General features: G+C 68.8%; 81 protein-coding genes and 3 tRNA genes (1 of these 84 running past the window's edge). 25 read left to right on the top strand and 59 right to left on the bottom strand.

The window, feature by feature from the left end; all coding sequences use genetic code 11:
• The 4 genes in view from VF632_RS18725 to VF632_RS18710 are tightly spaced (each overlapping or abutting the next) and all read right to left on the bottom strand, a layout consistent with a single transcriptional unit that may run on beyond the window.
• On the bottom strand, positions 1–190 hold the start of the coding sequence (locus VF632_RS18725; RefSeq protein ID WP_331024461.1) for a hypothetical protein. 3,818 nt of this gene lie to the left of the window's left edge; only the first 190 of its 4,008 coding nucleotides appear in the window; the start codon lies at positions 188–190; its stop codon lies beyond the left edge, outside the window.
• Complete coding sequence (locus tag VF632_RS18720; RefSeq protein ID WP_331024460.1) at positions 187–3,264, bottom strand: hypothetical protein; 3,078 nt, start codon at positions 3,262–3,264, stop codon at positions 187–189. The genes VF632_RS18725 and VF632_RS18720 overlap by 4 nt, the downstream gene beginning before the upstream one ends.
• Complete coding sequence (locus VF632_RS18715) at positions 3,261–7,007, bottom strand: penicillin-binding transpeptidase domain-containing protein (protein WP_331024459.1); 3,747 nt, start codon at positions 7,005–7,007, stop codon at positions 3,261–3,263. The genes VF632_RS18720 and VF632_RS18715 overlap by 4 nt, the downstream gene beginning before the upstream one ends.
• Entirely contained in the window at positions 6,997–10,128 is a 3,132-nt protein-coding gene (locus VF632_RS18710; protein ID WP_331024458.1) for a hypothetical protein, read from the bottom strand. The genes VF632_RS18715 and VF632_RS18710 overlap by 11 nt, the downstream gene beginning before the upstream one ends.
• A 990-nt stretch (positions 10,129–11,118) precedes the next feature.
• Between VF632_RS18710 and VF632_RS18705 the strand changes: the two genes are divergently transcribed.
• Positions 11,119–12,231 (top strand): ATP-binding protein, encoded by a 1,113-nt coding sequence (locus tag VF632_RS18705; protein ID WP_331024457.1) that lies wholly within the window; start codon positions 11,119–11,121, stop codon positions 12,229–12,231.
• Between the two features lie 32 nt (positions 12,232–12,263).
• A complete protein-coding gene (locus VF632_RS18700) occupies positions 12,264–14,603 on the top strand; it encodes a S8 family serine peptidase (protein WP_331024456.1) in 2,340 nt (779 codons plus the stop codon).
• A 618-nt stretch (positions 14,604–15,221) separates the two neighbouring features.
• On the opposite strand, the gene VF632_RS18695 is transcribed toward VF632_RS18700, so the two are convergent.
• Positions 15,222–15,857 carry a sigma-70 family RNA polymerase sigma factor gene (locus VF632_RS18695; protein WP_331024455.1) on the bottom strand — a complete coding sequence of 212 codons (636 nt, stop codon included), beginning with the start codon at positions 15,855–15,857 and terminating at the stop codon, positions 15,222–15,224.
• Positions 15,858–16,074: 217 nt separating this feature from the next.
• Between VF632_RS18695 and VF632_RS18690 the strand changes: the two genes are divergently transcribed.
• Together VF632_RS18690 and VF632_RS18685 are read left to right on the top strand one after the other, a co-directional pair.
• Positions 16,075–16,236, top strand: coding sequence for a hypothetical protein (locus tag VF632_RS18690; RefSeq protein WP_331024454.1), 162 nt, complete (start codon positions 16,075–16,077; stop codon positions 16,234–16,236).
• A 611-nt stretch (positions 16,237–16,847) separates the two neighbouring features.
• On the top strand, positions 16,848–17,288 hold the full coding sequence (locus VF632_RS18685) for a hypothetical protein (protein ID WP_331024453.1): 441 nt from the start codon (positions 16,848–16,850) through the stop codon (positions 17,286–17,288).
• A gap of 208 nt (positions 17,289–17,496) precedes the next feature.
• Here the strand turns inward: VF632_RS18685 and VF632_RS18680 are convergent, their stop codons facing one another.
• From VF632_RS18680 to VF632_RS18630, 12 genes are all read right to left on the bottom strand, one after another.
• The gene (locus tag VF632_RS18680) at positions 17,497–17,739 is read right to left on the bottom strand and encodes a CBS domain-containing protein (RefSeq protein WP_331024452.1); all 243 of its coding nucleotides are present in this window, start codon (positions 17,737–17,739) and stop codon (positions 17,497–17,499) included.
• 662 nt (positions 17,740–18,401) lie between these two features.
• Positions 18,402–20,531 (bottom strand): reprolysin-like metallopeptidase, encoded by a 2,130-nt coding sequence (locus tag VF632_RS18675; RefSeq protein WP_331024451.1) that lies wholly within the window; start codon positions 20,529–20,531, stop codon positions 18,402–18,404.
• A gap of 420 nt (positions 20,532–20,951) precedes the next feature.
• Positions 20,952–27,212 carry a DEAD/DEAH box helicase gene (locus VF632_RS18670; protein ID WP_331024450.1) on the bottom strand — a complete coding sequence of 2,087 codons (6,261 nt, stop codon included), beginning with the start codon at positions 27,210–27,212 and terminating at the stop codon, positions 20,952–20,954.
• Between the two features lie 11 nt (positions 27,213–27,223).
• Positions 27,224–30,673, bottom strand: coding sequence for an STY4851/ECs_5259 family protein (locus VF632_RS18665; RefSeq protein ID WP_331024449.1), 3,450 nt, complete (start codon positions 30,671–30,673; stop codon positions 27,224–27,226).
• A gap of 188 nt (positions 30,674–30,861) precedes the next feature.
• Positions 30,862–32,214, bottom strand: coding sequence for a Wadjet anti-phage system protein JetD domain-containing protein (locus VF632_RS18660; RefSeq protein WP_331024448.1), 1,353 nt, complete (start codon positions 32,212–32,214; stop codon positions 30,862–30,864).
• Positions 32,162–35,155: an SbcC/MukB-like Walker B domain-containing protein gene (locus VF632_RS18655; RefSeq protein ID WP_331024447.1), complete on the bottom strand. Its 2,994-nt coding sequence runs from the start codon at positions 35,153–35,155 to the stop codon at positions 32,162–32,164. The genes VF632_RS18660 and VF632_RS18655 overlap by 53 nt, the downstream gene beginning before the upstream one ends.
• Complete coding sequence (locus VF632_RS28100) at positions 35,062–35,577, bottom strand: ATP-binding protein (RefSeq protein WP_349264011.1); 516 nt, start codon at positions 35,575–35,577, stop codon at positions 35,062–35,064. The genes VF632_RS18655 and VF632_RS28100 overlap by 94 nt, the downstream gene beginning before the upstream one ends.
• Positions 35,564–36,214 (bottom strand): DUF4194 domain-containing protein, encoded by a 651-nt coding sequence (locus tag VF632_RS18650; protein ID WP_331024446.1) that lies wholly within the window; start codon positions 36,212–36,214, stop codon positions 35,564–35,566. Before VF632_RS18650 ends, VF632_RS28100 begins: the two co-directional genes overlap by 14 nt.
• Before the next feature lie 2 nt (positions 36,215–36,216).
• Positions 36,217–37,749 (bottom strand): Wadjet anti-phage system protein JetA family protein, encoded by a 1,533-nt coding sequence (locus VF632_RS18645; protein ID WP_331024445.1) that lies wholly within the window; start codon positions 37,747–37,749, stop codon positions 36,217–36,219.
• Between the two features lie 518 nt (positions 37,750–38,267).
• Positions 38,268–42,026, bottom strand: a complete 3,759-nt coding sequence (locus tag VF632_RS18640; protein WP_331024444.1) for a hypothetical protein — start codon at positions 42,024–42,026, stop codon at positions 38,268–38,270.
• A 538-nt stretch (positions 42,027–42,564) separates the two neighbouring features.
• The gene (locus VF632_RS18635) at positions 42,565–42,999 is read right to left on the bottom strand and encodes a phage integrase SAM-like domain-containing protein (protein WP_331024443.1); all 435 of its coding nucleotides are present in this window, start codon (positions 42,997–42,999) and stop codon (positions 42,565–42,567) included.
• 365 nt (positions 43,000–43,364) lie between these two features.
• The gene (locus tag VF632_RS18630; RefSeq protein ID WP_331024442.1) at positions 43,365–43,610 is read right to left on the bottom strand and encodes a helix-turn-helix transcriptional regulator; all 246 of its coding nucleotides are present in this window, start codon (positions 43,608–43,610) and stop codon (positions 43,365–43,367) included.
• Positions 43,611–43,728: 118 nt separating this feature from the next.
• Between VF632_RS18630 and VF632_RS18625 the strand changes: the two genes are divergently transcribed.
• Entirely contained in the window at positions 43,729–44,967 is a 1,239-nt protein-coding gene (locus VF632_RS18625; protein ID WP_331024441.1) for a tyrosine-type recombinase/integrase, read from the top strand.
• A gap of 388 nt (positions 44,968–45,355) precedes the next feature.
• On the opposite strand, the gene VF632_RS18620 is transcribed toward VF632_RS18625, so the two are convergent.
• The 12 genes from VF632_RS18620 to VF632_RS18565 form a co-directional block, all read right to left on the bottom strand.
• A tRNA-Arg gene (locus VF632_RS18620) sits at positions 45,356–45,429 on the bottom strand.
• 20 nt (positions 45,430–45,449) lie between these two features.
• Positions 45,450–45,523 (bottom strand) — tRNA-Pro (locus VF632_RS18615).
• 14 nt (positions 45,524–45,537) lie between these two features.
• Positions 45,538–46,176, bottom strand: coding sequence for an RdgB/HAM1 family non-canonical purine NTP pyrophosphatase (gene rdgB / locus VF632_RS18610; RefSeq protein ID WP_331024440.1), 639 nt, complete (start codon positions 46,174–46,176; stop codon positions 45,538–45,540).
• A complete protein-coding gene (rph, locus tag VF632_RS18605) occupies positions 46,173–46,883 on the bottom strand; it encodes a ribonuclease PH (protein ID WP_349264014.1) in 711 nt (236 codons plus the stop codon). Before rph ends, rdgB begins: the two co-directional genes overlap by 4 nt.
• Before the next feature lie 4 nt (positions 46,884–46,887).
• Entirely contained in the window at positions 46,888–47,388 is a 501-nt protein-coding gene (gene rfaE2 / locus VF632_RS18600; RefSeq protein WP_331024438.1) for a D-glycero-beta-D-manno-heptose 1-phosphate adenylyltransferase, read from the bottom strand.
• The gene (gene hemC / locus VF632_RS18595; RefSeq protein ID WP_331024437.1) at positions 47,385–48,341 is read right to left on the bottom strand and encodes a hydroxymethylbilane synthase; all 957 of its coding nucleotides are present in this window, start codon (positions 48,339–48,341) and stop codon (positions 47,385–47,387) included. Before hemC ends, rfaE2 begins: the two co-directional genes overlap by 4 nt.
• Positions 48,335–48,877, bottom strand: coding sequence for an LPS assembly lipoprotein LptE (gene lptE / locus VF632_RS18590; protein WP_331024436.1), 543 nt, complete (start codon positions 48,875–48,877; stop codon positions 48,335–48,337). The genes hemC and lptE overlap by 7 nt, the downstream gene beginning before the upstream one ends.
• A complete protein-coding gene (locus tag VF632_RS18585; protein ID WP_331024435.1) occupies positions 48,831–49,517 on the bottom strand; it encodes a hypothetical protein in 687 nt (228 codons plus the stop codon). Before VF632_RS18585 ends, lptE begins: the two co-directional genes overlap by 47 nt.
• Entirely contained in the window at positions 49,517–51,550 is a 2,034-nt protein-coding gene (locus tag VF632_RS18580) for a HEAT repeat domain-containing protein (RefSeq protein WP_331024434.1), read from the bottom strand. Before VF632_RS18580 ends, VF632_RS18585 begins: the two co-directional genes overlap by 1 nt.
• Complete coding sequence (locus VF632_RS18575; RefSeq protein ID WP_331024433.1) at positions 51,547–51,987, bottom strand: thioesterase family protein; 441 nt, start codon at positions 51,985–51,987, stop codon at positions 51,547–51,549. Before VF632_RS18575 ends, VF632_RS18580 begins: the two co-directional genes overlap by 4 nt.
• 194 nt (positions 51,988–52,181) lie before the next feature.
• A complete protein-coding gene (locus tag VF632_RS18570) occupies positions 52,182–52,451 on the bottom strand; it encodes a hypothetical protein (RefSeq protein WP_331024432.1) in 270 nt (89 codons plus the stop codon).
• A gap of 280 nt (positions 52,452–52,731) precedes the next feature.
• Positions 52,732–54,351, bottom strand: a complete 1,620-nt coding sequence (locus VF632_RS18565) for a carbohydrate binding domain-containing protein (protein ID WP_331024431.1) — start codon at positions 54,349–54,351, stop codon at positions 52,732–52,734.
• A gap of 526 nt (positions 54,352–54,877) precedes the next feature.
• On the opposite strand from VF632_RS18565, the gene VF632_RS18560 reads away from it, so the two are divergent.
• On the top strand, positions 54,878–58,075 hold the full coding sequence (locus VF632_RS18560; RefSeq protein ID WP_331024430.1) for a CHAT domain-containing protein: 3,198 nt from the start codon (positions 54,878–54,880) through the stop codon (positions 58,073–58,075).
• A gap of 32 nt (positions 58,076–58,107) precedes the next feature.
• The gene (locus VF632_RS18555; RefSeq protein ID WP_331024429.1) at positions 58,108–59,046 is read left to right on the top strand and encodes a hypothetical protein; all 939 of its coding nucleotides are present in this window, start codon (positions 58,108–58,110) and stop codon (positions 59,044–59,046) included.
• A gap of 102 nt (positions 59,047–59,148) precedes the next feature.
• Here VF632_RS18555 and ahcY read toward each other — a convergent pair whose 3' ends face one another.
• The 3 genes from ahcY to VF632_RS18540 all read right to left on the bottom strand — a co-directional run bounded on the left by ahcY (position 59,149) and on the right by VF632_RS18540 (position 62,627).
• Positions 59,149–60,591, bottom strand: coding sequence for an adenosylhomocysteinase (ahcY, locus tag VF632_RS18550; RefSeq protein ID WP_349264013.1), 1,443 nt, complete (start codon positions 60,589–60,591; stop codon positions 59,149–59,151).
• 529 nt (positions 60,592–61,120) lie between these two features.
• Positions 61,121–62,068, bottom strand: a complete 948-nt coding sequence (locus VF632_RS18545) for a metalloregulator ArsR/SmtB family transcription factor (RefSeq protein ID WP_331024427.1) — start codon at positions 62,066–62,068, stop codon at positions 61,121–61,123.
• Positions 62,069–62,177: 109 nt separating this feature from the next.
• Positions 62,178–62,627 (bottom strand): PCYCGC motif-containing (lipo)protein, encoded by a 450-nt coding sequence (locus VF632_RS18540; protein WP_331024426.1) that lies wholly within the window; start codon positions 62,625–62,627, stop codon positions 62,178–62,180.
• Between the two features lie 234 nt (positions 62,628–62,861).
• Here VF632_RS18540 and VF632_RS18535 point away from each other — a divergent pair, with 234 nt between their 5' ends.
• The 6 genes from VF632_RS18535 (at position 62,862) to VF632_RS18510 (ending at position 71,552) form a co-directional block, all read left to right on the top strand.
• Positions 62,862–64,976 carry an acetate--CoA ligase family protein gene (locus tag VF632_RS18535; protein ID WP_331024425.1) on the top strand — a complete coding sequence of 705 codons (2,115 nt, stop codon included), beginning with the start codon at positions 62,862–62,864 and terminating at the stop codon, positions 64,974–64,976.
• Between the two features lie 94 nt (positions 64,977–65,070).
• Complete coding sequence (locus VF632_RS18530) at positions 65,071–66,294, top strand: AAA family ATPase (protein WP_331024424.1); 1,224 nt, start codon at positions 65,071–65,073, stop codon at positions 66,292–66,294.
• Complete coding sequence (locus tag VF632_RS18525) at positions 66,291–66,896, top strand: DUF4276 family protein (RefSeq protein ID WP_331024423.1); 606 nt, start codon at positions 66,291–66,293, stop codon at positions 66,894–66,896. The genes VF632_RS18530 and VF632_RS18525 overlap by 4 nt, the downstream gene beginning before the upstream one ends.
• Complete coding sequence (locus VF632_RS18520; RefSeq protein ID WP_331024422.1) at positions 66,893–68,560, top strand: AAA family ATPase; 1,668 nt, start codon at positions 66,893–66,895, stop codon at positions 68,558–68,560. The genes VF632_RS18525 and VF632_RS18520 overlap by 4 nt, the downstream gene beginning before the upstream one ends.
• A 566-nt stretch (positions 68,561–69,126) precedes the next feature.
• A complete protein-coding gene (locus VF632_RS18515; protein WP_331024421.1) occupies positions 69,127–69,258 on the top strand; it encodes a hypothetical protein in 132 nt (43 codons plus the stop codon).
• A 209-nt stretch (positions 69,259–69,467) separates the two neighbouring features.
• Complete coding sequence (locus VF632_RS18510) at positions 69,468–71,552, top strand: putative bifunctional diguanylate cyclase/phosphodiesterase (protein WP_331024420.1); 2,085 nt, start codon at positions 69,468–69,470, stop codon at positions 71,550–71,552.
• A 78-nt stretch (positions 71,553–71,630) separates the two neighbouring features.
• Here VF632_RS18510 and VF632_RS18505 read toward each other — a convergent pair whose 3' ends face one another.
• Positions 71,631–72,431: a hypothetical protein gene (locus tag VF632_RS18505; protein WP_331024419.1), complete on the bottom strand. Its 801-nt coding sequence runs from the start codon at positions 72,429–72,431 to the stop codon at positions 71,631–71,633.
• Between the two features lie 112 nt (positions 72,432–72,543).
• Here VF632_RS18505 and VF632_RS18500 point away from each other — a divergent pair, with 112 nt between their 5' ends.
• The gene (locus VF632_RS18500; protein ID WP_331024418.1) at positions 72,544–73,125 is read left to right on the top strand and encodes a hypothetical protein; all 582 of its coding nucleotides are present in this window, start codon (positions 72,544–72,546) and stop codon (positions 73,123–73,125) included.
• A gap of 73 nt (positions 73,126–73,198) precedes the next feature.
• Here VF632_RS18500 and VF632_RS18495 read toward each other — a convergent pair whose 3' ends face one another.
• Positions 73,199–73,684 (bottom strand): hypothetical protein, encoded by a 486-nt coding sequence (locus VF632_RS18495; RefSeq protein WP_331024417.1) that lies wholly within the window; start codon positions 73,682–73,684, stop codon positions 73,199–73,201.
• 20 nt (positions 73,685–73,704) lie between these two features.
• On the bottom strand, positions 73,705–75,969 hold the full coding sequence (locus VF632_RS18490; protein ID WP_331024416.1) for a CHAT domain-containing protein: 2,265 nt from the start codon (positions 75,967–75,969) through the stop codon (positions 73,705–73,707).
• A 195-nt stretch (positions 75,970–76,164) separates the two neighbouring features.
• On the opposite strand from VF632_RS18490, the gene VF632_RS18485 reads away from it, so the two are divergent.
• The 3 genes from VF632_RS18485 (at position 76,165) to VF632_RS18475 (ending at position 78,754) form a co-directional block, all read left to right on the top strand.
• Positions 76,165–77,424: a metal-dependent hydrolase family protein gene (locus VF632_RS18485; RefSeq protein WP_331024415.1), complete on the top strand. Its 1,260-nt coding sequence runs from the start codon at positions 76,165–76,167 to the stop codon at positions 77,422–77,424.
• 84 nt (positions 77,425–77,508) lie between these two features.
• On the top strand, positions 77,509–78,039 hold the full coding sequence (locus VF632_RS18480; protein ID WP_331024414.1) for a hypothetical protein: 531 nt from the start codon (positions 77,509–77,511) through the stop codon (positions 78,037–78,039).
• Between the two features lie 184 nt (positions 78,040–78,223).
• Positions 78,224–78,754, top strand: coding sequence for a DUF1648 domain-containing protein (locus tag VF632_RS18475; RefSeq protein WP_331024413.1), 531 nt, complete (start codon positions 78,224–78,226; stop codon positions 78,752–78,754).
• A 90-nt stretch (positions 78,755–78,844) separates the two neighbouring features.
• On the opposite strand, the gene VF632_RS18470 is transcribed toward VF632_RS18475, so the two are convergent.
• On the bottom strand, positions 78,845–79,117 hold the full coding sequence (locus VF632_RS18470) for a hypothetical protein (RefSeq protein ID WP_331024412.1): 273 nt from the start codon (positions 79,115–79,117) through the stop codon (positions 78,845–78,847).
• A gap of 302 nt (positions 79,118–79,419) precedes the next feature.
• Here VF632_RS18470 and VF632_RS18465 point away from each other — a divergent pair, with 302 nt between their 5' ends.
• The 4 genes from VF632_RS18465 (at position 79,420) to VF632_RS18450 (ending at position 87,425) form a co-directional block, all read left to right on the top strand.
• Positions 79,420–82,032: a BamA/TamA family outer membrane protein gene (locus VF632_RS18465; RefSeq protein WP_331024411.1), complete on the top strand. Its 2,613-nt coding sequence runs from the start codon at positions 79,420–79,422 to the stop codon at positions 82,030–82,032.
• A 279-nt stretch (positions 82,033–82,311) separates the two neighbouring features.
• Positions 82,312–83,340 (top strand): sulfotransferase domain-containing protein, encoded by a 1,029-nt coding sequence (locus VF632_RS18460; RefSeq protein WP_331024410.1) that lies wholly within the window; start codon positions 82,312–82,314, stop codon positions 83,338–83,340.
• A 131-nt stretch (positions 83,341–83,471) separates the two neighbouring features.
• Positions 83,472–85,976 carry an ATP-dependent helicase HrpB gene (gene hrpB, locus VF632_RS18455; RefSeq protein ID WP_331024409.1) on the top strand — a complete coding sequence of 835 codons (2,505 nt, stop codon included), beginning with the start codon at positions 83,472–83,474 and terminating at the stop codon, positions 85,974–85,976.
• Positions 85,977–86,525: 549 nt separating this feature from the next.
• Positions 86,526–87,425, top strand: coding sequence for a hypothetical protein (locus VF632_RS18450; protein ID WP_331024408.1), 900 nt, complete (start codon positions 86,526–86,528; stop codon positions 87,423–87,425).
• Between the two features lie 136 nt (positions 87,426–87,561).
• On the opposite strand, the gene VF632_RS18445 is transcribed toward VF632_RS18450, so the two are convergent.
• Both VF632_RS18445 and VF632_RS18440 read right to left on the bottom strand, forming a co-directional pair.
• On the bottom strand, positions 87,562–88,824 hold the full coding sequence (locus VF632_RS18445; protein WP_331024407.1) for an NAD(P)/FAD-dependent oxidoreductase: 1,263 nt from the start codon (positions 88,822–88,824) through the stop codon (positions 87,562–87,564).
• 122 nt (positions 88,825–88,946) lie between these two features.
• A complete protein-coding gene (locus tag VF632_RS18440) occupies positions 88,947–89,468 on the bottom strand; it encodes a dihydrofolate reductase family protein (protein WP_331024406.1) in 522 nt (173 codons plus the stop codon).
• Positions 89,469–89,646: 178 nt separating this feature from the next.
• Here VF632_RS18440 and VF632_RS18435 point away from each other — a divergent pair, with 178 nt between their 5' ends.
• Positions 89,647–89,901, top strand: coding sequence for a hypothetical protein (locus VF632_RS18435; RefSeq protein ID WP_331024405.1), 255 nt, complete (start codon positions 89,647–89,649; stop codon positions 89,899–89,901).
• A 76-nt stretch (positions 89,902–89,977) separates the two neighbouring features.
• Here VF632_RS18435 and VF632_RS18430 read toward each other — a convergent pair whose 3' ends face one another.
• From VF632_RS18430 to VF632_RS18420, 3 genes are all read right to left on the bottom strand, one after another.
• The gene (locus tag VF632_RS18430) at positions 89,978–90,478 is read right to left on the bottom strand and encodes an SgcJ/EcaC family oxidoreductase (RefSeq protein WP_331024404.1); all 501 of its coding nucleotides are present in this window, start codon (positions 90,476–90,478) and stop codon (positions 89,978–89,980) included.
• A 251-nt stretch (positions 90,479–90,729) separates the two neighbouring features.
• A complete protein-coding gene (locus tag VF632_RS18425) occupies positions 90,730–92,733 on the bottom strand; it encodes an amidohydrolase family protein (protein ID WP_331024403.1) in 2,004 nt (667 codons plus the stop codon).
• A gap of 119 nt (positions 92,734–92,852) precedes the next feature.
• Positions 92,853–93,806 carry an alpha/beta hydrolase gene (locus VF632_RS18420; RefSeq protein ID WP_331024402.1) on the bottom strand — a complete coding sequence of 318 codons (954 nt, stop codon included), beginning with the start codon at positions 93,804–93,806 and terminating at the stop codon, positions 92,853–92,855.
• A gap of 143 nt (positions 93,807–93,949) precedes the next feature.
• Between VF632_RS18420 and VF632_RS18415 the strand changes: the two genes are divergently transcribed.
• Together VF632_RS18415 and VF632_RS18410 are read left to right on the top strand one after the other, a co-directional pair.
• Complete coding sequence (locus VF632_RS18415; protein ID WP_331024401.1) at positions 93,950–94,657, top strand: ABC transporter ATP-binding protein; 708 nt, start codon at positions 93,950–93,952, stop codon at positions 94,655–94,657.
• A 41-nt stretch (positions 94,658–94,698) separates the two neighbouring features.
• Positions 94,699–96,579 carry an FtsX-like permease family protein gene (locus VF632_RS18410; RefSeq protein ID WP_331024400.1) on the top strand — a complete coding sequence of 627 codons (1,881 nt, stop codon included), beginning with the start codon at positions 94,699–94,701 and terminating at the stop codon, positions 96,577–96,579.
• Between the two features lie 80 nt (positions 96,580–96,659).
• On the opposite strand, the gene VF632_RS18405 is transcribed toward VF632_RS18410, so the two are convergent.
• From VF632_RS18405 to trxA, 17 genes are all read right to left on the bottom strand, one after another.
• Entirely contained in the window at positions 96,660–97,076 is a 417-nt protein-coding gene (locus tag VF632_RS18405; RefSeq protein ID WP_331024399.1) for a hypothetical protein, read from the bottom strand.
• On the bottom strand, positions 97,076–98,215 hold the full coding sequence (locus tag VF632_RS18400) for a tail fiber domain-containing protein (RefSeq protein ID WP_331024398.1): 1,140 nt from the start codon (positions 98,213–98,215) through the stop codon (positions 97,076–97,078). The genes VF632_RS18405 and VF632_RS18400 overlap by 1 nt, the downstream gene beginning before the upstream one ends.
• Positions 98,216–98,300: 85 nt before the next feature.
• Positions 98,301–100,100 carry a hypothetical protein gene (locus VF632_RS18395; RefSeq protein ID WP_331024397.1) on the bottom strand — a complete coding sequence of 600 codons (1,800 nt, stop codon included), beginning with the start codon at positions 100,098–100,100 and terminating at the stop codon, positions 98,301–98,303.
• Positions 100,101–100,439: 339 nt separating this feature from the next.
• Positions 100,440–100,512: transfer RNA gene (locus tag VF632_RS18390), tRNA-Ile, on the bottom strand.
• A 50-nt stretch (positions 100,513–100,562) separates the two neighbouring features.
• On the bottom strand, positions 100,563–101,183 hold the full coding sequence (upp, locus tag VF632_RS18385; RefSeq protein WP_349264012.1) for a uracil phosphoribosyltransferase: 621 nt from the start codon (positions 101,181–101,183) through the stop codon (positions 100,563–100,565).
• Positions 101,184–101,909: 726 nt separating this feature from the next.
• Complete coding sequence (locus VF632_RS18380) at positions 101,910–102,932, bottom strand: BON domain-containing protein (RefSeq protein ID WP_331024395.1); 1,023 nt, start codon at positions 102,930–102,932, stop codon at positions 101,910–101,912.
• 99 nt (positions 102,933–103,031) lie between these two features.
• Positions 103,032–104,021: a hypothetical protein gene (locus tag VF632_RS18375; protein WP_331024394.1), complete on the bottom strand. Its 990-nt coding sequence runs from the start codon at positions 104,019–104,021 to the stop codon at positions 103,032–103,034.
• Positions 104,022–104,721: 700 nt separating this feature from the next.
• Entirely contained in the window at positions 104,722–105,897 is a 1,176-nt protein-coding gene (locus tag VF632_RS18370; RefSeq protein WP_331024393.1) for an aminotransferase class I/II-fold pyridoxal phosphate-dependent enzyme, read from the bottom strand.
• A gap of 16 nt (positions 105,898–105,913) precedes the next feature.
• Positions 105,914–106,411 carry a signal peptidase II gene (gene lspA, locus VF632_RS18365; protein ID WP_331024392.1) on the bottom strand — a complete coding sequence of 166 codons (498 nt, stop codon included), beginning with the start codon at positions 106,409–106,411 and terminating at the stop codon, positions 105,914–105,916.
• A complete protein-coding gene (locus tag VF632_RS18360; RefSeq protein ID WP_331024391.1) occupies positions 106,408–107,022 on the bottom strand; it encodes a fumarylacetoacetate hydrolase family protein in 615 nt (204 codons plus the stop codon). Before VF632_RS18360 ends, lspA begins: the two co-directional genes overlap by 4 nt.
• A 646-nt stretch (positions 107,023–107,668) precedes the next feature.
• Positions 107,669–110,212, bottom strand: coding sequence for a helicase C-terminal domain-containing protein (locus VF632_RS18355; RefSeq protein WP_331024390.1), 2,544 nt, complete (start codon positions 110,210–110,212; stop codon positions 107,669–107,671).
• Between the two features lie 66 nt (positions 110,213–110,278).
• Positions 110,279–110,518, bottom strand: coding sequence for a hypothetical protein (locus VF632_RS18350; RefSeq protein WP_331024389.1), 240 nt, complete (start codon positions 110,516–110,518; stop codon positions 110,279–110,281).
• 112 nt (positions 110,519–110,630) lie between these two features.
• Positions 110,631–110,996 carry a hypothetical protein gene (locus tag VF632_RS18345; protein ID WP_331024388.1) on the bottom strand — a complete coding sequence of 122 codons (366 nt, stop codon included), beginning with the start codon at positions 110,994–110,996 and terminating at the stop codon, positions 110,631–110,633.
• A gap of 30 nt (positions 110,997–111,026) precedes the next feature.
• Positions 111,027–111,416 (bottom strand): hypothetical protein, encoded by a 390-nt coding sequence (locus VF632_RS18340; protein WP_331024387.1) that lies wholly within the window; start codon positions 111,414–111,416, stop codon positions 111,027–111,029.
• A 31-nt stretch (positions 111,417–111,447) separates the two neighbouring features.
• Positions 111,448–112,290: a 16S rRNA (cytidine(1402)-2'-O)-methyltransferase gene (gene rsmI, locus VF632_RS18335; RefSeq protein ID WP_331024386.1), complete on the bottom strand. Its 843-nt coding sequence runs from the start codon at positions 112,288–112,290 to the stop codon at positions 111,448–111,450.
• A gap of 2 nt (positions 112,291–112,292) precedes the next feature.
• Positions 112,293–113,270 (bottom strand): hypothetical protein, encoded by a 978-nt coding sequence (locus VF632_RS18330; RefSeq protein WP_331024385.1) that lies wholly within the window; start codon positions 113,268–113,270, stop codon positions 112,293–112,295.
• Between the two features lie 191 nt (positions 113,271–113,461).
• A complete protein-coding gene (gene trxA, locus VF632_RS18325) occupies positions 113,462–113,800 on the bottom strand; it encodes a thioredoxin (protein ID WP_331024384.1) in 339 nt (112 codons plus the stop codon).
• A gap of 116 nt (positions 113,801–113,916) precedes the next feature.
• On the opposite strand from trxA, the gene mce reads away from it, so the two are divergent.
• Positions 113,917–114,327: a methylmalonyl-CoA epimerase gene (gene mce, locus VF632_RS18320; protein WP_331024383.1), complete on the top strand. Its 411-nt coding sequence runs from the start codon at positions 113,917–113,919 to the stop codon at positions 114,325–114,327.
• A gap of 76 nt (positions 114,328–114,403) precedes the next feature.
• Here the strand turns inward: mce and VF632_RS18315 are convergent, their stop codons facing one another.
• Entirely contained in the window at positions 114,404–114,871 is a 468-nt protein-coding gene (locus VF632_RS18315; RefSeq protein WP_331024382.1) for a hypothetical protein, read from the bottom strand.
• Positions 114,872–115,343 lie beyond the last annotated feature (472 nt).

The raw sequence follows: 115,343 nt of genomic DNA, 5'->3' as shown, positions 1-115,343 counted from the left end.
GCAGGTCCAGCACCTGCCCGCGCCAGACGGCCAGCGAGTCGCCGTACGCCTCCGGGTGCGCGCCGAACGGCGACCCTACCCGGCGCTCCCAGGTGACCACCACCAGGGTCCGCCCTTCATCCTGGCCCGCGGCGGGCAGGGCGAGGAGCGCCAGCGCCAGCCCGCAGGCGAGCCAATTGGCGTGCTTCACGGTGTCTCCCCCCCGTCGGACGCAGGCGGCGGCCTTCCGATCACCCGCGGCTCCGGCGGCGCGGCGGGCCGATCGGCCGTGCCGCCCTCCGTGGGCAGCGCGGGGGGCGCCGCCGGGGCTCCGGGGACGGGCGCGGGTTTGCCTACCACCCATGGCCCGGGGTCCACGTCACGCGCGTGCAGAGGCGGGCCGGCGGGGTACGCGGTCTCGGACGCGGGATCTTCCCGCGGCGCGGGCGCGGACGGGGGGGCGACGGCGTCCGGGGGCGCCGGAGCGGGGAGTCCGACCACGCGGGGCGCCGGCGCGGCCCCCTGCCCATGGGCGCGGGGCGGAGTGGGCTCGGCGGGTGGCGCCCCGATCGTTCGCGGGCCCGGTGCGGTCTCGTGCGGCGGGAGCGCGGCACCCGCGGGCCCGGGCTCCGGCACGCCGATGGTGCGGGCGGCTTCCGGCGCGGGCTCAGCCGTGCCGATCCCCACGCGGCCGGCGTCAGGGCGCGGGGGGAGTGAGGACCCGGGAAGGATCTCCCAGACGCGCACGGCCAGCCGCTCGGCGGGGATGCTGAACTCGCGGCGAAAGACGACGATGCGGGGGGACTGCCGCTGAATGACCTCGGGGGTGTACCCCTGCAGCGGCTCCGGGCGCAGCTCCATCTCCATCCGCTGCACCTCAATCCACTCCCGGAGCGCCTCCGGGGTGGGGAGTTCGGGGGGGAGGGGGTTCCCCTCCCATCGCGCCTCCGTCCCGCGCTCCACCACCAGCCGGAACTCCGAGGCCCGGGGCTCCGCCTCCTCCAACACCAGGGGGTGCCCCTCCACACCGGCCGCGGCCAGCCAGACCGGCGCGCCCAGGTGGGCGAAGAGCCCACCGAGGCTCCATCCTTTCCCCGCGTCCCAACGCAGCAGGTAGCCGCTCCCTCCGCGTCCCGGCACGGCCGCGCCGCGGAGCGGGACGTCCAGCGCCAGCCACAGGGTGTTCGCCTCGGCACCCTCGAGACTGTAGGTCATCCCTGGGATGGCGTCCCCCGCGAAGCGCGCGGGACCCGGCTGCACCGCGCCCCACGCCGCCGCGATCTGCGTCCCGCGGCCCAGCTTTACCGACGAGGGGCGGTCCCCGTCCACCACCTCGGCCCCCATGCGCAGGGTGGGACGCGGCGTGTCGGGATCGTCGGAGAAGTGGAAGGCGAACGGATCGTCGGGATCGCGGACCACGTGCAGGGGCGCAAAGGAGCGCAGCAGCGTGGCGTCCATCGCGGGGAACAGGGGAAGGGGCGTGCGGGCGACCCACAGCACCACAAGGCTCTGCGCGCCCGTCGCCGATTCGAAGACGGCCTCGGCGCGCTCGTACCCCGCCACGTAGCCCCAGAGGTCGATCCACAGCCCCGCCATCCGCGGCGTGGCGGGGATGCGGACCAGGGGCGCGTGCGACTGGGGCTGCACCAGGCGAAGCCGCTCCCACGGCACGGGCTCGGGGACGTACAACCCGCCCCAGCACAGCGGGCCGCCGGGCCCCGTGACCAGCACCGGCGCGCTGGGGTCGGCCCAGTCGGCGGCGCGGGCAATGCGGGGGGCGCCCGGCCGCAGCCGCCAGCGGACGGACTCGATGCGCGGATCACGGTCCGCCCCATCCAGTGGCACGGGCCCGCCCAGGCTGCCGTACACGGTCGCCGTGGACAGCACCTCACCCCCCGCGTACACCGACCAGCTGTCGGGCCCCAGCATCAGGCGCGTCTGCGGGAGCCCGGAGCCGCTGTCGCGGTCGAACCATTCCCGCAACCCGTGCTCCACGAGGGCGATCCGCGGCCCGAAGCGGTCCACGTCGGCCTCGCGTCCCAGCCCGGTCTCTCCCCCCGCGCCGGGGACCATCCACTCCTCGCTCACCTGCGCCAGCAACTCGCCGTTGGCCTGGGCGACCACGAAGGCCCTGCGCGTCCGCCGGTCGGCCACGCGCCACAGGCAGGCGTGCGCCGCCGCCTCGCCTCGCCCGGCCGGTACCCGCCACTCCCGCGCGCCGCCGAACAGCGTCTCCCATGACTGTTCCGACTGGAGCAGCCATGCCTCCACACCAGGCGGGGTGGGCTGCGGCGCCTCCGTCCCGCCGCCGACCTCCGGGGGAGGAAGCTGGGCGCCCAGGCGCTGCGCCCGGAGCTGGCACCCGGCGGCGCCGCCCGCCCGGCACGACACGATGTCGGGGAGCAGGGCCCCCTCGGGGACCAGCACAACCAGGCGCACCGGGAGGGCGGTGTCGGCGTCGGCCACGTACCGGCTCCATCCCGCCTGCGTGGCGGCGCGCAGATCGCGCACCTCGAAGCTCGCCGGCTCGTCGAACGCGGTGCCCGACGCGTCCCCGTCGAGCGGCTGCACGCGAAGCGCGCCCTCCACCTCGAAGCCGCGGCGCTCGGGGCGCCCGGCCGCGCGGTCCAGGGTGAAGGTGCCCTCGTACTCCAGACGAGGACGCGGCACGTGCGCGAGCCGCGCCCAGGTCGCGTCGCCCATGGCGCACCGAAGCACCTGCCGCGCCTCGCCCAGCCGCTTCTTCCACTCCTCCGGCAGTCCGGCGGCCGCCCAGCGCACGCGCACGTGCACCGCGTCGCCCACGGCGGCGTAGCGCCAGTCCAGCGTGGGCGGCTGTGCCCCCCAGCCGGGGCGCGTGAACACGGCCTCCGCCTCGTCGTGCCCCAGCGCTGCGACGCCCGCGCCGCCCGCCTCCGGGAGCAGGCGCACGGTGTCGTCCTGCAGCGAAAGGACGCAGGCGATGGAGGTGCCGACGGTCGCCTCGCACTGGCGCAGCACGCTCTCGGCCAAGTCCAGCTCCTCCCAGCGCAGGAGCCACGCGCCGGCGCCGTCGGGGACCAGCGCCCGCGCGAGCCGCGTGCGGAGGGAGCGCTCCATCCGCCCAAGCGCCGCGCGCCCCACCCGCCCGCGCGGCAGCTTCCCGCGATCCACCACGAGCCGCGGCTCGGCCGGCGTCCCGGCCGCTGACGCCCCGAGCGTCACCTTGCCTGGCACGGGTCGCCCCTCGCGCGTGAACAGCCGCCGCACTCCGGTCGCCATCCGCTTCGCCGTTCGCTTGATCATCGCCTCGACACCTCTGCCCAGCGCTCCACGGCGAGGGCGATATCGGCCCCGATCGGCACCGCCTCCGTCGGCTCGTCATCCACCAGCACCGCGACCACGATCCCTTCCGCGCGCCCGGCGCCCGGGAGCGCGGCGAGGACGAACGCGTGATGAGTCTTCGTCGTCCGCGGGCCGCGGGGGGCTTCCGCCAGCGCCGCCGCCACGGCGTCCAGCTCTCCCCGCGCGGGGTGACGGCCGTACGCATGGATGCCGGCCGGGTTCCGGGGGTACGCGGGGTCCTCGCACGCCCGTGCGCCCCGCGCGGAACCCGCCGGCGCTCCGGCGACCCGGCCGGCCGCGGCGAACAGGCCCGGGACCAGCACGTCGTACAGGGACCCCACGTCGGGAGGCGTGGCGAAGGGGAAAACGACGCCGCACCCCCAGTCCACCAGCGCCTGCCACTCCACCCGGCGGCCACGCGCGGCCTCCGGGAGAGTTTCCTGGCTGTAGGTGCCGGTCTTGCCACCCCAGCGCTGGCGGAGCCCGGACCAGCGGGGCGTCCCGAAGAAACGGCGCGCGGTTCCGTCCTGCAGTACGGCGCGCAGGGCCGAATGCAGCGCGGGCACCGCGGGAGCGGCGCGATCCAGGAGCGGCTCGCCCGCGCTCCCCGCGCACTGCGCCCGGAAAAGGCAGGGATGGACGGTGCGTCCGTCGGGGCGCACGGCGGGGGCGTACAGGACCGAGAGGGCCAGGACGGAGCCCTCCACCTGTCCCTGGCCGATCAGCAGCTGCGCGTACTGCACCTCCGGCTCGCCCTCGTTCCGGCCGCGTTTCACGGTCTGCGAATCGCTCCCAAGCGCCTCGACCGCCGGCGCGGTCGTGGTGTGCGGGTCCAGCCGGGCGGGGCTGGGAACACGGGGGTAGGAGAAGTCGCGCCCCGGAAGCAGCGCGGGAACGCTCCCCGCGTTCGCGGGGGTGAACCACGCGGCCAGAGGCACCGTCACCGGCGCGCCCCGCCGCTGAAAGGTGAATGACGCCGGTCGCGGCTCGCCCCCCGCCTGGCCCGGCCAGGGCTGAAAGCCGCTGCGCACCAGCAGGCCGTAGACGCTGCGCGGAACGCCGCCGCGCCCGCCCAGGTCCTCGGCCAGCCCGTCGCGCACCCCGTCGGCGACGGAACTGCCCGCACCAAGCACCAGGACGGTGGAGTCGCCCCCCAGCATCCCCATTTCTCCCGCGGCCAAGGGAGGCGACGCCGGCCCAAGGGAGCGGAGCGGCGCCGTGGCGGGACCCACGTGCCGGAACCCGGTCATGATGAAGAAGCTGTTGCACGACTGGGCGAACCGCTCCACCAGGGTGCTGCGGTTGAAGGCGGCGTCCGTGGCGGGGAGCAGGTGCGAGGCGCCCGTCCCCGCGTGACACTTGCGCGGCGAGGCGGGGCCGGGACGGCCGGGCCGCTGCCGGGAAACGAAGAGAAAGGCGGAGTCCCGCAGCCGGGACTCGGGCACCGTCCACCCCGGCCGCGCCGCGGAGGGCGCGGGCCCGTCGCGGAGCCCAGAGTTCACCAGGGCGTAGGCACCCACCACCTTGATGGTGGAGCCCAGGGGCCGCCGGCGCTGGAACGCCGTGTTCTCCAGGCCACGGGCCAGCTGGGCCCCCGCCTCCCACGCCGACGGCGGGCGGTCGGACGAGGCGGTGCGGCTGTTGGCCACCGCCAGCACCTCGCCGGTCCGCGTGTCCAGCACCAGGGCGCTCACGGCCGACGCACCGTCGAAATCGTCCACCCCTGCCGCACGGACGTCGACGATGGACTGCACGGCCAGCTGCAGGTCGCCGTCCACGGAAAGCTCCAGCGGCGGAAGCGAGTCGCGGGGGGTGGAATCGGGCACGAAGGCCCGCAGCGCGGCCTCCACGCCGCGCAGCCCGCCCGGGTCGCCCAGCAGCGGCGCCAGCCCGGCGCGCCGGTAGAACTCGTCCACGAAGCGCCGCCGCCCGCCCACGCCGGAGAGGGTGGCCCAGGCGCGCTCGCCGCGGTCTACCACGCGCAGGTGCACCCCGCCGGCCGTCCACTCCATCCACTCACCGTTCCCTAGCACCGTCTGGCGGTCGGCCAGCACGACTCCATCCGCGCCCTGCACCGCCCCGCACGCGGCTCCCGCCGCTACCGACACGGCGCCGCGGCCGGCGCCACCGGCGGGGCGCAGGTCCAGGGTGCACCCGCCGCACCCGGCGGCTGGGTCGGCGCTCCACGTTCCCACGCGCGGGTCGCCCTGGAACGCGTACGCGCCCAGTGGATGGTGACTCCCGGACGATGCGTCGACCAGCGCTCCTCCCATGGTTCCCAAGCACAGCCTTCCCGTGGCGCCGGTGAGCGAGAAGGAGGCGAGAACCTCGCCTCCCCGCAGCGCCTGGACCGCGTAGCGCGCGGTGGAAGCGCGCAGAAAGACGGCGGGGAGGGTCGAACCCGGACGGGGCTCGTCGTTGAAGCGCGTGCTCCCGAAGCGCACGCCCCACAGCGCGCGGGCGGCGGGCTGCGCCTCCTGCCGCCCTGCGGCGCCGGACGCGGCGGGGTCACGCCGCTCCAGGCTCCAGTCGAACGCCAGCGGAAGGGTGAAGGCGTCCAGCAGGTAGCCGCGCCCCGCCAGCGATGCATTGGCGCCGTCCACCAGGGCCGCGGCGGTGGGGGCCATGTCTCCCCAGCGCACGCGGCGGTATCGGTCACCCAGCTGCTCGTCCACGGCGCGCCGCACGCCGGGGGCCGCGGCCGGCGCGTCGCACCCGGGGTGCTCCACCGGCCGCCACGCCACCCGGACCGAGTCTTCCCCGCGCTCCAGGCACAGGAACTCGGCGTCGATCATCTCCTGCACCACGTCCTCCACCTCGAGGCTGGTGCGCCGCCGGGCCAGGTTGCCCTTGGTGAACAGCACGTGCGCGGGCATCACCTGGAAGCTGGAGGGGAGCGGCCCGGCGCGGTCCGGGCCCTCGGCCACCCACAGGCGCCCCAGCCAGCGTCGGTCGCCCCCGCCCCCCGTGTCCGCCGCGCCCGCGCGCGTTTCCGTGGCGCGGACCCGGTTCTCGCGCTCCAGGACGAACCCCGCCCCGCGGTCCGGCGCGGCGGACACGTGGAACGCGACCAGCCCCAGCCACAGCTCGTCCCCTGCATACAGCGGATACACGCTGTCGGCGCCCAGCGTGCCGCCGCCCCGGGCCCCGCCCGCCCGGGCGATCGCCATCCGCCGCAGCCGGTCGTGCACGCGCACGCACCCCGCGGGGCGAGGCCGGGCGCTCGCGTCGCACTCGACCACCTGTGCCGCGCGGCCCGGGATGCCGTAGCCGCGGAAGGGAAAGCGCACGGGCTGGCGCGCGGCGGGGTCGGCGCTGCTCCCGATCCAGTCTTCGGGACGCAGCCGCGCCCCCGCGAGCGACACGGTCGGAACGCCATCGGTGCCCACCGCCACCTCGATCCGCCCGTCGCCCACCCAGGCGCGATGATGCCCGCCGGAGCAGACGCGCGTGGAGTCGCCGCGCGTGCGCTCTCCCGGCTCCAGCACCTGGTAGCACGCGTCGTTTCCGCCACGCCGGTCGTCCCGCAACTCCAGCAGCGCCCCTTCGCCGGTCCACGCGCCGTGCACGTAAAGCCGCCCCACCGGCGGGCGACCACTGTCGCCGGACCACGATGCCAGCAGCGGAATCAGGCCAAAGGGGACCAGCAGCAGGAGTAGCGCGCCGAACAGGATGATGCGGCGCGGCCAGCGCTCAGTTCGCATCGAAGCCTCCCGCCGCCACGCGCCACTCCCCCACAGCCGACCAGGCGGCAAGGGGGAGCACAAGGGCGGCCGCATAGAGCAGGTGCGTGGTGGTGCCGTGGCTGACCCAGGGGAACACCAGGCCGGTGATCGGTATCTGCGGCGCCACTCCGGTGCCCAGGTGCACCAGCCACTGTGAGGGGAGGAGGATGGCGGTCATCCCCAGCAGGAGCCCCGTGGCGCGCAGCAGCACCGCGGGCGCGTCGGCGGCGTACCCGCGAACCGCGTCGGGGTCCTCGCGCGCGGAGGCGTCGTCGACCTCCTCCTCCACCAGGCGCGCTTCGCGCAGCGCCTGGTCGGCCGCGAAGGCGAGCAGGAACGCCGCGGCGACCAGGACGAGCGAGATCAGGAACGCCCAGCCCAGCCCGAAGTTGGAGGAAACGCCGAACACGGCCAGGTCGGAGTTGAGGTTGGGGACCCAGCGCGGACCGCCCCCCGGCTCGCTGGCCAGCCAGCGGACCTGGGTGATCCACTCTCCCGCGGTGGGATATGCGGCGTTCTCCACCAGGGCAAAGCGCTGCCGGGGCCGCTCCAGCACGTCCTCGGGCGCCTTCTCCACCATGAAGTTGAGCGCGTCCAGGGCGCCCAGCAGCATCAGCCCCGAGGCCGCGGCCAGCCAGAACCGCACCCGTGCCGCCGCTGCCCCCATCCGCCCACGCCCTGCTTCCTCCGTCTGCACGGCCCAGAGAAAAAAGCCGGCAAGTACCGCCGGGATCCACGCCGCCAGGCTCCCCATGTCGTCCAGTGGCCACAGCGCGCCCACGCCGCCCACCACGAGGGCGCCTCCCCAGGCAAGGACCAGCAAGATCACATCGCTGTGGCCTTCGGTCCCGCCGCGCCGGAGCGCCCAGAACCCAAGCGCCGCACCGGCCACGAGCGAGAGAAGACTCACTACTTTCGGCATCCCGGCGCCCGTGAGCAGGAAGACGACGAGTGCCACCCAAACCGCGACACTCGTGCGCAGCATCCACATCGACTCACTCCGCTTCTCCGCCTCCCCAGGCTCATCGGTGCTGTCGGCCTGATCCCAGTGGACCGCCGCGTACCACGCCAGCGCCGCCATGATGGACAGATGCAGCGCCAGGGCACCGCGATCCAGCTTCATGTACAGAACGCCCGCACCCGCGCACCCCACGCCGGCCAGCCCCAGGGATGACGCTACCGGGTGCGCCAGCGCCCACTCGACAAGCCCCGCACCCATCTGCCGCGCGCCAAGCAGGCGGCCGACGAATGCGACCCCGGCGGCAATGAAGAGCACGGCCACGGCTCCCAAGGCCAGCAAGGCACGCCAGCCGTTCACCGGGCCCGCGACGGTAGCCGCGTCGCGAAGCCGCGAGAACCACATCCCCGTCGCGGGCGTCAGCCGCGCGTCCAGCACGCACCAGCCGAACGCCAGCGCGAAGGCGAGCGCCACCCCTACCAGCCCGAGCGCGGTGCGGTAGGCGATGCCCCTGTCCAGGAAGGTGAACCACGCCGCGAAGCAGAGCACCGCCACTGTCAGCGTCATCGCCTGGATAAAAGACTGGCCGTACGTGGGGGTGGCGGCCAGGTCGGGATGCGTGCTCAGGTACATCTGAAAGGCCAGGCCGACGAAGAGCAGGAGCGAGATCGCGATGGAGGCGAGTTGCAGGCAGGTGGCCGGGGACATCCCGGCCGGCGCGAGCAGCTCCCGCCCCCAGTCCGGGTGCTTGCGGACGAAGGCCGCGCGGCGGCGGCGGGCCACCGTCAGCGGAAAGGCCTGCACCAGGAGCGCAAGGCCCAGGAAGGCGCCGCCCCCGGTCCGGGCCGCCCGCTGGACGGCGCCGGCACGCGAAGGCGCCACGCGCACCAGCGTGCCGCCCACGCCCAGCAGCAGTTCGCCGGGCCGATCCCCCACGCGCACCACGGTGTCCTCGGGAAGGAGCCGTGCGGCCGCGCCGTCCTCCAGCTCCACCGTCGCCGCGGGTTCGCTGCGGATCCGGATCTGCCGCTCGCGGCCCGCGACGGCGGCGGTGCACAGGATGACGCTCTCCGTGCGGGCGGAGTCCCGGACGCCGCCTTCGAGCTCCACCACCCGCTCACGGGCCCCGGCCGCGGCGCCCGAGGGGACGATCCAGGTGTCCCGGGGACGAGCCCGCGGGTCGCTCCGGGAGGGGTGGGCCACCCGCACCCGCAGCGCGCCCGGAGACGCGCCGCAACGGGGGATCTCGCCCAGCCACGCGGGGTGGTAGCTCTCCGTCCCGGCGCTGCCGCCCAGATACGCGGGGAGCCCCGGACGTCGGGCGTGCAAAAGGTCCAGCCGGTCACCGCGGGCGCGCACCACAAAGCTGTGCGGGCCCACGCGGGCGACGGAGCTGTCCTTCAGCTCCAGCCGTCCCAGGACGGCGACGGTGTCTCCCGTCGCGGAGTCCGACACGGTCCACGGGTGGCCCGCCCGCGATCCCACGTCCAGCTGCTCCAGGGAGGAGGACCGCATCCGCACCCACAGGCCGGGGAGCTCGGCCGCGACGCGAGGCTGCAGCACGCGGGCGCGGGGGGCGCGCGGCTCGCGCAGGGTGGCCAGGGGGTGGTCCGGTTTCGTCACGCAGATGCTGCGCGGCCACCACCAGCGGCACTTCCGGACGCGCCGCCACGCCTCGCGGGTGCCGGCGGCGATTTCCCGGCACGCCGCTTCCGCGTCGGCGGGCGCCGCGCCCTTGCTCCGCCACACACGGGGACGGCCGTGCGCGGCGGGACAGGAGACCACCCGCACCCCGCTGCGCGAGCCGGCTACGCGCACGGCGCTGAGCGGGTCGACCACCGCCCCCTCCCACCTCCTCGACGCACCGCGAATCCACACCGCCAAGCCGGGAACGCGGCCTACATACACGGTGTCACGCCCGCTCGCCACGGCGAACGTGCGGGCGTCGCTGCGCGTCCAGGGGGATACGGCTGTGCGCGGAAGCCGCTCGTCGTCGCCGGCCAGCACATTCGTCCCCGCCGCCGCCGATGCGATGTGCCACCGGGGGGAGGCACCTCGGGACAGCGTCAGCAGCGCGGCCGCCCCCCGGCCGTCGATCCCCGCCAGCGTTACGTCAGCGAGCACGGAGTCTCCCAGCAGCACGGTGGGAGATCCAAGGACTGGGGCCGCTCTGTACCCGGCCACCTCGGCGGCGGCGTCGGCGGCGCCCCCATTACCTAAGGGAAGCGTGATGGCGAGGAGAGCGAGAAGGATTGGACCGGCCACTGCCAACAGCAGATCCGCCGGGCCAGGTCGAGCGAGAAGTAAAGGGCGGGAGGAGAGGGGCGATCCGACCATAAAAGTCTCATTGATTCCGGCCTCGCGAAATGCAAGGCGCCAACATCAATCGCGAGTGCGTCAAGTACTTTATCGCAAACGCGGGTTTGGCCGGCGGCGTCCCTCTCGTACCGGCGCCGAAGTCAAGCGCGTACAGGTGCGTCTTTCGCTCAAGGACGTTGAGCTTTGCCGCACTACCAGCACTTGGGCAATCCTTACTAATTTCCGGAGATCAGCTTCCTACAAAAATGGATTCCTATTGTATGAGCAGGCGGAGCAGAGGGCAACACTTTCGTTCATGGTTGAGAACCATTCGCCGGAGGTCACGGTACTTGCCTTCGGGCCGAGATGCAGCGCCCGGCAGAACGATGTCCCGAACCGTGCTCACCCCGATCAGGAGCATGCTCTCAGGCCCATCTACCACCGGGACGGCTCCGATGTGATCGCGCATCAGCTCGGCGGGGCAGAATCGGCTCGTCTGCAAGGATCCGAACGGGCGTGGCATCATCAGCTCTCCGGCATTTCATCTTTCACCTCCGGGGACAGCGTGCGGCGCGGACGGATGCGCCCGGCCCGCGCCGCTCACCGCTACGCTCAATCCTGCGCCTGCACCCGGTAGAGCAGCCACGTCACGGTATGGGCACCCCATTATACGCTTTCTCGGACCAGCCGGTCCGGGGTCTCGGCGAGTATCTAGGGCGTTTTGGCACAGACATGTATGCGGGGCACGCATGAACCAGCGCAAATCCGCGCCACTTCTTGGCACTGGTCCGCTTGGCTTGACTTCCGCCTCAAACTGAACCAGACTGGTGCGCCATGACCAACCTCGAACAGCACGTCTACGACCTCGTCACTCACGGTATACGGGGCGACGCACTGGCCGTCCGCCAGCTCGCCCGCCGCATGCTCAACGCTGCCCCGGTCGTCTCTGACGCGAACCGTTTCTACACCGCCCTTGAGCGGTTGTTGGCGCAGCCGACCGAATCCCCGTGGCCTGCCGCCCCGGGAGATCCGCTCGGCAGTCTGCTACGCGTGGAATTGTCACCCGCAGTCGAGCGCCCCGTTTTAGCCGGCCCGGAGCAGCGTGCGATCGACGCCATTGTCGCAGAACGGGCCGCACTCAGCACGCTCGTCGGGGCCGGGCTGGAGCCAACGAAGACGCTCCTGCTTACCGGTGCGCCAGGCGTCGGAAAGACGATGACGGCCACGTATCTGGCCGCTGCGCTCGATCTGCCGCTACTCACACTCGACCTCGCCGAGGTAGTCTCCCGATATCTGGGCCAGACAGGTCAGAACCTGCGGCAGGCTATGGAAGCTGCTCGTTCGAACCCGTGCGTGCTTCTGCTGGACGAGTTCGATGCTGTTGCCAAGCGTCGGGATGACCCTGCGGACATCGGCGAGTTGAAGCGGATTGTGAACGTCCTTCTGCTGGAACTCGAGAGGTGGCCCGCCGAGGGACTTCTGATCGCCGCCACTAACCATCCAGAGCTGCTGGATCGAGCGATCTGGCGCCGTTTCGACCGAGTCCTCGAGCTGGGGTTGCCCGACCGTAATGCACGAGAGACGATTCTTACTCGCGCCATCAGCCGCACCTCCCTCCCGACGGATCAGCGCATGGTCCGGCTATTCGCGGAAGCGGCCGAGGGTCTCTCAGGCTCGGATCTGGTCCGACAGGTGAGATCTGCAGCGAGAGAGTCGGTCCTCGAGCCCTGCTCGCTTGGACAGGCGCTCGCCCGCTCTGCACTGTCTACGCTGGCGGACCGCATGCCCGCCGGACTTGCTGGTGAGGCGCTCTGTGCACTGGCACACCACGGCGCCGGCTTTTCGCTGCATCAGATCGCGGAACTGCTCGCCACTCCCTACTCGACCGTTCGACGACGGGTAAGATCGTGGGAAGCTCGGGAGGACGCGCAGGTCTCAACCGCCTGATCGCGTAACCATCGAATAGACCAGCGCACGCCATGGCGGAAGACCGCGAACGGCCAATTCGCGAAGGTGGAGAACGCCTCCGCCAGCCGACCATATGGGGTGGTGGCGGCGGCCCCGAGAACCTTCGCGGCGACCCGGCAGCGGAGGCAATCCGGCTCCGCCGTCATGTTGCTGCGCTCCGAACCGAGGCGCGCGCCATCGATCCCAGGCTACGCGGCAAGCGCGTAGTGTTCCGGGCGACAATGCACGCGGAATTCCTTGCCGGGACGCACTTCCCTCTCCCGCTGATCCAGGCAACCGGCATTGAGGTGGTAGGCAGCGCGCCCGCCCGCTCCGCCAAATCAGTCAGTGTCCCCGGAGATCAGCCCCTGAACCAGGCGCCGGCGCGCCTGCTGTTCATGGCGGCGACCGACGAAGAACTTGAGCGGCTCGAGTCAGTGCTTCAGGGCCCGCAGAACACGCCCGCCAAGGCATGGCTGGATGTGCGAAAGTTCGCTGAACTGCGGCTCTCGCGAGAAGACGAGGTCCTGCGCACCGACACGGAACCCGATCCTGGTAGCGCTCGCGGCTGGGAGGCAGTCCTCCACCCGCCTACTATGCGGTGGACGACCGACGAGGCCGATGCGAATCTCGAGGAAATCTATGCCAAGTTCGTCGACTGGGTGCGCAGCCTTGCCGGCGCGGAATCCGTTCGCGGGCGGCGCCGGTACATCGCAAACGGCATGTGCTATCTCCCCGTCCATCTCACTCCCGAACAGGCTCGAGAGGCGGCCCGTTTCAACGCGTTGCGCGTAATCCGGCCCCTCCCCTCCATGGCGGTGCCGGGCCGGCCCACAGGCACCCTTTTCCCACCTGGTGCACCACCATCCGCGTACACCCGGCCTACCGTCACGATTGCCATGTTCGACGGGGGCCTTGATCCGAAGTGCACGAGCGCGGCGCGATACACGACGCCGTACAAGCTAACGGACGAGGATCCAGTGGACGAATGGGTTACACACGGTACCGTGGTCAACAACGCGGTGCTCTACGGATCCGCAGCCGAATCGGGTCAGCTCCCCGAGCCAGCGGCGCACGTGGATCACTATCGCGTACTCCCCAGAAGCTCCGAATCGGCTGACTATAACCTGCTGGACGTCGTCGAGTCCATTGATGACGTGCTCCGCACCCGTGACTACGCGATTGCCCACCTCAGTTATGGCCCTGAGATCCCCGTTCACCCCGACGACCCGCCGCACGAGTGGACGGTTCGGCTGGACCGTGTCGCGCTTGAGCGCAAAGTGACGGTGGTGAGTGCGGTTGGCAATCTAGGCCGCGAGGACGAGACTCGCGGAGGAAATCGCATCTGCGTTCCGGCAGACATGGCGAATGGCATCGCCGTCGGCGCGTGCACAGGCGCAGACGGCGACGCCGTGCGCAGCGCAGATTACAGTGGTCGGGGCCCCGGGCGGCATGGTGGCTGGGTACGCCCCCACGGCGTCGGCCCCGGCGGGTGCCTCGCGCTTGGGAAGCCGTTCGTGGGTCTCGCCGCTCACGGGCAGGTGGAGGACGAAGGCACCAGTTACGCGGCCGCACTGGTCACTCACACGCTCGCGGGACTTGTGGGGGTTCTCGGTCGGCGGAGGTCGCGCCCAGAAACCCTTCGCGCGTTCGCGGTCCATTTCTGCCGGCGTGGCCCGGGCAGCCATGGCGTGCTGAAGATCGGCTACGGCCGCTTCGAACTAGACTTGCGAACGGTCCTGGACTGCTCCGAAAACGAAGTCACCGTTCTCTACGAGGACTCCGTCTCGCGAGGCGAGGCGATCGCTCTTCGCCTTCCAGTGCCCAGCGGGCTTGATCCCAAAACGGAAATAGCAGTGCGATTCACCCTTTGCTACACGTCGCCGGTCGACCCGTCTGACGTCGCTGGCTACACACAAGCCGGGTTCGAATGGCGAGTGACTCCCCACGCACGCCGCTACGCGCTTCTGGATGAGGAAACCCGCGAAGAACTGGATGTATTCGATGCCTGGGAAGAAGCTATTGTCCCCAGCGAGGTAAACGGCCGCCCGGTACGCCTCGCACGCAGACCGAAACGGCAGGGTTTCGGTACCCAACCTGGTACCGAACGCCGCCTCCGCGCGGAGGGAAAATGGGATACGACAATCAGCAAGTACTTCAGGGCGAAGGCAGAAGACCTTCATGAGCCTGTGCTGGAGTTGCGCCACCTGTTCCGTTCACGAGGCCGGCTGATTCCCAGAGACAAGCGCCCGAACCTTCGCTACACCTTGCTCGTAACAGTGCGCACACCGGAAGGGGTCCCACTGTATCCACTCGCAGAAGCGCAGTTCCAGCTCCCCGCGCTCCAAACCGACATCGCGATTGCCGTTTGACGCGCGCGTTGCGGCCGCGCTCTCACCGCAATCAACTCCGTCCAAGCAAATCTTCGCGGCCGCGCTCTCGTAGCGCGGCCACGGTTTCTTCCAGATATTGTTCAACTTCAGGAGAGTGAGACTCCTCACGTTGCCGAGCAGAGCGGAGTCCACCCGCTGCTTGCCACCCCCCGAGCCCTCGTTGCGCGGAAACAACGGCGTTCTCGAATGGGAAATCAAGCAGATCTATAAGAGCAGCAAACGCCGCAGGTCCTATCCCAGCAAGTCCCCGGTCGATCCTCTCAAGAGTTCGCAGCGAATCGACGGAAGCTTGTGAATAGCGAGCTATATCCTCGAGGCTGGCCCCCGCCGCCGTCCGGATCCGGGCCAGATAGCCGCCCACCATCTCTCCCGCAGCAGGACGGACCGCGGCTGCTGCTGCCCGTACCAGTCGACGCTCACTGCCCGCATGGGCTGCTCCGAGAAGCCGATCCCGCGTTGATGCCTTCAACTCCTCGGGCTTGACACTGTCCCAAATCCAGCTGGATACCTGCTCGGATTGTAGCCAGGTTTCCGGCCGGACCTCGTCGCCATGCTCACCCGGCGGCCCAAGCGGAGACGAGCCTGCATTCCGCTTGCTCATGCTCGACCCCTAGCCGGAATGTCTATTAGGTCCACACCCAGTTCTTTCAACTCTTTACGCATACGGCCGAGGGTGCGAAACCGCAGTTGTGAAGCGTTGTTTGGAGTGATGTGGTTCATCTCGGCGATCTCCTGGATCGAGAGTCCATTCAACAACGCCTCCCACACGTCTCGATAGCGCCCCGGCAGATTCTCGGAAGCCGTCGAGACCTGTCCCGCGACTACCCTGCGCCACGCCCTTAGTTCTGCATCGTCCAGATCCTCCGGAGCCTCGGCGATCCCGAGGAGTGCCGCTGGCGGGACAGCCGGCTTCGGCGGCGGGCGCGTAGCTCTCCGGTACGCACTGATGGCTCTGCGATGGGCGCTCATCCTCAGCCAAGCAGCGAGTTTAGCGGGTTCGCGCAGCGCGTCGAGTACCTCGAGCGCGTGCTCGATCGTCTCGGCAGCAAGCTCCTCTGCGTCATCGCCGCTCAACCCAAAGCGCCGGACAAGGTACGCAATCAGCCGCGCACCATGTCGGTCCACCAAGCACCGTTCGCCTTCCGTCCGCTCTCGTGCTTCGGCACTGCGAAGCCGTCCGACGATCTCCGCATCTGACAAGACCGGCCGGGCGATCACATCTTCTCCCATCATGCTCCAGTGCCTCGGGGCCCCGTCCCCGGGTTCGGCGATCCGTCGACTTCGGACCGCCGAACCCGGGGACGAATTCTCCTTACACCGCTCTTCCGCTAGCTCCTTGACCGAGGTGTAAGCGCCATTCGTCTCTCAGGTCGAACGGGCCACTGTCGCACGTTCAGCAACTCAAAAGGCCTGGGGTCGTCGCCCCCCGGCAAACCTTGCGGGAGGTACCATGAAGAAGTCGCCGTGGCACTCGGTCAAGCAGAACGTGCACCACGTCTGCACGAATTGCAACACCGGCAACAACATCGAGGCGGAGAACCTCCGCCAGGGCACCGGCAACAAGCCGCTCTGCTCCGAGTGCAAGGACCTGGTCGACAAGGGTCGCTGCTGATCGGGTCCAGCGGCGGGTCCGGAGCATCCGGACCCGCCGCGTCTAACCTCGCCTCTTCTCGACTTGCGGAGGCGAGCCGTACACAACCGCCAGAGGAACTCTCACGATGATCCGCAATGAAGACCGAGAGCTCGCCGATTTCGGGCGCGAGCTGGACCGCGGTGGCAACCCGCCGATCGCTCGCGGAGGCACCCTCGCCCGCCCGAACGATCCGCCGGGACACGAACACGGCCATGGCCACGGCAATGGGAACGGTCACGGACACGGGCACGGCCACACCGGGCACGGCCACGGGCAGGGGCACGGACACCACCGTCCCCCGCCGCAGGCCCGCTCTCACGCCTGCCTCTAAGCCAGGAAGGTACCGATGAAGGTGGGCCACATTCCCGGGCTGGAACGGGACACCGCAGGAATGCAGGACTGGTATCCGCAATTCCATGTGGTGGTCCCCCTTCACGGCCAATCTCATTGGAGGGGCGTGCTACAGCCGTTCCGCACCCGGCTGGACCGCTTCAAGGTCGCGCTGGTCTACCCCCCAGAGCCGATCTACCTGCCGAAGATCTGGATCATTGGGCCCGAGATTTCGCGCCGCACATCCCTTCCACCCGCACTTGCACGCGGATGGGTCCGCGTGCACGTTCTTCGCCCCGGACCGCACCTACGACCCGGAGCGCGACGACATCAGCCGGCTCGTGGATCTCGCCGGCGACTGGCTGCGTCGCCACCTCTTCTTTGAAGCGGTGGGCTGGTGGCCGGGGGGAGAGGCGCCGCACGACGCAGCGGACGTACTTCGCGCGCTTGAGCACAAGCCGGACGCGCGGTGCGTGTGTGGGAAGAAGCTTCCCTTCCGGCTGTGCTGCAAACAGCGCTACACCCAAATTGCCGCGGCCGCGTCACCGATCTCGCCCCAAGCGTTGCGCGAGCGGCGAGCCCAGCAGCAGGTCATTCAGACGATCCTGCAGCGATCGAACGCGGCGGCAGACCCGGCGTGCTTCGTTAAGCTCCCTCCGGAACTCGGACCGCCGGGTTGGCTGTTGGCCAGTCCGTCATGAGAGACTCCGTGGAAGTGGCGATTGTGGGGTCGCGCTCAAGACCTAGTCGGTCATGCGCGACGTGTACCCCAAGTGAACCCGCTCTCCGCGTTCACCCACCCCAGCGTGCTGCTGATGGGCGCGGGGAACCGGGAACTCGAGCGGCGCACGTCACGACAGAAGGACCGGCCGACGCCCTATAAAGTGTCATCACCAACACCGGGGCGACTCAGCCAAAGCAGGCTACCGGGCCAGCCCCACCGGCTACGAGATCTCGTCGAGCATCTTCTCCAGACGTCGGGGATGATCCTCCCCTTATCTCATGCACGATGTCGGCTTGGGCGACCACGCTCCGCAGGATGCCGTCACCATCCGTGACCATCACCCGCCGCACCTTCGAACTGCGCATCTTCTTCATCATGTCGTCCGCGCCGGCACCTGGGCGCACCGTCACCAGCGGGTCGGAGGTCATGTGCTCGCTCGACCCTCAGCGGGTCGGGGCAGATAAAGAACGTGACATCCGCCGGCTTCGACATGGTGATCCTGCTCGGCGCGTCGGGTAGCTGGAGCATTCGGGTGAACAACCCCGGGGGCACCCAGTCGAACACCTTTGGCTTCCAGGTGCAGCCGGCGGTCGCCCCATCCCCCCAGGTCAGCTCATCAGTCCTGGGTCGCCGACAGCGAACTCCGCCAACCAGACCGTGCACGTCAACGGAAGCAGTTTTAAGGGGGAACTGACCGTCACGGTTAACTGCCCAGGGGGCAGTTCAACGCTCAACGGGTCTGGGCTGATCAAGAATGTGACGTCCACTGGCTTTGACATGGTGATCCTGCTGGGGGCGGCCGGCAGTTGGAGCATCCGCGTGAACAACCCGGGGGGTACCCAGTCGAACACGTTCGCTTTCACTGTCCGCTGAGCAGTCGGCCCGCGATGGAAGTGCTCCATCGCGGGCCGACGCGTTCTTGAGGTCGAGATCGCGACATGCAATTTGTCGCATCCAGAAATGCAATTTGTCGCGCTAAGTTTGGGGCAGAGCGTGAACTCCGGATCGCTCAACATGATCATGATCCCCAGGTGCCGGCCGTATCTTCAGGGTAATTCCGGATCCTGGGTCCGATTCAACACCTATCGCTTCACCGGGTGTCCGAGCCAAGGAGCACGAACGCCCGTGACACGTTGAAGAAGATGTTGCCGACACACTCCACCCGGACCCATGCGCGCGGCGCCGCGGGTCCGTCCGGGATGGTGACGGCCTCGTCGCCGTCGTTCTGGGTCGCGTCGGCCAGCACCGTCTCGAACCTGCCCTGCTCGTCCGTCGCCAGGGTGATGCGGACCTGCATGCACCGCAGCGGCTCGTCTTGGGTACGAGCCGGGTCCCATTCCACCGTCAGGGTGGAGCCGCGGCGCACCTGGTCGCCGGCTCCGGGCTCGGTCACCCGGAAGGGGCCTACGCGCCTGTTGGATGCCGTGCGCGCGACCACCGTCACCTCCACGTCCGTAGTGGCGAAGGCCCCGCGGCCGTCACGCGCCGTGACGCGGAAGGTGAGCGGCCGGTTCGCTGCGGTGCTCCGTTCACCACCGGGAAGCTGCTCCCACCGAGAGGGGCTGTTGAACAGCAGGTCCGCGAGCCGCGGAAAGACTCGTTGCGCCGGCGTGTCCGGCTCGTAGGAGCGGAAAGTCGGCCGCATCCGCCCCGGCTCCACCATTTCGGGCGGCGATGGGTGGGGGGTCCACGACGCGCCGCGATAGAACTCCTCGAAGCTGTAGGTCAGGGCGTCTCCATCGGGATCCGTACCGGTGGCCGTCAGGACGAACGGCGTCTGGGCCGGGATCATCCACTGCGCCGTCGCGGAGACGGTCGGCGCTCGGTTTCTGACTGCCTCGGTGCGCCCGCAGGCATGCGCCGCCAAGTGTCCAGCGATCTGCTCGAGCGATCGGACGTGGAAGTACTGGTCGGACTCGTCTTGCACGTTGCTGGTGCCGCAGATCCCCGCGTATGCCATCACCGTGGTGCCGCTCCCCGGCTCGAATGCGCTCCGCGCCTCGCGCGCCTCTAGTGAACAGCCGTCTTGGCGTATGGCGTTGAAGGTGTGCCGCGCGCCGAACTGGTGGCCGAGCTCGTGCGCCACGTAGTCGATCGCGAAGACCTTCTCTGACCGCGCCACCTCTACGCCGGTACCGCCCTGCCCCTTGAAGGCGTCGCGGCACACGGCCTCGATGGTCGCGTACCCTCCGCCGCCGACCGTGAACACGTGGCCCACGTCGTACGCGCCCGGCCCGATAATGCTGTCTAGGTAAGCTTGGTTGCGATCCAGGAGCAGGCTGTCGACCGACTTGCCGTTGTACCCGTCGGGTTCGGAGACGAAGATCAGCTCGCGTTGACGCGGCACGAACTCAAAGCGAACGCCGAGCTCCCGCTCGTAAACCGCTTGCACCATGTTCATCACGTCTACAATGGCGGCCAGCGCCCGGTCGCGGACCTGGTCATCCGTCAGCGTGCGGCCAGCACGGTTCCGGTGATACGTGGTAAATTCTGTCGTCGCCACAATTGCCAAGCGAAAGGTCCGGATGCGGGGCGCGAGATCCGTGGGCGCCTCGGCTGCGGCGGCGGGCGCGTCGAACGCGGTGGGCGTCGCCGGAACGAGCGGCGTTGGCGGCGCCACCGGGGGGTGGCCCGGCAGTTCGAACTGGGGGCGCGGGCGCTGGGGGAGGTCTTCCTTGAAGGCGGAGACGTGCAGCGGCAGGAGCGGATCCCCCGGACCATCCGCGTCGCCCTCCACAGGCTCGATGACCCAGGTGCCTTCCGGGCCAAGCACGATCCCGCTCAGTCCCCGCTCGGACACGGAAAAGCGCGTCGTCAGGGCCGGACTATCGATGCCGCGCCCGGTGTAGGTCCGCAGCGTGCCCACGTTCCCGGCAAGCTCGCGGGGAATCAGCGGCGACTCCGCCACGCGGAAGCGCTCGTACCGGCGGGGGAGGAGGAGTCCGGGGACGGGGAGAATGATCTCCACCCATGCCTGCGGCCCGGCGGCATCGGTGTCCAGCGGCGCCGCCTCCAGAAGCTGCAGGAGGGGCGCGGCTTTCAGCCGGTCGAGCCGTGCGGACGATACACGGAACGCCCGTGCGCCCGCCTGGTTCTCCAACTCGCTGGTGGGCACCGGCTCCCAGAGCGGGTTCGGCTCGCCCCCCTGCGCCCGCGCCCCGTCGACGCCCGCAATGCCGCACACGGCCAGCAGCAGCACAACGTGAAATCTCCTCCCCATCTCTCGCTCCTGTTCGCGCGGTTCCGGCCCGCCTTATTCGCTCCGGTCGCGGACCAGAAACGTTAGAAGGACCGCCCAGCGCCAATTCCCCGCCAAGGCGTCACACGGCACCGGAACGGGATGCGCAGTCCAGCGGTCGCCAGCGGGCCGAAACGGCACGAAGACGTTCGGTGGGACTTGGAAGAGAACGGCGGCTCAGCCACAAAAGCCACGAGTTCAGCCAAGAGTCCGCTTCGGACGAGCGCGATGCCTGAAGAAAGCTCAGGAACTGTTTGCTTCCGATTAAGATCACTTGATCCTGCTACCGCCTCGCTCGAGGCTGCCACGACTGTCTTCCGAAAGGACCTTGCTCATATGACGACGTCCGTCCGCCGTTACCGTGCCAGCACCCAACTTTCAGGGTCGAGTGAACGAGTAAACTCAAGTCCCTGAGCGCCTGAGGGCATAGACGTAGAGATCCGTTCTTGCGTGGGCTGATACCAGCCCGTCAGCGTCCATAAGCGCGCGGATCTGCCGCTCAGCATCGGAATCGAAAGGATATGTAGAATTCCCGCTTCCACGAAGGAATCCGAATCCCTCGTCCAAGCGAACGGACCACGTAGCACCGTCCTCCCATTCAACCACGAGTTGCCGCGCATGGGGAGCCTGTGCGCGCGGAACCTCCTCCACCAGCGGACGGAGGCCGACTTCGGTGATCCCCAGCGCAAACACCTCATTCCGGACGCTGCGGGGAGCCCAGTCGTGCCAGAGGTCGCGCTGCACACCGCGAGGACGAGCGTCGATTGGTATCGTAATCAGCCGAACCTCAGCTTCGGGGGCAACACTGGACCGGTCACGTAGGGCACCTACCACTTCCAAGAGGAGGCGGACCATCAGTGGCGTTCGGACGTACCGATCCGCGTAGGTCACGCGCCGAATTGGGACTGAGCCCGCCAGCCGCCTTGCCACCTCTGGGGCAACGGCGAGCACCCCATCCCAGAACCGATTCCCGAAGGTTGCGATCGGCCCATTGAACTGATTGGTGATCTCAAGGGCGGAAACGGTGCCATCCGGCCGTACCCGCAGTTCCGAAGCCGAGATCGACCGGCCCAAGGATTGGTCCGATGCACCGGCCAGCGGAATGCGGGCGGTGACGATCCTCGCGGCGGAACTCCCGGTGCTCCACCGCGGTCCCGGCGTCATCGATTCCTGATCGAACGCCGCGAACACGATCTCCTCCGTGCCTTTCACGACCTTCGCGATAAGGGTTCCTTCACCGTGCCGAACTTCCGCTTCGGAAACCTCCCGTACCTGCGCCAGCCGTGAGTCAGTCCATGCGGCGAGCACGTTGCGGCTGGCAGCATCCAGCGAACCGAGCACGGGACTGGGAACAAGCAATTCGATCTCGGCCCCATCGGCAGACCATCGCCTGACCCTGTCGAGCAGGGACCAATCTGGCAGGTCCCACTCCTCCGCGGCCCCCCCGAGTACAACTTGGAGCCCAGCCGATCCGCGGAGTTCGCGCGCTAGGGCCGCCGAAAGAGGTTCGAACTCCAGCGTCGACGGTGGGCCGAACGCCTGCAGGGACTCCGGGAGAGCAAGTCCGTCAACGAACGCCTGGCTCAGGAGCTCGAGCGCAGCATGGCGATTCAGATCCTTCGCCGAGAAGCTCGTATCATACGTCAGCAGACAGGCGTGACAGGCACTGTCGCAATCCCGGGGACACTGAAGTACCTGACGGGCTCTCGCGATCACCTGCGGCAGACGGGTCACCGCCTGGGCAACGAACCCGGCCCCGCCGGTTGCCGTGTCGAAGAGGACGACCGATCGCGTCTGTGACTCGTCGGTAGGGACTCGCGAAGGAATGACCGCCCACCCGATCTCCCGGTCCTCGATGCCGATGGCCTCAGCCAGGGCACCGCGCAGCGCCACCGCCACGGACACGGCCGCCGCGTCGCTCTCGATCTTCGCACCGGTACCGGCGTAATGGAGCTGAAGCTCGAAGACGTCGGTTTCTTTCGCCACGCCCAGCCAGAGATTGGGAAGCACAGCCCAGCCGTTCGAGTTCCCCTGGCATAGTCCACTCTCGTCACGATCGCCTCCGCCACGGAGGGGGCGATGATTCACCATCTCCTGAGGCACCCCGTCGGAGCCGGCCACGTGCGAAGCCGCCCGTCCGCAGCGAAGGCACACCGCATAACCAGCACTGTGAAGACCGCGCGAGTATGCGAAGATGCGCCCTTCGTTGCTGTACCGGTAGCGGCCGAGTTCTGCGCGAGGGAGGCTCTGCCATGGCTCGATCCCGGTGCTGATCCAGGGGCGCTCTACCGGGAGATAGCTGTTTTGCGTAAGGTCGTTCGTGGCTTCGTACGAGATCTCGACGGCGAAGCCGGCGGGCTCGATGAAACGAACGTTCTCGATCCGCGCATCACCAACGACGCAGCTTTCGCTATCACATCGCTCCACACGCCGGTGCGAGAATCCCACCCGTCCGCACCGTCCGCAGTGCCATGCCCACCGCAGAGACTGTACGTCCTTCGCCTGCGCGTCGTTGGCGGGGACCTTCCAGTTCAGCGTGAGGCCGCTGCTTACGAGCACCCGTCCATCGATCACCACCGTGGAACCTGGGGCATACTCCCGCAGCGCAAGCGTCAGGTCCCGCGAAGGATAACCCCGGCTGCGCGATCGATTATCCTCATGCTCGCTGACGTTGCGCGAGGTCCGGGCACGCTCCAGGTCGGATGCGGTTGTCGTAACGAACGGCACAACCTGGGTTGGGAAGCCGTACCCTGGAAGGAAGTTGCGCAACGCGAGTTCCCGCAGCAGATACTCACGGCGCATCCGCTGAATCTGTAGCTCGATGGCGCGGCGCGCCGGCTGTTCATCCCTCCCGTCGCCGATCAGCTCGAGCTGCCGAATGAGGGGCTGGAGTTCAGCGCACCAAGCTTCGCGTACGCGCTGAGCCGCGGCGGCGACCGAACCGAGCATCCGCCCCGGAGCAACGCTTTCGAGCACGGACCGGCGAACCAGTCGGCTCAGTCCCTCGGTGAGCCAGCGGTCCGCTTTGGCCGAGTCCAGCAGCCACGATTCGAATCGCTCACAAACCGCGCTTCGGCCCTCGACAGGTTCAAAGAAGTATCCCGCCTCGAGGTGAGGGAGGTCCTCCGAACCCGCTTCCAGCATCAGGAAGCGCGTAAGGGCGAGGGAACTGACGTGCCGCTGTACGATGCGTTCGCTGGAGAGCGAGACCGTGGAGACGCCGAGGCGGGTATCGAAGGGCCAGCGTGGGTTCTGGAAGACCCATTCCCCATGGGGAGTATTCTTGCACAACGTGAAGCTGAACGCGCGCGTCTCCCCTCGACGCCCGGCCCGACCGGCCCGCTGCAGATAGTTCGCCGGACTCGGGGGCGTGTTGTTCATGGCCACTGCGGCAAGACCGCCCACATCGACCCCCATCTCCATCGTCGTGGAGCAGCTCAGCACGTTCAGCTTGCCTGCCCGAAACGCCTCCTCCAACTCCCCAAGTCGGGACGCGCTCTGCTGGGCCGAATGCTCGGCAACCTGAAAGTACGGCGATTGCCCCAGAATCCGGGTGCTCAGATCGCTCCATACCCCCGCCGCCCGAAGTGTATCGATTTCCGGGTTGGAGGTGATCCAGCTTCCGATTTCCTCGCGTGAGTACCGAGATCCGCCCTCCCGTTGCCAGAAGGCATGTGGAACCCGCGGCATCACCAGCTCACGACACCGAAGACCCTCCACGCTGGCCTTTGGCGTCGCATAGGGAGTGATTCCACGCAGGGTAGTATCAAGCACCCTCCGCGTGACGGGACAGAGCCAGGCGGAGCCTCCCTCCCGCAACGTGACCTGCTCCTCAAGTCGTAACTGGTAGCCCTCCTGAGTCACCGACAGAATGCTCCTGACCTGCTCCCACGCATCCCGCAAGCACTGATCGATATCCGCAGCGTCCGACGGGTCAGCACGGTCAGCACGGAGCGCCGCACTCAGCAGGACAAGGAGCCGGTTCCGTGACACCGACCTGCTGGTCGGCCACTGGACGAAGCCCTGGCTGCTCATTCGATCCGCGTCGGGACCGCGAAGCACCTTTGGTTTCACCGGTGCCCCCAACCACTTGAGGTAGCGACGATCCACCACGACAGCAGTGCTGCCGCGGACGAAGAAATCGAGTGCGATTTTGAGGAAATCGCGCCAATCCTGTTCCGAAAGACTCCGCGCTTTCCAGGGTATTGGCGCGCGGGCAGCCCGGTTCAGTGACGGGTACTCCAGCGCGATGAATCCCATCGTCTCGAGCGAGTTCTGCCGCTTCGGCCGACGCACGAACTCCCGGAGCATGCAGAGCTGAGCGACCCCTTGCTCATCGAGCTCCCCGAGTGGGAGTTGTGCCCAGTGCTTCCGCATCCACAGCCGGACTTCATCCTGACTCGCAAGCGCGTTGACCGCTTCCTGCCAGGTGAGGGTTCCCACAACGGGCTCTTCCGCGGCAGCGAGTTGCCGACGCTTCTCCCTGAGCTCGTCTTCGAGGAACGGATTTCCAGGAGCAACTGTCTCAAGCGCGGCAATCACGGCACGCAACTGGTCCAGGTCGCCGCGACGTTGCTCCGCATCGCGCCGGCGGCTCACAACGTGGTGGTAGAGAAGGCTCCGAGCGTAGTTCCGCTCCGCATCGAGCTGTGCGTCCAGCGCAAATCGCGCGGTACCCTGCCGCGAATCCGTGAACGTGAGCAGCCGCTTGCCGTCGAACGGGAGACGCGCCTGAGTCGCGCTGTGCGGCGGCTGCGCCTCGAGCAGCGTAGGAATGATGCTCCGCAGGAAGAACGGAGCGCCCCGCCGGGTGCCGCGGAACAGGTCTCCGCGCCGGGTTTCGACGGTCCGGCACTGCACGCATTGGATCTCATGGTGCCGAGCCGAGCGCGACCTCACCTCGCCGAACTGGACACCGCCCCCGTCGACGATCCACCCATCGGCTACTCGAACCTCGATCTCCTGCGTATCGGGCGCACCGCGGCGGGTGAGAAGGCGCGGGAGACGATCTTCGTCCTCCTCCGGCTCGTCCGCAGTCGCATCCTCGTCATCTTCTCCCTCGATGAGTGCCTGGTACTCTTCCGCATCTGAGGGATCGTCCTGCAGCCGCGGAAGGAGCCGATACGCTCCCTGCCCGGGCACGAGATCAGCATCCAGGTACTCGGTCCCGCACTCGCCGCACAGGACCATTTCAAGCACGATCGATCCGCACTCGGAGCAGTGCTCGCGCCGCTCCAGAAAAATCCGCCCGAAACTCCACTCAGGATGGTCAAGCGCCGTGCGCATCCTGCCGGCACACTGCGGATTGACGCAGCACCATATTCCCGCGTGGGTGCGGTGGAAGTAGTGTGCACGGGCCCGGAGGAACTGCTCCCCCTTCACCTCGGCCGCTGTGGCGAAGTCGAGGAACTGCATCGTTTCGCGAAGCGTTTCCTCCCCAGGGTGCTCCACAATTGATGAACCGCCATTTGCGCTGATCCGCGCGAGTTCCGAAACCTTCACGGCCCCTTCCGAGAGCAAACGCTCCCGAAGGGTTCGCATGCTGCGGTTCGAGGCCAAGACGTGACCAAGCTGGCCGCGCTCACACCCGATCAGCTCTTCGTGTGCAGGGAGCGGAACATCCGTGGCGGCGTACTCCGGCGGGAGAGAGGGAATCGATCGTGCTCCGCGAACGACTGAGACACGCTCCGGGTCCACGCCCGCCAGATCCGCGAGGAAGCTCTGCAGTTCCGCGGTGCTCTTCTCACTGTCATCACCAATCGTTGCGGACGTAGCTACGAACCGCACCTGCTGCGCGTCGACCTCGAAGGCGTGGAGCACCCGACGCAGCAGCAGCGCCATCTCCGCAGCGTGTGAACCGAGGTAGGTGTGTGCCTCGTCTAGGACGATCCAGCGGAGCTGCCCCGCAGAACGCTCGATGATCGGCCGGTCCTGCTTCCGGATCAGCAGGTATTCGAGCATCGTCGCGTTGGTGACGAGGATCGGCGGAGGATCGTTGCGCAGCGTCTTCCGGTCGCCAACCTCTTCCGGGGATGCCGCCTTTCGTTGCAGTGGAGACAGTATCTCGGGCGTATCGCCCTTGTAGAGGCAAAACCGGATTTTACCTCCGAACGGTTCCGTCCAGGCGCGGAGCCGGTCGCGCTGGGAGTTGATCAGCGCGTTCAGGGGATACAGGAAAAGAGCGCGGACCCCGGTCAGCCGTCCCAGGTGCCGCTGCTCGCGGGCGAGGTAGTCGAGGATCGGGACCAGGAAGGCCTCGGTCTTCCCGGACCCGGTGCCACTGGTGACCAGAACAGATCGAGCGTCCTCATTCCTCAGGTGACGCCAAGCGGCGAGTTGGTGGCGGAAGGGCCGCCGATCCGACGGGAAGCGGTACTCGCGAAGCGCTTCATGCCGGGACGGCTGCGCCATAGCGTGGACAAGCTCCTTGCTCAGCATGTCCGCGGTGGCGAGATCCTCCATCGTCTCCTCGCCACTCTGCCAATCGAAGATTGCTTCGATCACGGGATCCGCCAGGAGACTTGCGCCCTGGCCCGGCAACCTGTGAAGCGACTCCCGCAGATATCGGCGCAGGGGAGCGGAAACAGGACCAAGTGCACCGAGGAGAGCGCTCGTCGACCGTTCAGTCAGCTGGTCGGCGAGAGGCTCGAAGAACTTGTTCATCTTGGGGGCTTTCAGGCGGATGCGAGCGTTGCGTGATGGCGTGCGCCGATGCCGTACAGGTAAGCGGCACCGTACATCTCACTGAACCAGGTAGGCGCGAGTTCGTGGGTCTGCCTGATCGCCCGCACCTGTGGAGCGTCAAGCCGCTTGGACGTCAGAGCGCTCACCGCGGCCAGCACCGGCGCATTCACGAAGCTCGCGCGCTGCTCCGAGAGCCAGCGCCCAGTGCGGGGGACGAGGAGCTCGCGGCCTTCTTCGGTCGCTCCTGTGAGGCGAAGCAGCCCGTCGAGACGATCAATCACGGGAATAGTCGAGAACTCCATCCCGAGCACGGGCGATTCAGACGCGAGCTTCCTGACCTGCGCAAGCCACTGCTCCCTGTATACTGGCTGCATCACGAGGGAGACACCATCCGGAACGCTTTCCCCGAGTGACCTGGAGAGCGCGAGGCGGAGAACCGGCTCGAGGCACGGCAGTTCACCGGATACGCGACGGATCGCCCGATTCAGCCGATCGCGAACGAGATCGCTCGGCCTCAAGATCTCTCCGAGATCACCGAGCGATTCGACTTGCGTCTTGATCGTTGTGGCGTACACGTCGACCGCCGCTTCCCACGATCGGCGACTGACCAGCCTCCACCAGAACGGCAGCGACTCCAACTCGCGCCAGAAGGCGGGGAAGTACGCCTCCGAGACGCGGAGCGCAGCGACCGCCGCTGCTTCGTCATCCGCCGCGATCCGCTTCAGGATGTCGAACGTTACGGGTGACAGATGCTGAGACCACTGGATCATGCGGTCCACGACAGACCAATCCTCGTGGATCGGATCATGGGCGAGACCTGCGACAATCTGAAATAGAAGGTCCTTTCGCCGGAACGAAGACGTGTCCGCGTAATACGACGCGATCGATACGGCCGGCTCCGCAGACGGATGTGCGTCACCGACCGAGCGCAAAACCACGGGGCGGATTCGGCACCAATCCCCTTGCCAGCCGGTGACCAGCAGAGGTCTCTTGGTTAGGGCTTTCGGCGGCACCTCCCACGACGCAGCTCCGGTTCGGACGAGATCCTGCGGGTCGGCGTCCGCAGCTAGGAGTGGGAGCGCCTCGAGTCGAAGGCTCTCCGCGTCGCCAGGACGGACGTGGCGCAGAGTGTCTTCGGATAGCCGTATGACTTGGGGGTCAGTAGTGTCGAGGCTCAGATCGAATCGAGTTACGTTCAAAATGGTGCTGTCGAGATTCCCGATGTCGTTGCTTTGGATCCGGAAGCGGACGTAAGCATCCGCGTCCCCGCAGGCATTCAGCCGGGTTTCGACCTCCCGCTGCAGGCGCCCTAGATCGTACTCGAACAGACCGGGGGCAAGCTCGCTCATTTCCGCACGGATCATCCCACCTCCTGCGTCCGTGCGCCCGCCGCGAAGATCACCCTCCACGCACAGGAGGCATCCGCTCCGTGGGAGAATCGCGACCGCCCTGGTGCCTGACAAACGTCCAACGGCGATCGAGGCGCCCGTGACGAGGGTATCGCCCCCTGGCAACTCAAAGGCGGCGCGTCGGGACGGGAACGGCAGGCGTATCCGCATCCGCCCACGTGCGGACCAGGCGAGTTCGAAATCTAGATCGGCAGGAGATGGACCGTTGGCGGTGAGGGCTACGCTCAGTTCATCGCCCTGCTGACGCAAAGTTGACGACACGCCGGCGGCCCCGAGCAGCTCGACCCGGTCCGCGCCGGAGCCGCTGATCCGAACTTCCCCGCGATGAGGATCGGTACCGGGGAGAAAATGAAAACGAGTGCCGTACGGGAGGATCCGCAGCCGGACGAAGTAGCGAATTTCCCCGTTCCTGACCATCCGGAGCTTCCCATCGCCGACAGCGGTGTAGTCGTACGGCTGCCAGGCTGCCCCTGGACTGTCAGACCGCCAGGATAGCTCACGCGGCTGAATTGCCAGCCACGCACCCGAGCCGCACCGTTCCATGAGCCGGGGAGGCCCACGATACACGCGGGTGCCATCACGTCCGATCTGGTCAGTGGGTCCGACGAGGCGACGCTCGACTTCAGCGTCGTCCTCCGCGTGGCCGGTGGTGACCACCGCCCGTGTTCCGTCCGGATATGCGAAGTCGACTCGTCCGCTAACCCGGTACACGGTGCGGGAAAAGAATTCCAGACGACCGACAGGTTCGTAACTGGCGCCCTGCGTGGCCATCGGCTGCGCGTCGTCAGGGGTCGCGACGAAGCATTCGTCGAATCTTACCCTGCAGGACCTATCCGCAACGAATCCGACCCCAGCCTCGCGTTCAGCGGCCGCACCGGCAAACACCCAGATGCTCTCGCCAAGCGCATCTGAGCCGCGAAAGCCGTCAGACCTGTACTCCGTGTTCCCGACGCGGAGTACGAGGAAGCGCCCCCATGTGACCTCCTCGCCAGCGATCGGCTTTCCACCGAAGCGCGAGTGCTCCAGCTCGATCGCCGTTGTCAGGCCGGAGCGTGGGCGTTTCGTCGCGAACACAAGCGATCGGGACGGCTCCGTCTCCTGGCGAACACCGATATCAAACCGCTGCGGGAGCATCTCCGGTGAGGGGAGGGAGAACAGATCCACAAGTTCGGCTTCTTCCAGAGCGGCAGGCAGCTGCCACTCACCCACGACCTCCCAGCGAGCTCCCTGGTGCACCAGGTTGCGAATCAACCGAATCCCCTGCCCTCTGCATTTCGCGATGCTGGCGGCATCGAGAAGCAGGTTGTTGAGGAGGGCGTGAGCCACCCTGTCGTCCAGGTCGAGCGGCAACTCACCACGCCAGTCCGGTCGGCGCTGATCGAGGTCGCGAACGGGTGTTGGCGAATCACCGATCTCTCGTTGAAGTCGCCAGATGGTATCGATGAGGCGGGCGGATAGCTCGAAGACGACCTCCTGTCGCAGGCGTGCAGGCAGGCGATGCTGAACGCGCTCGGCGAGATCCTGCGCCGTAACGGAGCCCGCGTACACCCTCATCTCCTCGAGAAGAGCTTTGAAGTACAGCCGCAGGCGGTCGCCGTCACGCGTGATCAGCTTCAGCGGCAGCCCCCCTTCGCACCCGAGCGTAACCAGGAACGCACGTCCGTGCCCCGACCAGAGCAGCTCTCTTCTCCACGCAGCCAGTCCTCCGCTGACGATCCGCAGAAGTTGGAGGTAGCCGGGGTATCCGGGGGAGTAGTGCTTGGCCCCGACAGTCGCGAGCATCTCTTCCCAGCGCCATGTGCCGCCGTCATGGTTGCGGCGCCACCACTCCGCCGCCCATAGGCAGAAAAGCTGTGCTGTCGAAACCGACACTCGCGATGCGCCCGGATTCCCGGACAAAATCTCGCGGAGGTGCTCCTCGATCTCCGCCAATTCTACCGAGTTGCAACGGTAGGCGTAGAGTGGGCGCCCGTCGGGCTGGGAAAGATCACGAACGGCGAGGAAAGCTTGGCTCGACGCCAGGGATGACATGCTGCGAGGGAGCAGAGGAGGGTCAAGCGGGACTACGGTGTACAAATCTAGTCCCAAAAATGGTTGCAGGTCAACCACGCGGCGCGCGGCTTTGGAAGGTTTCGCCGCTGAAGCGGATACCCGGGGACTCGCGTCTGCCTGTGCGGCTCGTGAACACCACGAGGCGGAGAGGACCGGCGGCAGGAGGCCTACCGCAGGCGCGGCAATCTTTCGGGTTGGGCGCACTCAGGGTCGGACCAACGCTCTTGTTCGAACTTTGTGTTCCCGCTCATGATCGCTGCCTTGAGTTCCAGTGCGGCCTCTACGTCCGGGCCCGAAGCAGCCGCGATGCGTTGTTCCAGCCGGGACAGTGTCTTCCTGTCCTGGGGCGTCAGCGGCCGCCCACGACGGCTGGACTGCTGCCGTACCCAATCTGCTGTCGTCCGGAACAATGAGATCGGCCGGCCAATGCGGGTTCGCAACACCCACCAGATCTCCAGGCCACCTGCATCTGCATCACCCCAGTGCCGGAACGTCATATCACGCTGTGCTTCGCCAACAGCACGAAGCACATCAGTCAGGACCATCGCCGGAAAACCACCCGTATAGATCACGACCTCGCCACGTGCACCAAGTCGCCGCGGTCCCCCTTCGGCTTCGACGTATTGAAAGAAGGATGTTTCGTTCTCGATCGTGGTGATCGTCTGGAGGTTCGCACCTGATAGTCCCTCGCTCAGAGCGTTGCTCCAACCTTCGGGCAGCTGAGCCGCTGGGACGAAGTCTTCCAACAGATAGGTTCGGGCGTTCACCTTCAGCTCTGCGCACCCGGCGATCGAGAGATACAAGGGCTTGGACATCACCCCGTACTCATTGAGCAGCGAAGACGGCATGGCTTCTTCCCCTACACCCCGCCAGCGGGGATCCCATGCCAGCAAACAACGCTCCGTGTGCCCACGTACCGCGGCCAAGCGCTTGGAGTCTCCGAAAATGCGTTCGCTCACCACCCGCTCCATGCCCTGAACACCCGCCGCAAGCGCGGCAGCGGCCGTGAGCGAATCCAGAATATCCTTCTCGTCTCGCTTAAATCGCTCGCCCTTCACCTTCGGGATCAGCAGTTCACCGCGGTCAGCGGCATTCGCGATTTCCTCCAGTTCGGCCGAGAACCACTCGATGCCGGACTCCGCAGCCAGCGCCCGGCAGTGTGCGGTGAGACGAAAAAGCGCCTCGTGCAAGGGGACGAAGCCATGGGCCCGGGCAACTTGGTAGGCGGCCTCCACCTGGATCGGCCCGAGTCGAACCTCCTTTGGCAGGCCGTGACGGTCATGTTTATGGTAGATGACGGTCGCCGCCCCAGTATCCGAGAGTTCGCGGGCCGCCGCGGTGAGCGCCATTCTGGTTTCCCGGCCATCCGCCTTGAACGCCTCAGCAAAGCCCGCTTCGTCCAGCGGCACGATGACAGCCCGCGGCCAAGGCCCCAGGCTGCCGTAGGATTTGCTGCGTTCGTATGCTTCAAGTAGCCTGAAGCAGATCTTCCGCAAGGCTTTCGACTTCGGCGTATGCATCGGGGTCGAGACGTTTGTTGAACACGGCCGCATACGGAACCGCGAGCGGATCCACCTGGTCGCGGTTGATAACCACGGTCGTCGTCACGTACGGGACGATCAGGCGGACCTTGTCGCCCGGCGTGACCATCAGGAGCTGCAACTTCATTTCGCGCGCAGCCTCGAGCACGGCCGCAATCCGCGGCTCATCCATTTTCGAGAACGCCTCGTCCAGAAGGACGAGGCCACCGCCGGGCCCGCGGCGGCGACGGCCGCCACCCTGGGCATACATCTGGTGCATCGCCGCAAACACCGCGATGTAGTATGGCGTCTGCGTTTCCCCGCCCGACCCTGTCTCAGCGATGTCGCCGTGCGAGGCTTGATATCCCTTCTCTGTTTCCAGGATGAGATCGTAGATGAAAAACTCGCGATAGTCGGAAAGCGCTTCCAGCTCAGAAGTAACCTGCTTTGCCGGGAGGCGCAGAATCCGGTCGGCGAGCGCGTCGAACGCCTCCTGCGTCTCGTCGCGGAGCAGATCCGCAGCGCCAAACAAGGTATCCTTCCCGTATTGCCCCACTCGCCGGATGAGCGCGACCATTTCCTGGTGGTCACGGCGAACCGCGAACGAAAACCGGTATCTACCCCACCCGAATCGGACCTTTGCCAGTCCGGCGTTCAGTTCCTCAAACCGCTCCTCCATCGTGAGGATGCTGTCGTAAATCTGGTAGACGTAGTCCTCTGCCAACTGGCGCCGAGCCTTCTCACGCGCCGTCGTCATCTTGTCGCGGTACTCAACAATCCGGCTTCCTTCCCAAAGATCTTTCTCCCGGATGTACGGAGAAATATCGTCCTCGGCTGTTTCTCCTGCGGAGAAAGAGAACTCACCATCGAACTGGCGCCGCAGAGACGCAAGTTCGACCAGATTTCTCACGCGCGTTTCGTAGCCGATTCCCTGCCGCTCATAAGCGTGGCGAATCTCGGTGGACGAACGCGTCTCCCGCTCCTTCTCGTACTTTCGCTCATTTTCAAGCGTTCGCTGTGTATCCACCGGGAACTCCGCGCGGAGCCGCATGCTGGCTGATGCGAGTGCGTTCTCCGCCCCATGGTGCTTCTTGTACAGTTCCTTGAGAGCGCCTTCAAGTTCTCTCGCCTCGCCAAATCGCTCCAGATATGACTGGTTTGTAGTCTGGATTCCCTCGTTCAAGGAATCCCGCAGTTTCTCCTGGGTCGCCAGCGCGTCGTCGCCTTCCAAGCTGGCGATGCGAGCCTTGAGGGCGAGCACTCTCTCCTCAAGGCCGGATTGCCCAGCTGCTCGCTCGGCAAGTTCCGTGAGCCGTTCCAGGCTGGCCAGATGGGTTATGCAATCCGTCCGGGCATCCCTCAGAAACTGGTCGAGAGGTCCGGCGTCGCGGATCAGCTGCGTCAGCCGGGCAAGTTCCTGACCCGCCTTCTGCCGGCGCGCCTCACGGGCAGCCTGGCCGATGTGGTGGTCCTGGTAGTCACGTGCGGGAATCTGGAACGTGCCATGTCCTTTGTGCGCCATCGCGCCCGGCGTCACGGCCTGCCGATGCCGCCTGAGGTCCTGTGCGTTGGTGACGCACATGACGTCGCCCAGCAGCCAGTCCACGAACAGCCTTGCCAGTGGGTCATCGGTCGCGATCTTCTCGGCCAGAGAACCCAGACGTCGCGAACGACCGTCGCGGCGCACCCCGTCGAGGTCGATAACCCGCACACCGTGGATCTTTACCTCGCCGCGCCCGGGAAGCCGGTAGCCGTGCCGGTGCTTCTCGTAGAACCGGACAGCGGCTGGGTAATCCTGCGGGTCGAGGATCACGGAGAACTTGGCTGCGCCAAGGTATCCCTCTACTGCGTCGGCCCAAAGCGGATCCGCCACTTCGATCAACTCGCACAGCGGCTTGGCTTCGCGACGACCTTGGAGTCTCGTCTCCAGCAGATGCAGAAGGGCGTCTACCTGTTCCGTGTAACGAGGGCGCCCTGCCTCGAGATCGCGCAGCTCCGATGAAAGCTGTTCCGCGTCACGCCGGTAGTCGAGCACGCGCGATTCCAGCCGGAGACCGGCCCGGGCGAATACTTCTTCGCCATCGCTCAAGAACTTCCGCCAGGCGTTCAGACGCCGTCCGTCAGGATCCGCGGCGCGCGCCAGAAACTCGCGCGCCCGAAGCACCCGTTCAGGGTCGGCAAAGGGATCCCCGCCGAGCAACTCGGGTTCGGTCGCGCGCCATGCCTGAGCATCCGCGGACGAAAGCCGATTCAGCGTGCGGAGCATGCCATTCGAGACGTGCTGGACCTGCCGTGCAGCCTCCTCTGCCACGCCGAGCGCCGCTCGCGCAGCCTTCAGATCCTCGCGTGTGCGCTCCCTTTCTATGAATGACGGACTGCCATGCAGGACACCGACAACACGGTCGCGCTGCTCTGTGAGCAACTCTACCCTTTGCTTCAGAGCCGCCGCCTCCCGCTTTGCGGTTTCGACCGAATCTTCATGCGACGAGATCTCAGCCTCGACAGCATGGAACTCGTCCAGCCGCACCTCCACCTCCGCCCGCAACGACACGTATCGAAGGTTGTCCAGCGCAGCCCGGCTCTGGTTCAGCTCCTCATGCTTCGCTTCGATCTCCTTCAGCGCCGCGATCCGGCGCTCGCCTTCGGCAGCCTCAGCCTCGAGTTGGTGGTAGTGCTGCACATTCCACTGCAACGCCGAGGTTTCCAGCGGACGTTCCTCCAGCAGGTAGTCCGTGACGAACTGACGCACCTCACCGAGCGGTTTGAAAGCGAGAGCTTTGACGAGGAGCCGGTGAAACGACTCGGGCAGAAAACCCAGCCGATGCCGCACTTCCTCCTGGTATTCCGTTACGTCGGGGTAAACCACGGCCCCGAGCTCGCGCACCGCGTTGCGAAACTCGCGTGAGGGGATCGTGTGCCCATCCGGAGTGATCGCAGGCACTCGCAGGACCTGCCCGCGAGGCCATACAAGTGGTGCCGCACCGGCATTGGATCACCTTCCGAAACCTCCATCACGATCCCGCACAGAAAGCTATGGGAGGGATCCGCGTCGTCGCCGAACCGAAGCATCACGTGCGATGTTGAAGCCGCCCTCCGGAAGCGGACTTCATCCGGTCGACGTGCGTCCCTCAGCTTTTCTTTGCCTCTTATGTAGCCGACGAGGTCACGGCGTCCGGTCTCATTCGCCGCCTGGTTGAAGCGTACGAGTGAAAGGTCCGCGACGAGCGCATACTGGACTGCATCGAGAATGGTCGATTTACCAGTTCCGTTCTCACCGGTCAGTAGCACGTCGCCCTCAACGCGAATGGTCTCGTCACCGAAGCTATGCCAGTTGACGAGCCGAATCTCCTCAAGCCTCCGCATCGGCCGCCTCCCCCGCGGGCTGTTCTTCTCCGAACTCCTCCTTGGCGGCCGGACCAGAAAGTTCCTCGAAGTACCGTGTTATCTGATCCGGGGTGAGTACCTTTTCGATCAGCGGCTCCACCCGTACCTCGTCATGATCGTCTCCAGCGAAGCCTGGGTCCAATCGCACGAGACGGTGCCGGGCCAAGCGCCTCAGCGCGCGAAGCGCCGCCCCCGGCGACATGAGCCGCGCGCCGTGGCCGGCGACGGCGATTCGCTCGCGGATCTCGTCTACGCGGACGACGCACCCCGAGTCTCGCACACCCGACGACATCTGCTCGTGGTAGATCTGCCGGAGGACACATACGACCAGGCTCTCATTCAAATCGAAACGCGCCTGATGCTCCCCCCCGATGTGAACGGCGCGGGCGATCTCAGCGTCCCCGTGGAAGTCGACGCGGAAGCCTCCAATGCGCAGCCAGCCGTCCACGAGCGCACGGTGGCTGCTGAGGAACATCCAGTCCGGATCCGGGCTGCGCAGCGCACGGTCACCAGGGGAAAGAACCTGGCCGCCCAGGAGGCGTGAGACAACGCGCTGAAACTGCTCCTGTTTGCTCACAGAAAGCGCGCGAAGCTCTTCCAGAAAGGAGAAATCCATCGTCAAGGCTTTGGTGGGGCGAGCGAAAGGTGGCCGGCAGGAAGCACGTACTGGCCTGCATCGACGCGACACGCGTCGCAACCGCCCGCGCAGCCCTGTGGACATGCATCCGGGGCGAATACGAACGCAGCCCGTCCTGCCAATCCAACCACGTGAATCAGGCGTACGTAATCGGCATCCGACCCGACACGCAGGTCAGACGTGGCCACACTTTCTCTGCCGTCGAGCAGCGCCTGCACGTAGGCCTCCAGCCTCGCCCGTGAGTAGGGATCAGCGATGCGCTTTGCGAATGCAGTGCGCACCGCCGTCTCGTCAACGGGCGGGCGAGCGGCGACCGGCTGCGGCGCCACAGGCGCCCGGCGGCGGCGAGGACGATACAGGAACGAATCCCCTAAGAGCTCACACCGGTACAGGGGTACGTCGAGACCGTCCACCTCTCGCCGCACCAACAGTTCAATGATGCCCTGCAGGTGTGCTTCAGTACGCGCGTCATTCTTCAAGAGGTAGGTAAGCCTTCGAAGCGCGATCCCGGTGAAGCGCTGGTTACGCTCATCGATCTCACGCAAGACACGCGGGAGCGAGTCGATCTGCTGGCGAATGGACTCGAGATCCTCAAGAACCCGCTCCCGGCCAGCGTCTGGAGCAACTCGCGCCTGTTCAGCATACCAGCGCGCCGCCTCTTCGATCACCCAGTCGTCTCCTTCCAGTTGATCGAGACGGCTCACGATGTCAAGGCGCCAGCGATAGAAGTTGTCCCTGGTCTTCAGCTGGTGGTAGTTCCGGCGAACACGGTCCTCGTAGCGGTCCAGGGCTTCCTCAAGGATTCCGGCGGCAGTAATCTCGCGCGCAGTCAGCCTCTCAGTGGATTCGCGTATGCTGCCATGGAGAATCTTCAGTTCGCGCGAAAACTCCATCGTCTGCCGCTTTACCCCAGCTATGGCGAGTCCAGGCTTTGCAGCGACGGATTCCGGCTGAAGGAGGAGCGCCACTCCATGGGCAAACCCCGGCAGCGGCGGCTGCTCGTCCCGGGCGGCTGACATCAACGCGCCCATGATCCGAGCGGGATGCGGACGGAAGTTCAGGACCTCACCGATTCCCTTGTAGTATTCGAAGTAGAACCATCCACTGCGCTCAAGGCGACTCACGAGACGGCCCGCCGTTCGCCGCAGTACGGTATCTTCGGAGGCGAAAGAATCGGCGGAAGCAGCCGCATCCGGTGCATCAGTGCCGGCAACGAGTGCTTCACGGCGCTCAGCCCATTCGGGAGACTCCCGCAGCACGTCCTCAGCGATTTCAACCGCTTCTCGCCGGGGAAGTTCGAGCGCGACACTCTCGAACTTCCGCTCGTACAGTGCGGCCAGAATCGACCAGTACAGGGCCGGATAATGGTCGCTCAGCGGGCGGAACAACTCCTCGGAAACCGCGGCGAAGAGAGCAGGCGGACAGGCGGTCACGTGAGTCTTGACGGGAAGCACTGCGGGGGAGTAATGCGCCGCCATCGTGGGGAGGTGACGCACCGTGGCGGCTTGGGTCACGGATCATACTAGTGAGTGCTCCATTGCGCTAGTTTTTGGTGAGTCAATGACCTCCGGCCGACGAGTAGCCAACCAAACGAGGACGGGCAATCAGCGTAGACTCCTATTTCAGCCAAGGATCGGGGGCGCGGCGGAACGGGGAACACAGCGAATCGCAGCGGCAACACGGCCGCGACGGAGGTTGAATAAACGGGCGAGTCCGGTCCGGGGCTTGCTCTCGATTGATCGGTAGACGCGAGCGGTTCTCAGCGTCCCAGTCTCTTCAGACAGACCCCCGCACTCGTCAAGTTGAAGCGATGTAGGGACTACAATCCGCACACGCATCCCGACTGTGGGCTCATTAGTTATAGCCACGATTCCCCGGAGCACGAGGCCAGAGTTGCTGAGCTTGCGGGGTGACCCGGAACATGGAGATATACGTTCCTGGCCCGATCTGCGCGAGCGCCGATTGCGCGTCTTCCGGGAATGGCACCTCCCCAGATGCGTAGAGAATTCGCCGACGCTGGAATGCGTTGCGATCAATCACCCGGCGGCGTGGTGCTCCGGAGCGGCCGGTCGCGCAGGAGGCGGTACACGGCCGAGAACGAGCGGTAATGCGGCCCGGGGTCCGGGTCGAACTTGAACGTGGGGTGCTGTACGGCCCGCTTCCGCTCTCCTCCCACGGCCCAGACCAGTGCCTGCCGCTGCTCCCGCAGCCACGTGCCCAGGAGATCCTGCCGCACCCAGGTCATCGCGTGCTTTACCCCAACTCGTTCGTGAAGGATGGAAAGCGTGGCCCTGCGCGCATCGGGCTCGTAGAAATCCCACGAAGGCAGCCGCATCCAAAGGCCGAAGCGCTCCGCAATCCGCTTCTCGAGGATGGCGGTTCCGTAGTTAGCGGCGATCTCGGAGTGGTGCGTCTCCCACGCGTTGTGACGGACGGGGAGGTGGACAGTGAACGTGCGCCCAGATCCCGTCCGTGAGTGCGCCAGCGAGATTGTGGCGGGCTCGTTCGGGGGATGTGTCTCCCGCCAGGGTGCCTCGCCCGCATAGGTGTGCAGATCCTGCGGTGGACTCGGGATCCCGCGATGCGAAGGGTCCACCCCGGCCAGATCACGCGCGAACGCGGCGGCGTCCCTGGCCGTTACCAGCGCACTGCGGATGACGACCAGGACGCCGTGCCCCGTGACCGGATGGCTTTCGTCCAGCACCGCGTCCAGGAGCACCCAGGGGCCCTGCACGCCGTCGATCTCGGGGAGCAGCAGCCACGGCGACATATCCGGTACGGGCCCCTCTTCCACCCACTCACGCAGGGGCGTCGACCGCGGAAGCGAGATGCCGGTGAGCACCCTCAGGTCGCGCGGCGGATCCGGAAAGCTCGCATCGAGGTCGACCTCGGACGGGCGCTGCCCCGGCTCGTGGAAGCCCCGGGGGAGCAGCCCGCGGTCGTGGCGCCAGCCGTACAGCTCCAGGAACGCGATCCAGGCGTATTTGTGGCCAAAGCGCTCCACGTACGGTTTCGGCTCGGTCGCGGGCGGCATCCGTGCCACCCTGTCCGTGCGGACGTCCAGCTCCCCGAACGCGTCCAGCCGGTACCCCAGCTGGTACATCCGCCAGCGCAGCTGGCCCATCACCCTCTGGTACTCGGGATGCGCGTCGTCGTACAGCCGGCGGTCGCGGACCAGGCCGCCTACCGTGTGGTTGGCGAAGTCCATGTGCAGCGGATCGTTGCCGTCGCGGTAGCGGTCCCTGTCCCGATCCTCCGCAACGCCCCATGAATCGACGTCCGCGCGTCCAGAGGCACGTGGGAACGGTGCGCGCGATCGCTCCCGCTCCTCCTCGGTGAACAGGTCCGGATGGATGTGCGCGGCCAACGCCATTATCCCTGCCGCGGAATCGCGCAGAAGGACGTGCGTGGACGGATGGCAGGCGCTGGCGGCGAACATCGCCGCGTAGAGCTTCCGCGCGAGTTCCGCCAGAACGCGGTCACGATACATCGCACGCGCCGGGTCGGCGCGGAACGCCATCGCGACGCCGAAGCACGCGGCGAGGCAGCGTTCCGGCACATATGGATCGTTGATGCCCAGGGAACCGAGTGAGAGCTCCGCCAGCGCCTCCGGGTACCTCCGCCCATACCGGTACAGGGCACGGCTCGCGCGGTCACGAAGTCCCCGGGCGGTACTGGCCAGGAGCCACCGGAGAGCCAGCGCCGCGAGTTCAATCTTCGCCTCCGTGTGGGCCTGGGGCGGCCGCTCCGAGCGGCAGGCACGCTCCGTCTCTTCCGTCATCCACTCCCAGAGATCAAGGGCCTGCTGTACATGGACGCCCCACGCCAGGTCACGTTCGGCCATCGGCAGGTCCCACAGCAGCCGGTCCCACAGGTGCAGGTTGAGCGGGTGCCCGGGGCTGAGCGCCGTGTTCATCGCCAGCGTCAGGAGCGGGACGCGGTTCTGGGGCGCGGCGAACAGGCTCTCCACCAGGCTCACGGCTTGGTGGTCGATCCACTTCGGGTCCATCTCGAAGAGCGCGTGCAGCCCCGCATTCCACAGGGTCGCGTTGCGAGCGGAATGGAAGAGATGGAGCCCGGTCCGCATCGGCGCGGCCGCGGCGAGTCCGCGCAGGATGTCTTCGTGCAGAGGATGCCGGTTCTCGGCCCCGGGCGCCGCGAGCCGCTCGCAGAGGGGTGCGGAGTTCACGAACGCGTCGAACTGCTGCCGATCGATGCCGGCGAGCAAACGACGCGCAATCAGGTAGCCCCCAAGAAGGTCGTACGTGAATCCGACCTGCTCCCCTTCCTCATCGGTGAGGTCGGCGTGAATCAGCAAACCCTCGTCAAGCAGGGCCCGGGTGAGCGATCGGCTCCATGGGCCTTCCCCGGAGCCGTCCAGCAACCGCGTGGCTTCCTCCGTCGCCAGCGTCCTGCGCCCGGTGGTCCAGATCCGGTCGCAGAAAGGCGCGAGCGCCTCTTCCAGGAAGCGGTCGCTCGGTCGCCGGTCGAGCTTTTCGCACAACGACCGGCTGATGCGTTCCAGGTAACGATCGAGTACGGAGAATAACGTCTGCGCGCCGAGGAACACCGTTTTCGGCGCGGTGCGCTCGGGGTTCTCGCTCTCGCAAAAGATCTTCAGATACAGCGGGTGCCGGAAGTGCGACGGAGGGCTGAGCGTTACATCGACCAGCAGCCGATAGCGGGCGAAGTAAAGCCGCATGACTTCCGGAACGGCCTGCAGGGGAAAGCCTTCGGCCTCGACGGCGTTTGGCGGCTCATCGCCCCAGATCGCCGGTACGTAGGACGGCCGGCAGGTGGTCACCAGTCGAATGTGGCGATGCGGCTTGAGCGATTCCTCCAAGCCGGGAAGGTTCTGCCTCCAGGTCGCGGGCGACGCGGCTTCGTTTAGGGCGTCGATGACCAGGAGCACCGGCGACCCGCATGCCGCGGCGTACGCGTCCAATGCACCGGCGAACACGTCCCACGAATACGAGCGCGGCACGTCGAGTTGGTCGAGGATCTGTGTCTCCACTGAGTGGCCAGCATGGAAACGCGAACCCAGCAGGAGGATCGCCGGCCGTCCATCCGCCACGGCAGTGTAGCAGGCGTGCGCGGCTCCGTGAGTCTTCCCCATGCCCGCGGAGCCGATGACGTGCATAGCGGACCGCTCGGCATCCTCCAACGTGTCGAGCGCCTGCCTCAGGCGCTGGAGGATCTGAATAGCCCGGCTCGCGGGCTGAATGAGGATCTGGATCGGCCCGGGAATCGGGCGGTCCACGTTCTGGTGCTCGTAGTCCATCATCTCGGGCGCGAACGCACCGAGCGCCGTCCACACGAACGTCTGGCGCGCGCCCTCAAGCTGTTCCATGGCCGCTTCAAGGAGGGCGATACGCTCCGGAACGCCTGGCTCGGGCCTCTCCGCCACCTCCCGGAGCGTGACGGCCGCGGCTTCGGCGGCGGCGAGGAGCGCCGTGGCGGCCGGGATGTACGATTCAGCAGCCGCCAATGCGCACGCGTCCTGCCATTCCAACCGCAGGGAGACGAGGGCCTCGTGCGCCCAGCGGAAGGATTCAAGGAGCGATGCGCGCCAGAACCGGTCACGCGCCAGGAAATGCACGCGAAGGTCGGCCTCCGTGACAGCATGAAGGCTGTGCTCGTAGCGGTCGCGCAGGTTCGCCAGCTGCCGATCCAGCCGCGAACGAAACCACTCCGGTTCTAGCGGGATGTCACCGAAGAAGTAGGCGCGCTGGCCGGCACTAGCAGGTTGTGCCAGGAGGTAGGAGAGCTCGCTGTCGCCCCAGTGGACCATTTCCAGACCTGGGTGGCGGGCCTCCAGTCGGCGCCACCACCGCAGCTCCGACTCTCTCTCGCCTGTGGTGAACGCAGTGGGTGTGCACAGCAACCACCGTGACAGGCGCGGGTGCAGTTGAAGCGAGCGAGTCAGTGACTCCTCAACGTGTCGCTTGCGAGAGCCGGCGATCCGCGGATTTGGATGAAAGAACTTCGCCTGCCACCCCCACTCCTCCCCGTTGGGCAGTGTGAGGAAGAACTCTACACCATCGCCGCCCCCGCTGTCGTCGATCGACGTAAATCGACCCTGGTGCCCGTACTCCCGTACGGCGAGTTGGTAACAGAGCTCCTCGAAGCTCCTTCTCGTGCTCTCACGGTAGGGCAGGAGGCGAGACCAATCCGTCATGCAGTCGATCCTCCACTGGAGTCATTTTCGATCTTCGAGTCTGCTCATCACGCAGTCCGCTGAAAGAACAAAGCCTGGCCTGACGACCACCCGTTTCAGACGCTGACGAATTTTCGAGCACCCGACAGCCCGACTACCCGGTCGCTAGCTCTCAACAGCCGTCAACCGCAACTATGTCCGCCACGAAGTTAGCGTGGATGAGCCCCTTACTTCGTGCTCGCTTCAGCATGTTGCGGAGCGCCGCAAGGTACTTCCGCTGCGTGGCCGGACTTAGGTAATTAACGCGCCGGCCGGCGTGGCCAGGCACGTTCCTGACCTCCTCGTGAAGATGCTCTGTGTACGCCGTAACGACGCCGGGGGTGAGTTCGCGAAGGTCGTGAATCCCCTGACGGCGAAAGAACATTCCTGCATGGATGAGCCGCGTACGCAAGAGATTGAGTTCACGCTGCGACGGTCTGCGGCGGCCGACCACCTCCGCCTTGCAGGCCAGGTGATAGCCGATAAAGGACACAATGGAGGTCGGCACCGACACTGCGGCCGCAGCGGCTTTCTCCTCCGCCTCGCGGTTCTCGCGTAGCTCCGCCAATCGGTATGCGAAAAGGATCGCTGCCGTGTTGGGCTGGTCAGTCGCGAACTTCTCCCCAGGTACTCGTAGCGGTTCCTGGCGCCGGCCACCCCACGCAGCCCAACCACCCAGTTCAGCGTACGCACGTCCGCCGATCCAGCGAATGTACGCGCGGGGTTCTGTCTCGGTCGCAGGACGGCGACCCATCTTGCGTCTAGACACGGCGGGCGAGGATGGCGGAGGGGAAACGGTCTTTGCTCCAAGACCAGATACCCCGGGTGACCGTCCGGCGCCGACCGCGGCCGTTGACGAGATCGTGTGCGGAGTTTACATACCCTTTGCGGAGCCGCCAAGCAGCGGGATCTGCCTTACCCGCGCAGAAGGCATCAGTCGAGCAACACGGCCAGTTCGCTCCAGCTGGCCTTCAACCCAGCCAGGAGCCGCAGGACGTTCAGGAAGCTGACATTGCTCTCACCTCGCTCGATTTGACCGACAAAGCTCCGGTCCAGGTGCGCCAGTGCGGCAAGCTTCTCCTGGGTGAGTCGTCGGCGCTTGCGTAGGGTGCGGATCGCCGCGCCGAAGCGGATGAGGTCTGGGTCGGTACCGGCCATAGCCAACGCTATGACCAGCAACGGCTATGCGTCCACGGAGTTTACATACCATTGCTACGAAACCCGAGGTAAGCTCCGCTGGCGGCGGACTCTCGGATCGGGAGCATGCTCGAATCCATTCTGACCAGAAGCGATAAGGATGGCGAGGATCTACTGGCGCAGCCACGGAGACGGTCCCCCACGAGCGTGGGGAGACTTCACGTCGCTCGGGCACGGGCGCGAACCTCTGATCGAGCCCGGATCGCCGAAGCGCCTGGGCACGACCAACTCCACCGTCGTGGCGAAGGTATTTGCGGATCGCGTGAAGGAACTGGAGCAGGTGAAGGTAGACCGCACGGTTCTGGGAGTGGAAAGGCGGATGACCCTCGGCGCGTTCGTCCCTCAGCATCTCGCACTCCGGCGTCAGGAAGCCACGGTCACGGAGCTCTGGCTCAAGGAAACGGGTGCGCGGCTACAATCGGGTGCAATCCATTTCTTTGGCGCCGACCGGCCGCTGCTGTCGATCACTTCACGGGAGGTCCTCCGTTTCAAGATCTGGCTGACGGAGTTTCCCAACGGCCGGGGTGGCACCCTCTCCGGATCGACGCAGCGGAAGTACATCGAGGCACTGAGCGGTCTGTTCACCGCGGCGATCCGCGAGCGCGTCTACAGCGGCCCGAATCCAATCGACGGCATTGTAAAGCCGCTGGAATCTGCACCATTCGAAGAGTGGTTCGAACCGTGGGAAACAGCTGCGCTACTCGAAGCGGCACGCACGTACCGACCGACTGCGCCGGGCCGTCACCTGCCCGAATGCGGCTACGCGCTCCTCGCGTTCATCGCACTCACCGGCTGTCGAATGCGCGAAGCGTTTGGGATCGAGGTGGAGGACGTGGACTTCACCCGACGGGTGATCCGCATTCACCCGAACTCCTGGCGCAGGCTGAAGACGCCGCGCTCTGCGCGCGTGGTGCCGCTCTGGCCGCAACTCGCCGAAATCCTTTCGGAATATCTCGGCGAATTCGGCTCGCGGCTGAACAGACTCCTCTTTCCATCCGAGCGTCTGTTGGCATGTGGGAGGGAGGGATTGATTACGGACTCTCGAAAGATGCTCGACAGGCTCGGCAGTCGCGTGGGTTTCCAGCCTGGGGAGGTGCGCTGGAACAAGCTCCGCCACGGCTATGCGACCGCGCGACTGCAGACGCTCGACAACGGTGCACCGGTGGCGGTGTTCACGGTCGCGCGCGAGTTGGGGCATACAGGCGTGCATCTCGTAGAGCGGATCTATGGGCACCTGGGAGAGGTGCATCACCGCTCGGAGGTAGTGGAGTTCCGCAGCGAGCTGTATCCGGAATGGCTCACCCGACGGCGCACCTCGGAGGACGCAATCGAACAATGACGTGAGCGCGGAGCATGAACGCTTGGCCGCTCCGCTCGAGGTCATCATGGGAGAACCGTCCACACGATTTCACGCACGATTTCACCTGGATGATGGGGGAAATTTGGCGGCTGGGTGCTGAAACTCGAATCTGCGACCTATGGCTTGGTTTTCCGCAGGCCAACAAGCCTCCACCGGCGTAGCACAAGGAGATGTAAACTACGTTGGGAGAACGGTTTGCCGCGGTGTTTATGTGGATACCGTTCCGCTCTCGGGAAGCCCATTCACGAATCTAAGGGTGCGTTTTTACAATTTGGTTCACACAATTTTGCGCACGGAGCCGCTCAAATGGACGCTAGTAACAGAAAAGCCCCCTCCGTAAGTTACGGTGGGGGCTCAACTTAGGGTACGCGCCAGGCTGGACTCGAACCAGCGACCTACGGCTTAGAAGGCCGTTGCTCTATCCAACTGAGCTACTGGCGCCTGTCCTGCTCCGGCTTCAATCGGGGCGCCCGGATTCGAACCGAGGACCTCCTGCTCCCAAAGCAGGCGCGCTACCGGGCTGCGCCACACCCCGTCGAGAAGAAAAACCTATGCCCCGCCTTCACTTTCGTCAACCCCCGCCAGCGCCCGCGCGATCGCCCGCAAGGCTTGGCCGCGGTGGCTGATCTCGTGCTTCCGCCCCGCCGGGATCTCGCCGAACGTCCGCCCCTCGTCCTCGATGTAGAAGAGCGGATCGTATCCGAAGCCGCCCGCGCCACGCGGCTCCCGCAGGACCACGCCCTCGCACGTTCCCGTCCTCACCAGCTCGTCCCCACCCGGCCAGGCGACCGCGACGGCGCAGACGTAGCGCGCCGTCCGCCGCTCGTCCGGCACCTCCGCCAGGAGCTGGACCAGGTGGCGATTGTTGGCCTGGTCCTGCCGCTCGCCGCGCGCCTCGTCCATCGGGGCGAAGCGCCGCGAGCGCACGCCGGGCGCGCCATCGAGCGCGTCGACGCAGATCCCCGAGTCGTCCGCAAGCGCGGGCAGGCCGGTCTTCGCAACGAAGTAGCGCGCCTTGGCCAGCGCGTTCTCCTCGAACGTGTCGAACGCCTCGACCGCGTCCTCATCGGGCGACTCCGGGACGTTCAGCTCCGCGAGGCCGACCACCTTCACCCCGGGGACGCCGGCGAGGATCTCGTGGATCTCCTTCACCTTGCCGGCGTTGCGCGTGGCGACGAGCAGCTTCACGCCAGGGCGGCGCGCTGCAGCGCGTTCAGCTGGCGGATGCCGCCGGACGCGAGCTCCACCAGCTGCGTGAGCTGGGCGGGCGAAAAGTCGCCGTGCTCGCCGGTGCCCTGCACCTCGATCAATCCGCCGCTCTCCCGCGCCACGACGTTCAGATCCACCTCGGCGCGCTTGTCCTCGGAGTAGTCCAGGTCCAGCAGCAGCACGCCATCCACGATCCCCCCGCTGATGGCGGCCACGAAGTGCTGGAAGGGCGACGTGGAGAGGCCGGCCTTGTCCGCCAGCCAGGCGCAGGCGTCGTGAAGCGCCACGGCGCCGCCGGTGATGGAGGCCGTGCGCGTGCCGCCGTCCGCCTGCAGAACGTCGCAGTCCACGGTGATGGTCCACTCGCCCATGGCCTCCATGTCCACGCAGGCGCGCAGCGAGCGACCGATCAGCCGCTGGATCTCCTGCGTGCGGCCGCCGACTTCCTTGCGCTCACGGCGGTTGCGAGTGTTCGTCGCGCGGGGGAGCATGCTGTACTCGGCCGTTACCCAGCCGAAGCCGCTCCCCTTTCGCCAGGACGAGACGCCCTTCTCGACCGACGCCGTGCACAGCACCTTGGTGCGCCCGGCGGTGATCAGGCACGATCCCTCGGCGTACATTCCCACGCCGCGTTCCAGCGTCACCGGCCGCAGCACGCCGGGGCTTCGCCCGTCCGCGCGGGTCATCTCGTCAGCCACTCTCCCCTCCCCCTCTCGCTCGTTCCAGGATGGACGTCGTCGACCGGCCGGGGATCAGCGGAATCACCTCCACCCTGCCTCCCGCGGCCAGCACTTCCGGCGCCCCGACGATGGTATCGACCGTGTAGTCCCCGCCCTTCACCAGCACGTCCGGCATCAGCGCCGTGATGATGGCGTGCGGCGTGTCCTCGTCGAACAGGGTGACCGCGTCCACGCACCCCAACGCGGCGAGCACCATCGCGCGGTCTTCCTGCGGGTTGACGGGCCGCCCCGGCGCCTTGGCCAGCCGGCGGACCGAGTCGTCGGTGTTCAGGCCGACGACGAGGGCGTCGCCCAGGGCGCGGGCCGCGAACAGGTACTCCACGTGGCCGCGGTGAAGGATGTCGAAGACGCCGTTGGTAAAGACGATGCGCCCGCAGCGCGGCTGACCGAAGCGATGGAGCACGTCCTCGCGCGACATCACCTTGTCCGCCGGGTGCACCAGGGGCGTCATGGCGCCGCGGGCTCGGGTGCGGCGGCGCGGGCGCGCACGGCGGCCAGCACCTCCCCCGCCCCGCGCGCCAGCAGCGCGTCCGCCGCGCGCCGGCCGATCGCCTGGGCATCATCCACCGGGCCTGACTCCTGGACGCGGAGGATGCACGTGCCGTCGGTGTCCGCCACCAGGCCGTCGAGGACGAGCCGGTCTCCATCCACCCGCCCCAGCGCGCCGATGGGCACCTGGCAGCCGCCTTCCAGCGCCCGCAGCAGCGCGCGCTCGGCGGTGGTGCAGGCGGCGGTGTGGGGATCGTGGAGGGCGCGAAGCCGGTCGAGCACCTCCGCGCGGTCCTCGCAGCAGACGACGGCCAGCGCACCCTGGCCCACGGCGGGAAGCCATTGCCCGGGATCCAGCGACTCGGAGATCCGGTCCTCCCAGCCCAGTCGCCGGACCCCCGCGGCGGCCAGGATGATGGCGTCGTAGTCGCCGCGGTCCAGCTTCGCCAATCGCGTGTTCAGGTTGCCGCGCAGATCCAGCACCTCCAGCTCCGGCCGCAGCGCCTGCAGCTGTGCCCGGCGCCGGAGCGAGCTGGTGCCGACGCGCGCGCCGGATGGCAGCGCGTCCAGTCCCCCCGTGCGCCCAGGGGCGAGAAGGACTACGTCGCGCGGGTCTTCGCGGACGGTCACCGCGGCCAGGGCCAGGCCGTCCGGCAGGCGGGTGGGCACGTCCTTGAGCGAGTGGACCGCCAGGTCGGCATCGCCGGCCAGGAGCGCGTTGTCCAGCTCCTTGGTGAACAGCCCCTTGTCGCCGATCTTGGCCAGGGGCACGTCCTGGATGCGGTCGCCCGTGGTCCTGATGACGTCGATCCGCACCTCGAGGGACGGATCGGCGGCGCGGAGGGCGGCTTCCACGGCGCGGGACTGCCACAGGGCCAGCTCGCTGCCGCGGGAAGCGATGCGAAGCGCTACCACTGCGACTGCGCTCCCTCGATCAGCCGCTGCACCGCCTGCTGCAGCGCCTTGCGGCGGCCGTCGTCCACGTCCTCGGTGTTGGGGTTGAACGCGCCCAGCGCGGTGATTCCGTTGCCGCGCCAGAGCACCCGGTCGTTCTGCACGTCGTAGATCTCGGCGTCGAAGCTCACCTGCACCTGCGCCTCCAGCCGGCCGATGCGCCCCGAGGCATCGGTGTTGGGGTTGATGTTGGTGGTCTGCTCCTCGGCCGACTTCAGCTTGCCGCGGACGATGGCGTCGGCGTTGGACTGCGACGCCAGGCGCACGCCCAGGCTGCCGGGAAAGCGGTCCTGCAGCTCGCGCAGCAAAAGGCTTTCCAGCCCCGGGTACGGCGTTTCGTTCTCGAACGGCTCGATGTACACGCGCCGGATGTGCTGCGGCAGCCCGCCGCCAGTAAAGCTGTAGTTGCAGCCGGAAAGCAGGGCCAGGAACGCCGTCAGCAGGACGGCGTCAAGTGCCCGGCGGATTCCAGGTCGCTTCGGGAAAGCCAGTGACATCGGTCTGCGACTCCACGGTCAGGTTCAGCGAGCGGTACGCGGCCCAGTCGCGGTAGCGCGCGCTCTGGAGGTTGCCCGCTTCGGAATGTTCGAGGTCGATCGATTCGGCCACGCCGCCGCGCGTGTTGCGGCGAACCGTCTGCAGGCGCCCGCCGCGCAGGCGGTACTCCAGCACGTCGTCGCCCAGCGCGTAGCGAAGGGTGGTGACGTCCCCGTTGACGGAGGCGTCCATCAGCCGCGCGTCGGCCGGCGGGTTCACCACGCCCACGGCGCCCCACAGCAGCGCCGGCGAGGGCAGGCGGAAGCGCTCCAGGAGCAGGGGCGGAACGCGCATCTGCCCATCCACCATCGCGGCGGCCAGGTACGTCTCCCCCCGCGGGCCGAACAGGTCCAGCCGGAAGCGGCCGGGTGCCACGTACCGCGCCGTACCGCGGCCGCGGAAGCGTGCGCCGGCTTCGTCCAGCTCCCAGCCGAACTGCGCCTGCCGCGCCGACGCGGGCGTGGTGGAGCGGATGGCCTGGGCGGCGACCGGCGCGGGGTCGGGCGCGGCCTGGCCGGGCGGCGGAGCGGTGGACGTCGCCGCGGGGGCACAGGCTGCCACCATGACGGCGAGCGCGGCCGCGGCGTATCGAACTGCCATCAACGGTTCTCCCGGATTCGAATGATGCGGTCGCCCGGCAGCAGGCGGTCGGCCACTTCCATCCCTCGCACCACCCGTCCGAACACCGTGTAGGTGGCGTCCAGGTGCGGCTGGGGCGAGTGGGTGACGAACCACTGGCTTCCGCCCGTGTCGGGGCCGGAGAGCGCCATGCCGAGCGTGCCGCGCAGGTACAGGTTGCGATTCAGCTCGTCGCGAATCACGTACCCCGGACCTCCCGAAGTGTCCCCGCGCGGGTCGCCACCCTGGATGACGAAGTTGGGAACCACGCGCGGCCACTCCTGCCCGTCGAAGAACCCATTGGCGGCCAGCGACAGGAAGCTGTTGACGGTCTGCGGCGCGTCGCCCCCGAACAGTTCCAGGTGGATGTCGCCGCGGCTGGTGACGATGGTCGCGCGGCGGATGCCCCTCCGCTCCACCTCGGCCATCCGCTCGTAGTCCGCTGGGGACCGGTTCGTCTCGATGGGCAGTGGCGCGCCCCAGGCGCCCGTGAGCGTGTCGCCCCAGGCGGCGTTCACGCGCTGGCGGACCAGGTAGTCGCCGGAGCGGGGGAAGCGGGCCAGGAATCGAGCGGCCGCGCCGGGCTGCTTCTTGTCGATCGCCGCCACCGCGTCCACGGCGGCGAGCGCCGCGTCGTTCAGCGTGTCGGTCTGGGCGCGCTGGTAGGCGTCGAGCACGGCGGGAAGCGTCGCCGGGTCTGCCAGGCGCGCCAGGCCGGCGAGCGCGTTGGTGCGAACGATCGCGTCCCGGTGCGCCAGTCCCGCCATCAGCAGGTCGCGGAGGGGTCCCACGCTGTCGCCGGCCGCCGTCAGCGCCTGCTCGATGGCCGCGGCCCCGATGCGCGGATCGGGGTCTGCGGCGAACGTCATCAGGCGGTTGTTGCTCGGACCCTCGGCCTCCACGAGGGCGCGCACGGCCGCGGCGCGCAGCCTCCATTCGGGCGACGTCTCCAGGCCGCGGGCCACGTCGGCCGCGCGGGTGGAATCGACGTCCGCCAGCGCGGCGAGCGCGGTCTGGCGGATGAAGACGGGGCGCGAATTCGACTGCGCAATCTCTCCCAGGAGGGTGGCCGCCGACGCCGCGTCCCTGCCCAGCCGCTGAATGGATTCCAGCGCGGCGATGGACTCGTGCTCGTTGCGGGGGACTCCCGCGACGGCGCTCAGCACGGCCAGCGTTCGCGGACCGGGAAAGGTCCCTAGCGAGCGGAGTGCGTTGATCCGCGGCTCGTACGCCCCGTCGTTCGCGATGATACGGACGAGCGCGTCCTGCGCCGCCGTTCGTCCGATCCCCGACGAGTCCGCCATCGGTCCGGTCAGGCCGCGGGCGGCGAAGGAGCGGACGAGTGGATCGGCGTCGCCGACGTGGGGAAAGAGCGCGGCCGTCGCGCGCGGCTCCGCGCGCCGGGCGAGTGCGTAGGCGGCGCGCCAGCGGATTTCGGGATCGGCCGAGCGCAGCCAGGGAGCGATCGCGTCCACGGGCGTGGGGCGGCCCTGGCGCCAGATGGCCAGCAGCGCCATCCCCACGGCCTCGCGCACCCCGGCCCCTTCGCGCGGCGCATCCGTCAGCAGCCGCTCCAGCGCGGCGCGGGCCTGCGGATGGCGGATCTTGCCCAGCGCGTACGCCGCCTCGCCCACGACCGTCGGGGCGACCGCGATGCGCGCGGGATCGGCGAGCGGCGCCAGCAGCGGCACGGCCGCGGTGTCGCCGATCTGCCCGAGAGCGAACGCGGCGGTGGCAACGACGGCGGTGTCGGCGTCGCTCAGCAGCGCGCCGAGCGGGGCGATCGATCGAGGGTCGCGGATGCGCCCGGCCGCCAGCGCGGCGCGGCGCCGCAGCGGCGCGGAGGGGCTCGCCAGCGCCGCCTGGAAGACGGCCGGATCGTATTCGCGGCGGTCTTCCAGCCGCAGCAGCGGGGCGACGGCGGAGGGCGTGGGCTGGGACGTGCCTCTGCCGGCCGCGGGTGCACAGGCGGCGAGCGGAGCGGCGGCCAAGGCGAGAGCGTAAACGATTTTCATACGGGCTCCGGGGCCGCGGCGCGGCGGAAGGCGTCGAGCAGGTCTGCCGGCAGCTTGCGCGGCGCGCCGGCGCGGTCGATGGCCGTCAGCCCCGTACGCGCGGTGCACAGGCGCGTGGTGGTGCCGTCGTCCTCCACCCGCTCCACCAGGTAGGTGAAGGAGACGGCGCGGGAGCGGACCTGTTCCAGCGTCGTCGTCACCCGCACCAGGTCCTCGTAGCGGGCCGACGCATGGTAGCGCAGGGTGGCGTCGGTGACGGCCAGCAGCACGCCGTCGCGCTCCACCTGCGAGTACGGCTTCCACAGCTGCCGGATGAGCTCCGTACGCCCCATCTCACACCAGGTAAGGTAATTGGGGTGGTAGATGATCCCCATCTGGTCCGTCTCGGAGTACCGTGCGCGGAACTCCACGGTGCACCACTGCGGGCTGGGCGGCATTCGCTGCGCGGGCTCGGGACCATGGATGCCGGAAACGCCGACGATTCTACCCGGCGAGCCGAGGCGAGTCAAACGTCCAGGACGGAAATCGAAACGGGCAGCCCCTCGATCGAAGGGCCACCCGTCTATCTGCATCGACCAGCCGTTCCGGCGGTCCCCGGAATCATTCGCCGGGACCTGTCAGTGGCTGCGTCTCACCTCCCGTAGCGCACCGCCCGGTGCCGGGCGGGAGCCATGATCACGCGCCGTGGCCGCACCGCGGTGCGAACCAGCCCCAGGGTAAGCAGCACCAGCCCAAGCGTGGCGGCCGCGACTTCGGGGCGCCCCAGCAGCAGCGCCAGGAGGCATGCCGCGAGAAGGGGAGAGGCGTGAAGGAAGGTGATCGACCACAGGTTCGCGCGGGAGGTGCTCTTTCCGCGCCGGGCCTGGGCCACGAGCCACTGCAGGCGTTCTCGGTCGTCCATCGTTCGGGTTGTGCTGCCGGCGCGCGGTCCGCGGCGCGACTTGGTGGTCGGCGCCCCGCCGGCGGTCATTTCTGCAGCCCGGGATTGTCCCGGCTGTCGTGGACCGCAGCGGATCCGCGGACGTTTGCCGCGGATCCTCCATCCCCCGCGCCCAAACGGGCGGCGGCGGGACGGAACTGGTACCCCGATCCCGCGGTGCGGGTTCGGGGCACCTTGATTGTAATCGCCCGGCGCGCGGCGCGCCAGCCACCCGCGATCCGGGCGTGCCGGCCTCAGCCGATCAGGTCCACGGGCGGTCCTGCACCAGGCGGAACTGGTCCAACCGGAACCACTTGGCGCTGGTCTGCGGCGCGAAGACGATCCCCCACACTTGTGTAAGTGTCAGCCCGTCGTTCGGGGTGGACGCGTGCGGCTGCCAGCTGCCGCGCGAGAACGCCGTCCACGGAACGTCGATGTAGCGCCACCCGATGAAGTTGTCGCGGAAGCTGAACACCCACCGCTCGGCCGTGTCCACCCCCTGCAGCGCAGGGTCGGCGCTCCGGTTGTCCTGCAGCTCGACGGAAACCACCACGCCGGCCCCGGCGTTCAAGTCACGCCCGTTGCCGTAGTACCAGAAGCCGATCCCCTCGGTGTTGCCGATGCCCGTGCGCGTCTTCCAGTTCTGCGGCGCGGAGTACCAGCGGCCCACGCCGCCCCAGCTCCCGGACGCGACGGAGTAGTCCACGCGCAACCCCGATCCTTCGTCAACGGCCGTGCCTCGATGCGCCTCGCTGCCCGGCGGCACGGTGCGCGTTACCGTGGATCCCGGGCCCTGGTACGTGAACCAGCGGTCCAGCGCCCCGGAATCGAAGTCGTCTACGACCTCGTGCCCGGTGCTCACCGACGTGGCGGCGTTCTGAAAGAGGATGGTGTAGTGCCGCGCCCGGTCCAGGTAGCAGCCCGCCTCGCGCACGCGGGCCGCGTCGTCGCGCTGCCCGGCGGGAGTCAGGCACGCGCCCCCGACGGTGGAGTTTCGCACGTGCTCCACCCACCCGCTCCCGTGCATCACCATCATCGAGTCTACCCACGGGTAGCCGCGATTGAAGCTCGCGGCGATGATGTCGAACAGCTCGGTCGCGTTCGGGGGTCGGCCGTAGACGTGCGCGGCCAGTTCCGCGTACGACAAGTAGCCGCTGAACTCCGCCTTGAGCGCGATGTGCCTGTCGTCGCGTAGCCACGACCGCGTAGAGCCGTTGACCTTGTGCGTGCCCAGCCAGATGTTCTCGAGCTGCTTGAGGTGGTAGACGAGTGCCCGCGTGGTCTTCATGGGATCCGCGAGGTACGATCCCGAGAGGCTGACCGAGTCCTTATTCCCCATGTTTCCGCGCACGTACACCGTGCTGTCCACCTGGCTGTGCATCCACGTGAACGCGGAGTGGTAGCGAATCTGCTGGAGCAGCTCGTCGTCGGAATCGGGCCCCATCTGCGCGTAGCCGTAGGTGCCGACGCCACCCTCGTACACGTGCGGGTCGAAGCCGCTCTCGATGGCCAGGATGGCAGCCACGAAATTCGGGTTCAGGTTCAGCCGGCTGTCCTGGGCCCATGCCTGCAGCGAATCATCCACCGCCCCGTCGTAGAACGCGTTGTAGAGCGGCCACTTGGAGTCGGCGATTCGCAGGTAGACGCTGTCGTTGTTGAGCGGGTTCAGCGTGGTGAATGCCCGGCGGGGAGCCCAGCCCAGCCAGTAGTCGCCATTTGCGTACAGCCGGGCCTGCGGATCGGTCGCCACGCTGCCGGAGAAGCGCGGGCCGGTGCCCGGCGCGATCGGCGCGGACCCGGGCTCCAGGGGTCCCGCATCGTCGGTACAGGCGGAGAGCAGGGCGGCCCCAAGGGCCAGGGGAAGGAGGATACGACGGCGCATGGTTGCCTCCTGCGGGCAGAACTTGTCTCCGGGCCCGGCCGGCGGATCTGCCGCCCGGGCGCTCTCACCCAGAGAGCTTGGTCCGGGGCGCGGATGCAAACGCGATGCCGATAAATACTTAATCTGACACAAGTTACGGTGACTTGGAGAAAAAGCATGTTTCGCGGGCGAACGACAATGCGGGTCAGGATTGCTCCCCCGCCCCGCTCCGCTTGGGCGCGCGATGATCGTTGCATCTCGCTCCGCCCACGGCGACATTGGGACTCGTGCGGGGGGAACGTCACAAGCCTCACCTCGCCCGCCCCTTCCGAACACGTCCCGAGCAGATCACCAGGCGCACGTCCCGGAACGGCTTGGGCTCGCGACGGGTGCGCTGCACATCGACGTCGGCAAGCGTCCGGATCGAGCCACCTGCCCTCGCCAGCCGGCACGTACGGGCTGAAGATGCGTTCGACGCCCACAATCTTTCCAGCCTCAACGCTTGCCGCCTCCGACCGACCCGAAGCGCGTGTCCTCTCCACGGGTGTTGCGTGAAACCCTGCCCTCGTGGCGCTGCGGCCTGCTCGGGGCCGCACTGGTCGCGGCGTTTTCCTGGTTCAGCGCCGCCGCGGACGACGCGACGGCGAGCGATCGCCTGACGAACACGCTGCTCCGCGAGCGTTTTACAAGTGGACGGCTGGCCAGCCAGGATGCGTGGCAACCCTGCATCACGGCGGATACTGCCGCGCTGGTGCCCGACATGAAGTGCAGCGGGCCGCCGCGGCCGGGCACGCGGCGTTTCGTGCGCATCGACGCGGCGGGACGCGCCACGCGCCAGCTCCGCTCTGCCTCCTCCCCGGCGGCCATCCGCGCCGGGGCGCTTCTCGACCTTCGCTGGGCGGACATCACTCCGTCGGCGGTGGACCGCGCGGTGGAGTCACTGGAGCGCGCCCGGCGCGCGGCACCCGATGATGTTGCCGTCCTCAACGACCTTGCCGTGGCGTACCTGGAGCTTGGCGAGCGTGACCAGCAGCTCATGCCCATGCTCCGGGCGCTGGATGCGATCGGCCGCGCGTTCGAACGCGATTCCACGCACCCGGCCATTCTTTTCAATCAGGCACTCATTCTCCAGCGCCTTTACCTGGTAGACAGTGCCGAGCGTGCCTGGAGACAGTACCTGGCCGCCGAGAGGGATCCCCATTGGCGAGCGGAGGCCGAGGCCTACGCAGGCGCGATCGGGCAGGTGGCCGACGCGGTGTCGTGGACATCGTACCTCCGCTCCCCGCCCTCACGCATCGATTCCGTGACCCGGACCAGGATCGCCGCGCGGGTCCGACAGTCTCCCCAGGCCGCGCGCGAGTTCGGTTTTCCGCTCCTCGGGGCCTGGGGAACCGCGATCATCGACGACGACCAGGCACGTGCGGCCGCTCTCCTCACGGTGGCGCGTGAGATTGGGGGCGCGGCGCGGTCCATGGAACTGGACGGAAGCGTTGCGCTAGCGGTCGGGGTGATCGACGACGCCGCTGGAGATTCCACTCGCCTCCACGCACTGGCCCGGGGGCACGTCGCACTGGAGGAGGGCCGGCAGCTTTACGAGGCACGGCGGTTTCGCCGCGCCCTGGACGCACTACGGCGGTCCGAACGGCTCCTGCGGGACGCCAACACGCCCGCAGCGCGCTGGGCGGCGTTCTACCGTGCCGCTTCGGAGGTGAGCGAGAACGAGTACGAGATGGGGGACCGGATCTTCGCGCGCCTCGTTTCGGAGGCAGGACCCGACGAGCCGGCACTCGGGGGGAAAGCCGTGTGGGCTCTTGGCCTCAGCCAACTGCGGCGCGGCAACTACGACGAGGCGATCCATCGTTATCACGAGGCGAAACCCTCGATCGCGAAGGCGGGCGAAACCGAGAACGAGGGCGCGGTGGCCGTGCTCCTGGCCGAAGCATTCGCGCTGGCCGGGCGGGAGGAGGAAGCCAGCGCCGAAGCCTATCGTGCGCTACGGATTCTCACCCCATTCCGTCGCTCCGGGTTCTTGAACAATCATCTCGCAATCGTGGCGTCGTTCTCACGCGATGCGGGGCTCAGCCATGCGGCGCTCGGCTTCACCGACGAGCTGGTGGGGGTGGCCCGAGGCATCGCAAAGCCCACGACCCTGGCCCTGGCCCTCTGCTCCCGTGCCCGCGACCTGATGGCGACCGGCCGGCGTCAAGCCGCGGATGCGGTGCTGAACGAAGCGCTACGGTGGGCCGACTCCATCCCCGGGGATCGCGGGGGAGACCGGGTGCGCGCCCGCGTCGTCCTGACGCTGGGCCAGCTGATACGGCAAAGGGACGCTCGGGCGGCGCTGCCGATCCTGGCCGGTGCCGTGGATACCTACGCCGGCTTCGAGACAGACCTTCTGCTGCCGACCGCGCTGTACGAGGCAGCCACGGCCGCGAGGTCTACGGGCGGCCGGGAGCAGGCGCGCCAGTGGCTGCACCGGGCCATCGACTACATCGACAGGCAGCAGGCCTCGTTCCGGGGAACGGAATCCCGAACAACGTTCTACGAGACGGTCGAGAACGTGTTCGACGCCGTCATCGAGCTCGAGCTGGAAGAACATCGGGCGGAAGCGGCGTTCGATGTCCTGGAGCACGGACGAGTCCAGGCTTGGCCTAGAGGCGGGCGCGGCGCCGGTTCGCCGGGCGCGGAACGGGCTGCGACCAGCTTGGCGCGGGTGGCGGCGTCACTTCCGGATGACATGCTTTTCGTGGAGTACGCGTTGCTGCGGGATCGGCTCGTCATCTGGACGGCGACCTGGCGCGAGACGAGGCACTACGCTGTCGCGGTTTCGCGGGACTCCGTCGCGGCCCTGGTGGATGCGTTCCTGCGAGACGCCGGTGCCGCATCCCCCGCCGGAGATGCGCGCACACGCCTTTTCGAGTTGCTCATCCGGCCGTTCGCGCGCGAGTTGGAGGGGATTCGCCAGCTTACCGTGGTTCCCGACAGGGAGTTGAACCGGCTGGCCTTCGCCGCGCTCGTGGACCCTGCCGATGCGCGCTACCTGGTGGAACGGTATGCGATCCGCACCGTCCCCAGTGCCGGCTTCTACCTCGCGGCTTCGGCCCGGCGTTCCGGCACGGTCGGCCGCCGGCGAGCTCTGGTCATCGGGAATCCCAGCCTCGAAGACGATCTGGAAACCGGTGCCCTGCCCACGCTGCCGAGCGCGGCCCGCGAAGCGCAGATCGTCGCCGGGCTCTATCCGGAAAGCGTGCTCCTCAGCCGCGGCCACGCTCGGCGGGCGAGGGTGCTGGACGGGCTGCCCGCGTCCGGCGTCTTCCACTTTGCCGGCCACGCCGTCTTCAACCCGGAGCAGCCCGAACAGTCGTACCTTGCCCTCGCCCCCGACCAGCCGGGACGCCCCGGAACCCTGCGCGCGTGGGAAATCGGCCGGATGCGTCTCTCTAACATACAGGTCGTCGTGCTGTCGGCCTGCAGCTCGCTAAGCCCGCGGGCGAGCCGCACGGGTGCAGTCGCCGGGCTGGCCTTCAGCTTCCTCCGCGCGGGGGCACCTGCAACGGTCAGCACGCTCTGGGACGTGGACGACGGGGCCAGCGTGGAGTTGGTCGTTCGCTTCCATCGTCTGCTCGCCGCAGGGACGCCCGCACCGGAGGCCCTCCGCTTGGCGCAACTTGAGGGACTGCGGTCCACGCGGCCCGAGTTGCGGGTCCCGCGAGCCTGGGCGGCCTTCGTATACACCGGTCCGTAGTCGTAGGAAAACCTCCATTGAAGGGAGCCACGATGGCGTTCGAACTTCGCGTCGAGTTCGCGGGGCCTTGCCTGTTCGTCGTACACACGGATTCAACCGTCACGCCCGCGGTTACCCAGGAAGTTACTGTCCTGATGCCTGACGCTCGGGCATCCAAACACCCGAGTCCACCCAAGCACCTGGACGAGGATGACGCGCAACCTCATATCGGCTTCCTCCGCCTAGACTTGGCCCAACTGGATCGGCGATTCCCACGCAGGACGGGGAAGGACGATCCGAAGTACGAACTCGTTCATCGCTTCGATCGGCAGGTCGTGGAGTTCGCTGGCGTGGAGGCCGAGCCCATCCACGACCTTCCGGAACTGGCGTACCCGGACTTCGCCCGCATCGCTCCCAAGGGCCAGAAGTTCGCGGTGGAACTCCTGGACAACGTTCTGGAAGCCGCCCCCCCTCCCGCGCTGCTCATGCGGGCCAAGCTGCGTGGCGGCCGCTTCGAGTCCAGCCCCCGACGGAAGTGGGTGATTCCACCCATCCTGAATACGAACGGCAATGAGTACCAGGGTGATTTCGGTTCGGACATATGTTGGATCCGCCACATCGACGAGGACTGTCTGACCATCAGGATCACCGACTTCGATGGTTCAAACATTGAGGCCGAATTCGACCTGGGGCCGTTCGCCGCCGGAGAGGAAGTGACTGTCGTGATGGGCAACCTTTGCTGCGACAACCCCCTCGGCTGGAACAACATTGCCCGGCCAGACGTGCCGGATGTCGACGACGACTTCAAGTGGCTGTACCGACTGCTCCGCACTAAAGGGAAATCCACATTGGAATTCCCCGGCAAGAAGCTACCCGCGCCCATAGCTGTGAAACGCCAAGCCGCCAGCGATCAGACCTCGCGTTCCACCGAAAAGCTGCCGATCTTGACCAGCGAAGAGGCCTGCATGGGAGGAAAGATCACCTTCCCCTGACCTGGGATGGCTACGATACTCAGCGAGCAGGAAAAACGGATCGGCGGCCAGATTGGCCGCCGATCCGTTTTTCCATCTGGACCTGCTCTGGGCAGTTCCCGCTTAGTACCGGTAGTGGTCCGGCTTGTAGGGGCCTTCCACCGGCACGCCGATGTACTCGGCCTGCTTGGGCGACAGCTCGGTGAGCTTTACGCCCAGCTTGTCCAGGTGCAGGCGCGCCACCTTTTCGTCGAGCTTCTTGGGAAGCACGTACACCTTCTTCTCGTACGCCGAGTTGTTGGTGTGCAGCTCGATCTGCGCCATCACCTGGTTGGTGAAGCTGGCGCTCATCACGAACGAGGGGTGGCCCGTGGCGCAGCCCAGGTTCAGCAGGCGGCCCTCGGCCAGCATCATCACGCTGTGCCCGTCGGGGAAAACGAACTCGTCGTACTGCGGCTTGATGTTGATGCGCTCGATGCCGCCGCGCTTCTTGAGGCCGGCCATGTCGATCTCGTTGTCGAAGTGGCCGATGTTGCCGACGATGGCCTTGTCCTTCATGCGGGCCATGTCGTCCACCGTGATGATGTCCTTGTTGCCGGTGGCCGTGATGAAGATGTCGGCCGACTCCAGCACCGCGTCGAGCGTGGTGACCTGGTAGCCTTCCATCGCCGCCTGCAGGGCGCAGATGGGATCGATCTCGGTGATGATCACGCGCGCGCCCTGGCCCTTGAGCGCCTGCGCGCAGCCCTTGCCCACGTCGCCGTAGCCGCAGATGACGGCCACCTTGCCGGCCAGCATCACGTCGGAGGCGCGCAGGATGCCGTCGGTCAGCGAGTGGCGGCAGCCGTACAGGTTGTCGAACTTGCTCTTGGTGACGGAGTCGTTGACGTTGATGGCCGGGAACAGCAGGGTTCCCGCGTTCATCATCTCGTACAGGCGGTGCACGCCCGTGGTCGTCTCTTCCGACACGCCGCGAAGCTCGGCGGCGATGCGCGTCCAGCGGCCGGGCTCGCTGGCGATGGTGCTGCGCAGCGTGTCGAGGATGATGCCCCACTCCTCGGGCTCGTTCTCGGCGTCGAAGCTCGGGATGACGCCGGACGCCTCGTACTCCACGCCCTTGTGCACGAGCAGGGTGGCGTCGCCGCCGTCATCGAGCAGCAGGTTGGGGCCGCTGCCGTCCGGCCAGATCAGCGCCTGCTCGGTGCACCACCAGTACTCCTCGAGCGTTTCGCCCTTCCAGGCGTACACCGGCACGCCCTGCGGATCGGTTTCCGTGCCGTTCTTGCCGACGACGACGGCGGCTGCGGCATGGTCCTGCGTGCTGAAGATGTTGCACGAAACCCAGCGCACGTCGGCGCCCAGTTCCACCAGCGTCTCGATGAGAACGGCGGTCTGCACGGTCATGTGCAGCGAGCCCATGATCTTGGCGCCGGCGAGCGGGTTCTTGCCGCGGTACTCGGCGCGCAGGGCCATCAGGCCGGGCATCTCGTGCTCGGCCAGGCGGATCTCCTTGCGGCCGAAGTCGGCCAGGGAGATGTCGGCCACCTTGAAGGGCTCGCGGCCCATCTCGCGGGCGGCGGTGAAGGGGTTGCTGGTAAGTTCGGCGACTGCGCTCACGTAAGCTCCAGGGACTAGGGAAAAGGGAATAGCCGGATCGGCTATCGGTTACGCGTTACGATTCTGCCACACACTCTGTCATCCTGAGGCCCAGGCGCGCCTCACACCGGCTCCTCGCGGGCCAGTCTGTCATCCTGAGGCCCAGGCGCACTGCATTGGCCCGTACACCAACCCTCGCGGGCGAGTCTGTCATCCTGAGGCCCAGGCGCACTGCACTGGCCCGTAGTCCTGACTTCGCGGGCCGAAGGATCTAGCCTGAACAACTTCCCGGCCCGGGCGCGGCAGCGACTCCAAGGCTCGGGAATCGGATCGCCGGCGGCCGGGCTCGGATGCCGGGCTGTGGAGCCGCCTCAGGCCCTGCACGGGCGAATGAATTCGCTGCAACGACCACACGATGTCCACCTTCGTGGACTGCCTGCTTTCGTGGGCGTTCGGCTGTACGGCGCGCCCTTGCTTTCGCACTTCCGCTCTTCCGCACTCACGCACTCCGTCTTGCGCTTGCGGCGAAGAGCGTGGGGCCCTTGGCGGCGGGGTCGGGCGGCAGGGGGACGTAGCGAAAGGCCGTCAGCCCCGCGTCCGCCATCCATCCACCCAGCCGCTCCGACTCGAAGCCCTGCCACACGTGCCCCATCGCCTGGCGGTACTCCTCGCGGTCGTGCGGCATCATGTCTACCACCAGCAGCCGGCCACCGGGCTTCAACGCGCGGGCGGCCTGGGCCAGGGCGTCCGCGGGCTCCGCGACGTAGTGCAGCACCAGGAACGCAACCGCCGCGTCCAGCGTGCCCGGCTCGATGGGCAGCGACTCCAACTCGCCCTCGCGCACCTCCACGTTGGGCGTGCCGGCCAAGCGGGCGCGGGCGGCCTCGAGCATGGCCGGCGAGCCGTCGACCGCGATCACCCGGGCGACGAAGGGGGCCAGCGAGGCCGCCATCTGCCCCGTTCCGCATCCCAGGTCGCCCACCGTCCACGCCTCGTCCACCAGGCCGAGCAGCCCCAGAAGGTCCGCCCGCCGTCCGAACAGGTCCGCCCGCAGCCGGTCCCACTCGCCCGCCGCGGACGAGAAGAACTCGCGCGACCGGGTGCTGCGCTGGGCCAGCACGCTCCGCAGCCGCTCCGCGTCCTGCGCGGCTCCGGCCAGCTCGGCCACCTCGCGGCGCACCAGCTGCCAGAGCTGCCGCGCCTCGGCATCCAGCCGGTCGGCGGGCATCCGGTAGCGGCGGCTGGTGCCCTCGGCCCGCGCGCTCACCCACCCCTCGTCGCCCAGCAGCTTCAGGTGCCGGCTGACCGTGCTCTGCGGAAGCTGGAGCACCTGGCACAGCTCGCCCACCGTCAGCTCGTGCCGCTCCAGCACCAGCAGCAGCCGGCTGCGCGTAGCATCGGCCAGGGCCGACATGCGATCGAAGATCGCGGGGGCGGAGACGCTCATCTATCCGTTCATCCGGCTGGAAAGATATATCACGTTGGGTCCGCACGCAAGCGAGCCCCGCGAATGGATCTCGCGGGGCTCGCAGCGGGGGCGGACGACGACGGGCAGATCAGTCGCCGTAGCGGTCGTCGATCGCCTTGCGGATCTCCTCCAGCGACTTGCCGTCGGCGTGCATCTCCCCGGCCATGCGCGCCTCGCTCTGGCAGATGCCGCAGGTGGTGGCCATCCGGTTCTCGAAGCACTCCAGCAGCGAGCGAAGCTCGTCGCGCTCGTGGCAGTCGCAGTGGCAGTACAGCGCGTCGAGGATGGACGGAATCCGTGCCGCGATGGTGTAGGCGTCGCGCGCGCTGCTGGGCACCACCTCGCCCGAGAGCACGCCCTGCCCCGAGATGCCTTCGCGCGGGGCCGGGTGATGCCCGTGGGCCTTCGGCGCCTGTCCATGTTGATGCGCGTGATCCTGCGCCCGCGCCGGGTCCGGCACCAGCGCGCACAGCACCAGCGCGGCGAGCACGGCGGGCGCGCGAACGGACGCGCGGAGGATGGAAGCGATGATCGGCATTCGACTTCGGAGGATCAGGGTACGCGTGGATGATAACGTCTCGCGTTCGTTTCGCCCACTCCCCGTGGTGGATCCGCCGCGTGGTGCGGTGTTGTAGTCATTGGTCACCCGCATGTTCCCTCGCCCGGTCCCCCGGCGATCCAACCTTGGTGCCCTGCCCCCGGCCACGTAGATTCCCACCTCGAAGCGGACCCACAATCCGCCCCTCACGCACCGACGCACTCCCGCACCGCCTTGCTCGACGCCGTTCTCCGCCCCCGCTCCATCGCCGTCATCGGCGCGAGCCGAAAGCCGAACACCATCGGCTACCAGATCCTTGAAAACCTGGTCCGCCACGGGTTCAGCGGGGCCGTGTATCCCGTGAATCCCACGGCCGCCTCGGTGCACTCCATCCGCGCGTACCCGTCCGTCGACGCCATTCCCGACGAGGTGGACCTGGCGCTGATCGTGGTCCCCAAGCAGCACGTGCTCGGCGCCGCCGAGGCGTGCGGGCGCAAGGGGATCAAGGGGCTGGTGGTGATCTCGGCCGGCTTCGCGGAAATCCGGGGCGCGGGCGTCGAACGGCAGAACGCGCTGATGGAGATCGTGCGCCGCTACGGGATGCGGCTGGTGGGCCCCAACTGCATGGGCGTGCTGAACACCGCGCCGGGGCTGTCGATGAACGCCACCTTCGCGCCCACGATGCCCCCTGCGGGGCCGGTTTCGTTCATGAGCCAGTCGGGGGCGATGGGCGTCACCATCCTGGACTACGCCGCCGAGTACGGCATCGGCATCTCGCAGTTCGTGTCCGTGGGCAACAAGCCCGACGTCAGCGGCAACGACCTGATCCAGTACTGGGCCGACGACGAGCGGACGGGCGTGATCCTGATGTACCTGGAGAACTTCGGAAACCCCCGCCGCTTCACGCAGCTGGCCCGCGAGATCACGCGGAAGAAGCCCATCATCGCCGTGAAGTCCGGCCGGTCCCGCGCCGGGGCGCGCGCCGCCTCGTCCCACACCGGCGCGCTGGCGGGCACCGATGCCGCCACGGATGCGCTGCTGCGGCAGTGCGGGGTGATCCGGGTGGACACGGTGGAGGAGATGTTCGACCTGGCGATGGCCTTCAGCCACCAGCCGATCCCGCGCGGCAACCGCGTGGCCATCGTCACCAACGCGGGCGGCCCCGGCATCATCATCGCCGACGCGTGCGAGGCGCACGGGCTGGCGGTGACGGAGCTGACGGAGGAGACCCGCGCCACGCTCGCCGCCCACTTCCCCGAGGAGGCGTCGCTCGCCAATCCCGTCGACATGATCGCCAGCGCCACGGCGCAGAGCTACCGGATCGCGGTGGAAGCGGTGCTGGCGGACCCCAACGTGGACGCGGTGATCGCCACGTTCGTCCCGCCGCTGGGCGTGCGCCAGGAAGACGTAGCCGAGGCCATCGTGTCGGTGGCCGGCGGCAGCGAGAAGCCGGTGATGGCCGTGCTGATGGGCCGCGAGGGGCTGCCGCAGGGCCTGGCCGAGCTGAACGCGGCGGGCATCCCGGGCTACCGCTTTCCCGAGTCCGCGGCCCGCGCGCTGGCCGCCATGTACCGGCAGCGAGAGTGGCTGGAGCGGCCTGTGGGGCAGGTGCGCGCGTTCGACGTCGACCACCGCACGGTGGCGGAAATCATCGCCGCCGCACGCGGCGAGGGGCGCGCGAAGCTGTCGGAAACGGAGGTGATGCGGGTGCTGGAGGCGTACGGCATTCCCGTCGCGCCCCATCGCGTCGCACGCTCGGCGGACGAGGCCGCCGAGGCAGCGCGGGAGATCGGCTGGCCGGTGGTGATGAAGGTCCTTTCGCCGCGGATCATCCACAAGTCCGACGTGGGCGGCGTGGTGGTGGGCGTGGAGGACGAGGCGGAACTGCGCGCCGCGTATCAGCGCCTGACGACGGAAGTGCCGGAGCGCGCCGGGATCGACGCGGGCGAGGTAGACGGCGTGCTGGTGCAGAAGATGGTGTCGGGCGGCAAGGAAACCATCATCGGCATGACGCAGGACCCGCAGTTCGGCCCGGTGCTGATGTTCGGGCTGGGCGGGATCTACGTGGAGGCACTCAAGGACGTGGCCTTTCGGGTGCAGCCGGTGACGGACGTGGACGCGGCCGAAATGGTGAGGTGCATCCGCGCGTTCCCGCTGCTGGAGGGCATCCGCGGCGAGCCCGCGTCGGACCTGGGCGCCATCGAGGAGGCCGTGCAGCGCGTATCGCAGCTGGTGGCGGACCACGACGCCATCCGCGAGCTGGACGTGAACCCCTGGCTCGCCTTCCCCGAGGGCGGCGTGGCCGTCGACGGCCGCATCCGCATCTCGATCGGTCCGGCGAGCTGCTGAAGCTCTCGCGTTCGCAGCAGGCGAACGGTATCATCTGCACATCCGTGACGCAGGCCGTGCTGGCCCGCGTCCGCTGCCCCACGCACGGAGCGAAATGCCTGCCGACCAGCACGACGCTTGTTTCATCGAGCGGGTGGTCCTCCGCAACTACAAGAGCATCGCGGCCTGCGACGTGAGGCTGGGGCCGCTCACGTTCTTGGTCGGAGCGAACGGGTCCGGAAAGAGCAACTTCCTGGACGCGCTGCGGTTAATCCCGGATGCTTTGCGCAACGGGTTCCCCCATGCGTTGCGCGAGCGGGGCGGGGTTATAGGGGTGCTCCCGCGCCCTATTCGGAGTTCCACCCGCTTCGGCATGCGCTTGGACTTTTTTCTTCCGAGTGGGCTAAGGGGACACTTCGCGTTCGAGGTCGGAGGCCCCCCCGCGCTCCCTGTTATCTCGCGGGAGGAGTGCTTCATCTCCGGAGCGGGGGGCGACGAGCATTATCGTGTGCGCGCAGGTGAAGTTCTCGGCTCTACATTACCGCTCGCACCCAGCGGAGTTTCTGATCGGCTCTATCTGGTGAATGCTTCGGGTAGTCCTGCGTTTAAGCCGGTTTTCGATGCACTCTCTTCCATGGCCTTCTACAACCTTATTCCAGACCGGATGAGGGACTTGGTAAGACCCGATGGCGAGGACTACCTGGCTCGGGATGGAGAGAATCTGTCGAGCATTCTGTCAAGACTCAACTCAGAGAGTCCCCAAGCAAAATCCCGAATCGAGGCTTATCTTGCGCAGGTTGTGCCCGGGTTTACCGGGGTGGCTGCCGTCACGGTTGGAGCCCGGGACTTATTGGCCTTCCGGCAGCAACTTGCCAGCGGCACTAGCGACCAGTGGTTTACGGCAGACAGCGTTTCCGACGGAACGCTGCGGGCACTTGGGATATTAGTCGCGCTGTTGCAGGGCCGACCCGAAGATCCACGCCCGATGCTGGTGGGAATTGAGGAGCCGGAGACCGGACTGCACCCGGCGGCCACAGAGGTTCTTCTCGACGCCTTCCGCGAAGCGGGAGAGTTTCGCCAGATCATTGTAACCAGCCACAGCCCGGATCTCCTAGACACCACGTCCATCTCGGATTCGGAGATCATCGCCGTCGTGGCGGAAGACGGCAGATCGTCGCTCGGGCCGTTGGACCAGACCGGCCGTTCGGTGCTTCGCGACCATCTCTACACCGCTGGCCAACTGCTGCGCATGCACCAGTTGCGACCCGGCGCTGAGGCATTCGGGTTGGACTCGGACGAGGTCGACCTTTTTGGCGTGCGTGAGAGCGCTGATCGATGATCCTGCCCATCGTCGAGGGGCACGGCGAAGTAACGGCCGTGCCGCTGCTGATCCGCAGGATCGTCACCGCGTACGCCGCAGAGGCCTACGCGGAAGTCGGCAGGCCAATCCGCATCAAGCGCAACGCCCTCGTGCAGCCCGGCGGGATCGAGAACGCGATCGAACTGGCCGCGCGGCAGACCGGGCCTGGAGACGGCCTCCTGGTGCTGATCGATGCGGACAAGGACTGCCCGGTGGATCTCGCGACGGAACTGCTCCGCCGAGCGCAACGCCAGCGTCCGGACCGCTCGATCCGTGTAGTAGTTGCCAAGAGTGAGTTCGAGGCGTGGCTCCTGGCGTCGGCACAGTCACTTGCCGGACAGCGTGGGTTGCCGCAGGACCTCGCTCCGCCACCGGAGCCCGAAGCGGTTCGCGATGCCAAGGGCTGGCTCAGCGACCGCACGCCGCGCGGGCGCAGCTACAAGCCGACTGTCGATCAGGCCGCGCTTACGCAGATCTTCGACCTAGACCAGGCTCAGGGCGCCCGATCGTTCCGCAAGTTCATCAAGGACGTGCTGGAACTCGCCCGCGGTCCTCACCCGCCCCCACCCGCCAACGCATGACCCCCGCCGAGCTCTACGACTTCATCCTGGACCTTGCCAGCCGCGCCGAGCGCCGGGGCGACTGGGGCCGCCCCGGCCCCATCGCCGACGAGGTGCAGCGCCACGTGATGGACGTGCTGTTCACCATCGCCCGTGCCGACGGCGACATCAGCCGGGCGGAATCGGCTTTTCTCGCCGAGCTGCTGGCTTCCGCCTCACCGTCCGAACAGGCGCAGCTTCGGGAGATGGTGACGGGCTTCGGCCGGGCGGGCCCGGGCTCGCTGCGGCGCGTGCCTCACTACTTCCGCATCCTGGTGGCGGGCGACCAGATGCGCGGTACGGTGAACGCGGCGAACGTGGCGGCGTGCATCCGCGAGCTGGGGCTTCACCTGCTGGCCGCGGACGGGCAGAGCCTGCCCCAGGAAGTCGCGCTGCTGACGGAGCACGTGTCGGTCCTGCAGACCGCCGTCGCGGAGGCCGGCGTGCAGCAGCCGCGTGCCGAGGGGGCGAGCGAGAACGCGCTGGCCGGCACCGAGGTGCTGAACCCGTCCGCCGGCCAGGCCGAGGCGCATCCCTCCCTGCAGCCGCAGCCGGCGCCCACGCCGCCCGTGCAGGCCGACGAAAAGGAACAGGTGCCCCCGGCCCACCTGAACGACCTGATGGCGAAGCTCCACCGCCTGGTGGGGCTGGAGCGGGTGAAGAAGGAGGTGGAAACACTCGCGAACCTGGTCCGCGTCCGCAAGATGCGGCAGGAACGCAAGATGACGGTTCCTCCGATGACGCTTCACATGGTGTTCACCGGCAACCCGGGGACGGGAAAGACCACCGTCGCGCGCCTGCTGTCGGAAATCTTCCGGGCGCTGGGCGTGCTTTCCAAGGGGCACCTGGTAGAAACCGATCGCTCCGGGCTCGTGGCGGGATACGTGGGGCAGACCGCCATCAACGTCGCCGAAAAGGTGCAGGCGGCGATGGGCGGCATGCTGTTCATCGACGAGGCGTACGCCCTGGCCAGCAGCGACTCGGGGCAGGACTTCGGGCGCGAGGCGGTGGATGCGCTGGTGAAGCTGATGGAGGACAACCGCGCGGACCTGATCGTTGTCGTCGCTGGCTATCCGGAGCCGATGGAGAAGTTCCTGAACAGCAACCCCGGCCTGCGCTCGCGCTTCAACCGTTTCCTGCAGTTCGACGACTACGCGGGCCCCGAGCTGTTCGCCATTCTGGAGCGCATGTGCGAGGAGCACGGCTACTGGCTGACCCCGGCCGCGGCCGAGCATGCCCGGCGCGTGTTCCAGGAGATGTACGACCAGCGGGGCGCCAACTTCGCCAACGGCCGCGACGTGAGGAACGCGTTCGAAAAGGCGCTCGCCCGCCACGCCAACCGCGTCGGTCCGATGACGGACGTGTCGGATGAAGTGCTGTGCACCCTGCACCGCCCCGACTTCGGCGGCGGCGCCGAGCCGGCACCGGAACTGGAGCCGGAGGCGGTGGTGGCGTCCGCGGAGGAGCCAGTGGCGGAGACGGGTTCGGAAGGGGCAGCGGAAGTCGATGTGGAGCGCCTGGCGAACACGGAGTCCGGGGCGCGGGCCGGAACAGAGACGGAATCGGCGCTGGATGCGGAAGCGGACGCTGCTGGACCATCGGAAATTCCCGCGGAGGCGGTCCGGCCTGTGGACCCGTCCGCCTGATCGATCCGCGTACCTCGATCGCGGTTCGACGGGGCTGCGGCGCATTCCGCGGCCGCCCCCTCTCCCGGCCTCTCCCCCGCAAACAGCGCGGGAGAGAGCCGGGAGAGAGGAGCACTTCAATCCCGGTTCGACGGGCTGCCGCTCACGCCTCGGGAGCCCCCTCCCCCCGGCCCCCGTCCCCCGCTTCGCAGGGGAGGGGGAGAAACACACCGCTTGCGTGACGTGCGCTTCGGCTGGCTTGGTGCGATCAACTGGCTCCCTTCCCCCGCGCAGTTTGCGGGGGAAGGGTTGGGGTTGGGGGGCGCCCGCCCGAGCACCGGGCTCGGCCCGACGCCCCCAACCCTGAAGTGTACCCCCTCTCCCACGCTGTATGTGGGAGAGGGTCGCACGCGTGTCCGCGCGGCGGGGTGAGGGCCCCACGGCAGCCGGGGCCCGCCGCGCATGGGCCGACGAACCGTAGTGTCAGCGAGGATGGGTGAGGGGCCGCGCATCCTAGCCGGACGGCGGCGCCCGGTGTATGTTGTGCGCCGACTTGCTGACCTGGGACAGAAACCTACGAGGGACATATGGCTGGCTGGGGCACGCTCTTCCGCAATATCGCCGTGTTCGGGCTGCTGGTGGTGGTGGTGTATTTCGTATGCCTGTGGATGATCCGCCTGGAAGACCGGCGCACCGCCCGCAAGGGGCCGCGGCTCTAAACCCGTCATAGCCCGCGGCCGCTTTCCGGCCATATCCACCCGGCGGGCGGCCCCTCTTTCGCCGCTCCGTCCCGCATCAGCGCTGGCCCGCACGGGCCGGCGCTTTTGTCTTGTCGTGATTCGAATCATTGCGTTTCCCCACCCCCACGGCTAACCATTCAACGTACCCTCCGGTTGTTCCCCCGGATGTTGTCCGTTCGCGCGAGGGCGTGAACGCCGGCCCCCTCACCCGCCCCGACGTGCCCGATCCTGGCGCCCGCAACCGCACCGACTGGCCCCGGCTGGCGGCCCGCACCCTGGGGGTGCCGGCCGCGCTGCTGCTGTCGCGTGAGGCCGACGGCTCGCGGGTGGAGCGCCCGCATGGCGACCCGTCGCTGCTGGGCGCGCTGCGGGCGGGGATGGACCGGGCGATGGCGTCCGCCGAGCCGCAGGCCGCCGCCGGGGCGCTGGCGGTGCCGGTGCGGGACGCCAGCGGCACCGTGCTCGGCGCACTCGCCATAGCGGAACCCGGACGGGCGTGGAAGCAGCCGGATCTGGGGCTGCTGATGGAGCTGGCCGCGGGCGCGGCCGCCGAGCTCGCCGCGCGCGACGCCATGACGGCCTTGCGCGACAGCGAGGAGCGGTTCCGCGCCATGTTCGAGGGCGCCGCCATCGGGGTGCTGGTGGTGACCATGGACGGGCGCATCGTGCAGACCAACGCCGCCTACCGCGAGATGGTGCGGCTGGGCGAAAAGGAGCTGCACGGGCTGGAGTTCTGGAAGCTCAACCATCCCGACGACACGGACGGAAACCTGTCGCTCTTCCGCGACATGGCCGCCGGCCGGCGCAGCTCGTACCGGGTGGAAAAGCGCTACCTGCTCCCCAGCGGCAACACCATCTGGGTGCACCTGGCGGCATCGGCGGTGCGCGACGGCGCGGGAAAGCCGCGGTTCTGCGTGGCGATGGTGGAAAACGTCACCGGCCGCAAGGCCGCCGAAGAGCGCCTGCGCCACGACGCCCTTCACGACGCGCTGACCGACCTTCCCAATCGGACCCTGTTCGGCACGCGGCTGGCCCAGGCCGCGGCGCGCACGGGGGACGACGGCGCCCCGCGGCCCTTCGCCGTGGTGTTCCTGGACCTGGAGCGCTTCAAGCTGGTCACCGACTCGCTGGGCCACCTGAAGGGCGACGAGCTGCTGCGGATCGTGGCCGCCCGGCTGCTGGCGTGCGTGGGCCCCGCCGACACGGTGGCGCGCTTCGGGGGCGACGAGTTCGTGCTGCTGCTGGACGGAGTGGGCGATGCCGTCGAGGCGGCCCGGCGCGCGGAGCAGATCCAGGCCGCCCTCTCGGCTCCCGTCAGCTTGGGCGGATACGAGGTGTTCACCTCCGCCAGCATCGGCGTGGCGCTCTCGGCCGACGGGCAGGGGCACCCGGACGAGCTGCTGCGCAACGCCGACGCCGCCATGTACCACGCCCGCTCGCTGGGCGCCGAGCGCTTCGCCGTCTTTACGCGCTCCATGCACCACGAGTCGCTGCGGCGGCTCCAGCTGGAGACGGACCTGCGGCAGGCCGTGCGGCGGGGCGAGTTCCGCCTGGTCTACCAGCCCATCGTGGAGCTGGCGACGGAGCGCACCGTGGGATGGGAGGTGCTGGTGCGCTGGCACCACCCCGAGCGCGGGCTGGTGGGGCCGGTGGAATTCATCGGCGTGGCCGAGGACACGGGGCTGATCGTGCCGCTGGGGCGCTGGGTGCTGCGCGAAGCCTGCCGGCAGCTGGCCGCGTGGGAGGCGGAGTACCCGGCCGATGACCCGCGGTTCGTATGCGTGAACCTGTCTGCCCGCCAGTTCGGCGACGCGCGCCTGCTGCAGGAGGTGGAGGCCGCCGTCGGCGAGCACGGGCTGCGGCCGGGAAGCCTGAAGCTGGAGCTCACCGAAAGCACGGTGATGCGCGATCCCGACCAGGCCATCCCCCTGCTCCGCCGCTTCCGCGCGCTGGGCATTCCCATCTACCTGGACGACTTCGGCACCGGGTACTCGTCGCTCAGCCTGCTTCACCAGCTGCCGCTCGACGGGCTGAAGATCGACCGCTCCTTCGTGCAGCGCGCGGACGGCACCGCCGTGGTGCAGACGATCGTCGCCCTCGCCCGCAGCCTGGGTGTCGCCATCGTCGCCGAGGGGATCGAGGAGCCCGCCCAGTTCGCCGCGCTGCGGGCGATGGGGTGCGAGTACGGCCAGGGCTACCTCTTCGCCCGGCCCATGGACCCCGAGCAGGTACCCGCCTCCCTCGGGCGCCCCATCGCCGTGGCCGCGTCCTGATCCGCCACCGCACGGACAAAAGAAAAGCGGGCGGAGACCGGTTCGGCCTCCGCCCGCTTCGCTCCATCCCGGCGGTGCTCAGAAGTGGAGCACCGAGATCATCACGCCCAGGGTGAGGCCCACGGACAGGAGCATCGTCAGCGTGTAGTCCGCCAGCAGAAAGCCGGCGAGGCGCAGGCCCGTTCGCACGCGGGTGGCGGCCGGGTACAGGCGGATGATGGCGGCGGAGATGTACCCGACTCCAGTCAGCTGCGCCGCGATGATGAAGGGCCACTTGCCCAGGAACGCCAGGGGAATCAGCAGGATGCAGGTGATCCACATGGAGTTCATGATGCTGGCCATCGTCAGCAGGTGATCGCCCACGGGTCGCGACCGGTCCATCCGCCGCAACAGGGCGGCAAGGGGAATCAGCATCACCGCGGTGATCAGCGGCAGCAGCATGTTCATCCGCTGGCCGAAGCGCTCGTTCATCATCTCCAGCGAAATCCCGTTGCCGGCCGCCGCCTTCGCCATCGCGGCAAGCTGGTCGGGGGTCGCCTGCGACGACATGTCGAACGAGTGCGGCTGCACCGTCGTCAGCAGCAGGATGTACGCGCCCGCCAGGAGAAAGAACAGGCGGAACGGCCGGACGTATCCCGCCTCGTTGTCACCGCGGACGGACTGCGCCACCTTCAACGGGTGCAGCAGCAGGTCGCGGATGGTGCGCAGCGCGCTCTTGTCGACGCCGAAGAGCTCGGAGGCGCCTTCCTTCAGCACCTCCACCGTCCGCGCGGGAGTTCCGTCCACGGCGCGGCCGCAGTCGCCGCAGAAACGTGTGGCGCTCATGGTGCCGCACGCGGGGCAGGCGCGCAGGCCGGGGATGGCGGCGGTGGTTTGCATCAGGGAGGGGAGATTGGGAATGGTACGGCGGGTGCGCGGAATATCGCCACGAAGCGCCGGATGCGGAAGCCCCCCGCACCGTGAACGCGACCAACCACTTACGACGGCATCGATGAAAACGTTCTGTGCGCTCCTGGGCCTCGCCCTCCTCTCCACCGCGTGCGACGGGGGCGGATCAGCGGCCGGCGACGCGGCCCCGGATACGCTGCTTTCCCCCGCCGAGACGCCGCCGGACACGGCGTCACCCCCGTCGCGGGACGCGCGGGGGAGGGTCATCTTCGATCCCGCCCGGGTGGAGGTGGGCGACACGGTGGCGGGAATGGTCCTGGAATCCAAGGACATCGCGCAGTCCATGCCCGACGGCGAGTGGGTGGGCAGCGTGCGCTTCACCGGGCAGACGACGGTTTCGGGGATCACCCGGGCGCACCCGGACGACCCGGATTCGCCCGCCCTCTGCTTCGAGCTGGACCGCGAATCGGCCGTGCGCCTGCCCCGCTTTTCGGGCGACGAGCGCATCGGCTGGTTCTGCTTCGAGGAGCCGGCGGAGGCGCGCCGGCTGCTGGCCGCCGCGCCGCCGAAGAAGGTGCGCGCCAGCATCGTCATCAACCGGTTCACCTACTCGTGGTCGCACTCCGACGTGGTGAACGAGGCGCACCTGGCCCGCGTAGTGGTGAAGCAGAACGTCCGGCGCTGAGCCCTCCGACGGAAACAACCACGGGCGGGGCCGATGCCGGCCCCGCCCGTGTGCTCGTTCCTCCCTGCCCGGCTCAGCCCGCGGCCGGCTCGGACCCGCCGGATGCCGCGGGAAGGCTTCCCTTCCAGCTGGAGCAGAACTCCTCGTACGCCGGACGCGCGAACCGCTTGATGATGATGGCCGCGGCCACCGCGGCAATGGCCGGCGCCAGGGCAAGGTGCGAAACCAGGAGGGTCGCGAGCGCCGCCGTCGCGACGCTCTTGTCGACGCCGATGGCGCCCAGGAAATCGTCGCGGTCCTTGCTGTCGTCCGCGTCCGTGCCACACACCAGCTCCCACGCCTGCACGTTCCAGCGCTTGAACACCCTGCGCCCGAAATCGCGCACGTCGTCGAGCACGCCCATCTCCGCCGCACTGTGCGTCACCTGCGGCGAGTACGAGCCGGCCACCTGGGGATCGGCCTGCATCGCCCTCGCGCGGATCCCCAGCTCCGCGAACAGCTGGTCCTCATCGGATTCCAGCAGACCATCCACCTGCGACCTCAGGCTCTCGTCGGACATCGGATCTCCTCGTTTCGTGATCAGGGTTGGGAAAGCACGGGCGGCGCAAAGCATACGCTCGCCGTCCCGTAAAGCGTGTACGCCAGCCCGAGCGGGTTTCGCTCGTTCCGCACGAAGTGGCGGCGGGCGTCCATCAGCGCGCGCGACGCCGTTTGCCCCGCCAGCACGCCTTCCAGCAGCCGCCGGCCGAAAGGATCGGCGAACTCCACGGTCATGGGGCACTCGGTGCCCACCACGGCGCGGGCGCCGCGGTCCAGGAAAAAGCTGACGAAGCTGTCGGAAAGAGACGGACTCATCTCGGCCGATTCGCACATGTTCAGCACGATCAGCGGCTGCGACGGAAACTTGCCCTGCACCTCGTGCATCAGCTCGTCCAGGTACAGCCTGCCGTTGGTCAGCGCGATCCAGGTGCGGTTGCGGTCCGGGCTGGCGGCGCCCTGGGGATCGCCGTCGGGCGTGGTGTCGGCCTTGCGCGGGCGGGTGTAGCCGTGGGAATAGAAGTACAGCACCTGCGCGTCGCAATCGGCCAGCAGGTCCTTGCACAGGCTGGCGCGCAGGATGGGCTCGCCAACCTCCAGCCTTCCGCCGGAACGCGCCGCCAGCTCCGCGAGGAACTCCTTCTGGCCCGTCGAGTTGCGGAACTGCTCCCAGAGCATGAACGCCAGCTTCAGCGCGCCGGGCGCTTCCACCGGGCGGTCGCGCGGAAGGGGCGACTGGGGAAGCCGGATCTCCACTTCGTACCGCGTGCCCCAGAAGCCGTCGGTGTCCGGCGCGACGTAGCTCTCCTTGGGAATCTCTCCCTGGAACATCAGCCCCCAGGGAAAGATGAACTCCGTCGCGTCGGGCGCCAGCGTCACCTGGATGCGCGCGCCCGGGGGCGGCGGGTTTTCGCGAAGCACCGCGGCTAGGTCGAACGCCGCCGCGTCCTGGTCTTCGTCGAACAGCTTGGACCAGAGGCGCTGGCCGGTCCTGGCCAGCCTGTGAAGGTGCGCCGCGAACTGGTCGGAGGTGGCCCGCAGCCCGCTGGTGTACTCCGGACTGGTGGCGATGCGGTGCAGCTCGTCGCGGGCATCGCGAAGCCGGTCTTCCAGGCCGGCCGTGGTGATCCGCAGGCGCGCGGGGAACACCACTTCTTCGCCGCCCGGCTTGCGGTACAGCACGTTCAGCCGATAGCCGTCGTCCGCGCGCGAGGTGACGTCGATGTGCAGGTCCTGCGGCACCACCTCGTCCAGCGCCGCCAGCGTGGGGTCCAGGACCAGCGACTCGATGCTCACGGCGTCTTTCCGGCGTGCTTCGTCCCACTTTCCGCCCACCTCGAAGCTCACGACGGTGCGGGCCAGCAGGTTCAGCCGATAGTACATCCGCACCATGATGGCGGCGCGGTCCCCCGGCCCGGCCGACTTGCGCCTGGGCCGGAACGCGAAGCGCGCCGCGGTGGAGGCTCCACTGCCGGGGGGCAGGTCCAGCGAGTCCAGCGGCTGGTCGATGTGCACGAAGCTGTCGTCGTCGGCCTCGGCGGTCACGAACACCTTCACCGTTTCCGCCTGCCCCGGGTCGCGGATCGGCTGGCGTTCGCCCGTGGCGGGCAGGCCGTGGGGGTCGGGCGTGATGATGACTTCGAGGACGTACTCCTGGTCGGCCTTCAGCGGCCGGTCGGAGGGGTGCTCGGCGCCGGAGCCAGCGACCAGGACGCAGAAATCCGGGAAACGCGGTGCGGCGGGCGGTGGCGGAGCCGGTTCGGGCGGGGCGGATTCCGATGGAGCCGGCTCCGGCGCGGGGCCGGCGGATTCCAGCGGCCACTCGGGTGCTGCGCCGGCCCACCCGGTGCCGCCTCCATAGGAACCCGTTGCGTCATCCGAATCCGGCGCGAGCCCGACGGAGCGGGCGTGGCCGCCGGCCTCGCGAAAATCCCGCTCGATGGCATGCGAGCCCCCGACGGATCCGGGGAACGCAGCGTCGGTGGTGTCCCGGTCGCCCACCAGCTCCGCGGCTTCCTTCACGAGCGCCAGGGGGTCCCGGATCGCTCCGGCGGGCCCGGGAGCGGGGGCCCAGCTGTCCCCGGTGCGCTGGATGTATCCGCCCATCTCCAGGACGAAGCGGACCCCGTCACCGTACGCCGCGGCCTTGGCGCCGCCTGCACCCGGTCCGCTGTCCTCCCACACCTTCCCGATCCACGCCTCGTGATCGGCGGCGTCGAGGCTTCGGCGCGCGCGGATCAGCTCCAGCGTGGGATTGAGGAGCGCGGCAACGCGCACGTGCGAGAGGCCGAAAAGCGGTGAGGGCATGGTGCCTGGCGGGGATCGCGGGGAGAGCCGAGCGCGGCGCGGAGCCGTCGCCCCAGGAATATGCGAATCCGTGGCGCCTAAAGACAAGCCTTCCGCGGCGTGCGCCGCGCCCACGAGTTCGCTATCCTGTCCCGCTCCGGCCGGGCGAAACGACGCTTCGGCCGCAGACGTTCAACGAGCCGTCCCAGCGAGCCGATGCGAAGCCTGATCCTCCTCCTTGCCCTGCTGCTCTTCGCCAGCGCGCTTCCGGCGCAGGGCACCACGCTGCTGCTGAGGCCCGACCGCGTCTTCGACGGCACTGCAGTGCACGAGGGCTGGGCCGTGCTGGTGCGCGACAGCCTGATCGTCTCCGCCGGGCCCGCCGCGCAGCTCCACGCGCCCGGCGACGCGCAGGTGATCGACCTGCCCGGAACCACGCTGATGCCGGGGATGATCGAGGGGCACTCGCACCTGCTGCTGCATCCGTACGACGAGACGTCGTGGGACGACCAGGTGCTGCGCGAAAGCCAGTCGCTGCGCGTGGCCCGCGCCACGGTGCACGCCCGCGCCACGCTGATGGCCGGCTTCACCACCGCCCGCGACCTGGGCTCCGAGGGGGCCGGGTACGCCGACGTGGGGCTGAAGCAGGCCATCCAGCAGGGTATCATCCCGGGTCCGCGGCTGCTGGTGTCCGGCCCCGCCATCGTGGCGACCGGCGCCTACGGGCCGCGGGTGCTGGCGCCGGAGTTTCCGTCGCCACGGGGCGCGCAGGAGGCGGACGGCGACGAGATCATCCGCGTGACGCGCGAGCAGATCGGCGGCGGGGCCGACTGGGTGAAGGTGTACGCCGACTACCGCTGGGGGCCGCGTGGCGCCACGGAGCCCACCTTCAGCGTGGACGAGCTGCGCCTGGCGGTGGAGACGGCCGGGGCCTCGGGGACGCCCGTCGTCGCCCACGCCTCATCGCCCGAAGGGATGCGGCGCTCCATCCTGGCCGGCGTGGTGACCATCGAGCACGGTGACGGGGGAACGCCGGAGATCTTCCGGATGATGCGGGAGCGGGGCGTGGCCCTCTGCCCCACCCTGGCCGCGGGCGATGCCGTGGCGCAGTACCGGGGCTGGCGGAAAGGGACCGAGCCCGAGCCGGCGCGGATCACCACCAAGCGCGCCAGCTTCCGCCAGGCGCTGGACGCGGGCGTCACCATCTGCTTCGGCGGCGACTCGGGGGTGTTTCCGCACGGCGAGAACGCGCGCGAGCTGGAACTGATGGTGGACTACGGGATGCGCCCCATCGACGCGCTGCGCTCCGCTACGTCGGTGAACGCGCGCGTCCTGCGCCTGGCGGACCGCGGCGCCATCCGCGCCGGGCTGCTGGCGGACCTGGTGGCGGTCGCGGGCGATCCCACGCGCGCCATCGCCGCCGCGCGCGACGTGCGCCTGGTGGTGCTGCACGGAAAGGTGGTGCGGCGCGACTGATCCCGGGTAGCGCCACCTTTTCGATCGCGGTCCCGTAATCATCCATACGACCGGAGACCATCCACCGCGACCCGTGTACGAACGATGAACGCAAGGACGCTGCACCGGATCAACCTGGCCCTCCTGGCGGCCCTCTACGCGGCCTCGGCCGTGACGTATCTCCGGCTGCCGGTGCACACGCCCATCCACCTCGGCCTGGGCGGCAACCCCGACCTGTGGACCCGGACTTCGGTCATCCCGTGGTTGCTGCCGCCGGTGATCGCCACCGGCGTGTTCCGGCTGCTGCGGTTGGCTACAGGCGCGTCGGACCGCCACCCGGAGCAGTGGAACATCCCGGAGAAGGAGCGCTTTCTTTCGCTCTCGCCCGAGGCACGTGCCCCCATCGTGGCCCGGCTGAACGCATTCCTGGCGCTCGTGGGCGTGCTGGTGACGGCGCTGCTGGGGACGATCCAGCTGGAGATGTTCCTCACGGCGACCGCCCCCGACGGTACCGCGGCTCGGTGGCTGATTCCCGCCGCAGTCCTCGTGATGCTGATGGTGACCGGCGTGGCGACCGCCCTGATGAGCAACCGGGTCGGTCGCGAGATCCGCGAGGCGCACCGGCTGCGCGCCTGACGCGAGCGGCCCGGCCGCGGGCAATCCCACGCTCGCCATCCGCCGCGCGCGCGACGTGCGCCTTGTGGTGCTGCACGGAACGGTGGTGCGGCGCGATTGATCCCGGGTAGCGCCACCTTTTCCATCGCGGTCCGTATCACATCGCAAGGGACGGAAGAAACCAACCGCGACCCACGTACGAACGATGACCGAAAAGCCTCTCCGCCTGGCGACCCTGGGACTGCTGGCCGCCCTCTACGCGGGGTCCGCGGCGGCGTATCCGCGCCTGCCGGAGCGCATTCCCATTCACTTCGACCTGGCCGGCAACCCCGACGGGTGGGCCAGCACGTCGCTGCTCTCGTGGTTCCTGCTGCCGCTGATCGCCACCGCCATGGCCGGGTTTCTGTTCGTGATCGGCCGCGTGAGCGAGTACCGCCCCGAGCTGTGGAACGTGCCGGAGAAGCCGCGGTTCCTGGCGCTTCCGGCGGAGGCGCGGGCGCCCATCGTGGCCCGGCTGCGTGCGTTCCTGGCGCTGATGGCGGTGATGACGACGGCGCTGATGGGGGTGATCCAGGTGGAGGTGTTCCTCACGGCCACCGGGCGGGGGCCAGCCCCGCCGTGGCTGATGACGGGCGCGATCGTCCTGATGCTGGTAGCGACCGGGGTGACGGGGGTGCGGATGGGCGGCCGGGTGGCGGTGGAGATCCGTGAGGCGCACCAGCGGCTGCACGGCTGACGCGGGTGGCGGAAAACACACAGGAGCCCCGGCCGATGACGGCGCGGGGCTCCTTGCATGGAAGGGGACTGCGATTCAAGCAGGCGCCGGTCAGGTCCGGACGCGCAGGGTCATCCGCGGCGCGCGATCGCTGGAGGCCAGGTGCGCGTCGGGCGCATCGGCATGCACCGTGACGGCCTCCAGCTGGCACGGCGCCGATTCGGTACCGCAGGTGGAGAGCCCCTCCTGCGCGGGCGCGGCGGCCACGGCGTCGGCGCGCGCGGGACTCGCGCCGAGCGCCGACTCCAGCAGGGTGTACGCGGTCAGGGTAAGGACCAGCGTGGCGAACATGAAGCGCACGGAGCGCGAGAGCGTCTTGGTCATCGGTGCCTTCCAGGCGTTGGGTTGAACGTCGCGTCATCGACTACGCACACTATGACGTAACTCAGGGCCAAAAAGTTTACCCGGGATTGGTTAGACGAAGATTAACTCACGAATCGGCACACCGCCGCATGCGTCCGCACGGCGGCGAGGGGCGACGCAACTCTCTGCTGCCACGTCAGTTGCGCGCACCGGGGCGACGCGGCATTCAAAGTGCAAGCGGCCGTGAAGCTACCGACAGCTTCGGACTTCGCGCGGCCGCGTACGGGCATGGCGCGCGCGAGGCCCGCCTTACACGAGAGCAGATGGCCACTCGTTTCCGTTCGATCCTCGGCCTGCTCGCCGCCGTCGCCGCCCTGGTGGCGGCGCCCGCGGCGGCGCAGCCCGATTCCGTTACGGTGGTGGCCGGCGAGTGGTACGACGCCGGCCCCCTTCGCCGCGCGCTCTGGGGGCAGAACTATCGCCACCTGTGGACGCAGCCCGTGCGCGTGGAGGTTTTGGACCCCGACACCTTCGCCGGCGGCATCACGCCGCTGCGCGTGGGGGGCGACTTCGCCAGCAACACCCTGCACCTGCGCGGCCGCGACGGGCGCCGCTACGTGTTCCGCCCCCTGAACAAGAACGTGCGCAAGGGGCTGGGGCCGGAGTTCGAGGGCACCGTCATCGAGTGGATCGTACAGGACCAGGTGAGCGCATCCAACCCGGTCTCCCCCTCCATCACCTCGCCGCTGCTGCAGGCCGCGGGCATCCTTCACGCCCGGCCGCGGCTGGTGGTGATGAAGGGCGAACCGTCGCTGGGCCGCTTCCGCGAGCAGTTCGACGGGGTGGTGGGGATGATCGAGGAGCGCCCGGACGAGAACCGTCCCGGCGGCGACGATGACGAGGACGCCGAGGCGGGCGACGACGAGAACGAAGAGACTGGCGCGCAGATCGCCGGCCCGCCCTTCGCAGGGGCCGACAACGTCAAGGGAACGGACGAGTTCCTCAAGGACCTGGAAGACAGCCCCACGGAGCGCCTCGACAGCCGCGAGTTCCTGGCGGCGCGGCTGCTCGACCTCTTCGTCGGCGACTGGGACCGGCACGAGGACCAGTGGCGCTGGGCCGGCTTCCGCCGCGGCAACCTCCGGGTGTGGCGCCCCATTCCCCGCGACCGCGACAACGCCTTCGTGGACCACGAGGGGCTGGTGCTGGAGCTGGCGCGCCGCGTCTTTCCCCGCCAGGTGCAGTTCGAGGGCGAGTACGCAAGCCTGACCGGGCTCACGCTGCAGGCCGAGCCGCTGGACCGGCGGCTCCTGTCCGACCTGCCGCGCGAAACGTGGGATTCCGTCGCCACGGCGCTGCAGGCCCGGCTGACCGACGAGGTGATCGACCGGGCCGTGCGCGCCATGCCGCCCGAGCACCACGCGCTGGAAGGCGCCAGCATGCGCACGAAGCTGGTCGAGCGGCGGCAGGCGCTGCCCGACATCGCGCGGGCGTTCTACAAGCGCATGGCGCTGAACGTGGACGTGCACACCACCGACGCCGCCGAGGTGGCCGTCCTGGAGCGCATGGACGACGGCTCGCTGCAGGTGACCGTCACCGGCGCGGGACGCCCGGAGGAGCGCATCGTCAGCTTCCGGCGCCGCTTCGTGCCCGACGAGACCGACGACGTGCGGCTGTACCTGCATGGGGGCGACGACCGCGCCGTCGTCCGCGGGAGGGGGCACGGCATCGGCATCCGGGTGATCGGCGGCGGGGGCGACGACGTGCTGGCCGACTCGTCCGGGTCTACCGGTGTCGCCTTCTACGACGACAAGGGCGACAACCAGTTCGTCCGCGGACGCGCGACGCAGGTATCCACCCGCGAGTGGAACCAGCCGGTGGACAGCAGCAGCATCACCGGCCGCCGCACCTATCGCGACTGGGGCTGGAGCTCGTCGGTCTTCTCCACCTACGTCGACTGGAAGCGTGGCGCCGGACCCGTGTTCGGCGGCGGGCCCAAGATGACCAAGTACGGCTTCCGCCGCGAGCCGTACGCCTGGAAGACCTGGCTGCGCGGGGCCTGGTCGCCGCTGGAGAACCGCTTCCTGCTGTCGTACACGGCCGAGGTGCACCCCGAGAACCGGCGGCACTGGTACACGCTGGACGCGTACGCGTCGGAGCTGGAGAACGTGCGCTTCTTCGGCTTCGGCAACGACACCGAGCGCCTGGGTTCCAGCAGCGACCTGTACGACACCTGGCTGCGGCAGGTGATGGTCGCCCCCGCCCTGAACATCCCCTTCGCCGGAAGCGGGGAGCTGCAGATCGGGCCCGTCGCCAAGTGGACGGACCCGGAGGTGGAGGCGGGGAGCCCGCTGGACCTGGATGCGCCGCTGGGGCTGGAGCCGTTCGGCCAGGTGGGCGCCCGCGCCGAGGCCGAGCTTGACCGCCGCGACGACGGGGCGTTTCCGCGCAGCGGGTGGCGGATGCGGGCGGGCGCCTCGGCCTACCCGGCCCTGTGGGACGCCGCGGGCGCGTTCGGCGAGGCGCACGCGGCGGCATCGGCGTACGTGTCGTTCGGCGCGGGGCCGGTGCTGGCGGTGCGTGCCGGGGGCAAGCGGGTGTGGGGCGAGTTCCCCTTCCACGAGGCCGCGTTCCTGGGGGGCGGAAGCACCCTGCGCGGCCACACGGGCCAGCGCTTCGCCGGCGACCAGATGCTCTTCGGCGGGGCGGAGCTTCGGCAGCCGCTCTTCCGCGCCAACCTGGGGCTGCGCGGGACCTTTGGCGTGCTGGCGCTGGCGGATGCGGGACGCGTGTGGTACGACGGCCGCTCCCACGGCAACTGGCACACGGCCGCGGGCGGGGGGGTGTTCTTCGCCGCCGCGGGACAGGCGCTCACGCTGACGGTGGCCAAGGGCGAGCGGACGAGCGTGAACCTGGGGTTCGGGCTGCCGTTCTAACCGGAGTGGCGCGCGGGCAGGACGACGCGCGTGCCCCTGGCCGCCCATCCGACCGAATCGGCCAGCGGCGGCGGGGCGCGCCCACGCCGGTTCCGACGCGCCGGCACTCGCTGGCTCCGATCCGCTGGCGTCGTTCTCCGCTTCCAGCGGCGGTGCGGGTGGACGGTGCACAATATGTCAGGTATTATTGGCCAGACTTCCTACTCTCGCTCTCGTACATCCAACGGCGCACTCCCGTTACGGGGATGTGCGCGGCACGTCGAACAGGGAAACTCGCCAATGGCCCGGATACGCCAGCCCAAGATCCAAAGCGCGCTTGTCGGCTCTACGGTGTCGCTGCTGCAGTCGATCGAGAATGCCGTTGTGAGGCCGCTTGCCATGAGGCTCCACGAAAAGATCCGGCGGGGGAAGCGCCTCCATTACAACCTGGCCTACGACGGCTCTCCGGATGACATCTTCATCGTCACGTATCCCAAGTCGGGTACGACATGGCTCCAGATGATCGTGTACCAGCTTACCACGGATGGAGCGATGGAGTTCGCTCACATCGACGAAGTGTCGCCTGATCTGGAAGAGACCTTGATGCCCAGGGGCCGGCAGATCTCCGACCTTCCAGGAACAGTGCGCGCGGTGAAGAGTCACCACCGGTACCGCGACGTGCTGAAGGGACCGGGGCGGTACATCTACGGCGTCCGCAACGGGCTCGATGTCGCAGTATCCTACTACCACCACGCCCGCAAATACTGGCCAGGGTGGGACGGCCGGCCGCTGGACGAATTCTTCGATGAGTTCATAAAGGGGCGGGTGCCTTACGGGAGCTGGTTCGAGCACGTCGAGGGGTGGCTCCGCAACGAGGAACGCCTGAACGTACTGGTCGTCAGCTACGAGGAGTTGAGCGCGGACCTGGAGACGGGGGTGAAGCGCATCGCCGATTTCTGCGGAATCACGATCGATCCTGCCGACATGCCCAGGATCCTGGAGAGGTGTTCCTTCGCCTTCATGCGTGAGCACGAACACAGGCTCGCAGTCAGGGCGCGGACGCCCCCGACCGACACCAAGGCGCCCTTCATTCGTCAGGGGAAGGTCGGCGGATGGCAGCAGGAGCTGGACCCACGATTGGTGAGCGAGTTCCAGAGGGCGTGCGACCAGCGGCTACGCGGCGCGGGCGACGACAGGTTCCGGGTTTTGTCGGGCCGGGGTGCCGGGCAGGGCGCGCCCGCCATACCCGTCCCGGCTTCGTCCCCCGATCGGGAACTCGAGCCAGCGGCTGACGATCGCCCCCGCGTTCCGTCCGGCAGCGCGGATTGACCGGCCGAGTCGCTGAGCACCCGGATCCAGCGAATCTGATCGGCCGGGCATGGGTCGAATCCTCCCTCCCGCACTGATACATTCAGAGCCGCGCGCGGAACGCCCGTGCGCGGCTCTCGTTCGTCGATCGCATGTCCGAGCTTCCCATCGAAGTCGTCATCCCCCAGCTGCGGAGCGCGCTGGCCGCGTCCGGTGCCGCGGTGCTGCAGGCGCCGCCGGGCGCGGGCAAGACCACGCGCGTGCCCCTGGCCCTGCTGAACGAGCCGTGGCTGGCGGGGCAGAAGATCGTGATGCTCGAGCCGCGGCGGCTGGCGGCGCGCGCGGCGGCGCGGCACATGGCGCGCACGCTGGGGCAGGACGTCGGCGCAACGGTGGGATTCCGCGTGCGGATGGAAACGCGGGTCGGCCCGGCGACGCGCATCGAAGTGGTGACCGAGGGCGTGCTGACGCGCATGCTGCAGGGCGATCCCGCGCTGGAGGGCGTGGGGCTGGTGATCTTCGACGAGTTCCACGAGCGCAGCCTTCACGCCGACCTGGGGCTCGCGCTGACGCTGCAGTCGCGCTCCGTGCTCCGCGACGACCTGCGCGTGCTGGTGATGTCGGCCACGCTCGACGGCGCGCCCGTCGCCGCGCTGCTGGGCGACGCGCCCGTCGTCACCAGCGAGGGGCGGATGCACCCGGTGGAGGTCCGCTACCTGCCCGCCCGCGTGGAGGGATGGATCGAGCCGGCGGTGGCGCGAACCGTTCGCCACGCGCTGGAATCCGCCGACGGCGACATCCTCGTCTTCCTTCCCGGGGCGGCGGAGATCCATCGCACGGAAGAGCTGCTGCGCGACAGCGAACTCCCGTCCGGCGTGCGTGTCCTGCCGCTGTACGGAAACCTGCCGCAGCCCGCGCAGGACGAGGCCATCGCGCCCAGCCGGCCCGGCAGCCGCAAGGTGGTGCTCTCCACCTCCATCGCCGAAACCAGCCTGACCATCGAGGGCGTGCGCGTGGTGGTGGACAGCGGGATGATGCGCGTGCCCCGCTTTTCGCCGCGGACGGGGATGACGCGGCTGGAAACGACGACGGTGTCGCGCGCGTCCTCCGAACAGCGGTGCGGGCGCGCGGGGCGCGTTGCCCCGGGCGTGTGCTATCGCCTGTGGCCGGAGCACGCGCAGACGGCCCTGGTGCCGCACGGCACGCCGGAGATTCTGGACGCGGACCTCGCCCCGCTCGCGCTGGAGCTGGCCGCGTGGGGCGTCGCCGATCCCGCCGAGCTGGCCTGGCTGGATCCCCCGCCCACCGGGGCGTTCTCCCAGGCGCGTGAGCTGTTGTCCGAACTGGGCGCGCTCGCCGCGGACGGCTCCATCACCCCGCATGGCCGGCGGATGGCGGGGCTGCCCCTGCATCCGCGCCTGGCGCACATGGCACTCCGCGGGATGGAATTGGGGCTCGGCGGTCTGGCCTGCGACCTGGCCGCGCTGCTCAGCGACCGCGACGTGTTCCGCCGCGGCGATCCGCCGGAATCCGACCTCCGCCTGCGTCTGCACGCATTGCGCGAACTGGCCTCCGGCGGCCGCGTCCACGCACCGAACGTGGACCAGGGCGGGCTTCGCCGGGTGCTGGCGGAGTCCCGCGAGTGGCGCCGGCGGCTGAGCGTACGCGGCGGCCCGGTGGACGACGTGGACGCGGCCGGGCTGCTGGCGGCCTTCGCCTATCCCGACCGCATCGGGCAGCGGCGGCCGGGAAAGCCCGGCCGATTCCTCCTCCGCAACGGCCGCGGCGCCGCGATCGCGGAGTCCGATCCGCTGGCCCAGTCGCCCTACGTCGTCGCCGCGGAGCTCGATGGTCAGGGGCGCGAGAGCCGCGTCTTCCTCGCCGCACCCGTGGACCAGGACGACGTGGAGCGCCACTTCGCGGAGCAGGTGCGCACGGTGACGGAAGTGGCGTGGGACGCGGGGGCGAGAGCCGTCCGCCCGCGCCGCCGGTCCCTGCTGGGCGCGCTGGTCCTGCGAGAGTCCGCCGTCACCGACGCCGATCCCGGCGAGGTCGCGGCGGCGCTGCTGGAGGGGATCGCGTCCGAGGGGATCGGCGCGCTGCCGTGGGGCAAGGGCGCGCGGCAGCTGCAGGAGCGCATCGGCTTCGTCCACCGCCACGATCCCACGTGGCCGGACGTGTCGGAGTCGGCGCTCGCGGCCACGCTGGGGGACTGGCTGGGGCCGTTCGTCTACGGGATGACGCGGCTGGACGACCTGGCGCGGCTGGACCTGTCCGAGATCCTGCTGGGGATGCTGGGGTGGGAGCGGCGGATGGCGCTGGACGAGCAGGCGCCGTCGCACGTGACGGTGCCCAGCGGCTCGCACGTGCCGATCGACTACTCCGATCCGGACGCGCCGGTGCTGGCGGCGCGGCTGCAGGAGCTGTTCGGGATGACGGAAACGCCGCGGATCGCGGGCGGGCGCGTGCCGCTGACCATACACCTGCTTTCCCCCGCACACCGCCCGGTGCAGGTGACGCGGGACCTGGCCAGCTTCTGGAAGACGGGATACTTCGACGTCCGCAAGGACCTGAAGGGCCGCTACCCGAAGCACTACTGGCCCGACGACCCCCTGCAGGCCCAAGCCACCGCCCGCGTGCGGCCCCGGCCAGGGTGAACGTGCGCGGGGATTCCGGAAGCGGGGTCCAAGAGCGGGTGAACCCGACCGCAACGCAAAGGCGTCCGGGTCCAGGCTTCACCCGCCCGCAGCCACACCTGCCGAAGCGAACGATGTCATCCCGATGGAGCGGCCACGCCCGACCAGACCTCACGCCACAATCCGCAGCGACTGAGGGATCCGCCACACAATCCGAGTATCGCAACATCACTTCAGGAACACCGGACCCCGGCTTTTCGCGGTCCAGCGCGGCTCGGGTTCAGGATGACAGAGAGCCATGCCGTTGACGCTCTGGAAATCCAAGGCGCGTGATCGGTGTGCTGCTTCGCGAACATCTCTCAAATTTTGTTCGGGAACCTTGCGGGCAACAAGGAGGAGTGATATCCTATTCGGACAACAATCGCGATGTGATCCCACGATCACGCGTTGATGCAGGCGGGGGCTCCGCGGTGGCGCCCGGCTGCAGGAGCCACGGCGACGGCCAAGGCTCCCGTTCCGACGGTACGGCACTCGTACCAAGTTCCCTTCCCCTCCCTGGAGCACGCCAAAATGCGTTTGAAGACCCTCGTCCTGGCCGCGTCCGCGGCCGCGCTGTCCGTGCTGGGCGCCTGCGGCGACCAGCCCACGGCCCCGGCGGCCGCCGCCGATCAGGCTGCGGAGCAGCGGTCCGCCCCCACCTCCATCATCGACCCGACCACGGGCGAGGCGGTGGCCACCAACTACAACCCCGCCGGCACGGTGGTGGTCATTCCGGGCACCTCGGCGCTCGCACGGCTGGGCGCCCAGCCGCTCGCGTACTGCACCCCGTACGAACCCTGCGAGCCCTGCGGCTTCGACCAGCCGTGCGAGCCCGAGTGCGACCCCAACGACCCGAACGGCGGGTGCTACACCCCGCCGCCGCCGCCGTGCAGCAGCCTGATCACCAACTACACCGAGTACCGCGCGGGCGTCGAGCCGTACAGCTTCCTGGAAGTCTCGGGAACCACTTCGTCTTCGTGCGGGTTCCTGGTGGTCACGGGCCTCGGGGCGCGCATCAACGGCAGCGACGACTACACGACGCTGGCCCTGCGGGGCCGCCGCGTGAACGCCGACGGCAGCTGGGGCGCGACGGTGGACTACCGTTTCGGCTCGTCGCCCAACCACAGCCTCGAGGCGTTCGGTGAGGTTCCGTCGGGCTACGCGGTCACCGGCGTCGCCATCGGCCAGAGCGGCACCGAAGACGTGCGCACCATCGTGCTGTACTACCGCCAGGTCCAGCTGACCTCGGCGGGCGTGCGGATGGTGGGCCCCACCTACACCGCGCGCTTCGGCGCGAGCCCCTACAACTACACCGACGCGTCGTACATCACGTACAACGACAACCAGGTGTTCGTGGGCGCCGGCTTCCGCTCCATCGACGCGGGCGAGAAGACGGCCACCATGGCGGCGTTCGTGGGCACCCTGCCCTGATGCAGCCTGCAGGCAAACGAAAGGGGACCGGCGCGCTCGCGCCGGTCCCCTTTCGTTCGTAGCCCGGGCCCCCGCTCGAAGCGCACCGGTCTGAAGTGTACCCCCTCTCCCATTCCGTTTGTGGAGAGCGAGAGTGCTAGCGTCCGCGCAGGTGGTTGTGGATGAACTGGATGGCCATCGACCCCTCGCCCACCGCCGCGCCCACGCGCTTCACCGATCCGGACCGGACGTCACCCGCCACGAACACCCCCGGAATGCTGCTCTCCAGCAGGTAGCGCGGACGGTCCAGCGTCCACTTTGCCCCGTCCAGGTCCGCACCCGTCAGCACGAACCCCTTCTCGTCGCGCTCCACCACGCCCTCCAGCCACTCCGTCCGCGGCGCCGCGCCGATGTAGACGAAGAGCGTGGCGGTTTCCACCACCTCGCGCTCGCCCGTGTCCACGTGCTCGATCGTCACCTTTTCCAGCAGGTCGCCGCCCTCTACCTCCACCACCTTGGAACTGGTGCGCAGGTGGATGTTCTCCGTCCCACGGATACGGTTCAGCAGGTACTCCGACAGCCGCTCCGAAAAGTCGGCTTCGGGCGCCACCATGGTCACCGAGCGGGCGAATCGCGCCAGGTACAGCGCCGCCTGCCCCGCCGAGTTCCCGGCGCCCAGCAGGATCACGTCGCGCTGGCGGCAGGTGGGCACCGCCGCGGCCGCGGCGCCGTAGTATACGCCCCGGCCGATCAGCCGATCGCAGCCGGGCGCCTCCAGCATCCGCCACGACACGCCCAGCGAGAGCAGGACCGCGTGCGCGCACAGCTCCGTGCCGTCGTCCAGGCGCACGACGCGGTTGGACCGGTCGTCGCGCAGCCCCACCACCTCGCGCGCCACGATCACCTCCGCGCCGAACCGCTCCGCCTGGTGCATGGCCCGCTCGGCCAGCTCGCTGCCGCGCAGCCCCTCGGGAAAGCCCAGGTAGTTCTCGATGGCCTCGCTCATCCCCGCCTGACCGCCCGGCGCCTCGCGCTCGATCAGCAGGATGCGCAGGCCCTCGCTGGCGCCGTACACCGCCGCCGCCATCCCCGCGGGGCCAGCACCCACGATGATCAGGTCGTAGAACGGCAGGTCTGGCTGGGTGCTCAACCCCACCTTTTCGGCCAGCGCCGTGTCGTCCGGGTCGGCCACGTGCGATCCGTCGGGAAAGACCAGCAGCGGCAGTCCGCTCCCCGCCGTGGCGCCCAGCTCCTCCGCCTGGCGCCGCGCCTGGGGGTTGTGTTCGAAGTCCAGCCACTGGTACGGCACCCGGGTGCGCGCCAGGAAGTCGCGCACGTCGTGCGAGCGCGGCGACCAGGTGTAGCCGATGACGCGGATGCGGTCGTCGTCCTGCGGGCGCTCGTCGGCCATTTCGTCCATCTGCTGTCCAGGGATCCGCCGCGCCGGCATCCGGCGCGGGACCTGGTTCGTCATGGCGCGTGCCACCAGCCGGACAGCGGCTGTCCATCGTGTGGGTGGAGACGCCGGATCGACCGTGACGATCAGCCGGTGCGCACGCGGTAGCGGGAAAGGACGCAGCCCCCGTCCATCACGCGCGATTCCACCAGGTCCAGCGGAATGCGCCCGGCGTCGCGGAACAGGGGAACGCCGGAGCCCAGCAGCAGCGGGTGGACGTTCAATCCCACCTCGTCGATCACCTCCGCGCGCAGCAGCGAGCACGCCAGCTCGCCGCCGCCCATCACGCAGATCCCCTTCCCTGGCTCGCCTTTCATCCGCCGCACGAACTCGGCGGCGTCTTCCCGCACCAGTTCCACGGCGGGGTGGTCGATGCGCTCCAGCGACGTCGAGAACACGTACGTGCGCATCCGGTAGCCATCGGGGCCAATCTGCCCGGCCGACGCCTCCCACGTCTTGCGCCCCATGACGATGGTGTCGACGGTGGCCATGAACGCGCCGAAGAACTCCTGCACGTCCTTGCTGAAGTGCAGCCAGTCCAGCGAGTGGTCCGGCCCCGCGATGAAGCCGTCCAGGCTGCACGCCGCGCCGTAGGTCACGATTCGCATGGTCAGATGTGGGTGTTGGGGATGGTCGTTCTCTGGCGGGATCCGTTGATTCTGGTGCCGCGCCGAGACCGGCGCCAGACGGCTCCACGGTAGCGTGAGGCGGCCGTTTGCGGTAGCTTGCAAGCGTCAGGTCCATTTGCCCTGACGGGTGCGATCAACCGGATTCAGGGCAGGACCCATGAAGATCATCGAAGAGTGGCTGACGGAGCGCGTGGACAACGCCCCGACCTCCTATGCCCGCCACCTGCCGGACATGGCGGCGCTGCGCATTCGCATGGCGTGGCAAAAGCTGCAGCGCCAGGCCGGTGACGACGGCGAGGTGTGGGCGTTCCAGAACCCGCCCAGCACGTGGAAGAAGCAGGGCAAGCTCACCGGCTACGCCCTGGTTCGCGAGGGCAAGATCGTGGAGGCCGTGACCGTCGCCAACACGTAGCACGGTTCGCCTCACAAACGACACAGCCCCGGCAAGCGTGCGCTTGCCGGGGCTGTCCTTTTCCAGCGAATGCCGATCAGCCCGAGTGGTCGTGCACTGCTTTCCAGCCATCGGCGGTGCGGACCCACACCAGCGTGAACCAGCCGGACTGGTCTGGCTGCCCGCCGCCCGACAGGATGAAGCGCCCCGTTTCCAGCGCGGCCTCGGGCCCCAGCCGCCGCACGGTGAGCTGCTCGAAGCGCAGCTGCTGCTTGGGCATGCCCTGGTTGAAGAACGCGGCGGTGAAATCGCGCTCGATGGCACCCACGCCCGGCCGCGGCCCGTTGCGCGTCATGTACGTCACCGAATCGACGTAGATCGAGAGATGACCCTTCAGGTCGCCGCGATTCCACGCTTCGGCGGACGCTGTCGTGGCGGCGCGGATCTGCGCCTCGTCACCGGCCCACGAGCCGGCGCTCGAGCGGCCGGCAGACGCAGTTACGGTGCAGGCTCCCAGCAAGAGGCTGCCCAGCGCCGCGCACAGCAGCGGGAGGCGCCAGCGAGGCGAGCCGGTCCGGCGAGGGGAAGAAATCTTCATTGCGCTCCGAGTGGTGGGGTGGAGTCGTTCGACAGGGTGGCCCATCATTGAGTCTGGATGGTGCTGGCGCAAGGAACGGTGTCGCCGCCTGCCCGCGGGTTGCCCCTCCCCCGGCCCCTCCCCGCACGCTGCGCATGCGGAGAGGGGGGAATCGGTCGCACGTCGGCAGACGCGGTGCGCGTGCGGTGGAAGCCTCGCGGGGTTTGCGAGGCTTTCCGCTGTCGTTGCGGCGGGTTCACCCGCCTCGACGATCAAGGAGCAAATCCAGCCGCGCGCCACAAGTCCGCCGGTTCGAAGGCACGGCCGCCGGTGATGACGAGATCGACGCGGCGGATCGCGATGATGTCCTGCAGTGGATCGCCGCCGAGCACCACCAGGTCCGCACGCTTCCCCGCCTGCACCGTCCCGGCTTCGCGCTCCATCCCGAACGCCCGGGCCGCTCCCTCCGTCGCGGCGCGGATCGCCTCCAGCGGCGTGAGGCCCGCCTGCACGGCCAGCTCCAGCTCGCGGTGGATGGTGTGGCCGGGCACCACCAGGTCCGATCCCAGCAGCACCGGAATTCCGGCGCGGTGCAGCTCCACCACCACGCTGGAAACGCGGCGCAACGACGCGATCGCCCGTGGACCCACCTGGGCGGGAGCACCCACCGTGTTCAGCGCTTCCCGCAGCTCCATCGGCGCTCGCGCCGTCCCGGGTTCGTACGCCACGTACGCCGAATCCAGCGGCCGCGACCGCTGTTCCGAGCGGGCCAGCGTGGGCTCCACGGCGATGCCCCGCTCGCGGAAGAGCTGGATGGCCGCCTGTGCCTCGGCGGAGCGCGTATCGAACGACGCGGGCCGCCCCTCCCGGGCCGGCGTCCGCATCGCGGAGATGATAAAGTTCAGGTGATTGACCCCATCCACTCCCGCGCGGACGAAGTCTGCCGTGGTCATCCCCGTGGGAACGTGGCCCGTCACCTTCATCCCCAGGCGATGTGCCTCGTCCGCGATCACCGGGACCAGCGCCGGCGGGAGCGATTCGTAGATCTTGATCTGCGGAAATCCCGCGGCGTGGTAGCGCCGGACGGCGGCGCGGGCCTCCTCAGGCGTCGACGCGGTGATGACGCCCAGCGGGTGCTCGCCCCCGTCGATCACGCCGGCAAGCACCATCCGCGGCCCCAGCGCCCGCCCATCCCGCACCGCGTCGCGAACCGCGGTGATCCACTCGATCTCGTTCGCCCCGTCGCGTGCCGTGGTGACCCCCGACGCGAGCGCGGCCGCGAGCCATTCCCCCTGCGTGTAGTGGACGTGCGTGTCCCAGAGCCCGGGGATGATGGTCTTTCCCGTCACGTCCACCCTCGGCACGCCCGCCGGAACGCGCACCTGGCCGGCGGGTCCCGCGGCGGCGATCCGCCCGTCCCGCACGATCACCACGGCGTCGCGCACGGGAGGCGAGCCGGTGCCGTCCACCAGCGTTCCGCCGGTGAGCGCGTAGCTGCCCTCGCGCACCGGGCGGATGCTGCGCGCCGTCTGCTGCAGGTCCGCCACGCCGTCGCGCACGGCGGAGGCGACGAACCGCGGGAGCGCGGACTCGAAGCCCTTCCGCACGACCTCGAAGCGGTCCAGTTCCGCGTCCGCGTGCACCAGCGCCACCAGCTTTCCCTCGCGGTCGAACCAGAGCGACTGCCTGCCCCAGGCGAGCCCCTCGGCGCTGAACCGGTCCAGGATCCACGTACGTCCGGTGACGGATACCGTATCCACCCCCCGCGCCTGGAAGCGGAGGCGCCCCTCGGGAAGGAGCGGAATCTCCGCCGGACGCGACTGCGCGACCCAGTGGCGGAAGGCCGCCTGCGCCACCGTGGCGGGAGCGTAGGGCGAGGCGATGAAGGCACGCGGCGGCACCGCCACCTGCTCGGATGACCCGCCGCGGCGAACGGTCGCTTGTCCGCCGCTCACCGCCACTTCGACCTCCGTGCTGGTGAGCGTGGAGGTGCGCCCCGCCGCCCGATAGAACACCGGCGCTCCCTCCCCGTCCATGTGCATGACGGCATCCAGCGGCGCGTCGAGCCCAAGGAAGGAAAGAGCCGCGCGGGCGGTGGTCACCCATCCTCCGGCACTGTCCCGCCGCACGTTGTACGCTTCGGTTCCCACCGGCTGCTGGTACTTGAGCAGGACGAACTCCCCCTGCTCAACCGTCTGCGCGTGCAGCGGAGCGGCGGCGAGCGCCGTCAGTGCGAGAGCAGACGCGAGCAGGGGGCGGTTCCAGCGCTTCATCATCGGGGCGGCGGGGAGGGAGAAAGGGGATGACCGACTCTCATTGGATGCCGGCCGGCGGTGGCGGGTTGTCGATGACAGGCAGGCAGCGCTACACCTCCCGCCCCCGTGCTGCTCCGCGGTCACTTCCCGCCTCGCAAGAATGCATCAGCCGCGGAGAAGAACTGCTCCGGTTGATCCAGCCAGGGGAGATGATCAGCGAGGGGCAGGATGAGCACGCGCCCATCCGGCAAAGCCCTGGCGAGCTCGCGCGCGGCCTCCGCGGGGATTGCATCCTGCTCCCCGTGGATGATCAGCACCGGGACGCGGATCCGCTCCAGGAGTGCGTGCCAGTCCCTGCCCTGTTGGGACCTCAGGAACGCGTCGCGGCGCGCCGCGCGGGTCCGCAGCCGCTCGGGGGGCGCGCCGCAGAAGTCGCCACGCATCCGCCCCAGCGCCGTCGAGTCGGCCAGGAACGCACGCGGCAGCATCGTGGCGATGAGTTCCCGGCACAGGGGCGCGGGATCTTCGGCTTGGGCGATGCTCGCCTCCAGCGCACGCATGCGCGCCCAGGTGGCGCTGTCGAGGCGGGCGAGAAAGCGTTGGCCAGTCTGCTCACGATAAGCCGCGCCGACGAACGGGGGAGGCGCGACCAGAAGCACCCGCTCCACGTGCTGGGGATGGACACCCGCGTAACGCACGGCGATGGCCGCCCCGCCGGAATGGCCGAACAGGCGCATGCGCTCCATCCCGAAGTGCCGCCGAAGCGCCTCCAAGTCCTGGACGTGCTCCTCCAGGCCAGGCTGCTCCACGCTCCGCACCGAATCGGACCTACCCTCCCCTCGTTGATCGTAGACGAGGAGCGTCCGTCCATGCGCAAGGCGCTGAAGGTCAGGCGCAAGATAACCGCTGCCGTTGCCCTGGAACCCGTGCACCACCACAACCGTGTCCGGCCCACCGCCGATTGCCTGATAGTACAGCGATCCGCCATTGGCCCCGGCGAAGTAGCCCTCCCGGGCAGAAGAACCCGGGGGCTGCAGGTGCGGTGGCGTGCAGCTGACGAGAAGGAGGACGGCGGAGAGGAAGAACGGGCGCATCCGGCTCAGGAATGGTCGTGAAGGCTCGAAGGTCCACCTGCTCGCAGCTACCCCGGACGAAGCGGTACGTTTCGAAGCAACGGTCGGACGCGAACCGTCGTCTCACCTGCATCGCCCAGCCATGAACCCGGACCCTACCTGATATGCGTGCGCCCCACCCGTCGCCCGATGCGCTCGTCCGATTGGAGTGCGTCCAGAAGGTGTTCCGCGCCCGATCGGCGGAGACGCATGCGCTCAGCAACATCAGCCTGGACGTGCGCAGAGGCGAGTACCTGGCGATCTCAGGACCTTCCGGCTGCGGCAAGTCTACCCTGCTGTCCATCCTGGGGCTGCTGGACGTGCCGACCGCGGGCGAGTACCACCTGGACGGCCGCCCCGTGTCATCCCTCGGCGCCGATGAGCGGGCGCGGGTTCGGGGCCGCGAGATCGGCTTCGTGTTCCAGTCGTTCAACCTCATCGGCGATTTGACGGCCTACGACAACGTAGAGCTTCCGTTGACGTACCGCGACGTGCCGCGGGCGGAGCGCGAGCACGCGGTGTGGGCCGCCCTGGAGAGGGTGGGAATGGCGGACCTGGTGGATCACTATCCGTCCGAGCTCTCCGGGGGTGAGCAGCAGCGCGTGGCGGTGGCGCGTGCACTCGTGGGAGCACCACCTCTGCTGCTCGCCGACGAACCAACGGGCAACCTCGACTCCGCGAATGGAGACGCGGTGATGGACCTGCTCGCCGATCTGCATTCGGAGGGCGCCACCATCATCCTGGTTACCCACGACCCACGCTACGCCGATCGTGCCGGACGCACCCTCCACATCCTCGATGGGCGGATCGTCCGGGAGGAACAACGCGCGTGATCCACGAAAAGCGTGAGGCGCGGCGTACCGGAGGAGAAACGATGCAGCGCGTCCGGCCGCCGCGTCGGGCGGCGCGCTCCGTGGCCGCAACCACGGGAGTCACCGTCCCGGTGGTGCTGGCCCTGGCGATCGGAACGGGGCTGGGGCTCCCTTTGCTGGGGATCATCCGCGCCAGCCTGCTTCGATCTTCTCCCTACATCGATCCCGTCTTCCAAGAGGGATCCCTGACGGCGGATTGGCTCTCCGGCTGGACGGCCTCGCGGCAGACCATCCCCCAGATCCAGGACGGCGCATGGCGGGTGCTGCTGCAGGTGTTCCTTGCCCTGGTCGTGCTCCTCCTCGCCATCGCACTGGTCGAAGCCTTTACGCTGACCCTCGCGCGGGCGGCGGTCCGCCGCCCGGAGGTGGCCCTGCGTACGGCACTCGGAGCAACGCAGGGCCGCCTGGTCCGCGATCTTCTTCTCGACGGTGCCCGCCTGCCCCTGCTCGGCGGCGGACTGGGGCTGCTGATCGGCGGCGTCACGGCCCATGCACTCCACGTCTCCTGGCCGGGCGACGCACCGCCCTGGGGAAATCACGCGACGGATTTCGGGTTGCTCGGAGGCGCGGTGGGCATCTTCCTTCTCGTGCCGCTCCTGGCCACGCTTTCCCCGGTGAGCGTGGCCTGGCGGCGCGACCTGCGCCGGTTCCTCACCAGCGGCGGGCGCGCCACGGCCACCCGCGGCGAGGCTTTCATGCGGAATACGCTCGCCGTGGCGCAGATTGGCGCCGTCCTGGTCCTGCTCACGAGCGCCGGGGTACTCCTCCGGGGCTTCGCCTCGTCGTCGGAAGACCTCCCCACCGCGAGCTTCGACCCCTGGGGCATGCTGACGGCCGAGGTGCGTCTGCCGGACGCGGGCGGCCTGACCTCCGCTGACCGGCACCTCGCCTACGAAGGCATGCTCCGCCGAGTGGCGGCGCTGGCGGGCGTCGCGGATACGAGCATCGGGTCGGCGGGCGCCTGGGTCGGGCTGGGACAGAGCGATTTCGTCCACGCGCTGACCGGTAGCCCGACCGCACCCGGCTGGCTAAAACCCGCCCGGTATCACGCGGTGGGGCCCGGGTTCTTCCGGACCCTGGGGGTACGAGTCGTCCACGGCCGCGAGTTCGGCGCGGCGGATACCGCGGGCGCGCCTCGCGTGGTCGTGGTGAACCAGGCGTTCGCGTCCGTCTTCAGGCTGGTGGGAAACGGGGTGGGGCGAAAACTCCAGTTTCACCGCGCGAACCTTGACGGCACGTGGTACACCATCGTGGGAGTGGTAGAGGACATCCGTGCCGAGGGCGTGGGATCGGGCGGCGAGGCGGTACCGAAGGTGTACGTCTCCGCCTGGCAGCACCCGCCACGCAGCGTGGGGCTGGTGGTGCGGACCGCGGGCGAGCCGATGGCGCTCCTTCCAGCAGTCGAGGAGGCGGTTCGTGGGTCCGCGACAGGGGCGGAACTCGCCGGCGGGATGACGATGGGAGCCTACCTGGCCCGTTTTCGCGCGCCGCTCCGCTGGCTGGCCGTGGTCTTTGGTGCGGTTGCGGCCGCGGCCCTGGTCCTGGGCACCTGGGGGCTGCATGGGGTGATGTCCTACAACGTGGCGCGGCGCACGCGTGAGATCGGAATCCGCATGGCCGTCGGCACCCGGAGGAGAGACGTATCGCGCCTCGTGTTCGTGCAGAGCCTTCGGATCGTGGGTCTCGGCATCGTCGTGGGTGTGATCGCGGTCAGTGGAATCGCGGGCCTGCTGCAGCTGCTGGTGAGCGGGGTGGAGCCCTTCGATCCGGTCCTCTTCGGCGGCATCGCCGTCATCCTGGGAAGCGTTGCACTCCTCGCGAGCTACCGGCCGGCCAGGCGGGCGGCGGCGGTCGATCCCCAGATCTCACTCCGTGCAGAGTAGTTGTACAAAAAAGCCCTGCCCCCGCAAGCATACGTGCTTGCGGGGGCAGCGCTGGACAGTGGGCCGATTCGAACCTGGACTCAAGGATCGGCCGGGGAGCTCGCGCCCGAGGCCGGGGCCCCGGGCAGGTTGTTGCACGCCCGCTCGATCTGCGCGCGCGTGTGCCCCTCGGCGGCCTGCGCCTGCGCCATGCACCCCTGGAACTCCGATTGGGGGGTGGCGGCGGCGGGACGCGACGGACGCGGAGCCGGGTCGTCCGGGGGCAGCCCGGCGCGTGCCCGGGCCGCGCGCCGAACGGAATCGGAGTGCGCCCGAACCCGCACGGCCGCCGCCGCCGACTCGGCGGGCGTCACCCGCGGCTCCTCTACCACCAGGGGATCGGCGCCTTCCGCGCCGCCCTGCGGCTGGGCGTCTCCGTCATCGCGGCTGCAGGCGGCGCACACCAGCAGGAACGCCGCCCGGCCGATCCATCGGCGATCCGCCCGCGTAGCCTGCATCAGGGCCGGGGCGCCAGCATCGCCTCGATGGCCCGCAGCCGCTCGGCCATCGCGGCGTTCTCGCGGCGAAGCTGCTCGACGTCGCCCCGCAGCGCGGCGTTCTCGGCCTGCAGGGCCGTGATCTGCTCCGCCTGCGCGGTGGTCCGCGCGTCCAGGGCCTTCACGCCAGCCAGGTTTACGCCGTCGGCGTCCAGGTGGCTGATGGCCAGCCGGTCGTTGCCCAGCCCGAAGGCGCTGTAGAAGTCTTCCGAGAACGCGCCCATGTGGCGGACGCCTGCCTGCTCGCCGATGTAGTTCCACGAGTTCACCGGCACCGATCGCAGCCTGCGCAGCACGTCCTCACCATCGACTTCCGAGAACCCTTCCTTGAGGGTGCGGCTCGACGAGCAGGTCATGGTGCCGGTGCCCGCGGCGATGTTGCACCCGGTGGTCAGGGTGGAGTTGGTGCGGAACCGGAAGCCCCCCGACGCGCGCGCCAGGAACTCGTAGTTGGCGGCCGCCTCGGCCGAGTCGGTGGTGCTGGCGTCGGCCCACACGAACGCGCCCGTACGCCCGTTGGTGCTGGCCCGGTACCCCAGTGCCATCGAGTAGTCGGCATCGGCCGTGGTGCGGTAGCCCAGGGAGACAGCCGCGATCCCGGCCGCGTTGGCGGTAAAGCCCACCGCGTGGCAGTACGACGCGGAACAGCGGTTGTCGTCGCCGGCGGCAAACCCGTATTGGCCGGTGACCTCGGTGTCGCTTCCGAACGCCGTGGAGTAGTTGCCCGTTACCGTCAGGTCCTCGCCCATGACCATCGACGAGTAGCCCTTGGCCATGGTACGGTTTCCGCCCGCCCACGAAAAGAAGCCCACGTTCGCGAAGTCCCAGTACGCGCCGGCCCCGCCGTCGTCGGTGCTCCCGGCGCGAAACGCCGCGAAGTACGGCATCCACATCATGCGGTAGCCGGGCCCCGAGGCCGGAATGATGCCGATGCCGAGGGTGCCGAGCGCCACCACGCCGCCGGCGCTGTCCACGCGCATGCGGTCGCCCGCGGGGTTCCCCGAGCGCAGTTGCAGCAGGATGTCGGACTGGGCCGCGGCCGGGGCGGCCGACAGGGCCAGGACAGCGAGGGCCGAGGAGAGCTTAAGTAGGGGCTTCATGGCTCCGTTCCGGAGTGAGGACGTAAGGTCGTGGGGCGGACTTGCGCCCGGCCGCCGTGCCGGGCGTACCGTGAGTTGGACAGCACTACGGCCGAACGCGGACGCGGAACCTCTCGTTGCGCAGCCTGCCGCCCTGCACGACGATTCTTCCGCCCGTAGCGGTGACGTTGCTGGTCACCGAGTAGGTGCCGGTCACCCGGAGGTTGCGAACGTCGAAGTTGCTCACCCCCCCGCCAATGGTGCCGCCCACGCCGGTCAGGATCAGGCGGCCGGTGCCCAGGAAAGTGCCCGTGCTGCCCAGGTTCACGCTCCCGGCCACGGTAAAGTCGAACGACGACAGGTTGAGCGTGGGCTGCACGGTGCTGCCCGCCGTCATCGCCAGCCCGTTGACCGTGGTGTTCTGGGTCAGGAGCGGGTAGGTGGCCGCGTCGCCCGGAAGCACCACGGTGTCCTGCGACATGGCGAAGCCGCCCAGCGCCCAGTTGGCGTTGGTCAGCCAGGCGTCGCTTGCCGCCGAGGTGGACCAGCTCTTCGTAACCCCGAAGACGGGGATGGCGGGGCTCAGGTTCTGCAGCCGCCGCGCGGTAACGCGCAGCACCGAGGTGCCGTAGTCCAGGTACCTGACGTTGATGGTCGCCAGGCCGCCCACCAGGCCCGTCTTGACGCCCAGCTCCGCGGCCGGCCCGCTGACGGCGGAGAACAGCACGCTGTCGCCGCTGACGGCGATCACGTTGCCGTACCGGTCGACGGATGCCACGGTGAGGGCGAAGGGCACGTTCGTAGCCGGGCGGGCAGACGTGCCGGCGCGGAAGTGCGCCGCGCACTCGTGCACGCTCTCGCCGGGACGCAGCACCGCCAGTTTCACGTACTCCGCGCGGGTGTTCATGGTGGTTTGCGGGCTGCCGGCGGGCCCCGCGGTGCGGGGCGAGCAGATCTGGCGCTGGCCGGGGTAGTCCGCCACGAACGGGTCCATCGCGGTGCTGCCGTTCAGCACCGTTACGGTGGTGGCGCCCATGGCGGCGGCGCGCTCGTGCAGCCGGCGCACCGCGGACGTGTCCTGCCCCTCCTCCATGCTTTCCGTCAGGCGCACCTCGGTGTCCTGCACCGCCATCATGCGGAAGGTGAAGGTGAAGGCGTCCTTGGTGGCCCCGTTGGTGGTGCCCGGGTCGTGCCGTTGCAGCGGAATGCGGAACGAGTAGGTGAGCAGCCCGTCGAACTGGTTCGGGTCCGTGTTAGCGGGGATCGCCCGGTTCGTGGTCGACAGCCTGCTGCGCATCACGAAGCCGTAGGGAAAGATCCCCGTTACGCCCACCGGCAGCGGGATGGCGGCCACCTCGGCCTCGTCGAAGACCTGCAGCACGTCCTGCTGGGGGCTGCGCATCTCGCCGTTGTCGGTGATGGTCACCACTCCGCTGGGCACCGTCTTCTTGGCGACCAGCGTGTCGGCCTGCGTGCCGTCGAACTTCAGCATCTTCACGAACGGGGTGCCGGCGATGGCGCCCGCCCCCGTGACCGGGATGAAGGTGACGTTGTTCAGCGGCAGGCCGCTGGTGTTGCGCACCCGCATGTTCACCGACACGTAGCGGTACCCGCGGCCGCGGCCGCCCTCGGACACGGAGACGGTGCTCACCTCCTCGATGTTGAACCCGTTTACCGCCGACATCGACGCGCTCACGCCGCCCACGCTGGGCATGGCCATGTCGACCGGCACCGCGCTGGCGAGCGGCTCGGCGCCGCTGATGCCGGTAACGGTGAACTCGTAGATGCCCAGGGGCAGGGGAACTTCGGGCCCGGGCACCGGATCGGGCGGCACGCTGGTCGGTGCCTCGTCGAGGCACGCGGCCGAGAGCAGCAGGATGGGCAGGGCAGCGATGAGACAGCGCATGGCCGGATGATGCTCAGGCGAACGGCGGGCACTGGGCCTGCCGAAACTGCGAAGGGGGCGGGGATCCCGAAGCGCGGGCCCAGGCGGGCACCGCGGACGATCTGGGCCCCGGCAGACACGCAAGATAATCGCGGTCTGCTACGGGAGCAATGATTTTGTTCAGGCGCGCATTCCGGCGCCGCGGCCCGCCCAGGTGAGGAACCTTGCGAGAATCTAACGCCTATGCTTCGCCGGGGCAATCGTTTCCGTGCGCGGGCGACGGAAACCGAGGCCCAGGCCCGCAGTTCAAACGACCCTGCCCCCGCAAGCACAAGTGCTTGCGGGGGCAGAGTTTGACAATGGGCCCACCAGGATTCGAACCTGGGACCTAAGGATTATGAGTCCTCTGCTCTAACCGCTGAGCTATGGGCCCGAACGACGACGAATATAGTCCGAACCGGCCCCTCCCTCAACTGCCTGCACTCACTTCGTCCCGAACAGCCGGTCGCCCGCGTCGCCCAGGCCGGGGAGAATGTAGCCCACTTCGTTCAGCTGGCGGTCCAGCGCGGCGGTCCACACGCGGACGTCGGGGTGGTCGTCCAGCATGCGCTGCACTCCCTCCGGAGCCGCGACCAGGCACACGAAGTTCACCCGCGCGGCGCCGCTGCGCTTGAGCGACGACACCGCGGCGGACGCGGAGCCGCCGGTGGCCAGCATGGGATCGAGGACGATGAAATCGCGCGCGCCGGGGTCCGACGGGATCTTGAAGTAGTAGTCGACGGGCTGCAGCGTCTCGTGGTCGCGGAACAGGCCGATGTGCCCCACGCGCGCCGCCGGGATCAGCCGCGCGACGCCGTCCACCATCCCCAAGCCGGCGCGCAGGATGGGCACCAGCGTGAGCTTCTTCCCCGCCAGCATCATCTCGGTGGTGCGCTCCAGGGGCGTGTCGATCTCCACCGGCTCCAGCGGAAGGTCGCGGGTGACCTCGTAGGTGATGAGCATGGCGATCTCGTCCACCAGCTCCTTGAACTGCTTGGTCGGCGTTTCTACGTCGCGCAGCACCGCCAGCTTGTGGCGGATCAGGGGGTGCTGAACGACGGTCAGGTTGGGAAACGTGGTCACGGGTCGTGCCTCCGAGGGGTGGGCCAAGTGCGCGCCAAGCTACGCGCACCCTCGGCCGGCCCGCAACCTGCCGCCAATTGGCGCCGATTTCGGTCGGAGGCCCGGGCGCACCGCACCTGCACGCACCCGAATTCTGTCGTGCCGACGGCCAGCGCACCCTGCCTGCATGCACCCGAATCCCTGTCGTGCACACGGCCCAGCCGCACCATACCTGCACACCCGCAGAACCCTGTCATCCTTGAGGCCCAGGCGCACCGAACCTGCACGCCCGCAGAACCCTGTCATCCTGAGGCCCAGGCGCGGTTAACTTGCACGCGCCCGTGGTACGCGGGCCGAAGGATCTAGCCTGAATCACGAACTATTCTGGGCGCGGTAGCGGCACGGATGCCTGGGCCTCGGCAGCCCAGTCGAGGAGGGAGAAGAGGACCGGGAGCGCGTGCCCGGCCCTGTCGGGCGAATGAATTCGCTGCAACGACCACACGATGTCCGCCTTCGCGGACTACCTGCCTCGGTGCACTCGGCGGTCGGGTGGCGCGCCCGTGGTGTGTGGCGGATCCTTCAGTCATTGCAGGCTTTGGAGTGAGGGCCGGATGGGCCTGGCCGCTCCTTCAGGATGACATCGGGTGTGCCTTGGCACCTTGGTGTGGAGCATGAAAACGGCCCCGGAGCGCCATGCTCCGGGGCCGTTTCACTACTGCGGACCGCCCGTCAGACGCCGCGGTCTTCGTCGCCGGGCTGGCGCTGGTGCGGCTTCATGGGCACGTCCGACTGCTCCAGGCGAAGCTCGGTGCCCGGCTTCATCCCCTCGCCCACGCGCGCCTGGCTGTTCATCGCCTGCGGCTGCTCCACCACGGGCACCGCGTGCTTGCCGAACGGGCTCTGGTTGTCGAGCTCGTCCTCGGAGAAGTTGGTGCGGTTGGCTTCCTGCACCTCGGGACGCTCGCTCACGCGCGGCCACCCGCCGTACCCCTCGTCGTCCATCTGGTCGCGGTCGGCCTTTTCGATCGCGAACTCGCGGTGCGAGTGCGAATCGTCGCTGCGGGCGGGGTCCGTTTCGCGCCCCTGGCGGCGGCTGCCCATCCCCGAGCGGTTCCCGGTCCACTCTGTGCTCATCTCGTCATCCTCGTCGAAGTCATCCCCGTAGTCCGCCCGCGGATGCAGGCGCTCGCGCTCGTCCTCGATCTCCATCCGGTTGATCACCGTGCCCACCCCCGGCACGGCCTGGGCCACGGCGACCGCATGGCGCGCCTCGTCGCGCGTCCACACCGAGCCCGACAACTCCACGATGCCATGGCTCACCGCGCCCACGTCGATCCCGCGCGCCGACAGCATGTCGTCGTCCAGGAAGGCGTCGAGCACCGTGTCTTCCAGCACGGCCAGCGTGTCCTGGTCGGCCTGGTCGCGGCGCAGCCGGGCGGGGTACGACGTCGTTCCCTCCGCGCCTTCCTGCCCCTCCGCGCGGCGGGGCGTCGGCCGTTCGGCCGTGCGGCCGGTGAGGAATGCCGCCAGGGCAAGCCCGCCCAGTGCGCCCAGCGCATAGAGCAGGTTGCGCCCGGCGTTGCTGGGCTCTTCCAAGTCGACCACGTACTGGCGGTTCTGGGGCTTCCTGGCGCGCGGGGCCGCTTCCAGCTCGACTTCGTACTTGCGGTCCTGACGCTTCTTGTCGTTCGGGGCCGCTTCCAGTTCGACCTCGTACTGGCGGTCCTGGCGCTTCTTGTCGTTCTGGGCCATGGGCTCTCAACGCGTTGTCGGGACGAACGATCGAAGCCGCATGGGAAAGCAATTCGCGTTCCCATGCGGCTTCGTGTGCGCGGCGCGGCGCCGGCTCGGTCAGGGCGTGGTCTGCCCTTCGCGCTGCTGGCGGCGCCGCTCGTTCTCGCGCTCGCGGATGGCGCGGCCGCGCTCGCGCAGGTGGCGCTCGCGCGACACGTCCTCCTCCTGCCGGTCCATCTCGCGGCGCTGGTCGCGCTCGGTGCGCTGTTCCTCCTCGCGGTCGCGCGGGGCCGGGGGGCCCCGGGGCAGCGGCACGCTCCGCCCGCCGATCACCGCACGCCCGTTGTCCAAGCCCCAGCGGCGGCCCTGCGCGTCGCGGAAGGTCCAGTCCAGCAGGCTGCGCTGGTACGCCGCCTCGCCCGCGATGCTGTCGTTCAGCCCGTTGATGCGGCTATCGAGATGACGCCGGTACCGCTCCTCTTCGTTCAGCTTGCGTTCGGGAATGGCCTGCGGCGTCACGGCCAGGCGCGGATCGCCGTATTCGGGCGAAAGACCGCGCCGTCCCGCTCCCGTCCCCTGCCCCGCGCCACCCGTCTGCCCCGCCGCCGCGCCGGGCGCGGAGCCGCCGACCGTCCCGCCGCCCGCTCCAGGTGCGCCGGGCAGCGCGCGGGGAATGCCGGACGGCACGCCGTTCGGGAACGCCACCGGGCTGGGCAGGCGTGCGAGCGCCGAGTCCGCTGCTCCGGCCCCGATCACCGCGTTGGCGCTGACCTCGGCGCCTGCCGACGCGGGGGGCAGCTCGCCGGGCGTCGCCATGGAGCCCCACGCGCCCACATCCAGGTACTCCACCAGTTCCGGCGTACGCTCCTCTTCACCGATCGTGAACGCGGGCGTACGGTCCGCGCGCTCGGGGAGCAGCAGAACCGCCACCGCGAGCAGCGCGTGAAGGACGAGGGAGATGCCGAGGGTGCGCCCGGTGAACAGGGGGGGGCGCTCCGGGCGCCGCCGGGTGAACGGGGCGCGTGCGCGTACCGCCTGCCCCGGCGCGGGAGCACCGGCCGGGTGTGCCGCGGGACGCGGCGGGGCGGAAACGGCGGGAGGAGTCATTACCGTGATTCTACTCCCCCGGTCTACACCTGTTCCGAGGCACCAGTCCCGCGGGAGCGGGTGAACCCGCCGCACCAGACGCGGAAAGCCTCGCATCCGCCGAAGCGCCCTCTGTCATCCCGACGGAGCGGCCACGGGAAACCTGCACGCACACCATCGATTGCAGCGACCGAGGGATCCGCCACACAGCCATCGCGGCGAGCCGAACCTTCGGGCGTCACCGTAGCCTCCCTGAGCGGGTGAACCCGCGGCTCAGAAAGCGGAAAGCCCCGGCCGGGGCCGCTGTCGCGTCCCGTCCGGGGCTTCACCTGCACGCGCACCGAACCTGCCGAAGCGCAATCGAATTCTCCCCCTCTCCCGCTTGCGGGAGAGGGGGCCGGGGGAGAGGGCAGCCGGGGACTGCACGGCCGCACTCCAGACGCCACGAAGCCGGTCAGCATCCCCAGCCCTCACCGAACACTCCGCAATCCGCACCAAACTGGCTCCCTTCCCCCGCGCAGTTTGCGGGGGAAGGGCTGGGGATGGGGGCGCCTGGGCCCCGCGCCGGACCCGGCCCAACCTACCCGAGGCCCGTAGATCCGTGCCGCTGCCGCGCCCAGTCGACAAGGCGTCCGCGGCAAGATCCTTCGGCCCGCATGCGACGGTGTACGGGAAAGTTCCGTGCGCCTGGGCCTCAGGATGACAGGCCCCCTGGCGTATCCTACACCCCGGCCGTCGCCACCAGGCCCGCCATGCGCGCCGCCGCCTGCCGCAGCCGGTCCTCCGTGCAGGTGAGCGCAATGCGGACGAAGCCCTCGCCCCCGGCGCCCAGCGACTTGCCCGGCAGCAGCGCCACGCCCTGCTCCAGCAGCAGCCGGCGCGACCACGCCTCGCTGCTGACGCCCTCGGGAAGCGGCACCCACACGTACATGGTGGCCTGCGGAAGCGGCACGTCGAACCCGGCATCACGCAGCGCCTCCACCGCGGCGTCCCGGCGCCGCTGGAAGGTTTCCACGTTCCCCGGCACCCAGTCGGCATGCGAGCGCAGCGCCGCCACGCCGGCGTGCTGGATGGTGAACGGCACCCCCGTGTCGGCGAAGGTCTTCACCCGCGTCAGCGCCCCCACCAGGTCGGCGTTGCCTACGGCCCAGCCGGCGCGCCACCCCGTCATGTTGTACGTCTTCGACAGCGAGTGGAACTCGATGGCCACGTCCATCGCCCGCGGAATCTCGAAGATACTCGGGGGGCGATACCCGTCGAAGGCGATCTCGGAATACGCGTTGTCGTACGCCAGGATGGCGTCGTGGCGCCGGCACCACTCCACCGCGTCCGCCAGGTACTCGCGCGACGCCGACGCCGCCGTGGGGTTGTTGGGATAGTTCAGGTACAGGATCTTCGTCCGCCGCGCGACGTCCTCGGGAATCTCGTCGAGCGGAATCAGGAAGTCGTTCTCCGGCCGCAGCGGCACGATGTGCGGGGTGCCGCCCGCCAGCACGGTGCCGCCCAGGTACGCCTGGTAGCCGGGGTCGGGGATCACCGTCATGTCGCCCGGCTCCAGGAACGCGAACGGCAGGTGAAAGATACCCTCCTTGGAGCCGATCAGCGGCAGCAGCTGCTTCATGGGATCGACCTCCACCCCGAAGCGCGACCCCATCCACCGCGCGATCTCTTCCCGGAACTCCACCAGCCCCAGCTGAAACGGGTAGCGCGAGTTGGCCGGGTCCTGCGCGGCACCGCGCAGCGCCTCGACGGCGGCGGGGGGCGGCGGCAGGTCGGCGTCGCCGGTGCCCAGGTCGATGACATCCACGCCGCGGGACTTGAGGTCGCGCTTGATGGCGGGAACGTCGGACAGCGGGTACGGCGGAAGGCTCCTGAAGCGAGCCGCGAGTTCGGGCATTCGGGTTCCGGTCCGGTCAGGCGTGAGTGGGGGCGGATGCGTCGCCGCCCGGGCGGTCCAGCAGCATCCTCGCGGCCAGGATCACCCCGCCGATGGTGATGGAGATGTCGGCGAAATTGAAGATGTACGGAAAGAAGTGGACGTAGATGAAGTCCGTCACTCCCCCGTTCACCAGCCGGTCGCCCAGGTTGCCCAGCGCGCCGCCCAGGACGAGCGCCCCGGCGATCTGCTGCCAGCGGTCGTGCGTGTCCCACATCATCCACACCGCCACGCCGATGCCCACCAGCGTCAGCAGCGCGATGATGGGCATGCGCAGGCCGGGGGGCAGGTCCTTGAGAAAACCCCAGGAGATCCCGGTGTTCATCGTGTGCATGAAGCTGAGCAGGCCCTCAATCAGCGGCCGCCGGTCGTACAGCGGAAGCCGCTGCTGCACGAGCGCCTTGGTGATCCAGTCGACGGCGACGATGGCGGCGATGACGAGGGCCAGCCAGCGGCTGCGGGAAAGCTTGATCATGGGGCCTGCACGGGGTTGCGGAGGATGCCGACGCCGGGGATTTCCACCTCGACGACGTCGCCCGGGTTCAGGGGCGACACGCCGGCCGGGGTGCCGGTGGCGATCAGGTCGCCGGGCTCCAGCGTCATGACCCCGGAAATGTACTCGATCAGGGTGGGGATGCTGAAGGCCATGTCGCCCACGCGGCCGTGCTGGCGCACTTCTCCGTTCACGCGGCAGATCACCTCCAGCCCGTCGCGGTCCACGCGGTCCAGCGGCACCACCGTCCCCGTGGGGCAGAAGGTGTCGAACCCCTTGGCCCGCGCCCACTGCCCGTCCGGCTTCTGCAGGTCGCGCGCGGTCACGTCGTTCAGCGGCACGATGCCCTCCACGAAGTCCCACGCGTCCGCCGCGGCCACGTCCTTCGCCCGCCGCCCGATCACGACGCCGATCTCGCCCTCGTGCTCCACCTGCTTCGAAGCGGCGGGGAGAACGATGGCCTCGCCGTCGGTGATGATGGCCGAGGGCGGCTTGAAGAACAGCAGCGGCCGCTCGGGCACGTCGTTCCCCAACTCGCGCGCATGTTCCAGGTAGTTGCGGCCGACGCAGACGATCTTGGACGGACGGGTCACGGCATCGTACGGGGTTGGGGGATCGGCACGCTCCAAGGCGGCGTGCCCATTGTCATCCTAAGGCCCAGGAGAGAAGACCCGAGGCGCGTCGCGGGCTGAGACTGGCGCATGCCGCGGCCGCCCCCCTCTCCCGGCCTCTCCCCCATAAACCCCATGGGGGAGAGGAGAATTCGATCGCGCTCCGGCGAGCCCCGCGCATTCGACTGGCTCCCTTCCCCCGCGCAGTTTGCGGGGGAAGGGCTGGGGATGGGCGCGGCCGAGGCATGCGCCGGCCCTCGTCGAAACGCCACAACCCCCGGGAGGTTTACCCCCTCTCCCACGCTGTTTGTGGGAGAGGGTGGACGAGCATAAGCGAGGACGGGTGAGGGCCCCACGGCAGCCGAGGCCTCTGGTTCCGTGACCGCTGCCGCGCCCGGGCTGGTACGTGTCCGCCGCTAGATCCTTCGGCCCGCGCAGGATGTGCTGCGGGCCACCCCGGTGCGCCTGGGCCTCAGGATGACAGATCGATCGCACCAGAGATTTGGACGCGCTCCACACTAGCTCCCTTCCCCCGCGCAGTTTGCGGGGGAAGGGCTGGGGATGGGGGGCGGCCGAGGCATGCGCCGGCCCTCACCGAGGCGCCACAAAGCCCTGGTGTGTACCGTCGCTAACCCGCCCGCCGCACCGCCGTCCGCTCGCCGTAGAATCGCAGCATCTCTTCCTTCACCCGCTGCCACGGCGCCTTCACCACGGGCGCGGGCGGCAGCGAGTCCAGAAAATATCGCCCATAGCTCTTTTTCGCGATCCGCCCATCCAGGATCATCACCACGCCCATGTCGTCGCGCGACCTCACCAGCCGCCCGAACCCCTGCTTCATGCGGATGGCCGCGTGGGGAAGCATGTACTGCACGAACGAGTTTCCGCCCGCCGCCTCGATCGCCTCGATGCGCGCCGCCGTCACCGGCTCGCTGGGCACCTTGAACGGCAGCTTGGGGATGATCAGCCCGCGCAGCGGCCGCCCGGGCACGTCCACGCCCTCCCAGAACGACGTGGTCCCCAGCAGGATCCCCCGCCCCGAGGCCGCGAACCGCTCCACCAGCTGCGCCCGCGGCGCCTCGCCGTGCACGAACAGCGGCCACTGCAGGTCCGCCCGCCGCGCCCGCAGCTCCTGCGCAACGTGCCGCAGCGCCCGGTAGCTGGTGAAGAGCACGAACAGGCCGCCGTCCGAAATCTTCGCGTGCTCCAGCGTGGCGCGAACCGTGGCCTCGTCGTGGCGCGGGTCGTGTTCGCCGGAGGGGATCGGCAGGTCGGTGGGCACCACGACCAGCGTCTGCTCGTCGTAGTCGAAGGGCGACGGGAAAACCGCCTCGTCCACGTGGTAGTCGGCGGCGAACTGGGTGCCGATCCCCAGCCGCTGCCGCATGAAGCTGAAGTTGCCCTGCGTCGCCAGCGTGGCCGACGTCAGGACGACGGTGGGGATCTTCTCGAAGAGCGCGTCGCGAAGCACCCACGCCAGGTCCAGCGGCGCGGCGTTGATGGTCAGGTTGGCCTCGCGCCCGTCCCGAGGCGGCTGGCGCTCCATCCACCGCACCATCTTCATCTTGCTCTCGCCCGGGCGCAGGCCGGAGCGCAACGCGTCCATGGCCGCCTCGATGCGCCCCGCCGCCCCGCGCAGCTCCACCAGCTGCGGCTCCACGCCCTGCTTCAGCTGCTCGTCGGCGGCGATGCGCTCGCGCAGCTGCTCCATCCCGCCCAGCAGGTCCTTCAGGTTGTCCAGCAGCCCCGTCAGCGCCTCGTCCAGCCCCAGCGCCCAGATGGGGTGCGCGTCGAAGTTGTCTTCCAGGCGGATCAGCGGGTCGCCGCCCAGGAACACGTCGCCCAAGAAGGAGAAGACGGTCGCGCCGCGGTCCCGCGCGCCGTCCAGCGCCGGGGTGATGCGCTCGTCGATCAGGTCCAGCGCCGACTGGGCGATCAGGTCGTTCTTCACCGCGGCGATGGACACCCGGAAGGCCGGCAGCAGCCCCTTGCCGCGCATCTCCAGCCGCCGCAGCGTGCGGAACAGGCCACGCTTGCTGACGGTGGAGCCCAGGTGGCTGGTCGCCGCCTCTTCCAAATTGTGCGCCTCGTCCAGGATCAGCCGCTTGTACTGGGGCAGCACGGCGGGCGCCGTGTAGTTGCCCTGCTGGCGGCGGACGGCCAGGTCGCTGAAGAGCAGGTGGTGGTTGACGACCACGATGTCGGCCGAGGCCGCCTCGCGGCGCGCGCGCTGGTAGAAGCAGTCCTCGTAGTGGGGGCACTTGGCGCGCAGGCACACGTCCGTTTCCGACTGCACCTCGTCCCACACCTCCGACGACGGGCGGAACGGCAGGTCGCTCAGGCTGCCGTCATCCGTCTTGTTCATCCACTCCAGCAGCCCCTGCAGCTCCGCCTGCTTTTCGGGCTCGAAGAGCGTCGCCGCGCTCTCCTTGGCCAGCAGCGCGCGGCGGATGGAGACGTAGTTGCTGCGCCCCTTCACCAGCGTAAAGCGGAAGGGCTGCCCCAAGGCGCGGCGAAGGAGCGGCAGGTCCTTTTCGACTAGCTGCTCCTGCAGGTTGATGGTGTTGGTGCTGACGACCGTACGCTCGCGGTTCTGGATGGCCCAGCGGATGGCGGGAAGCAGGTACGCCACCGACTTGCCCGTTCCCGTTCCCGCCTCGGCTACGCCCACGCCGCCGTCGTTGTACAATTGGCCGATCATCCGCGAGAGCGCGCGCTGCTGCGGGCGGTCCTCGTAGCGCGGATGGCGGCCGGCGAGCGGGCCGCCGGGGCCCAGGTCGGCGTCGATGGCGTCCAGGTCCAGCGGCTCGTGCTCGTCCGGGTCCGGCGGCTCGACGACGACGTACATCTCGGTGGCGTCGTTGTCGATGATGGCGAACCCCAGCCCCTGCTCCCACAGCCGCGCCGCCACCCCGAAGTCCGCCTCCGACGGCTCCAGGATGCCGGAGGGGTGGTTGTGGATCAGCAGCCCGCCGGGCTCGGGGTTCTTCACCAGCGCCAGCACGGCCGAGGCGTGCCCGCGGGCGACCACCTTCGGCTCCACCACCTCGCCCCCCTCGCCGATGCGCGCGACGAAGCACACCTCGTTGCCGCGCGCGCGAGCGATCTCGCGCCTCAGCAGCTCGGCGGCCACGGGGCTCAGGAACAGGTCGACGGCGGATCGCCGGGTTTCCACTACTGGGTTGGTCCTTCAGGGTTGATGGCGGACTCTCGATCGTTCAGCCCGCCCGCTCGAACGGCCTCAGCCGATGGCTTCCGCGGGATCGCTCTCGGCGAGCGCGTCACGCAGCATCTCCTCGTCGCCGCTCTCCACGGCGTCGATCTGCAGGAAGCCCACGCGCACGGGCTCGGCGGGGTCTTCGGGGCACTGGAAGCGCGCCGCGTAGATGCCCAGCTCCGTCGGCGAGGGATGGCCGTACTGGATTTCCACCAGCCAGCCGCGTCCCTGCTCATCCTGGAAGATCGCCCTTTCCTTCGGCATGCGTTCGGTACAATGATAACGGTGAGCACGTTCCCGCGGCAGTGGACGCCGTCAACGGAACGCGCCCGGCGAGGAAGCTAACACCTCCCCGCCGGGCGCGGTATTCACATCTTCACGCCGGCTCGTGCGAACCTGCGCTATTCCCCGTGGCCAAGGCGGCGCGCTCCGCTCTGAGGGCGCGCGCGAACAGGGATCCACCCAGGAAGATGACGACGAACAGCAGAAAGCTGATGATGCCCCCCGGCAGCCCCGGCCATGCCACGGGCCCGAACATCGCCGCGGCCGGAAGCGGCGCGAGCAGCCCTCCGTGGCCCACCATGACGCCCGCTGGCATGTAACAGATGGCGCGCACCAGGCTCGCACCCACGAGGTAGCCTGTGCCCCTCCTCCCGACTACGCTGCGGACGAGCAGGAGGGTGATTTCCAGGATGCCTGCGACTACGAGCAGGAACCCTCCGTAGCTGTAGAGAAAGAACATGTTGGATGGCAGGGCGCGAACGCTTGTCCGTCAGCCGGCGCGGCTTGCTCCCGAGCCATTGGGCGGCCGCGATGCCTGGGCGAACACGCCTCGCATTCCCGCCCACAGGATCACCCCGAAGATCGCCGTCCACAGCGGCCCCATCGCCCAGAACCCGAACGCGATGTACTTAGCGACCGCCTCCAGCACGAACACCACGACCACGGCGATGGCTGCCGCGCGGCTGCCGCGGTAGATGCCGTACGCCAGGCCGAAGAATAGCAGCGCAATCAGCACCGCGATGCGACTGGCGAGCGGGTGCCCTTCCAACTGCGCGGAAGCCGCGTTGAGGAGCGCCGTCGCGCCGAAGAGGACGGTGACCCCGACCGCCCACCAGACGGCGCGGTCTTCCGAGTCGCGGTTGATCTTTCCGAGATCCATCGATCGGTGAATCGGTGGTGATGGAGAGGGCCTACCCGCCCGCGGCTTCCTGGGCGATGCGGTAGGCTTCGTTGCGGGAGATGCCCATCCGCCGGCGCAGCTCCTTGGCTATGGCGCTGGGCGATTGACCCTGCGCCAGGAGCGCGTCGGCGACGGAGCGGGCGGCGAGCGCATCCACCTCGCCCTCCGCCGCAGCGTCCACGGAGCGGCCGGCGACCACGACGACGATCTCGCCCAGCACGTCCGCGTCTGCGTAGCGAGTGGCGACGTCGGCCAGGGTGCCGCGCACGAACTGCTCGTGCATCTTGGTCAGCTCGCGCGCCACGCACACCCGCCGCTCGCCCCCGGCCGCCTCCGCCAGGTCCGCCAGCAGCTTTCCGACGCGGTTGGGCGACTCGTACAGCACGGAGGCGCGGGGCGAGGCGGCGATCTCCTCCAGCAGCTCGGCGCGCTCGGGGCCCTTTCGCGGCGGAAAGCCGTGGAAGGTGAACGACTCCGCCTCGATTCCCGATGCCACCAGCGCGGAGAGAAGGGCAGAGGCGCCGGGGATGGGGACGACGTCGAAGCCCGCATCCACCACCTCGCGGACGATGCGGGCCCCGGGATCGGAAAGCAGCGGCGTCCCCGCGTCGGAAACGAGCGCCACGTTCTTGCCCTCGCGCAGCATGGTGACGACGAGCGAGGCGCGCGACGCCTCGTTGTGCTCGTGGGCGGACATCAGCCGCGTCTCGATGCCCAGGTGCTTCAGCAGGCCCCCGGTACGCCGCGTGTCCTCGGCCAGCACCACGTCGGCCGCGGCCAGGGTTTCGGCCGCGCGCCGGGTGATGTCTCCCAGGTTGCCGATGGGCGTGCTGACGATGGAAAGCGCCGGCACGCTCAGAGCGCCACGGCCCAGGGAAGCCGGGCGAAGAAGCCCTGCTCCTGCAGCACGAACCGGCTGTCGCGCGCCACCCGCTCCACCAGCGCGGCGGGATCCACCCCGTGATGGTCGGACGCGGAGATGAGCACCTCCGTCAGCCAGGCGGCCACCCCGTCCGTTAGCGCGGTGGGTGACGCGACGGGATCGCCCGCCACGCGCCCCTCCGGAGTGATGTCGAACGAGGCCACCACCGGGTGCTCCATGGCCGCCAGTCCCTGCCCGCGCTGCAGCATGGCAAGTGCGGTCTCGCGCCCCGTGGCCAGCGCCACTTCGCGGAGGGTGCCCCCGATCATCCGCCGGTACAGGTCCACGAAGCCGGGCCCGGCCAGCACCGGCAGCTCGGCGAGGCGGGGATACAGCGTGGCCCTGAGCCCGGCGCCGACGTCGAAGACGGTGCGCAGGAAGTCGGGGATGGGCACCGTGGCGGCGCGCTCACTGAACCAGCCGGTGCGGAACGCGCCGTCGTCAAACGACAGGTAGTGGTGGCGCCCGTCGTCCGCCAGCTCCAGCACGCCGGAAAAGGAGCGCTCGCGCAGCAGCGGGAACAGCCGCTCGGGCCGCGCCGCGTCCAGCGGCTCGGCCCAGGGCAGCGGTTCGGTGGAAAGTGTGGATGCCATCGCCCGGAGCTGGTCTTCGGATGCGCCGTAGTATCCGATCTGCCCGCCTTCGCCGCGCTCGCTCTCGGTCGCGCACAGGCGCAGCACCTCGGAAAGCGCCGCCGGCCCCCGCCCGCCGGGATGGATGCGGGCCGCGAAGAACGGCTCGCCTCCGCGCAGAAAGACGAGGAAGCAGCGTTCGCCCAGCTGCACGGCCACGTAGCCGGGCACGCGCGCGGAGCGATCGCGCTTCCCGTCGCTCAGGATGCCCGGAAGGTTCACGTAGGACAGCTTCGTCCGCGGCAGGTACGCGGAATCCGCGGGAAAGCGGTAGATCATGGGCGGTCGGCCGGCCGATGGAGAGGGATCGGACGGGAGAAACGGGTCACGTTCCGTGCCCGGGCGCAAGTCGTTGCGGCGCAATCGGGTGCGGCCGGACGGGAGTTTTCGGGGGATGGCAATCCGCAATCCGCGGGGCGGAATGCGAGAAAGGGCCGGGGCGCGCGGCCCCGGCCCTTCCGAATGCAACGTCAGGCGGCCAGGTGCTCCTGAAGCTTGCGCTCCAGCATCTGCTTGGGCTGCGCGCCGACGATGGTGTCTACCACCTGGCCGTCCTTGAAGAACAGGATGGTGGGGATGGAGCGCACGTTGAACTGCGCGGCGGTGCGCTGGTTGTTGTCCACGTCCAGCTTGCCCACCTTCACCTGGCCGGCGTACTGGTCCGCCAGCTGGGCCACGGAGGGGCCGATCAGGCGGCAGGGGGCGCACCACTCCGCCCAGAAGTCGACCATCGCAAGCCCTTGCGCGCCGGCGATCTCCGACTGGAAGTTGCCGTCGGTGATCTCCATGAGGTTTTCGCTATCAGCCATTTGAATATTCCTTCCCCGTTCATGGGCCTCGCGGGCCCGGTGCCTCAGCCGCTATCCTGTAGCGGCTGGCCTGTCATCTGAAAATCGAATACCCCGAACCGACACTGGAGGTCTCCTTGACCGAGCGGGCGCTGGACCACGTGGGAATCGCGGTGCACTCGCTGGACGAATCGCTCCCCGTCTTCGAATCTATCACCGGCCACAAGGGGCATGGCCGCGAGCGCGTGGAATCCCAGGGGGTGGAGGTGGTCTTCCTGGGCACCGGCGAGGGCCGCCTGGAGCTGCTGGCCCCCACCCGCGACGATTCGGCCGTCGCCAAGTTCCTGGCGAAGCGTGGCCCGGGGATGCACCATCTGTGCTACCGCGTCCCCGACCTGGCCGCCGAGCTGGCCCGCTACCGCGCGGAGGGCCGGCAGCTGATCGACGAGGCGCCCCGCCGCGGCGCCGCGGGGCACCTGGTGGCGTTCATCCACCCGAAGTCCACCGGCGGGGTGCTCACCGAGCTGCTGCAGGCCGGCGGGCACTGACCGCGGGGCACAAAAGCGAACGGCGGCACGAGAGCGATTCGCCCTCGTGCCGCCGTTCGTCGTCCGCCCGGGCCGATCAGCTGCGGCGGGTCTGCTCGCGCGAGATGGCCTCCAGGTCCACCTGCTCCACCAGCCACGAGCCGCCCGGGCCCTGGACGACGACGAAGGGCACCTGCACGGTGCGGCGGCCCTGGCGCATTTCCACCATGATGGTGCGCGCGTTGGGGCGGCCCGGCGTTGGCACCATGCCGCTGAGCGAGAACGAGTCGTGGCGGATGACCCGCGCGATGGCCTGCATCCGCCGGGCGACCCGCTGCGGGGCCTGCGACTCGGCCAGGGGGCCGCGGACGGAGCCGAACAGGTAGCCCATCTCGGTGAAGCGCTCCTGCTTGGCGAAGCCCATGAACTGCTCGACGGCCGATGCCGGCGCCGCGGCTTGCAGGCCGGCCGGGGCGGGCCCGCCACCCACTCCCGCGCCGCCGCCTCCGCACGCGGCCAAGGGAAGCGCGACCAGCACCAGAGCAACCAGTTTCCAGGGACGCACGGGACCTCGGGGGTGGGGACGGGAACGAGATCGGGGACCCGGCGCGCGCGCCGGGTCCCCGAAAGAGTAAGGGATAGTGCGAAAGTGCGAAAGTGCGTGAGTGCGTGAGTGCGGAAGCGGGACCGGTGCAGCCTCGATAACGGTGCTGAGGCCCCGAATCCGCTGGGGCGAATGAATTCGCGGCAACGACGGCCCGAAGTCCGCCTTCGCGGACTGCACGTGCGAGTCGAGTGCACGCGGCCAGGATAACGCGATCGAAAGGTCTCCCCCTCCCCTGCGCAGCCTACCATTACCCACATCTTTGTATCGGGCCAGGGACGCCCAAAACCAAGGTGACAGCAGGGGTTTGGCCCTCATCTGCGTCCACTCGGGAGACGGAGCAGCGCGCATTCCGGTGCGTAGACGCCACACACTCCTACGTCGACGACGGGTTTGACGCGGCCTCAAACCTACGCTCCCACGGCATTTTTGC

The sequence above is a fragment of the Longimicrobium sp. genome (assembly GCF_036388275.1).
Classification (GTDB): Bacteria; Gemmatimonadota; Gemmatimonadetes; order Longimicrobiales; family Longimicrobiaceae; genus Longimicrobium.
This window is presented reverse-complemented; position numbering and strand designations above follow the sequence as displayed.

Coding starts and splice junctions, on each gene's coding strand:
- VF632_RS18380 (WP_331024395.1), bottom strand. CDS start 102,932: ATGGCCCAGAACGACAAGAAGCGCCAGGACCGCCAGTACGAGGTCGAA.
- VF632_RS18585 (WP_331024435.1), bottom strand. CDS start 49,517: ATGGCAGTTCGATACGCCGCGGCCGCGCTCGCCGTCATGGTGGCAGCC.
- VF632_RS18575 (WP_331024433.1), bottom strand. CDS start 51,987: ATGCCGCCCAGCCCGCAGTGGTGCACCGTGGAGTTCCGCGCACGGTAC.
- trxA (WP_331024384.1), bottom strand. CDS start 113,800: ATGGCTGATAGCGAAAACCTCATGGAGATCACCGACGGCAACTTCCAG.
- VF632_RS18500 (WP_331024418.1), top strand. CDS start 72,544: ATGAAAACGTTCTGTGCGCTCCTGGGCCTCGCCCTCCTCTCCACCGCG.
- VF632_RS18375 (WP_331024394.1), bottom strand. CDS start 104,021: ATGACTCCTCCCGCCGTTTCCGCCCCGCCGCGTCCCGCGGCACACCCG.
- VF632_RS18350 (WP_331024389.1), bottom strand. CDS start 110,518: ATGCCGAAGGAAAGGGCGATCTTCCAGGATGAGCAGGGACGCGGCTGG.
- VF632_RS18480 (WP_331024414.1), top strand. CDS start 77,509: ATGAACGCAAGGACGCTGCACCGGATCAACCTGGCCCTCCTGGCGGCC.
- VF632_RS18435 (WP_331024405.1), top strand. CDS start 89,647: ATGAAGATCATCGAAGAGTGGCTGACGGAGCGCGTGGACAACGCCCCG.
- VF632_RS18405 (WP_331024399.1), bottom strand. CDS start 97,076: ATGCAGGCTACGCGGGCGGATCGCCGATGGATCGGCCGGGCGGCGTTC.
- VF632_RS18465 (WP_331024411.1), top strand. CDS start 79,420: ATGGCCACTCGTTTCCGTTCGATCCTCGGCCTGCTCGCCGCCGTCGCC.
- VF632_RS18700 (WP_331024456.1), top strand. CDS start 12,264: ATGGCGGAAGACCGCGAACGGCCAATTCGCGAAGGTGGAGAACGCCTC.
- hrpB (WP_331024409.1), top strand. CDS start 83,472: ATGTCCGAGCTTCCCATCGAAGTCGTCATCCCCCAGCTGCGGAGCGCG.
- VF632_RS18640 (WP_331024444.1), bottom strand. CDS start 42,026: ATGGTCCACTGGGGCGACAGCGAGCTCTCCTACCTCCTGGCACAACCT.
- VF632_RS18545 (WP_331024427.1), bottom strand. CDS start 62,068: ATGAGCGTCTCCGCCCCCGCGATCTTCGATCGCATGTCGGCCCTGGCC.
- VF632_RS18665 (WP_331024449.1), bottom strand. CDS start 30,673: ATGTCATCCCTGGCGTCGAGCCAAGCTTTCCTCGCCGTTCGTGATCTT.
- VF632_RS18490 (WP_331024416.1), bottom strand. CDS start 75,969: ATGCCCTCACCGCTTTTCGGCCTCTCGCACGTGCGCGTTGCCGCGCTC.
- VF632_RS18690 (WP_331024454.1), top strand. CDS start 16,075: ATGAAGAAGTCGCCGTGGCACTCGGTCAAGCAGAACGTGCACCACGTC.
- VF632_RS18430 (WP_331024404.1), bottom strand. CDS start 90,478: ATGAAGATTTCTTCCCCTCGCCGGACCGGCTCGCCTCGCTGGCGCCTC.
- VF632_RS18345 (WP_331024388.1), bottom strand. CDS start 110,996: ATGTTCTTTCTCTACAGCTACGGAGGGTTCCTGCTCGTAGTCGCAGGC.
- VF632_RS18525 (WP_331024423.1), top strand. CDS start 66,291: ATGATCCTGCCCATCGTCGAGGGGCACGGCGAAGTAACGGCCGTGCCG.
- VF632_RS18420 (WP_331024402.1), bottom strand. CDS start 93,806: ATGCGCCCGTTCTTCCTCTCCGCCGTCCTCCTTCTCGTCAGCTGCACG.
- VF632_RS18485 (WP_331024415.1), top strand. CDS start 76,165: ATGCGAAGCCTGATCCTCCTCCTTGCCCTGCTGCTCTTCGCCAGCGCG.
- VF632_RS18370 (WP_331024393.1), bottom strand. CDS start 105,897: ATGCCCGAACTCGCGGCTCGCTTCAGGAGCCTTCCGCCGTACCCGCTG.
- VF632_RS18410 (WP_331024400.1), top strand. CDS start 94,699: ATGCAGCGCGTCCGGCCGCCGCGTCGGGCGGCGCGCTCCGTGGCCGCA.
- VF632_RS18520 (WP_331024422.1), top strand. CDS start 66,893: ATGACCCCCGCCGAGCTCTACGACTTCATCCTGGACCTTGCCAGCCGC.
- VF632_RS18330 (WP_331024385.1), bottom strand. CDS start 113,270: ATGATCTACCGCTTTCCCGCGGATTCCGCGTACCTGCCGCGGACGAAG.
- VF632_RS18670 (WP_331024450.1), bottom strand. CDS start 27,212: ATGAACAAGTTCTTCGAGCCTCTCGCCGACCAGCTGACTGAACGGTCG.
- VF632_RS18440 (WP_331024406.1), bottom strand. CDS start 89,468: ATGCGAATCGTGACCTACGGCGCGGCGTGCAGCCTGGACGGCTTCATC.
- VF632_RS18340 (WP_331024387.1), bottom strand. CDS start 111,416: ATGGATCTCGGAAAGATCAACCGCGACTCGGAAGACCGCGCCGTCTGG.
- VF632_RS18720 (WP_331024460.1), bottom strand. CDS start 3,264: ATGATCAAGCGAACGGCGAAGCGGATGGCGACCGGAGTGCGGCGGCTG.
- VF632_RS18570 (WP_331024432.1), bottom strand. CDS start 52,451: ATGGACGACCGAGAACGCCTGCAGTGGCTCGTGGCCCAGGCCCGGCGC.
- VF632_RS18705 (WP_331024457.1), top strand. CDS start 11,119: ATGACCAACCTCGAACAGCACGTCTACGACCTCGTCACTCACGGTATA.
- VF632_RS18530 (WP_331024424.1), top strand. CDS start 65,071: ATGCCTGCCGACCAGCACGACGCTTGTTTCATCGAGCGGGTGGTCCTC.
- VF632_RS18425 (WP_331024403.1), bottom strand. CDS start 92,733: ATGATGAAGCGCTGGAACCGCCCCCTGCTCGCGTCTGCTCTCGCACTG.
- VF632_RS18565 (WP_331024431.1), bottom strand. CDS start 54,351: ATGCGCCGTCGTATCCTCCTTCCCCTGGCCCTTGGGGCCGCCCTGCTC.
- VF632_RS18495 (WP_331024417.1), bottom strand. CDS start 73,684: ATGTCCGACGAGAGCCTGAGGTCGCAGGTGGATGGTCTGCTGGAATCC.
- VF632_RS18580 (WP_331024434.1), bottom strand. CDS start 51,550: ATGAAAATCGTTTACGCTCTCGCCTTGGCCGCCGCTCCGCTCGCCGCC.
- VF632_RS18555 (WP_331024429.1), top strand. CDS start 58,108: ATGGCGTTCGAACTTCGCGTCGAGTTCGCGGGGCCTTGCCTGTTCGTC.
- VF632_RS18680 (WP_331024452.1), bottom strand. CDS start 17,739: ATGACCTCCGACCCGCTGGTGACGGTGCGCCCAGGTGCCGGCGCGGAC.
- VF632_RS18475 (WP_331024413.1), top strand. CDS start 78,224: ATGACCGAAAAGCCTCTCCGCCTGGCGACCCTGGGACTGCTGGCCGCC.
- VF632_RS18460 (WP_331024410.1), top strand. CDS start 82,312: ATGGCCCGGATACGCCAGCCCAAGATCCAAAGCGCGCTTGTCGGCTCT.
- VF632_RS18540 (WP_331024426.1), bottom strand. CDS start 62,627: ATGCCGATCATCGCTTCCATCCTCCGCGCGTCCGTTCGCGCGCCCGCC.
- lspA (WP_331024392.1), bottom strand. CDS start 106,411: ATGATCAAGCTTTCCCGCAGCCGCTGGCTGGCCCTCGTCATCGCCGCC.
- rph (WP_349264014.1), bottom strand. CDS start 46,883: ATGACCCGCGCGGACGGGCGAAGCCCCGGCGTGCTGCGGCCGGTGACG.
- VF632_RS18450 (WP_331024408.1), top strand. CDS start 86,526: ATGCGTTTGAAGACCCTCGTCCTGGCCGCGTCCGCGGCCGCGCTGTCC.
- VF632_RS18470 (WP_331024412.1), bottom strand. CDS start 79,117: ATGACCAAGACGCTCTCGCGCTCCGTGCGCTTCATGTTCGCCACGCTG.
- VF632_RS18395 (WP_331024397.1), bottom strand. CDS start 100,100: ATGCGCTGTCTCATCGCTGCCCTGCCCATCCTGCTGCTCTCGGCCGCG.
- VF632_RS18515 (WP_331024421.1), top strand. CDS start 69,127: ATGGCTGGCTGGGGCACGCTCTTCCGCAATATCGCCGTGTTCGGGCTG.
- VF632_RS18650 (WP_331024446.1), bottom strand. CDS start 36,214: ATGGATTTCTCCTTTCTGGAAGAGCTTCGCGCGCTTTCTGTGAGCAAA.
- VF632_RS18445 (WP_331024407.1), bottom strand. CDS start 88,824: ATGGACGAAATGGCCGACGAGCGCCCGCAGGACGACGACCGCATCCGC.
- VF632_RS18505 (WP_331024419.1), bottom strand. CDS start 72,431: ATGCAAACCACCGCCGCCATCCCCGGCCTGCGCGCCTGCCCCGCGTGC.
- VF632_RS18675 (WP_331024451.1), bottom strand. CDS start 20,531: ATGGGGAGGAGATTTCACGTTGTGCTGCTGCTGGCCGTGTGCGGCATT.
- VF632_RS18400 (WP_331024398.1), bottom strand. CDS start 98,215: ATGAAGCCCCTACTTAAGCTCTCCTCGGCCCTCGCTGTCCTGGCCCTG.
- rfaE2 (WP_331024438.1), bottom strand. CDS start 47,388: ATGACGCCCCTGGTGCACCCGGCGGACAAGGTGATGTCGCGCGAGGAC.
- VF632_RS18695 (WP_331024455.1), bottom strand. CDS start 15,857: ATGATGGGAGAAGATGTGATCGCCCGGCCGGTCTTGTCAGATGCGGAG.
- ahcY (WP_349264013.1), bottom strand. CDS start 60,591: ATGGGCCGCGAGCCCTTCAAGGTGGCCGACATCTCCCTGGCCGACTTC.
- VF632_RS18625 (WP_331024441.1), top strand. CDS start 43,729: ATGGCGAGGATCTACTGGCGCAGCCACGGAGACGGTCCCCCACGAGCG.
- VF632_RS18660 (WP_331024448.1), bottom strand. CDS start 32,214: ATGCATACGCCGAAGTCGAAAGCCTTGCGGAAGATCTGCTTCAGGCTA.
- VF632_RS18415 (WP_331024401.1), top strand. CDS start 93,950: ATGCGTGCGCCCCACCCGTCGCCCGATGCGCTCGTCCGATTGGAGTGC.
- VF632_RS18715 (WP_331024459.1), bottom strand. CDS start 7,007: ATGCGAACTGAGCGCTGGCCGCGCCGCATCATCCTGTTCGGCGCGCTA.
- lptE (WP_331024436.1), bottom strand. CDS start 48,877: ATGTCACTGGCTTTCCCGAAGCGACCTGGAATCCGCCGGGCACTTGAC.
- VF632_RS28100 (WP_349264011.1), bottom strand. CDS start 35,577: ATGCGGAGGCTTGAGGAGATTCGGCTCGTCAACTGGCATAGCTTCGGT.